Below are 113,991 nucleotides of genomic sequence, written 5' to 3'. Positions count from 1 at the left end.
CGCGCGTGGGACGACGAGGAGCGCGGTCGCCGTTCCGGCACCGCGGACGGCCGCGCCCGCCGGGGCGGACACCGGTCCGGCCGGGACCGAGGCGCCGCGCGCCCGCCGTCCCGTGCTGCGCGCCCTGCGCACGCACCTCGGCACGATCGCCGGGGCTGTCATCCTCGGGGTGCTGCTGTGGCGGCTCGGCACCGGGGTGTTCCTGGACGGGCTGCGGCGGATCGATGCCCCCACCCTGCTGGCCGGGCTCGCGATCGGTGTGCTGACCACCGTGTTCAGCGCCTGGCGCTGGTGCCGGGTGGCCCGTGCGCTGGGCATCCGGTTGCCGCTCGGTCCCGCCGTCGCCGACTACTACCGAGCGCTGTTCCTCAACGCGGCGCTCCCCGGCGGCGTGCTCGGTGATGTGCACCGTGCGGTGCGGCACGGGCAGAGTGCGGGCGACATCGGCCGTGGCGTCCGCGCCGTGGTCCTGGAACGCACGGCGGGGCAGGTGGCCCTCATCGCCGTCGGCGTGCCGGTCCTGCTCACGCTGCCCTCACCGGTGCTGGTCGAGGCTCGCCATCTCGCCGCCCTGCTGGCGCTCGCCGCACTCGGCGCGGTCGCCATCGTGGCGGCCGTGCGGATGGGCCGGGCACCCCGCCCGTCGCGCCGGCGCCGCTCGTTCGCCGCCCTGCTGGCCGAGGCGCGAAGTGCCCTGCTCGCCAGGGGCAGTTGGCCGGCCGTGCTGGTGTCGTCCGTCGTCGTGCTGGCCGGGCACCTGCTGATGTTCCTGGTGGCCGCTCGGGTCGCCGGATCGCAGGCATCTCCCCTCATGCTGCTGCCGCTGGCGCTGCTCGCGCTCATCGCCATGGGCCTGCCGTTGAACGTCGGCGGCTGGGGTCCCCGGGAGGGCGTCACCGCCTGGGCCTTCGGCGCCGCCGGCCTCGGCGCGGACAGCGGCCTGAGCGTCGCGGTGGTGTACGGCGTCCTCAGCTTCGTCGCGAGTCTGCCCGGGCTCCTGGTCCTCCTCGCCCGGTGGTCGACAGCACTGAGGACCCGGCGGACGGACGCGGAGACGGCCGGGAGCGCTCAGGACGCTGCGATCGCCGGCACGGAAACCCCTGAGTACGGCGGCGAAGCCCGCACCGCGGACGCGGAGACGGCCGGGAGTGCGCAGGACGCCGCGATCGCCGGCACGGAAACTCCTGAGGACGGCGGCGAAGCCCGCACTGCCGGTGCGGAGAGGGCGCCGGGGGAGGCGGAATCGGCTCCGGCGAACGCGGGCGAAGTCACCGCCGCGGCGCCGGCGCGGCCCCATGGACCGGGCGGCCCGGAGCGTACCCCCCACGCGCTCCGTGCCGCCTCGCCGCACTGTCCCTACCCGCGCTCACCTCCCGCAGCGCGGCCTGCAGACCTGACGCTGCGTCACAAGCGGTGCGGAGCCTCGGGATCGGATGTCTTCGGTGCGCCGCCAGCGGATGCGTCCGAGGCGACCAGGGAGAAATACGTCTCGAAAGAGTCGGCGAGCGTCGCGAGCAACTGCTTCCCCTTCTCCGCGGAAGCGAGTGAAGGACGCCCGATGACACCGGACTCCGTATAGGCCGACATACCGAGGGTGAGGAGATGCCTGCGGTCGTCGGCGATGAAATCCGTGGACTCGTAACCGGGCCTGACCAATTCGGGATGGCAGTGCAGCAGAATGGAGGTCTCGATTTCCCCGGCATGCATGTCGCTGAGCAGCGAGGTGCGCACACCGGCCCGCTCCCGGGCCGCCTCCCAGTCCTCCGGGGCCGGGAAAAGCGCCATACGGACACCGCTGTCCGCGGATTCCTGGACGACATTGCCGAGGACGTAATTCCCGCCGTGACCGTTGACCACCACCAGGGCCTCGACGCCCGAGCGACGGAGCGACTGCGCGATGTCCCGTACCACCGCATGAAGGGTGACGGAGGAGATGCTCACGGTTCCCGGCCAGGCCGCGTGCTCGTGCGAGCAGGAGATCGTCACCGGAGGAAGGAGGTGAACGGGATACGCTGCGGCGATCTCGCGGGCGATCGCGCAGGCGACCAGTGTGTCGGTCGCCAGCGGAAGGCAGGGGCCGTGCTGTTCGTAACTCCCCACGGGCAGAACGGCGACCTGACGGTACGGACCCGCCGCCCTGGTCCGTACGTCCTGGGACGTGTCCGACGGCAGCACACCCGAGGTGTGCGCGGACGACATCGCGGAGGCAACCGCGTCACCTGTCGGCGGCGTCCCAGCAGTATCCGCAGTTCCCGAACCGCTCATCTTTTCACGGCCTTTCGTCTCGTACCGCCTGCGCTTACCAGATAGGAACAGATCATGACAGACGTTGACGGCGTGCTCGGCGGGAATGCCCACCTCTCGGGAGTTCCCCGAGTCGTGAATGCCCCCTCTTTCGGGGTCACCCGAGTCGTGAACGCGCCCCTGCCTACCAAGTACGGTGATTTCCAGGCCTACGGTTACCTGGACCGCGACCGTGGTGAGGAGCAAGTGGCGCTGGTCTACGGCGACATCGAGGAAGAGGGAATGCTCACCCGGCTCCACTCGGAGTGCCTGACTGGGGACGCCTTCGGGTCCACGCACTGCGAGTGCGGGCCTCAACTCTCCACCGCGCTGCGGGAGATCGTGGCCGAGGGCCGCGGCATACTCGTCTACCTCCGCGGCCACGAGGGACGCGGCATCGGCCTGCTGGCCAAGCTGCGCGCGATGAAGCTCCAGTCCGAGGGTCTGGACACCGTCGAGGCCAACCTCGCCCTCGGTCTGCCGGTGGACGCGCGGGACTACCGGGTCGCGGCGGAGATACTGCACGACCTCGGCGTACGGTCCGTACGGCTGCTCTCCAACAACCCGCGCAAGCGGGAGGCGCTGCTGCGGCACGGCATCAAGGTCGACGAGCAGGTGTCGCTGCTGATACCGCCCTGCGAGAACAACATCACGTATCTGCGCACCAAGCGGGAACGGCTCGACCACTACCTGCCGCACCTGGACGCGGTGGTCCACTCCTCGTGATCGGGGCGCCGCCCTGTTCCTGCGCGTGAGGGCGCAGTCCGTGAGCGGGTGCGCGGCAGCCGAGACGGCGTCGGCCCGACGCCGGCCGCCGCGCCCGCGGCACCCCGGGGGACGTCACCGCTGGCCGGTCAGCCGGCCACGGCCTCGTGGATGAGGCGCTTCAGCTCCGGATAGACGGAGTGCGAGCCCGTGGGACGCAGCTGGGTCAGGAACTGGACCGTCAGATCGTGGTGCGGGTCCACCCAGAACGTCGTGGTGGCCACTCCGCTCCAGCCGAACGCGCCGAGCACCGCGGGCGATCGGGTGAGTTCGGGGTCGGTGACGACGGAGACGCCGAGGCCGAAGCCGAGGCCCGCCTTGCCGCTGTCATGGTGGACCCGGCTGCCGTAGGAGCACATGTCGGCGTCGCCCGGCAGATGGTTCGAGGTCATCGAGGCGACCGTGTCGGCCTTCAGCAGCCGAGTGCCGTCGAGTTCGCCGCCGTGGCGGAGCAACTCCATGAAGCGGTGGTAGTCGTGCGCAGTCGCCACCATGCCTCCGCTGCCCGAGAGGAAACGGGGCCGGCCGTGCAGGGGCAGTCCGGGGATCGGAGTGATACCGCCGTCCTCGGTGTCGCCGTACAGCTCCGCGAGCCGGGGCGCCTGCGCCTCGGTGACGCACAGGCCCGCGTCCTCCATCCCGAGGGCGGTGAAGATCCGCTCGGCGAGGAAGGCGTCCAGGTCCTGGCCCGACACCACCTCCACGAGGCGGCCCAGCACGTTGGTCGCCACCGAGTAGTTCCACTGCGCGCCCGGTTCGAACTGCAGCGGCAGCCGTGCGTACGCCTCGCACGTCTGCGCCAGGTTCGTGCCGGGAACCACCGACGACTCGATGCCCGCCTCCCGGTACAGGGCGTCCACGGGGTGCGAGTGGTAGAAGCCGAACGTCAGTCCCGCCGTGTGCGTGAGCAGATGGCGGACCAGGATCGGCCGCTCGGCGGGCCGGGTGCGCACGGTGGGGCCCGATCTGTCCACGTACACCCGCGGTTCGGCGAATGCCGGCAGGAAGTCGGCGATGGGCGTGTCCAGCCCGAAGTGGCCCTCCTCCAGGAGGATCAGCGCTGCGACCGACGTGACCGGCTTGGTCATGGAGTACATCCGCCACACCGTGTCGGTCTCGACCGGCAACCCTTCCCGGACGTCACGGTGTCCATACGTGGTGAGGTGGGCCGTGCGGCCGCGCCGGGAGACGGCCACCAGAAAGCCGGGCAGCCGGCCGTCGTCGACCTCGTGGGCAAAGTGCTGGTCCAGGCGGTCCAGCGCCTTCGGGTCGAGGCCGACCTCGTCCGGTTCCACCTCTTGCCGCAGGTGTCCCATCGTTCTCCTCCGGTCTTTCCCGGTGCCTTCCGGGGTTTCCGCTTCCAACATTTCATGTTCCCGTTCGGAACCGGCGCCGATCCTTCCGTGACGACCTGACTGCGTGGACATCCGATGGGCCGGCGGCCCGGATCCCGAGCCGGCCGTACCGGTCGCCGAGTCGGCCGACGAAGACCAGCAGGCTCGCCACCGCGACGAGACAGCCGGTGCTCGTCCACTGCACCTGGGTCAGGGATGCGTGCAGATCCCGTTGCAGGGTGGGTTGCGCGACGGTGAGCACGGTGCCGTCCAGGGCGATGATCACCGCTCCCACCCCGAGTGCCGGTCCGCGATGCCAGCTCACCGGCTCTCCGGGCCGAGGTGCGCGTCCAGGGCGGTCCTGAGGAGAGGCTCGAAGTCATCGATCCCAGTGGCGAGTTGCAGACTGCCCCAGCTCCACAGCTGGGCGATACCGTGCAGACTCGCCAGCAGGGAGCCCGCGACGAGCGGGGCGTCGGCGTCCGGCCTGGTGCCGCCGACCAGGTCCACCAGCATGGAGAACAGCGGAAGGCTCGTCTCGCGCAGGCCCAGGTGGCCGCTCTCCAGCAGATCGTGACGGAACATCAGCTCGTGCATGCCGCGATGGGTGAGCGCGAAGTCCAGATAGGCGCGGCCCAGGGCGGTGAGTTGCTGCCGTGGGCTTGCCGTGCCGTCGCCGACCGCCTCGGCCGCCCGCATCGCGAGGTCGGTGAAGCCACGCCGCGCGATGGCCGACAGCAGCTCCAGATGGGTGGGGAAGTAGCGGCGCGGGGCGCCGTGGGAGACCCCCGCCCGGCGGGCGATCTCCCGCAGCGTCAGCGCCTGCACGCCCTCGGTGGCCACCAGGTCGACACCGACGTCGACCAGCCGGGTCCGCAGTCCCATCTCTTCATCGGTCATAGACACTGTCTACCAGCCGCCGTAGACAGTGTCCACCCGGGAATGCCGGGCCCGACTGGGTGGGTTGAGCCAGGTATGACTCAGGACGCCACCCAGAACACACTGCTCGCGCTGCTCTCCGAGAGCAACGGCGGGGTGCTTGTCACCCTCAAACGGGACGGCCGGCCCCAGCTGTCGAACGTCAACCACGCCTACGACCCTGAAGGGCGCGTCATCCGTGTGTCGCTCACGGACGACCGCGCCAAGACGCGCAACCTGCGCCGGGATCCGCGGGCCTCGTACCACGTGACCAGCGGCGACCGGTGGGCGTACGCCGTCGCCGAGGGAACCGCCGACCTCTCGCCCGTCGCGCAGGACCCGTACGACGAGACCGTCGAGGAACTCGTCCGGCTCTACCGCGACGTCCAGGGCGAGCACCCCGACTGGGACGACTACCGCGCCGCCATGGTCCGCGACCGTCGCCTGGTGCTCCGGCTGCGGGTGGAGCGGGCCTACGGCATTCCCAAGGGTGCCATCAACGGCTAGCCGGAGAGGCCGTCGGCGGTACGGGCCTCGAGCGCCCGCAGAACGGCCACCATGTCCTCGTCGCCGCACCCCAGCGACACGGTCTCCTCGAAGAGGGCGTGGCAGACGTCGAGGAGCGGCGAGGCCACGCCCGTCTTGCGGGCGGCCTCGGCGATCAGCCGGTTGTTCTTCAGGACGTCCTGGGCCGCCGCCTGCACCGCGAAGTCGCGCTCCCGCAGTTTGGGTGCCTTCATGCGGGACACGCCGCTCGCCATGGGTCCCGCGTCCAGGACGTCGAGGAACAGACGCCGGTCGAGGCCGTGCCGATCGGCGAAGTGGTACGCCTCCGAGAGCCCCGTGACCAGGGTGATCAGGAACAGGTTGACCGAGAGCTTCATCAGCAGGGCGTTCGGCGCGGGGCCGCACAGGAACGTCTCGTGGCACATGGGGGTGAGCAGCGGCCGTACGAGGTCCACCGCCGCCTCCTGGCCGGCGAGCATCGCGACCAGTTGCCCGTTCTCGGCAGGCACCCGGGAGCCGGAGACGGGAGCCTCGACATAGCTGCCGCCCGCCGCCCGGACATCGGCCTCGAGATCACGTGAGTAGCCCGGCGAGGTCGTGCCCATGTGGACGACGACGCGTCCGGCGACCCGGCGGGCGAAGTCGGGGGTGCCGCGGCCCAGCGTGGAGTCGATCGCGAGGTCGTCCGCCAGCATGAGGATCACCACGTCCGTCCGTGCGAACACCTCGCCCGGGTCGGCCGCCACCTCGGCGCCGGCGGCACGCAGCGGCGCGGTGCGGGCCGACGTGCGGTTCCAGACGACCAGCGGCATGCCGGACCGGGCCAGCCGGAGTGCCATCGGCTGCCCCATCACTCCCAGACCGATGAAGCCGACGTCCACGATGCACCGCCTTCGCTTGGAGGCGGCCCTCCGTGCCTGGAGGGCCTTCTATGACAGCGGTCATAGTAGCGGCGGTTATGACGTCGGTCATAGGGTGGGACGCGTGGCGGTTCGGCGAGTCGGAGGTCTGGGATGGCGGTGTCCGAGCGGGGGCCGCGCGAGCGGATGGTCTTCAGCGCGGCCCAGCTGATCCGGCGCGACGGGGTGAGCGCGACCGGTATGCGGGAGGTCGCCGCGCACGCGCAGGCGCCGCGCGGCTCGCTGCAGCACTACTTTCCGGGCGGCAAGGAGCAGCTCGTCAACGAGGCGGTGGACTGGGCCGGCCGGTATGCGGCCCGGCGGATCGACCGGTTCCTCGCGAGCCTGGCCGAGCCGACGCCGAGCGGGCTGTTCGCCGCGATGGTGCGGCAGTGGACGGACGAGTACGAGGCAACCGGTTTCGTCGGCGGCTGCCCGGTCGCGGCGGCGACCGTGGACTGCGCTCAGTCCACCGACTCCACACGCACGGCCGCCGCGGCGGCCTTCGCGCGCTGGACGCGGCCCGTCGCCGAGGCGCTGACGGAGATGGGGGTCCCCGAGGAGCGGGCCGAGGCGCTCGCCACACTGATGATCAGCGCGCTGGAGGGGGCTCTGCTGATGGCCCGCGCCGAACGGGACGTACGTGCCCTGACGACCGTGGCGCGGGAACTCGGGCCACTGCTCGACGCGAGCGTGGAACGGTAGGCGCCGGGCGGCAGTTGAGGTCGTGCCGCACGGTCCGGTGCGGACGGCCGAGTGCCCGGCGATCACCGGGTCCCTGGGTGGTCGGCCGGTCTCGTCCGCTGATTCCGTGAGGTTGGCCCGGGAAGATCCGTTCCGTGCATGAGGGCACCTGGGAGCGATCCGCTCCCTCCGTGAAGACAGCCAGCCCGGGAGCGCCTGAAATGTCACGAGCGCCCCCCGACTGCTGCCCGCCGCTGTCGCTCCGACACGGCCAGACGAACGCACGGCCCGGCGCGTCGTGCGAGGCGTTCCGGCCGGCTGCCGCTACCCTCCGTCCGTGATCAATGGGGCGCATGTCGTGATCTACTCCAGCGACGCCGAGGCGGACCGGCTCTTCTTCCGCGACGTCCTCGGCTGGCCGCACGTCGACGCGGGACACGGTTGGCTCATCTTCAAGTCGCCGCCGGCGGAGGTCGCCTTCCACCCGGCCGAGGGCGAGCCCTCGCACGAACTGATGCTGATGTGCGACGACCTCGAAGCCACGACGGCCGAACTGGTGGCGAAGGGAGTCGAGTTCACCCGCCCGGTCACCGAGGCACGCTGGGGCCGGATCGCCGGCTTCCGGCTCCCCGGTGGAGGCGACATCGGCCTGTACGAGCCGCGTCACCCGGTGGCGCACGGCCTTTGACCCTGCGGTGCCCTTCGACCCGGCTCGCGACGGCCGGGGGAGCGGGACGGCTCAGAGGCATCCGAGGGCGTGGTAGGTGCCCCGGGTGGTGGCGGCGACCCGCGCCCAGGTGCGCTCACGGGCGACGCCCGCCCGCGCAGCGGATCCCCACGCGACCCGGCGCTCGGGGCTGTGGAACAGCATTTCCAGGGCGTCCGCCCAGGCCGGAGACGAACCCGGCGGGATCAGCCGGCCGTTCACTCCCGATTCGACCAGCTCCCTCATGGCACTCAGATCGCTTACTGCCACGGGCAGACCGTTCGCCATCGCCTCCACCAGCTCGTGAGAGGGCACGAGCCGGCAGAGGCGCTCGTCGGTGCGCGGTAGCGCGAAAACGTCCAGAGCGGTGTGGTAGGCCCGCACTTCCTCGTGCGGCACCCGGCCGGTGAACAGGGCCGTCCCGTCGGTCAGCCCCAGCCGGTCGGCCAGGGCCTGAAGCGGCCGGAGTTCGGGCCCGTCACCCCCCAGCAGGAGCCGCAGGGGCACTCCCCGTCGGCGCAGTTCGACCCCGGCCTCCAGCAGGGTGCCGGGGCCCTCGCTGCGGGTGAGGTCGCTGACCGTGCCGACGACGTACTCCTCGGGGCCGATGCCGAGACGGGTGCGCAGGGCGCTGCTATCGGGGCGCGGCTCGAGGAGTACCGGGTCGACGGCCACGGGCACGATGCGTACCTTCTCCTCCGGTACCCCGCGCGCCACGATCTCCGCCTTCATCGCCTCGCCGAGCGTGAGCACCGCGTCGGCCTCGCGCATGCAATAGCTCTCCAACTCCAGCCGGGCGGCGTAGCCTTCGTCGCTCCCGGTGCGTCCGGGCGCCTGGGCCAGCCAGCTCTCCTCCGGGAACCCGTGCACCTCGTAGACGACGGGAACTCCGTACGTCGCCCGCAGGGCCAGTGCCACCCGGCCGTTGCCGTGGTCGCCTGACGCGTGCAGCACCGAGGGGCGAAGCCGTTCGACGAGCCGCCCGGCCAGTTCCGCGTTGCGTGCGAGCAGCGGCCCGGAGCCGTACGGCAGCCGGCGCGGCAGGAGCCGGTGCTGGGGCACCCCGTCCAGCAGATGCAGTGGGCGGGCGTCGAACACCCCTTGGGTGACCGGGAATCCGATCCGCGTCACCACATGCGGATCGAGCCCCGCCGCCGACTGCGCCCGGGCGAGCGCCTGGGTGCGCAGGGTGTGGCCCGCCCGCCGGTAGGGCAGCCCGTCGGTCACCAGGTGCAGCACACGTCCGGGCACGGGCAGGATCCGGCGCCCGCGCGGGGCCGGTACGCGAGCGGGAGACGGCTCGGCCGACGGCCCCGTCGGGTGGGCCCGGGCGGCGAGTGCGCGCTCCAGCGGACGCAGTGAGCGCCGGACCCGGGCCGGCAGCAGACGTACGGCGATGAGGGCCGCGCGCAGCGGGTCGTACCGCAGCTCAGCGCAAGCCACCGACAGCGCCAGGGCGAGGGTGCGCAAAGGACGAGGTGACATGACGTCAGGTTAGGTTCCGCACATGACGATCAGCCGACGACCGTCCCCGCGCCCACCCGGACGGTGGGGCGCACGTCGTAGGTCGCGGGCGGAGCGAGCGACGGGCGCATGATGCCCGCGCCGGGCTCGCGGGGGCGGACGGGGTGCACCGTGCGGGTGCGCCCGGATCGCTCGCGCTGGGTGCCACTCAGGCCCGGGTACGGTCAGCCGTCAGATAGGCGATGACCATGTCGCCGAGCATCCTGCGGTAGTGCTCGCGCCGGCCGGCTGCGGCCAGATCGCGGCCGAAGACGGCGCCGAACGTGTGCCGGTTGGCGACCCGGAAGTAGCAGAACGAGTTGATCAGCGCGTGCAGGTCGACCGCGTCGACGTCGGCCGTGAACAGCCCCGACGTCCGGCCCGCCGCGAGGACGCGGCCGGTCACCGCCAGCATGGGCGACCCGATGGCGTCCAGGTGCTCCGAGGCGGCGATGTGCTCGGCGCCGTGCAGGTTCTCGATGTTGAGCAGCCGGATGAAGTCGGGGTGCGCCTCGTGGTGGTCGAAGAGGGCCTCCGCGAGCCGGCGGACCGCCGCCACCGGGTCCAGTTCCTCGACGTCCAGTTCCTGCACGGCCTGGCGGATCGCCCCGTACGCCCGCTCCAGGACGGCCGTGAACAGGTGCTCCTTGCCGCCGAAGTAGTAGTAGATCATCCGCTTCGTGGTGCTGGTGCGGGCGGCGATCTCGTCGACCCGGGCCCCGTCGAATCCGGCGCGTGCGAACTCCTGCGTGGCGACGTCGAGGATCTCGGCCTTCGTGCGGGCTGCGTCGCGGTTGCGGCCGCCTGGTCGTGCCGGTTCGTCCACGCTGGTCATCGGATTCCTTCGGGGATGGGGCGTTCCACTGAGCGTGGCGGCGATTTTAGAAGCCCGCTCGCGTCGCGTCCCCGGAGAGGTTCCCTTCGTCGTCCCACCGGCCCGCTGCCCCCGGTGCGGAGGGCAGCGCGGCACCGCGGCCCGGCCTGCGGCCGGCCGGTTGCCCGGTGTCCCGCCCGGGACGGCGTGTCGCGCCGGCGACGCTCAGGAGCGGTCCTCGGTGTCCACGGCGCTCTCGTGGACCGGCCGCGCCTGCGACCGTGCGGTCACGGCCGTGCCGGGGGAGAGGCGGAGGCGGCGGATCGGGGGTACGGCGATGAGGGCGGCGGCGCAGCCGACGGCGGTGACCGCGCCGGCCAGCAGCATCGGGTGCACGCCGACGACCGCGCCCGCGGGACCCGCGATCGTCTGTCCGAGAGGGACGGCGAGGATCGAGCCGGCGACCTCGTAGGCGGCCACCCGGCCCAGCCGGTCCTGCGGGATCTGGGTCTGTACGGCGGTGGCCCACTGGACGCCCCAGAAGGCCCAGCCGATCCCGCTCACCCCGTATCCGAGCATGAGCAGCGGCAGGGCGGGGACCAGGGCCGCCGCCAGCGGCATCAGCGGGAACAGGAACATCGCGAGCCCGCCGCCGAACAGGGGGCGGGAGGGCCGGATCCGGAGGGCGACCAGGCCGCCGAGGACGCAGCCGGCCCCGAACGCGCCCTCGGCGTAGCCGAACGCCGCCTTGCCGTGCGCGGCGATGACGGATGCCGCGCCGAGCGGGGTGAGCGGGCCCCAGACCAGCACGCCGAGCACCCACCAGATGAGGATGACCCCCCACAGCCAGGACCGGGAGCGGAACTCGACCCAGCCGGCGCGCAGGTTCTCGAGTGTGGAGGCCCCGCGGTCCACCGTGAACGGCGGCAGCCGCAGTGCCACCAGACAGATCGCGCTGACCGCGAAGGTGGCCGCGTCGAGAGCGAACACCGAGGACGGCGACGTGGTGGCGACGAGCAGTCCGGCGAGCGCGGGCCCGGCCATCGTGGCGATCCCCTGGCTCACCCTCAGAACACCGTTGGCCTCGCGTGGATCGGCCGCTACCTGCGGTACCAGGATGGTGAGGCCCGGCTGGAACATCGCGGTCGCCGTTCCGCCGAGCAGCGACCCGGTGATGAGGAACCACAGCGGGGGGTGTCCGAGCCCGAGGCCGACCGCGAGCGACCCCTGGACCAGGCAGCGCACCACATCGGCGCCGATCATCAGCGGCCTCGGGTGGAAGCGGTCCGCGAACACTCCGCCGAAGACGACGAAGAGGGCGAACGCCCCCATCCAGGCCGCGAGCGTGAATCCGACTCCGCTCACTCCGTATCCGAGCGAGAGCATGGCGACGGCCGTCGCGACCGGAATCATCGCGTCGCCGAGCATCGACACGATGCGGGCGGTGAAGTACAGCGCGAAGTTACGGCTCCACAGCCGGGAGGGCGCGGCGACGGACGTGTCCATGATCGGCCATGGTGGCGGCAGGGCCGGTCCGCGGCAAGGTCTAGACCATGATGGGGTGGAAGTGACGTACGGGGCGCCTCACCCGGCCCCGGCGCCGTCCCACAGCTCCGCGTGCCGCCGGTGCGCCTCGGTCAGACCGGGTAGGAAGAACGTGGTAGTCGGCCTCACCGTGGTGCGCCTGCTGCCAGGTGCCCGGTGCGTGGATCGCGTCCGTGTGCGCCGGGAAGCGGGCGGTGTGTCGAGACGATGTACTCGCAGATGTCCCGGGCGCAGCCGACGACCTGATGTGCGGCCGTCTGGTCCGCGGCGCGGCGTTCTGATCTGGCCGCAGACGCAGCCGCGGTGGCCGGAGAGTCGTCGATGAACTGGAAGGGTCCGGCCCAGAGTTGCCCTGAAGACGGTGATGTCGTGCGGTTCCCTGGCCATGTGTCACCGACGCCGACGCGCCTGTCTCGTCTCGCGCCCGGCGGACGACCTGGACGATGACGAAGAGATGACGCTCCTGCGGCCCGGTGAGCTCGGTCCAGGCGGGAGTTCAACACTCGTGCAATGGGCCAGACGAAGAACGCAGGGGAGGGAGAGTAAAGGCCGAGCACAGGTGACCTGGGCGGTCGTTGTCAGTGGGCGTTTGTAGCTTTGGCCTTGCTTGACGAAGCTTCCAAGTTCCAGACAACTTGTCGTCGTTGCCGTAGACCAAGGAGGTGGACTGCCGTGAGTACTTCGCTGCTCAACGCTGCACCTGCCTCTGACACGTCAGCTCGCAGGTTCCGCGGGAAGAACAAGGGCAAGCGGCGGACGCGCGGCGGCGACACCGAACTCGCGGTGATCCGGCTGCCGCTCGATGTGAGCCGGCTCGACAGTCGGCGTCGGGTGGAGCAGCTGTATTCGGCGATGTGGTCGGTGAAGCGTGCGCTTCGGCGCGATGCTCGGGCTGCGGTCGATGCCTACTGGGCTGGCGACATGCGTCGGGAGATGGACACGAAAGCGTGGCGTCTCGAGCTGGGCTTGTCCCGCGAGGGCATGGAACGCCGCGGGTACCGGCACATGGAACGCTCGAGGCACCTCGGCCAGCACGTCACCAAAGCCCTTGTGATGCATCAGGCAGACGAGGTGTGGGAATCCGTCCGTCGGCATCTGTTTCCGGATGAGGGTGGGCGTCGGTTCGGACGGCCGAAGACCGGTACCTGGTGGGACTACACCCGCATCCCAGGCCGTGCCCGCTCGCACACTACGGCCAGGAAATGGGAAACTTTCCGACTGCACGGCACTCTTGCCGGGCACCTGGCCGCCTACCGGCACTGGGACCTCGCCCCGGCCATCACCACGCCGGAACAGGCAGCCTGTCTGTCGCCGCAGACGAGTGTTCTCGCCCAGCCGCGACGCATGCCCGCGCCAGGGCGGCCCCGGTGCGTGGAAACCGGGGAAGTTACCGCGAAGGGAAAGCCGAAGACACGGGCCGCGACCTGGTGGGATCACACCGCGCCCCTGATCGTCGTATTTAACGGCGGCGCAGACTCCCAACGCGGCGACCTCCTGCTGCCCGTGCGGCTGCCCGCCGGTGCTGGTCGCTGGCCATGGCTGGTCCATTTCCTGAACAATTCGCAGACGTGGCACAAGATCGACCTGGTCCGCCGCCGGGACGCGAGCGCTCTCGGCGGTTGGGCCTACGAGGCGCACCTGATGGTCCTCGCCGAGGGATACGCCTCGCCGGCTACCCGGGCCCGGCGGGCTGCCGCGGTCGAGCTGTGCCGGGTGGGTGGGATCGACGGAAATGTCTCCAGTTTGTCCGTCGTCTCTTTCCCGGACACATTCGACCCAGCCGACGGAGAGGTCAGCTCCACCCGCATCGAGCTGACCGACCCCGAACTGGTCGCACTGGAAAAGGCCCGCCGCAAGGAACGCGGCCGTAACGTGCCCTCGACCGCTCTCGCCGCTCCACCAACCCAGACCAGTACGCGCCCTCGAGGCGCCAGCAGGTCCGTGCCGAACGACGCAAAGGTGCCGGACTCCGAGACAAGCAAGTCCACTTACCAGGCGGCGCGCGGGCGGCGAACAAGAACCGAGTACCCAAACAGGCATACCGCCACGACACCCTCTCGGCTGGCTACCGCCTCAATCGGGCGAAGCTCGCCGAGGCCGCGGCCACCGCCGCCGCGGCGAAAGATCACCGCGCACGGCGCATAGCCGAACGGATCGTCGCCGAACACGGCGCCAACCTGACCGTCGAGGATTGCGACATCCGCACCTGGTTCCGGCTGTGGGGCCGCGCCCTGCAAGCCACCACCCCTGGCCGGCTCATCGCCGCCATCGGCAAGGAGTGCGAGAAGACCGGCGCCCGCCTACAAAGGGCCTCCACCTTCCATACGAAGCTGTCGCAGACCTGTCTGTGCGGTGCACAGGTCCGGAAAACCCTCTCCGACCGGGTACACACCTGCACCGCCTGCGGCCTGATCGCCGATCGCGACATGGTCTCCGCCGCACTCGGCGCGCACGTGCGGATTCAAAATCCGGACGATCCCAGCACGGCGGGCCTGGACACCGTCCAAGCCCGCAACACACAGACCTTGTTCTCATCAGGGCTGCAAGAAGCCCTGTCGAGTCAACCGCAGCGAGGTGTCCGCCCCAGCAGGGACCGCACCCACGCGGCAGCCCACGATCCGGGAATCCCCGGCCAGCGGGCCTCTGCTCGACGAAGCGCCCCCGACCGGTTCCGGCCTACCCCGAATGAGACCCGACCCGCCCATCAGCGGCACAAGGACCACGTCGGAGCAGCCGCCCGCGCAGGAAACGCCGCAACCAGCGGCGGTATCCCTACGCGGGGACCGACCGGGGCCATCCCAACACGGGATGACTCTTAGAGGTCGAACTCGTGCGGCGGCAGGTCGAGCGCGTAGCACGCCTCCCGGACGATCGCCTGCTCGTCCTTGTCGAAGTTGCCGTCGGCGCCGCCGATGACGATGCCGATCTGGATCACCGCACGCGCCTCGGCGGGCTTCTTCTTCGCCTTGCCGATTTCCTGCAGCACGCTGACCTTGCCGAAGGCGAAGTCGGTGGTGAGCTTGTTCAGGTTGTCCTCGAAGCGGCGGCGCAGGTCGTCGGCCGGGAAGTTCTGCAACACCTCGTTGGTGGCGATGAGCTGGGCCACACGCTGGCGCTCCGACGGGTCCACCGTGCCGTCCGCGGCGGCCACGAGCGCACACATCGCCATGCTCGCGTCGCGGAACGCTCCACTCTTGAGATCGTTCTTCTTCGCCACGAGCTGGGTCTGCATCGTCGAGGCGGATTCCTTGATGCGGTCCCACAGGGCCATGCGAACTCCCAACGTTGTCGGGACCCGTCCGGAGGACCGGCGGGCCCCACTGCTTTCTACAGCGACGTAGAGGGAAACTGGTGGGGGGTCACGGAAGTTCCGGTGGCGTTCCATTCCGCGATCACCGGCCGGCCGTGTTCGGTGGAGAGCCGGCTGACCGTCCCCGTACCGAGCTGGAACAACCGCCCCTCGGCGGCCGAGAGGCCGAGGTGGCGAGCGGTGAGGACGCGCAGGAAGTGGCCGTGGGCCACGAGCAGCACATCGCCTTCCGCAAGCGCGGGCCCGATCCGGGTCAGCACCCGGTCGGCGCGAGCCGCCACCGCGCCGGGCGACTCACCGGGGTGCCCAGGCGGGCCCGGGGGAACCCCGTCGGTCCACAGCCACCAGTCGGGTCTGGTGCGCTGGATCTCGGCGGTCGTGATCCCCTCGTAGCCGCCGTAGTCCCACTCGTGCAGCCGGGGCTCGACCTCCGGGGCCGACAGGCCGGCGAGCACCGCGGTGCGTATCGCCCGGTTCAGCGGGCTGGTAAGGGTCAGTGCGAAGGTGCGTCCGGCGAGCAGCGGGGCGAGGGACTTGGCCTGTTCCTCGCCCCGCGAGGTGAGCGGGAGATCGGTCCAGCTGGTGTGCTGTCCCGATTCGCTCCACTCGGTTTCGCCGTGGCGGACCAGCAGGAGGTCGCCCACGGCCGACCTACTTGGCGGACTCGACGGCGTGACCGCCGAACTGGTTGCGCAGGGCCGCGATCATCTTCATCTGCGGCGAGTCGTCCTGCCGCGAGCTGAAGCGGGCGAACAGCGACGCCGTGATGGCCGGGAGCGGTACGCCGTTGTCGATGGCGGCCTGGACGGTCCAGCGGCCCTCGCCGGAGTCCTCGGCGTAACCGCGGAGCTTGTCGAGGTGTTCGTCCTCGTCCAGGGCGTTGACCGCGAGGTCCAGCAGCCAGGAGCGGATGACGGTGCCCTCCTGCCAGGAGCGGAACACCTCGCGGACGTTCTCCACCGACTTGACCTTCTCCAGCAGCTCCCAGCCCTCGGCGTAGGCCTGCATCATCGCGTACTCGATGCCGTTGTGGACCATCTTGGAGAAGTGCCCGGCGCCGACCCGGCCGGCGTGGACATATCCGTACGGGCCTTCGGGCTTGAGCGCGTCGAAGATCGGCTGGAGGCGTTCGACGTGCTCCTTGTCGCCGCCGACCATCAGCGCATAGCCGTTCTCCAGGCCCCACACACCGCCGGAGACACCCGCGTCGACGAAGCCGACGCCCTTGATGCCGAGTTCGGCGGCGTGCTTCTCGTCGTCGGTCCAGCGGGAGTTGCCGCCGTCGACCACGGTGTCACCCGGGGACAGCAGGTCCCTGAGCTCGTCGACGACGGACTGCGTGGGACCGCCAGCCGGCACCATCACCCAGACCACGCGCGGTGCCTCGAGCTGCTCGACGAGTTGGTTCAGGTTCTTGACGTCGGAGATGTCCTGGTTGTGGTCGTAGCCGACGACGGTGTGGCCCGCGCGGCGGATCCGCTCGCGCATGTTGCCGCCCATCTTGCCGAGACCGATGAGTCCGATCTGCATATCAGTTCACTTCTTCCTGAGTGTGCGGAACGCGGCCGCGAGGGCGGCGGTGGGCGGTGGAGTGGGCGGGACCGAGGACGCCGGCGCCCTCGGTCGGCGGCGGTTGGACGCGTCGGGCGAGGACCCTGCCCGGCTCCGCGCGGGCCGGCAGCTCGCACGGGTCCGGACGGAGCACCGGCCCCGCACGGTGCTCCGGGGCCGTCCGCCCGGGGCGACGGGTGGGCCCGGGGCTGTCAGGCATGCGGGGCCTTCCCCTTGGCGTCCACGCCGCGCAGGGCGATGGCGTACATCTCGTCCGCGTCGAGGCGGCGCAGCTCCTCGGCGATCAGTTCGGAGGTCGGGCGGACCTTGAGCGCCATGGTGCGCGGGGGCTGGCCCGGCAGGCTGAGGGTGGCCAGCGGGCCCTCGGGGCGGTCGATGACGATCTCGCCCTTCTCCGTGCCCAGCCGGACGGCCGTGACGACCGGTCCGGCGGTGACGACCCGGTCGACCGGCACCTTCAGGCGTGCCTGGAGCCAGCGGGCGAGCAGCTCGGCGCTCGGGTTCTCGGCCTCGCTCTCCACGGCCGCCGAGGTCACCGTCGCACGGGCCTGGTCGAGCGCCGCGGCCAGCATCGAGCGCCACGGTGTGAGCCGTGTCCAGGCCAGGTCGGTGTCGCCCGGCGCGTACGAGGAGACCCGGGTCTCCAGCGCGTCGAGCGGCGCGTCGATGGCGTACATGTCGGTGATCCGGCGCTGCGCGAGGGCGCCCAGCGGGTCCTTCGCCGGGTTGTCCGGCGCGTCCACCGGCCACCACACCACGACGGGCGCGTCCGGCAGCAGCAGCGGCAGGACCACCGAGTCGGCGTGGTCGGAGACCTCACCGTACGTCCGCAGTACGACCGTCTCCCCGGTGCCGGCGTCGGTGCCCAGCCGGACCTCGGCGTCGAGGTGCGAGGACGTGCGGTCCCGCGAGGTGCGCGAGTGCCGCTTGATGACGACCAGGGTGCGCGAGGGGTGCTCGTGCGAGGCCTCTTCGGCCGCCTTGAGCGAGTCGTACGCGTTCTCCTCGTCGGTCACGATCACCATGGTCAGGACCATGCCCACAGCGGGGGTGCCGAGGGAGCGACGCCCCTGGACCAGCGCCTTGTTGATCTTGCTTGCCGTGGTGTCGGTCAGATCGATCTTCATGGCCTGCGCCAGCTCCGTCCGTCTCGTGCGAGCATCTCGTCGGCTTCCTCGGGACCCCAGGTACCCGCGGGATACTGCGCGGGCTTGCCGTGTGTCGCCCAGTACTCCTCGATCGGATCGAGGATCTTCCAGGACGCCTCCACCTCCTCGGTGCGGGGGAAGAGGTTCGCGTCGCCGAGCAGTACGTCCAGGATCAGCCGTTCGTACGCCTCGGGGCTGGACTCGGTGAACGACTCGCCGTAGGCGAAGTCCATCGTGACGTCCCTGATCTCCATCGAGGTACCCGGCACCTTCGAACCGAAGCGCACGGTCATGCCCTCGTCGGGTTGCACCCGGATGACGATCGCGTTCTCGCCGAGTTCCTCGGTGGCCGTCGAGTCGAACGGGGAGTGCGGCGCCCGCTGGAAGACCACCGCGATCTCGGTGACCCGGCGGGCGAGGCGCTTGCCGGTCCGCAGGTAGAAGGGGACGCCCGCCCAGCGGCGGCTGTCGATCTCCAGCTTGATGGCCGCGTAGGTGTCCGTGGTGGACCCCGAGTCGGTGCCGTCCTCCTCGAGGTAGCCGACCACCTTCTCGCCGCCCTGCCATCCGTTCGTGTACTGCCCCGGTACGGTGTGGCTGCCGAGGTCCTCCGGGAGCTTCGCCGACCGCAGGACCTTGAGCTTCTCGGTGGCCAGGGACTCGGCGTCGAAGGCGATGGGCTCCTCCATGGCCGTCAGGGCCAGCAGCTGGAGCAGGTGGTTCTGGATGACGTCACGGGCGGCGCCGATGCCGTCGTAGTAGCCGGCGCGGCCGCCGATGCCGATGTCCTCGGCCATGGTGATCTGCACATGGTCGACGTACGACCGGTTCCAGATCGGCTCGTAGAGCTGGTTGGCGAAGCGCAGCGCCAGGATGTTCTGGACGGTCTCCTTGCCCAGGTAGTGGTCGATGCGGAAGACCTGGTCCGGAGCGAACACGTCGTGCACGATGGCGTTCAGCTCACGCGCGCTCGCCAGATCGTGGCCGAACGGCTTTTCGATGACCCCGCGCCGCCAGGAGCCCGCCGGCGCGTCCGCCAGCCCGTGCTTCTTGAGCTGCTGGACGACCTGCGGGAAGAACTTCGGCGGCACGGAGAGATAGAACGCGTAGTTGCCGCCGGTGCCCCGGGAGGCACTCAACTCCTCGATGGCGGAACGCAGCTGCTCGAAGGCGTCGTCGTCGTCGAAGGTGCCGGGCACGAACCTCATGCCCTCGGCCAGCTGCTGCCAGACCTCCTCGCGGAACGGCGTACGGCTGTGCTCCTTGACGGCGTCGTGCACCACCTCGGCGAAGTCCTGGTCGGCCCAGTCGCGTCGGGCGAACCCGACGAGCGAGAAGCCCGGCGGCAGCAGACCCCGGTTGGCGAGGTCGTAGACGGCCGGCATCAGCTTCTTGCGGGACAGGTCGCCCGTCACACCGAAGATGACCAGGCCCGAGGGGCCCGCGATCCGCGGGAGACGCCGGTCGCGCGGGTCACGGAGTACGTTCTCCCAGTCGGTGACCGGGTCCGGCTGCTGCGCGGCGGCCGTGCCCGGCGCGTCGGCGGCCCCCGGCGCCCCGCCCTGGGGTTCCGCGTTCCCGGCAGACGTCCGGGGGGACATCTCCTCGCTCATTCTCCGTCAACTCCCTTGTTCTTCAGAGAGACTGCGACTGCCTCGAGCAGGTCGCCCCAGGCCACCTCGAACTTCGCGACGCCCTCGTCCTCGAGCTGTCCCACGACCTCGTCGTAGGAGATGCCGAGCGGCTCGAGGGCCGCGAGGTCGGCGCGGGCCTGCGCATAGCCGCCGGTGACCGTGTCGCCCCGCACGGCGCCGTGGTCGGCGGTGGCGTTGAGCGTGGCCTCCGGCATCGTGTTGACCGTGCCGGGCGCGACCAGCTCGTCGACGTACAGCGTGTCCTTGTACTCAGGGTCCTTCACACCGGTCGAGGCCCACAGCGGACGCTGCTTGTTGGCCCCGGCACCCGCCAGGGAGAGCCAGCGCTCACCGGCGAAGGTCGCCTCGTACGCCTCGTATGCGAGCCGTGCGTTCGCGAGGGCGGACCTGCCCTTCAGCGCGAGCGCCTCGTCCGTGCCCAGCTTCGTCAGACGCTTGTCGATCTCCGTGTCGACGCGGGAGACGAAGAACGAGGCGACGGAGTGGATGGCGGACAGGTCGAGCCCGGCGGCCCTGGCCTTCTCTAGACCGGCGAGGTACGCGTCCATCACCTGGCGGTAGCGCTCCAAGGAGAAGATCAGCGTCACATTCACGCTGATGCCCCGTCCGATCACCTCGGTGATGGCCGGGAGCCCGGCCTCGGTCGCCGGGATCTTGATCATCACGTTCGGGCGGTCCACCAGCCAGGCGAGCTGCTTGGCCTCGGCGACGGTCGCCCTGGTGCGGTGGGCCAGCCTCGGGTCGACCTCGATGGAGACCCGGCCGTCCCGGCCGTCCGTCGCCTCGTACACGGGCCTCAGTATGTCGGCGGCGGCGCGGACATCGGCGGTGGTCATCATGCGGACGGCCTCCTCGACCGTCACGCCGCGCTCCGCGAGGTCGGACAGCTGCTCCTCGTAGCCTTCGCCGGAGCCGATGGCGGCCTGGAAGATGGACGGGTTCGTGGTCACGCCCACCACGTGCTTCTGCGCCACGAGTTCCGCCAGGTTGCCGGACTCGATCCGCTTGCGGGACAGGTCGTCCAGCCAGATCGACACGCCCGCCTCGGACAGGCGCTTCAACGGCTCTGCTGCTTCAATCGCTTCGGTCACTGTGATCATCTTCTTTCTGGCGATCGGATCAACCGCGGACGGCGGCGAGGGATTCCCGGGCCGCGGCGGCCACGTGCTCGGCGGTGAAGCCGTACTCGGCGAACAGGGTCTTGGCGTCGGCGGAGGCGCCGAAGTGCTCCAGGGAGACGATGCGTCCACTCTCACCGACGTACCGGTACCAGGTCAGGGCAATGCCCGCCTCGACCGCCACGCGGGCCTTCACGGACGGCGGAAGGACCCGCTCGCGGTATGCGGCGGGCTGCTCCTCGAACCACTCGACGGACGGCATGGACACCACCCGGGTACCCACGCCCTCGGCCTCCAGCCGCTCCCGCGCGGCGACCGCGAGCTGTACCTCGGACCCGGTGGCGATGAGGATGACGTCGGGGGTGCCGGTGGAGGACTCCCGGAGGATGTAACCGCCCTTCGCCGCCTCGGCGTTCGGCGCGTAGGTCGGTACGCCCTGGCGGGTGAGGGCGAGACCGTGCGGGGCGGGGGAGGTGGAGTGCCGCCTGAAGATCTCCGCCCAGGCGACGGCGGTCTCGTTGGCGTCGGCCGGGCGCACGAGGTTCAGGCCCGGGATGGCGCGCAGCGAGGCCAGGTGCTCGACGGGCTGGTGGGTCGGGCCGTCCTCGCCCAGACCGATGGAGTCGTGGGTCCACACGTACGTCACCGGAAGCTGCATCAGGGCCGACAGACGCACCGCGTTGCGCATGTAGTCGGAGAACACCAGGAACGTGCCGCCGTAGACGCGGGTGTTGCCGTGCAGCGCGATGCCGTTCATCTCGGCGGCCATCGAGTGCTCGCGGATACCGAAGTGGATCGTGCGGCCGTACGGGTTCGCCTCCGGCAGCGGGTTGCCCTTGGGCAGGAACGAGCTGTTCTTGTCGATGGTGGTGTTGTTCGAGCCGGCCAGGTCGGCGGAGCCGCCCCACAGTTCCGGGACGATCGCACCGAGAGCCTGCAGCACCTTGCCGGACGCGGCGCGCGTGGCGACCGCCTTGCCCTCCTCGAACACGGGCAGCGCGTCCTCCCAGCCCTCCGGCAGCTGGCCGGCCAGGACGCGGTCGAACAGCTTCGCGCGCTCCGGCTGCGCGGTGCGCCACTGTGCGATGCGCTTGTCCCAGGCGGTGTGCGCCTCGGCGCCGCGGTCGAGGGCCCGGCGGGTGTGGGCGAGCACCTCGTCGGCCACCTCGAAGCTCTTGTCCGGGTCGAAGCCGAGGACGCGCTTGGTCGCGGCGACCTCGTCCTCGCCGAGCGCCGAGCCGTGGGCCGCCTCGGTGTTCTGTGCGCCGGGCGCCGGCCACGCGATGATCGTGCGCATGGCGATGATGGAGGGGCGCTCGGTCTCGGCCCGGGCGGCCTCGAGCGCCGCGTACAGCGCGTGGACGTCGACGTCGCCGTTCCCGGCGGGCTCGATGCGCTGCACGTGCCAGCCGTAGGCCTCGTAGCGCTTGAGTACGTCCTCGGAGAACGCCGTCGCGGTGTCGCCCTCGATGGAGATGTGGTTGTCGTCGTAGAGGAAGACGAGGTTGCCGAGCTTCTGGTGGCCGGCGAGCGAGGACGCCTCGGCGGAGATGCCCTCCTCCAGGTCGCCGTCGGAGACGATCGCCCAGATCGTGTGGTCGAAGGGCGAGGCGCCCTCGGGGGCGTCCGGGTCGAACAGGCCGCGCTCGTAACGCGAGGCCATGGCCATGCCGACCGCGTTGGCGACGCCCTGGCCGAGGGGCCCCGTGGTGGTCTCGACACCCGCGGTGTGGCCGTACTCGGGGTGGCCGGGCGTCTTGGAACCGTGCGTGCGGAAGGCCTTCAGGTCCTCCAGTTCCAGTTCGTAGCCGGCGAGGAAGAGCTGGGTGTAGAGGGTCAGGGAGGTGTGGCCCGGGGAGAGGACGAAGCGGTCACGGCCGGTCCACTCCGGGTCGGCCGGATCGTGCCGCATCACCTTTTGAAAGATCGTGTACGCCGCCGGGGCCAGGCTCATCGCCGTGCCCGGATGGCCGTTGCCGACCTTCTGTACCGCGTCGGCGGCGAGAACACGGGCGGTGTCGACGGCTCGCCCGTCGAGCTCGGTCCACTCGAATCCGTCGGGGCTCTGCGCACTCATCTTCAAGAAGTCCTCACTGAACGGGGATCGCTGACAGAACGCGTTCAAAATTAAAAGTCTGACTTTTGCAGGGGAAGGTGCCCCTGTGTCAGCCTTCGGTGAAAGTGGGACATCCACAGAGGCACCGAGGCGGCGCGAGAGGGATATGGCGGACATAACCACCCAGGACGACGACTGGATCCGGACGTACCCCTTTCCGGTCGACCGGAGTGTCTGCGGTGTCGGTATGCAGGTGGGCCCCATGGACGCCGGGGGCACCTGGCACGAGGACGCGCCGGTCGAGCGCGTCCACCGCATCGACTTCCATGCGGTGATGCTCCTCGACGGCGGCCCCGTGACGCACATGGTGGACTTCGCCGAGTACCGGCTGACGGCCGGTGACCTCCTGTGGATCCGCCCCGGTCAGGTCCACCGCTTCTCCCGTGCGAGCGAGTACCGCGGGACCGTGCTGACCATGCAGCCCGGCTTTCTGCCGCGCGCCACCGTGGAGGCCACGGGTCTGTACCGCTACGAGCAATCGCCGCTGCTGCACCCCGATCCGGCCCAGCTCGCCGGACTGCGGGCCTCCCTCGCCCAGCTCCAGCGTGAGTACGAGGACACGTCCACCCTGCCCCTGAGTCTGCACACGGAGGTCCTGCGCCATTCCCTGACCGCGCTCCTGCTGCGCCTCGCGCATCTGGCGGCCAGCTCGGCCGAGGCGGCTCGCGAGCAGGCGGACACCACCTTCACCCGGTTCCGGGACGCGGTCGAGCAGGACTTCGCGGTCAACCACAGCGTCAGCGCGTACGCCGACGCCCTCGGCTACTCCCGCCGCACTCTGGTCCGCGCCGTCCGCGCCGCCACCGGGCAGACGCCGAAGGGCTTCATAGACAAGCGCGTGATCCTGGAGGCGAAACGCCTCCTCGCCCACACGGACCTGCCGATCGGCCGCGTGGGTGCCGCCGTGGGCTTCCCCGACGCGGCGAACTTCTCCAAGTTCTTCCACCAGCACACGGACACGACCCCGGCCGCGTTCCGGGCGGAGTTGAGATGACGAAGGAGGGGGTGGGCGCTCGACCCACCCCCTCGGTACTCGCTGTCAGTGGCCGAAGCCGAACCAGTTCACGTTCACGAAGTCGTTCGGCTGGCCGCTGGTGAAGGTGAGATAGACGTCATGGGTGCCGGTGACCGAGGCGATGTTCGCCGGTATGGTCCGCCAGCTCTGCCACCCACCCGTGTCGGCCACCGCGAAGCTGCCGATCGGTGCGTTCGAACGGCTGTCGAGGCGCACCTCGACCAGTCCGCTCACACCGCTCGCCGCACCGCTCGCGACCCGGGCGTGGAACTGCGTGGCCGCGCTGGACCCGAAGTTCACCCCCTTGTACAGGGCCCAGTCGCCGTTGGCGATCCAGCCCATGTCCTGGCCGCCGCCGGTGTCCGTGGTGGACTCGGTCGCCACGCCGGACTGGGTGTCGTACGACTCGGCCTGGATGGTGCCGTACGCGTCGCGGTTGCCGGACGGCGGAGGTGTGGTACCGCTCCCACCGCCCGTGGACTGAAGCACCTGCACATAGTCCACCGCCATCGGGTGGCCGGGCTGTGTGTCACCGTCCAGGCCGCCGCCGAACGCGTCGGGGAAGCCGCCGCCCATCGCCACGTTCAGGATGACGAAGAAGCCGTGGCTGGTGGCGTTGGCCCAGGTGGTCGCGTCCACCTGGTTCGCCGTGACCGTGTGGTAGTTGACGCCGTCGACGTAGAAGCGGATCGCCTCCGGGCTCACCGAGCGGTCCCATTCCATCGCGTAGGTGTGGAAGCCGGACTGGCAGGTCGTGCCCGGGCACGCGGTGGAGTTGCCGATACCGGTGGTCTCGTTGCACGGGCCGCCGGGGCTGGTGCCACAGTGCATGGTGGCCCACACCTTGTTGAGGCCCTGGACGTTCTCCATGATGTCCAGTTCGCCGACGCCCGGCCAGTTCTGGTAGTTGCCGCGGTAGGGCGCGCCCAGCATCCAGAAGGCGGGCCAGTAGCCCTCGGCCGCGGTGCCGGTGACGTTCGGCATCTGCAGGCGGGCCTCGACGCGCAGCTTGCCGCCTGCCGGGGGCTGGAAATCGGTACGGGTGGTCTCGATGCGGCCCGAGGTCCAGTGGCCGGCCGCGTCACGGCGTGGCGTGATGAGGAGGTTGCCGTTGCCGTCGAGCGAGACGTTGCCGGTGCTCGAGGTCATCGTCTCGACCTCGCCCGTGCCCCAGTTGGCGGGGCCGCCCGGGTAGGAAGTGCCGGTGTCGTACTGCCAGTCGGCGGTGTTGACGCCGGAGCCTGCCGCGCCGTTGAAGTCGTCGAGGAAGACCTGGCTCCAGCCCGCCGGTGGCGTGGGGGCGTTGGCGTTCGCGGGCAGGGTGGCGACGGTGGCGGCCGCCACCGCCAGACCCATCGTGCTGAGCACACCGACGAGCGCGCGGCGCAACGGCCGATGTCTGGCGGGTATGCCGGAAGTGTCCTTCATGGGCTGCCTCTTCGGGTACGGAGTGGGGGAGTGCGGGCAGGAGAGCCGGGGAGCCGCGTGGAGATTCGTGAGAGCGCTCTCAAGCCGCGCGGACAATGTGCTCTCCGCCACTGCGGCCGTCAAGAGGTGAAGCGGAGAAAATCCTTCTGTGGTACGGGAGTTGAGGGCATCGACGTCATGCTCGACCCGTATGAGCAGCCCATGAGCGAGGGGCGGGAGCACACGGAGCGCCGTCGACCGCGTGGCACGGACGGACGGCGGCGGGAAAACCCCACCGCCGTCCTGCAGAGCCTGTCGCCGTGCTGCGCCCGAGGGGCGCTACTGCCGGCGGTACGAGTAGACGGTGGTCACGACCGTGCACACGCCGGGCTGGACCACCTCGGCGCGCAGGGTGCCGCGGGCCGCGTCGTAGTCCACGCCCTCCGCCTCGAACGCGCCGCTGCACACACTGCGCTGCGGCAGGCCGAACAGGCTGGTCACGTGTCCGGTGACCGGGCCGCCGTCCAGCTTGTGCGGCAGGTCCACCTGGAGCAGCGCCCGGTCCTCGGGGAACAGCGTCTTCGAGCCGTCGTCCGACGCGCACAGCAGCTGCGTCTCGTTCACGAAGTCGCAACCCTGGATGTCGCGCACGGGCTTGTCGAGCGTGATCTGCGGAGCCTGCGGCAGTGCCCCGCCGGTGCGCGGGGTGGACGCGTTGAGCAGGGGAGCGGGGAAGACCTGCAGGCGGCTCTGGTCGCCCCACTCGCCCGACACCAGCCACTGCCCGTCGGGCGACACCGCCGCGAAGGAGTTGTTGAGCTTCTCGCCGGGGTCGAGCTGGTGGACGTACTCATAGCGTTGCCCGGCCGGGGTGGTCACCGCGAACATCTTCGAGGTCGCCGTGTCCGGGCCCTGGTAGGCGTCGAAGACATCGCCGCCGGCAATGTCCGGGTCGCCCACGTGGTTCCAGCCGTTGATGCGCAGGTCGAGCGGGATGTCGGCGAGTCCCCGGTACAGCAGCGAGCCGTCGGCACGGCTCGCCAGTCCCTGACCGCCGCCCAGGGAGTCGGTGTTAGCTCATCCTCAGCCCGGAGCCGCGTAGCGGCGGACCACGCTCCACTGCTGCCGCACGGTTGATTGTCAGTCGTATGCCCTAGTCTTCAACTGGCTTGTCAGAAGGGGCAGTCTGCTGGCCGTGGTGTCGGTTGCACCGTGTACGGATGCCGGGACTGTGGGGGGCGGGAATTGATGAGGGGGTGTGGCAATGTCTGGGAACGTAGAGGTTGAGAATAAGGTTGTGTCGCCGGCGGTTGCCGCACGCCTCGCGTCGTTGAAGGCCCGAAAAGATGCGGGTCTCGTCGGCCGTACAGCCATTGTTCCCGTCTGGTTGAACCGCGCGGACCATGTGCGTGCTCACGATGCATGCCACGCAGCGGCGGACCTATGGAATCAGGCCGTTGCATGGCTGCGTGGTCGGTGGGATGCGGGTGAGACTCCAAACAAGGAGGATGTTCGCCGGTACGTCACCTCGCTTCCTGTCGAGGCCCGTCCCTTCCACGCGCACACCGCGCAAGCCATCGCTTACGACTTGTGGGACGCGGTGGCGACCTCAAGAGCCAATCGCGCGTTGGGTTTGAAGGCGCGGGCTCCCTGGCGGGAGAAGAAGTACCGGCCGCTGTCGTTCTCCGCGAAGTTCGGCTGGCGGATCACCCCCGAAGGCCGGCTTGCCCTGTCTCTTGGGCGCGGCCGCGGACGGGTCGTGCTTCCGCTGCCGGAGGTAATCTCACGCGACGGCCAACCGGTTTCACCGAAGGACTGGGGCGAGATACGCCTGTGTTGGGACCGGAACGACAGGTCGTGGTCCCTGCACATCTCCTACACCGCACCGAGCAAGGCCCTTCCAGGGCGGGCTGAGGGCCGGCCGATGGTGACGGTGGCGATCGACGAGGGTGTCATCAACCCGATGACGCTCGCCGCGCCCATGCCGGACGGCGGCATGAAGGTCCTGGTCGTCAACGGCCGCCAGGGCCGTTCCGCGAAGAGGTACCGGAACAAGGTTGTCGCCCGGCTGACCTCTCGCATGTCCAGGTGTAAGAACGGTTCCAGGAAGCATCGGCGTCTCGTGGCGGCGAAGAAGCAGGTCGAAGCAAAGACCGAACGACGTCTGCACGACTTCGACCATCAGGTCTGCGCGAAGGCCGAACAGTTCACGCGTGAGGTCCACGAGACGTGGACCGAGCACCACCAGGAGATATCCGGGCCGGCCACCGTCGTAGGCGTCCGCCTGGTCGCGGGTGACGTGCGTGGGATCGAGCAGAACACGAACAAGAAGCGCCGTGCCTCACGCTCGACGCGGCAGCAGCTGTCGCAGTGGTCTCGCGGCCGGCAGGAAGACTTCCTCCAGTACAAGACCGGCCTGAGGCTCGAGCACATCAGCGAGGCACACTCCTCCCAGACGTGCCCGAGGTGCAACACGCGGACCAAGGTCCGCGGGCGTGAGTACGTCTGCAAGAACGAGAGTTGCGGGTTCCGGTGCCACCGGGACGCCGTGGGCGGCGTCAATATCCACACGCTTGCCGTCAACGACGGGACCTTCGTCCCGGACCCAGACCTAGACATTGAGGTCACGTATCGCCGGTCCCAGACCGGCTGGAGCTCGCTCCAGCGGTCACTGCACGCCTACCATCAGAACGTCGTCGGACGTGCGGGTGCGGCGTGCAGGGAAGAACGGCGTAGCGCCCAGAACCGGGCCACCCGCACAGGCACCACTGCGGCGGGTGTAGCTGTCGACAGTGCTGTCATCTCAGACGACACCACCGCCCATCCGGGTGCTGGTAGGGCACTCGCCCGCGTCGCCTGAAGCGCAAAGGCAGAAGCCCCGGCATTCAGGCCGGGGAGGTTCACGTCTCATCGGGCTCCTGCCACGTCGATGAAGATGGGGTTGGAATCGAACCACGTGTCGGCCCACGGGTCACCGTCGCCGAAGCCCCGCCCGGAGGCGGCGGCCGCAGGGGCCGCCGCCGCGGAACCGAGGGTGAAGGCGGCGCCGAACAGGCCCGCTCGGCGCAGAAGCTGACGCCGGGAGGCGCCCTGGGCGTCGAGGTGTTCGGGGGAGACGACGGATCGGCCCAGACGGTCAGTTGCCGCTCGGTCGTGGTCGCGTCGAATCCTCGGGACGTCAGTGGTTCATGAACTGGGAGACTGGCAGCGCCCGGTCCACGATCCGTACGTCACCGAGCCACCCGTGGTGGATCTGGTCGATCCTGCCCCCGTACTCGTAGCCGCCGAGCAGCCACGGCAGGCCGACCGAGGCGAGGCCGACGGTACGGGCGTTGGGATTGCGGGCGACGGGGCAGCCCTGGACGTACATCGTGGTGTGGCTGCCGTCGTTGACGACCGCCAGGTGCCACCAGGTCTCGCGTGCGGTCTCGTCGCCCCAGTTGGTGGCGATGCCCTCCTGGTTGAGGGGCCGCACGGCCCACTGGGGTCCGGGGCCGTCGGAGAGCGAGAGGGTGGCGAGCGGCTCGTCCGGATCGTCCTGCGTCTTGCCCGCCGCGCCGCCCGTGCCGGTCCGGCTGACCAGGCCCGCCCAGGCGTTGTGGGACGCGTCCCAGTCCTCGGGCACCTTGTAGAACGCCTCGATGGTGTAACCGCGGGAGAAGGTCGCTGTGTTGAGCGGGACGCCGTCGACGGTGCGCAGATAGGCGCCGCGCAGCGGTGACTTGTACCCCTGGAAGCGCAGGCTGCCGTGCCCCGGTTGGTCCGGGTGGTGGTCCGACGACCAGGTGAGGGAGCCGTCCAGGACGCTGACGACGGTCAGGTCGTTGCCGCGGCCCGACAGGTCGCGGACCGTGCCGTTCACGGCGGCGCCGTCGTCGTGGCCGTCGAAGCGCCAGTACGCGACGGTGCCGCGGACCAGCATCTGGGAGGTGGGTCGCGCGGGGCGGGGAGGCACGGGGGCGAAGCCGGAGAAGCGCTGCTCGAAGTCGATCGCCACGGAGAACCGGTCCTCGGGGCCGGTCAGTTCGATCTCCTGGCGCTCCAGTTCGTTGAGCGCTTCGGCCGCCCGTCCCAGGATCCACGGGGAGATCGTCTCGACGTCGATGGTGTCCCGGTCGAGGTCGAAGCGGTAGAGGCGGATCATCGCCGCGCCACCGTAGTACCGGTTCTGGTAGTTCGTCAGATGCAGGTGTACGTCGTTGCCCGCGGCGTTCTTCCGGGTGGCGCGGGCGGCGGGCCAGAAGTGGCCGTTCAGGGTCAGGAAGATCTGGTCGTGGTCCGCGATCAGCTGGTCCCAGAGCTGCTCCCCGTACGACGAGAGCGCGTCGTCCCCGTAGACCAGTTCGTGGGTGGTGAGGATGACCGGCGTCTTCGGGTGCTGGGCGATCACGTCCTTCGCCCAGGCGAAGCCCTGCGCCGACAGCCGCCAGTCGAGAGCGAGCACGAGCCACTCGCGGCCGCCCGCGCGGAAGACGTGGTAGGTGTTGTAGCCGTCGGGGGAGGAGCCGCCGAAGGTGCGCTTGCCCTTGAAGCGCTGCGGGCCGAAGGCGTCCAGGTACGGGGTGGGGCCGCGCTGGTCGTCGGTGGACGACCGGATGTCGTGGTTGCCGGCGAGGACGCTGTACCCGACCCCGTTCCGGTCGAGGAGCCCGAACGCCTCGCTCGCCGCGTCGAATTCGACGGCGGCGCCGTTCTGCGTCAGGTCTCCCAGGTGGGACAGGAAGACGATGTTCTCGTCCTCGCCGTGCTCCAGGATGTAGCGCAGTGAGGCCTTGATGGGGGCCGGGTTGATGCTCGGCCCGTCGAACAGGTACTGGGTGTCCGGCATCACGACGAGAGTGAAGCGCCGGCTTTCGGAGTCGGGGCGCCGGCGGCTCGCCGTCGCCGCCTCGGCGGTGGCCGGCAGTGCGACCCCGGTGGTGGCGGCGGCGCCGAGCAGCGCGGTGGCCCGCAGGAAGCTGCGTCGGCCGGCTCCGGCCTGCGCGGCCTCGCCCTGGGCGTGGTCATGTGAAGTACACACGTGTGCTCCGTGAGAGGTGTCGGAGGAGGGGAAGCGCGGGGTTCAGAGAGTGCGCAGCGTCCAGCTCCAGCGATGGACGCCCGGTGCGACGAGATGCGAGGGCGGGATGTCGGGGCCGCAGCAGGCCGTGCCCGGCTCGCGGTGTGCCCCGTCGATGTGCACCACGCAGCTGGAGCGCGGCTCCGGCTCGTCGTGGTGTGCGGCCGGGTCCTCGGCGTGGACGGGGGTGCCCACGGTCGAGGGCCGGTGGAGGGTCACGGAGACCTGGCGCGGCTCGTCCAGTACGACGGTGAGACGGGTGGTGTCCGGTGCGGACAGCGTGAAGCGCCGTACGCCGTGCCGGACATCGCTCTCCTGCGGTCGCGGGCAGGAGGTGAACAGCTCGTCCACGGGGACGGAGGGGTGGCCCATGGGCGCGCCCGGGTTCTGCTCGGGGCACGACTCGCACGGCGCGTGTCCGAACCACTCCGGTACGTCGTGGCCGGCCATCGTCTCGAAGACGGAGCCGACCCGCGCCACGTCGTCGAACTGTTCGGGCAGCTCCGCCTGTTCCTCGACGCGGATGCCGCCCTCAAAGGGTGTGAAGACCTGCCGGTGCCGGATGACGCCGACGGCGCCGGCGTACTCGGCGAGCACCGTCACGCGGGCCTCGTCGCGCTGGACGGAGACGACCTTGCGGACGAGCGCATCCAGGCCCCACGACCGCAGGTATGGTGCGGCACCGCCCGGCTCGTCGCCGGTGGGCGCCCGCCACAGCCACAGCGCCGGGGCGGCGGTCAGTAGCGGATGGACGAGCAGCCCCTCCGCGTCGACCCGCACGGGACCCTCCGCCGCGGGCTCCGGAGCCATCCGCAGCCGTACCTGCGGCGCGCACAGCTCCGTACCGCGCGGCGCCCACGGCATGTCCTCAGCCGTGGTCACCCGCAGCGTCAGCCAGGCATCGCCGCCGTCGCGCGGCAGCAGGAACGGCAGCGGTGCCGTCGCCGTCTCACCCGGCCGCAGATCGGGCAGGTCCATCGGTGCCGTCAGGGTGCGGCCGTCGTCGAGCACCAGCTCCCACCGGCCCGACAGCCAGGCCAGGTTCCGGGAGCGCTGCTGGTTGGTGAGGACGATGCCCTCGTGCTTGTAGCGCTCGATGCCCACCGGGGCCGCGATCTCCGGGTGCTCGTGCACCGCCGGCTCGGGCGCGCGGTCGGGGAAGACCGCACCGCCCGCGACGAACGCGCCGTCGTGCACCGCGTCGCCGAAATCGCTGCCGTACGCCCAGCGGTGACCGGGCGTGGCGATACCGTTGTCGTACAGATCGGCGCCCGCGCGCCCGGCCGGTCTTCCGTCGCTCACGCGCTGGAGAATGCCGTGGTCCCAGAACTCCCAGATGAAGCCGCCCTGAAGACCCGGGGTGGCCTCGATGGCGGCCCAGTGGTCGGCCCGTGTGCCCGCGGCCCCCTGCCGGATCGGTTGATTACTGCGCAGAAACGCGCGTGGAATTGATTGAAGATGACGAGTAGTGTTCACAGCGTGCTGGCGGAACAGCGTCACCGACTCATCCTGCAGGCCCTGCGCTCAGGCGGCCCCGCGGCCGTGACCGAACTGTCGGAGCAGCTGGGCGTCAGCCCCGCCACCGTCCGGCGGGACCTGGTGAGACTGGAGGAGTCGGGCCTGCTCACCCGTGTCCACGGAGGCGCGGTCGTGGAGGAGGGCGAACAGCCCTTCGCCGAGGTCGCCGCGGTGCGCGTGCCTGAGAAGGACTCCATAGCCGCCCGGGCCGCCTCGATGGTCCAGGACGGCGATTCCGTGCTGCTCGACATCGGCACCACCGCCTGTCGGCTGGCCCGGCTGCTGCGCGGCCGCCGACTCACGGTGATCACCAGCAATCTGGTGGTCTACGAGGAGCTGGCCGACGACGAGGGCATCGAGCTGGTGCTGCTCGGCGGCACGGTCCGCCGCGAGTACCGCTCCCTGATCGGCTTCCTGACCGAGGACAACCTCCGCCAGCTGCACGCCGACTGGCTGTTCCTCGGCGCCAGCGGGGTGCGGCCCGGCGGTCAGGTGATGGACACCACGGTCGTCGAGGTGCCGGTCAAGCGGGCGATGATCAAGGCGAGCGACCGGGTCGTCCTGCTCGCCGACTCGGCGAAGTTCCCGGGTACCGGGATGGCGAAGGTCTGCGACCCCCAGGCACTGGACGTGCTGGTGACGGACGCGCCCGTGGACGCGGCGACCCGCTCGTCGCTTCAGGAGGCGGACGTCGAGGTGGTCGTGGCAGGAGAGGTGCAACCGTGCAGCTGACGATTCTGGGCGGCGGCGGGTTCCGGGTGCCGCTCGTGTACGGGGCACTCCTCGGGGACCGCGCCGAGGGCCGGGTCACCCGGGTCGTGCTGCACGACCTGGACGCCGGGCGGCTGTCGGCCGTGACCCGGGTGCTGGCCGAGCAGGCCGCGGGCGTGCCGGACGCGCCTGAGGTGACCGCCACCACCGACCTCGACGAGGCGCTGCGCGGCGCCGACTTCGTCTTCTCCGCCATCCGGGTCGGCGGTCTCGAGGGGCGCGCCGACGACGAGCGCGTGGCGCTCGCCGAGGGTGTCCTCGGCCAGGAGACCGTCGGCGCGGGCGGTATCGCGTACGGGCTGCGGACCGTGCCCGTCGCCGTCGACATCGCACGGCGCGTGGCCCGGCTGGCCCCGGACGCCTGGGTCATCAACTTCACCAACCCGGCGGGGCTCGTCACCGAGGCCATGTCACGCCACCTCGGCGACCGTGTCATCGGCATCTGCGACTCTCCGGTCGGCCTCGGCCGCCGTATCGCCCGGGTGCTCGGTGTCGCGAGGCCGGGCGAGGCCTTCATCGACTACGTGGGCCTCAACCACCTCGGCTGGGTGCGCGGCCTGCGTGTGGCCGGCCGCGACCGGCTCCCGCGGCTGCTCGCCGACCCGGAGCTGCTCGGTTCCTTCGAGGAAGGCAAGCTCTTCGGCGCCGACTGGCTGCAGTCCCTCGGCGCGATCCCCAACGAGTATCTGCACTACTACTACTTCAACCGCGAGGCCGTCCGCGCCTACCGCGCGACGGAGAAGACCCGAGGCGCCTTCCTGCGCGATCAGCAGGCCCGGTTCTACGACGAGGTGAAGCGGCCGGACGTGTCCGCCCTGGCGGTCTGGGAAGGCACGCGGGCCGAACGGGAGGCCACCTACATGGCCGAGAACCGGGAGGCGGCGGGCGCCGGCGAGCGGGACGCCGACGACCTCTCCGGCGGCTACGAGAAGGTGGCCCTCGCCCTGATGCGGGCCATCGCCCGCGACGAGCGCACGACCCTGATCCTGAACGTGCGCAACCGCAGCACGCTCTCCGCCCTCGACGCCGAGGCGGTCATCGAGGTGCCGTGCCTGGTCGGCGCCGACGGCGCGCACCCGCTCGCGGCCGACCCGCTCCCCGGCCACGCGACCGGCCTGGTGTGCGCGGTCAAGGCGGTCGAGCGCGAGGTGCTGTCCGCCGCCGAGTCCGGCTCCCGCGCCACGGCGGTCAAGGCCTTCGCCCTGCACCCGCTCGTCGACTCGGTGAACGTGGCGCGCAAGCTGGTGGACGGCTACACCTCGGTCCACCCCGGCCTGGCGTACCTCAGATAAGCGCTTCCGCCCTCTCCCTGGAGACCCCCATGCACGACGAACGCCGCCGGATCGAGGAGCGCGTCGCACGCCTCCACAACCAGCGCATCAAGCCCGCGATCTACGCGGCCTCCGTACCCTTCGAGGTCGCGGCATGGCAGGCACCGGGGGAGCCGGTGCCCTTCGAGGAGGCGGCCGCCGCCTCGTACACGCCCTTCGCGATGGGCACCCCCTGGGGCCCGCCCTGGGGCACCACCTGGTTCCGGATGCGGGGACAGGTCCCCGCCGAGTGGTCGGGCAAACGGGTCGAGGCGGTCATCGACCTCGGCTTCGTGGGCGACTGGCCCGGCAACCAGGCCGAGGCGCTGGTCCATCTGACCGACGGGACGCCGCTCAAGGCCGTCAACCCGCTCAACCAGTACGTCCCGATCGCCCACCCGGCCGCGGGCGGCGAGGAGATCGACTACCTCGTCGAGGCCGCCTCGAACCCCGACATCCTGGCGAACGGCTTCGCGGCCCCGACCCCGCTCGGGGATGTGCTCACGGCGGGCGACCAGCCGCTCTACACCTTCAAGCGCGCCGACATCGCCGTCCTGGACGAACAGGTCTGGCATCTCGACCTCGACCTCCAGGTGCTGCGGGAGCTGATGGTCGAGCTCGGCGAGCACGAGCCGCGCCGGCACGAGATCCTGCACGCCCTCGACCGCGCGATGGACGCCCTCGACCTCGACGACATCTCCGGCTCGGCGGCCGCCGTCCGCGAGGTGCTCAGGCCCGTCCTGGCCAGGCCCGCGCACGCCAGCGCCCACATCGTCTCCGGAGTCGGTCACGCGCACATCGACTCCGCCTGGCTGTGGCCGATCCGGGAGACCAAGCGGAAGACGTCCCGCACCTTCTCCAACGTCACCTCGCTCGCCGACGAGTACGAGGAGTTCGTCTTCGCCTGCTCGCAGGCCCAGCAGTACGAGTGGGTGCGCGACAACTACCCGCGGGTGTGGGCGCGGATCCAGGAGGCGGTGAAGAAGGGCCAGTGGGCGCCGGTCGGCGGCATGTGGGTCGAGGCCGACGGCAACCTGCCCGGCGGCGAGGCCCTCGCCCGGCAGCTCGTCCACGGCAAGCGGTTCTTCATGGAGCACTTCGGCATCGAGACCAAGGGCGTCTGGCTGCCGGACTCCTTCGGCTACACCGCGGCCTACCCGCAGCTCGCCAGGCTCGCAGGCAACGAGTGGTTCCTGACCCAGAAGATCTCCTGGAACCAGACGAACAAGTTCCCGCACCACTCCTTCTGGTGGGAGGGCATCGACGGCACTCGCATCTTCACCCACTTCCCGCCGGTCGACACCTACAACGCCCGCTTCAGCGGCGCGGAGATGGCCCACGCCGTGCGCAACTACCAGGAGAAGGGTGGCGCCACCCGCTCGCTGGCGCCCTTCGGCTGGGGCGACGGCGGTGGCGGCCCCACCCGCGAGATCATGGAGCGGGCGCGGCGCCTGAAGGACCTGGAGGGTTCCCCGAAGGTCGTCGTCGAGCACCCCGACGCCTTCTTCAAGGCCGCCCGCGAGGAGTACCCGGACGCCCCCGTCTGGGCCGGCGAGCTCTACCTGGAACTGCACCGTGCCACGTACACCTCCCAGGCCCGCACCAAGCAGGGCAACCGGCGGTCCGAGCACCGGCTGCGCGAGGCCGAGCTCTGGGCGACGACGGCGGCCCTCCACACGCCTGGCTACGTCTACCCGTACGCGAAGCTGGACCGGCTGTGGAAGACGGTGCTGCTCCACCAGTTCCACGACATCCTGCCGGGTTCGTCGATCGCCTGGGTGCACCGGGAGGCGGAGGCGGAGTACGCGCGGGTCGCCGGTGAGCTGGAGGAGCTGACGGCCGAGGCGGTCGCGGCGCTGGGCCCCGGCGCCACCCGTGTCTTCAACACGAGCCCCTACGACCGCGCCGAGGTGGTCCGTACGGCCGGGGGCGCACCCGCGTACGTGGTGGTCCCGGCGGGCGGCAGCGCGCCCCTCACCGCCGCCGAGCCCCCCAAGCCCGTGGCGGCCGGCGGCCGCGTCCTCGACAACGGCCTGGTCCGCGTCGAGGTGGCCGAGGACGGGACGCTGTCCTCCGTCCGCGACCTGCGTGCGGACCGCGAAGTCCTCGCCGGCCGGGGCAATCTGCTCCGGCTGCACACCGACCTGCCCAACCACTGGGACGCCTGGGACATCGACAAGCACTACAAGAAGCGGTACACGGACCTGCTGGAAGCGGACTCCGTGACGGTGGTCGAGGAGGATCCGCTCGTCGGCGCGATCCGGGTCGAGCGGAGCTTCGGCCGGGGATCGAGGATCACTCAGACGATCACCGTCCGCGCGGGCAGCCCCCGTGTCGACTTCGAGACCGAGATCGACTGGCACGAGGCCGAGAAGATCCTCAAGGCGGGCTTCCCGGTGGACATCCGGGCACCGCACTCCTCGGCGGAGATCCAGTTCGGCCACGTCCAGCGGCCCACCCACACCAACACCAGCTGGGAGGCGGCCCGCTTCGAGGTCTCCGGGCACCGCTGGGTGCACATCGGTGAACCCGGGTACGGCGTCGCGGTCATCAACGACTCGACGTACGGGCACGACGTGTCCCGCACGGTTCGTGATGACGGCGGCACGACGACCACGGTCCGCCTCAGCCTGGTGCGCGCCCCGCGCGTCCCTGACCCCGGGGCCGACCAGGGCAGGCACCGCTTCACCTACTCGCTGCTTCCCGGGGCGGGTATCGAGGACGCCGTGGCCGAGGGCTACGCGCTCAACCTGCCGCTGCGCGTGGCGGATGCGGCGGGCGCGCCGGAACCGGTCGTCTCGGTGGACGGCGAGGGCGTGACCGTCGAGGCGGTCAAGCTCGCCGACGACGAGTCCGGTGACGTCGTGGTGCGGCTGTACGAGTCCCGGGGCGGCAGGGCCGCCGGCACCCTGCGCACGGGTTTCCCGCTCGGGGAAGCGCAGGTCACCGATCTTCTGGAGCGTCCGCTAGGGCAGGTGGACACCGACGGGAACGGCTCCGTCCCGGTCCGGCTGCGGCCCTTCGAGATCCTGACGCTCCGTCTGAAGAGGGCCGGCGCCCGCCGGTAGAGGACGGTCACGGGGCGGGCTCCGGGCTCAACCCCGGAGCCCGCCCCGTACCGAAGCCTGGGTCGGGCCACTTACCGGGAGGGCGGGGGCGCCCGGTTCGCCGGGCGCTCCCGCCCCCGCACTCAGCCGGTGAACCCGGCGGTGATGGACGTGAACTGCCAGTTGTTCTGGCTGATGCCGGAGCAGTTGCTCACCACGCCGCCGCCCGCGCACGGCCGGTCGCGGTTGACCGCCCAGAAGGCCAGCCGGGCGATGTGGTGGGAGTTCGCCCAGTCACGGATCTGGGTCCAGATCGCCGGAGTGGTGTTCTCCTGCTGGTCGGACAGTCCGTTCATGCCGGAGATGCCTATGTGGGAGTAGGCCGTGGCGTCGTCCCAGCCGAAGGTCGACTTCAGCTTGGCCTTGAGGCCTTCGGCCGCGTTCACCGTGTTGCCGTACATGTCCGAGCCGCCGCCGAAATCGAACGGCATGATGGTGAACACGTCGATGTTGGCGCCGAGCGACTGGGCCTGCTCGATGAGCCGGTTGCCGTAGTAGGTCGGGCCGGTCGTCGAGGTGCCGAAGGTGACGATCGTCTTCAGGCCGGGGTTGTTGGCCTTGACCGTCTTCAGGGCGGTCAGGATCTTCGCCTGCACGGCCTCGTTCTCGAACTCGTCCGTGTTCTCGATGTCCATGTCGATCGCCTTCAGGGAGTAGGCGTCGATGACCTTCTGCAGGGCTCCGGCGAGCGCGCTCGCGGAGGAGCAGTTGGCACCGAGCTTGCTGCCCTGCCAGCCGCCGAACGACGGGACGATGTCGCCGCCCGCGGAGCGGATCTGGTTGATGGCGCTCTGGTCGACGCCGCCGGTCAGCGCACGGCTGCCGTCCCAGGCGGGGGTGCAGCCGCCCGAGTCGAGCACGAAGGCCATCGTGAACCACTTGACGCCGGTCGCGCTCATCACCGTGCTCGGGCTCGGCGGGTCGCCCCAGCCCTCGTACAGGTACGGCGCCGCCTGCTTGAAGCCGGTGCCGCCGCCGCTGCCCGCGTCCGTCGTGACCGACACGGAGTTGGAGGCCGCGGAGGTGTTCCCGGCCGCGTCCCTGGCCTTCACGGTGAAGGTGTAGCCCGTGCTGGGCGACAGCCCGCTGACCGTCGCGGACGTACCGGAGACGCTCAGCACCTGACTGGAACCGCTGTAGATGTCGTACGCGGTCACACCGACGTTGTCCGTCGAGGCGTTCCACTTCAGCGACACGCTCGAGGAGGTCTTGCCGGTGGAGGTCAGGCCGCTCGGCGCGGTCGGCGCCTGGGTGTCGGAGCCGCCACCGCCGCCGGGTCCGTCCAGGCTGATGTCGTCGGCGTAGTACGTGCCCTGCGCGTACCAGCCGTGGACGTAGATCGTGGCGCTGGTCTGCGAGGCGCCGGTCGTGAAGGAGACGGTGAGCTGGCTGTACGCCGACGGGGACGTCGTCCAGGTCGAGGCGCCGCCGTTCACGCCGAGGTAGACGTAGCTGCCGCGGACCCAGCCGCTCAGGCTGTACGTCGTGTTCGGCTGGACCGAGACGGTCTGGGTGCACTGTGCGTTGTCGCTCGAACTCGGGGCGCCCGAAAGGGCCTTGGAGCCGCCGTGCACGGGGCTGGAGACCACCGAGCCCAGATTGCCCGTGCAGGACCAGGGCGAGAGGCTGCCGGATTCGAAGCCGGGGTTGGAGAGGATGTTGGCCGCCTGGGCGGTCCCGGGGAGGGCGACCGCCCCGGCCAGCGCCAGGGCAGCGGAGCCGACGAGGGCGAAGAAGGCGCGTCTGGAGCGTCTGAGAAGTGTGCGCACGCGATCTCCCTGAGGGGGAAGGGGGGTTCGGGAGTGCAGAGAAGTGCTGAAGGGTGCGCAACCAAGTTGGTATGGACCAATCCAAGTGTCAAGGCTTGAGCACGGATTGGTCCATACCTCAGGCGGTCCGCGCCCGACGGGCGCGCGAGAGGCGACATCGTGCGGCGCTCCGGACGCAGGGGCGCGACGAGCCGCGATCCGGCCGCAGCCGGTGAACGTCCTACAGAGGCAGGGCCTCCGCCGCGGTGACGCCGACCGTGTCGACCGGCGCCGCCGCCGGCAGCACGGGAGCCTGCTCCGGCTCCTCCGTCCGCTGCTGGGGCAGTGTGACGGGGCGGACCGGCCGCGGCCCCGACACCACGGCGTAGTCCGTGCCCAGGAACGGCGGCACCACCTCGCCCGGGTCCTCGCCGAGCGCCAACTGCACTGCGGCCCAAGGGGCGTTGATGCCGCACAGCGAGAGCTGGTGCAGTCCGCCCGCCGGGCGCGTGTTGACATCGAGAAGCACGGGCTCGTCGCCGTACATCCGGAACTGGATGTTGGAGAGATGGTGCAGCCCGAAGCCCTCCGCCAGGCGCCGCGCCGGTGCCAGCCACTGCTCGTGCAGGGTGAAGCCCCGCCGGCGGCCGTTCTTGGTCCGGCCCACCGCCATGCGGATGCGGTTGTCGGGGCCGGTCAGGCAGTCGACCGACACCTCCGGCTCCTCCAGACGCGGCATCACCAGCCAGTCGACGGGCTCCTCGGCCTCGCGTACCGCCTGGACGACGAGGTCCAGCGGCACATAGGCGCTCGGGAAGCCGCTGAGATGCGCCAGCGAGAAGGGGGTGCGCGTGATGACGCGGAAGCCCACGCCCCCCGCACCCGCCGCCGGCTTGAAGCACGCCCGGTGCCCGCCGGCCTCGAGTTCCTCGACCGCGGCGAGGAGCTCGTCCTCGTTCGTGACCCGCCACCACGGCGGCACCGGGACCCCTATCGACTGCGCGGCCTGGTACGCCGTCGCCTTGTCGTGGAAGACCGCCATCGCCTCGGTGGGCGGCGCCAGCAGAGCCGTACCGGCGGCCCGGAACTCGGCACGGTGCCCGACGATCGCCTCCTGGTGCAGGCGGGGCACGAACACATCGATGGCGCGGCGGGTGCACTGGTCGAGGGCGTACTCGACATAGGCCGCCGGGGACAGCCCCTCCGGCTCCAGGTCGGCGGTGTCCGCCGCGGCCAGGACGGGCGAGTCGGGGTCGCCGTGCGTGGCATGGATCTCGACGGCTCGATCGCTGGGGTTTCTCCGCAGCTGATCCATGAAGAACACGTTCTCCGCGTACGTGCGGTTGAGCCAGACGCGTACGCGAGAGACCATGCAGGCCACCTTTCACGGTTCGCGGGCACGGCGGAGCAGGCCGTGCCCGGCCAGGGGAGGGGGAAGGCACACCAAACCGCCGTACGCGGAGTGGCGTTCGTGGCGGATGTGTTGGGGCCGATCATAGGCCCATTCGGGCCCGTCACGGCTACGCGAGTGTTACCGATTTTCCCCGGCCCTTGATCCACGGGCGGGAGTGGTCCTCCGCGGCTCGTGCGCGGGCGGTGCCGGCTCATTCGTGAGCGGTCGCGCACCTGCCGCGGGTCGCCCTTGTCCGCAGCTGGCCCCATGTGCTCTTGTGTTTCCATTCGGTTCTGGAAAGGGGCGACGGTGGAGTCGACGGACGGCCGTGGACAGCTGCTCGCCATCAGCGACCTGCACATCGCGTACCCCGAGAACCGCGCCCTGGTCGAGCAGATGCGTTCCACTTCGGACGACGACTGGCTGCTGGTCGCGGGCGACGTGGCCGAGACCGTCGCCGACATCCGGTGGGCCCTGGAGCTGCTGGCGGGCCGCTTCCGCCGGGTGATCTGGGCGCCCGGCAACCACGAACTGTGGACGCACCAGAAGGATCCCGTCACCCTGCGCGGCGTCGAGCGGTACGAGCACCTGGTCGCCGTGTGCCGGGAACTGGGCGTGACGACACCCGAGGACCCCTACCCGGTCTGGGATGGACCAGGCGGGCCCGTGGCCGTCGCACCGCTCTTCCTGCTCTACGACTACTCCTTCCTGCCCCAGGGCTGCACGACCAAGGAACAGGGGCTCGAGTACGCGCACGGCACCGGGATCGTGTGCACCGACGAGTACCTGCTGCACCCCGATCCCCACCCGAGCCGTGAGGCGTGGTGCCGCGCGCGGGTCGCCTGGACCGAGCGCAGACTGGAGGAGATCCCCGGCGACCTTCCGACGGTGCTGGTGAACCACTATCCGCTGGACCGCCACCCCACGGACGTGCTGCGCTATCCCGAGTTCGCCATGTGGTGCGGCACCGAGCTGACCGCCGACTGGCACCGCCGCTTCCGGGTGGCGTGCATGGTCTACGGGCATCTGCACATTCCGCGGACCACCTACTACGAGGGGGTCCGCTTCGAAGAGGTGTCGGTCGGCTACCCGCGCGAGTGGGGCCCGCGCCCGGGGCCGCCGGGAAGGCTACGCCGCATTCTGCCGATGGAGGTCCAAGCCGGTGTTCGAGGAACTGCTCCCGGGGTCGGCCGCGGTGGTGGAGGCGGACGGTGACGCCTTCGCCGGCGGCGCGTTCCTCTACCCCGAGGAGGAGGCGGTCGTCGCGCGCGCGGTCGACAAGCGGCGCCGTGAGTTCGCGGCCGTAAGGGTCTGCGCCCGGCAGGCCATGGAGAAGCTCGGCGTACCACCCGGGCCCGTCCTGCCCGGCGAGCGCGGCGCACCGCTCTGGCCCGACGGGCTGATCGGCAGCATGACGCACTGCGACGGCTACTGCGCCGCCGCGCTGGCTCGGACGGCGGACCTGGTCTCGCTCGGCATCGACGCCGAACCGCACGACCGGCTGCCGGACGGTGTCCTGGACGTGACAGCCGTGCCCGCGGAGCGTGAGCGGCTGCAGGACCTCGCCCGCAGCCACCCGTCCGTCCACTGGGACCGGTTGCTGTTCAGCGCCAAGGAATCCGTCTACAAGGCGTGGTTCCCCCTGACCGGGAAGTGGCTCGACTTCCTCGAGGCCGACATCACGATCGACCCCGGCCGCGCGTCCGGCGCCTCGGGCGGCTTCCGGGCGCGGCTGCTCGTCCCGGGACCGCTGGTCGAGGGCCGCCGTATCGAGGCCTTCGACGGCCGCTGGACCACCCGGCGGGGGCTGGTCGCCACGGCCGTCGTCGTGCCCCACACCTGAGTCACCGGGGACCCCGGTCCCCGAGCAGCCGGAAGAACACCTCCTCCGTGCCGGTGAGTCCGGCCTCCGCGAGGGCCCGGTCCGCCTCGGCCAGGGCGGCGGTCGGGACCACGGGTGGTCGGCGCGGATCGGGCGGTCCGTCGAAGGCGGCTCGTACGGTGTGGAGGAGGCGCAGATAGGCCTGCACGGCGGCGCGTTCACGGTCGGTCAGTACGGCGGTCGGCATCGGTCGGCTCTCCCCGGGTCGGCCGTGCGACACAGGTCGCGCGGCGGTACGTGCACGGCACTCGCCCCCCGGTGTGCGGACGGCTCCGCCGCGCGCACCGGATGGCGCATCTCCAGCTTGCCGTCCGCCACTGACAATCCCGTTTTCGTGACCGCGGGTTCGCCCGGTCAGCGGAGGTGAAATCCGGCTCTCCTGCCGCATGTGTGGGTGCCCTGACCTGCCCTGATAGGGGAAACATGCCGTCTCCTGCAAGGCTTGAGGTCTCGAGGCTCAAGTTGGATCAAGCAGGAAAACGGCGTGTCCCTCTTCAGGATATGGAAGCGGACGCTGACGGCCGAACACACGGTGGTCGAGGGCGTCCGGATCGACGAGAACGAACAGTGTGTGATCGTGTCGGTACGGCCCGATGCGCGCCGTCGGCAGCGGTGCGGCCGGTGCCGGCGTCCGGCGCCCTGGTACGACGCGGGGCGGGGACGGCGGCGGTGGCGGGACCTCGACCATGGGGTGCTGCGTGTCTTCCTGGAGGCCCAGGCGCCGCGGGTGACCTGCCGGGAGCACGGGACGACCGTCGCCGCGGTGCCCTGGGCTCGTCACGGCGCCGGGCATACCCATGCCTTCGACCAGCAGGCGGCTTGGATGGCTGCCGAGTGTTCCAAAAGCGCGGCCGCGCAGTTGATGCGTACGTCCTGGCGGACCATCGGTGCGATCGTCGAGCGGTACGTCGCCGACCGCGACCGGTTTGTCGACCGCCTGTCGGGGCTGCGGCGGATCGGCATCGACGAGATCAGCCACCGCCGCGGGCAGAAGTACATGACGATCGTCGTGGACCACGACACCGCGAGGGTGGTGTGGATGGCCGACGGGCACGGCAAGGACGTCCTGCACCGGTTCTTCGACCAACTCGGCGTCGACCGCACCGCCCGCTTGACGCACATCAGCGCCGACGGCGCCGCCTGGATCGCCGATGTCCTGGAACACCGGGCCACGCAGGCCGTGCGCGTCATGGACCCCTTCCACGTTATTACCTGGGCCACCGACGCCCTGGATACCGAACGCCGCTCGAGCTGGAACCGCGCCCGCCGCCAGGCCCAGGACCCCGAGCGGGCCCGGGCGCTGAAGGACTCCCGCTTCGCCCTGTGGAAGAACGAAGCCGACCTCACCGACCGGCAGGCCGCGAAACTCGCCTGGATCGCTGCCACCGATCCACGCCTGCACCGCGCCTGGCGCCTGAAGGAGGCCCTGCGGGCAGTGTTCTCCCTGGCCAAGTCCCGCCCCACCGCGGCCCTGCGGGCACTGGACCGGTGGATCGGCTGGGCCCGCCGCTGCCGCATCGACGTCTTCGTCGACCTCCAGCGCCGTATCCGCCGCCATTACCAGGCGATCCGCGCCGCGCTGACCACCGGTATGAGCAACGGCCTGATCGAGTCCACCAACACCAAGACCCGCCTGATCATCCGCAGAGGCTTCGGCTTCCACTCCGCCGACGCCATCATCGCCCTGGTCATGCTCACCCTCGCCGGCCCCCGCCCCCAACTCCCCGGACGCCAACCCGCCTCAGCATGACCCACACATCAAGCAGGAGAGCCTGAAATCCCCTCGAAAGCCGTCGCAGGACGGGAGACCCGCACCGGTTGAGAGCCACAACGGCGCACACAAGCACCGGACATGCCGCAGCGTCTCCTGAGACCCACGGTGCCCCTCGGCGCGCGGCGGAGGGGCACCGGTCGGGCGGCGGCGCGTCGGGGACTGCCGCCTGAGGGCCGGTGCGGCACGGTAGGCCCGTGGTCGCGGCGGGCCCGCCCGGCGGCCGACGTTCGGGCGTGCGCGCGAGCGGCGCTCGGATTCCCGAGCGCCGCTCGCGGGTGTCCCCCGTGTCTCAGGATGCCCCGGCGTCAGCCCCGCGTCCCCGACCCCTCGGGCGTCCCCAGGACGGCCTCCCACTCCGCCGACGTCAGCGGAGGCTCCGTCAGAAGTGCCTGGCGCGGGCCCCGGAGGACGGCGAGGACCACGGCCGGTCGCAGCAGCTCGCTCACCGGCTTCGACAGGGTGACCACATCGAAGAACGCCCGGGCCACCAAGGGGCGTCCGGTCGCCGCGTGCATCAGCCGGTTGACGTAGCCCCCGAGGAGGCGGTTGGCGAGCCCCGGGGGCTTACCGGTCGCGTCCGGGTAGTGGATGTCCGTGCTGGTCGCGAACTCCCAGGCCGTCGCCACCGGTCGGGCCACCGCCCGCTGCGCCCGCCGCGCGAGCCCCGGCGCGCTCAGCCCGTGCTCGGCGACCAGCGCGCCCAGGGCCTGCGCGCCCAGCGCCGCCACGGACAGTCCGTGCCCGTACACCGGGTTGTACGTGGCCACGGAGTCGCCGAGCGCCACGAACCCCTCGGGCCAGCCCTTGACCTTCTCGTAGAACCGGCGGCGGTTGACCGTGCTGCGGGTGACGACCGGGTCCGAGAGCGGCTCCGCGTGCGCGATGAGCTCGCCCACCACGGGATGCCGGACGCTCTCGCGTGCGAACGTCTCGAACTCGGCGGCACTCGACGGCGGTTCACCGCCCCGCGTGCCCGAGAGCGTCACCAGCCACCGTCCGCCCTCGATGGGCTCGATGGTCGTGGTCCGCCCCGGCACCGGCACGGTGGCGTCGGACTGCACGTTGACCAGAGGGAAGTCCTCGGTGCCCGGCGGCGCGCGGAAGATGCGGCTGGAGTAGGCGAGCCCGGAGTCCACCTCCTCCAGCGGCGCCTCGGGCACGCCCAGCGCCTCCAGCAGGACCGACGCACGGGAGCCGCGCCCGGCGGCGTCCACGACCAGGTCGGCCGTCAGTACCCGCTCCTCGCCGCCGTCCGTCCGTACGCGCACGCCCGTCACCCGCGACGCGCCGCCTTCGAGGGACAGCAGTTCGGTGCGTTGGAGCACCGTCACCCGCTCGTTCTTGGCGACCCGCTCGCGCACCACCCAGTCGAGCAGATCCCGGCTGCACGCGATCATGAACTGCATCTCGGGCCAGCGCCGGAACCACCCTCGCGGCTGCATCGAGACGAGCCCTGTCGGCAGGGGGATCCGCCGGGCGCCCGCCGCCAGCCACGCCTCGGTCACCCCTGGCAGCAACTCCTCCATGGCACGGGCTCCCCCGGACCAGATCACATGCACATGCCGGGCCTGCGGGAGCCCCCGTCGCGGCTCGGGGCCGTCGGGCAGCACATCACGCTCGACGACGGTGACGTCGGCGTATGCGCTCAGCGCTGCCGCGGTCAGCATGCCGGCCATGCCGCCGCCGACGACGACGGCTCTCAGGGGTGCCGCACCCGAGGAGGTGCTAGCGGGTTCGCTCATTGAAGTCGCTTCCTGACCTGGTCCCGGCCGGCTCCCGGGCGGCCGCGACGACGGATGACTGACGCAGGGCGATCGATGTCCGTACGAGGTCCCGGGGAGCCTCGGGGGACGCGGCCGGGGCATCGTTGGACCCTGCCGAGCTGATCACTCTGCCCTCCGGATCCGCGGTCCTCGCCCGTACCGCCACCGCCACCATCGCCGCGTCGGCCTCGGCCCGCGCCTGGACGGGGTCGGAGCCCGCCGCCACGGCGGCGTCGTAGGCCCTGGAACGCACCTCGGAGTCGAAGTAGGGGTAGAGGCTGAGCATGCCGTCGTGGATGTCGGACTCCCGCTGCGTCACCTGCAGGTCGACAGGTGACCACCAGGAGATCCGCACCCCGCGGCCCCCGTGCGCGGACACCGGTCGCAGCTCGCGCCACAGCGGACCGAGCCGGCGGTACGTCGACCACGCGTTCCAGCTGTCCCCGACGCGCCGGCACGCCAGCGGGAGGCAGAAGCCGACCGCGCTGATCTGTGCCCCGGCGGAGGCCAGCACAGGCGCCGCGTCACTGCTCAGGTAGTCCAGGTCATGACCGTTCCAGCGGGCGATGACGGCGGCGAACTTGGTCGTCAGATAGGCCAGGTTGAACAGATAGCCGGTGACGATGATCAGCAGTCCGGCGCGCAGCCAGCCGCGCACCTGGAGTGCCCACCGCCCGCACATGAAGTTCATCGCGACACCGGCCACGGTCAGCGCCGCCAGATAGAGCACGATCATCTCGCGCATGAACGGCGTGCGGGCGTAGTACGTGTCGAAGTCGACGAGCCGCTCCACCGGCGCGTGGCCGAGCGCGAACAGTGTGATCAGCGCAAGGACCACCACGCCGTAGCCGGCGACGATCCGCCGCGTGGTCCGGCGGGTCTCCTCGGGCGGGCCGCCGCGCCAGTTGACGACGAGTACCAGACAGGACGCGCTGAACGCGCTCAGCAGGCAGTACACGAGCGGCGCGGAGACGTTCGTGATTCCGGTGACGTCGTTGACCCGTGCGATCGTCGGCGGCGCGGCGAAGAAGAACACCAGTCCGGCCAGCGCGATCAGTGCGCACACCGATCGCAGCAGGGGATCGCGCCAGGACCGGCTCAGCGCGGGCGCCTTGACGGTGAGTGCCACCCCCATCGCGACGGCAGGTATGTAGTAGCTGGAACCGTCCATGGCCCGGCGCCTTCGCCCTTCAGCCCTGCGGTCCGCGATAACCCAGCGAGGCCTCGAGGCGTCCCGCCAGATCGTCCCGTTTGACCGGCCCGCGCAGCGACGAACCGGCCAGCCAGGTACGGCACTTGCTGGCCAGCAGCAGCCCGAAGCTCTCGGCGTCCTTCTCGTCGACGAGGTCGAAGTGCGTACGGGCCGCGACCTTGCGGACGGCCGCCTCCAGATCGGCGGTGTCACTGAGCAGGCGCGCCGCCACCGCGGCGCCCTCGACATGGTGGCCGTGGTGCCCGGCGTTCATGTGCCACAGCTCGTGGCCGAGGATCACCAACTGGTGGTCCGGGACGGTGCGTTCCTCGACGACGACGAGGTCCTGGTCGGCCATGTCGAGCCAGAGCCCGCTCGCCGTACCGGGCGGGAAGGCGGCCGTGCGGAACTGGACGGGACGGCCGCGGCGTCTGCTCATCCCGTCGCACAGCGCGGCGTAGAGGTCGGCGGGATCCGCCGGTGCCGGGAGCGACAGCTCCGCGACCAGGTCGCCGCACAGGCGGCGCATTTCCTTTCCGATGCCCACGGTTCTCCCCCGGATCAGGACTCGGGTCGCTTGACGCTCTCCAGGAGCATGTCCAGCCACTCCGCGACCTTGTCGCGGTGCTGGTCGGTGGGCAGCTGGGCCGCCCGCCAGGCGATGCCCCGGACACCGTGGTCCTGCAACAGTCGCTGCAGCGGGTCCTCGGCGGCGTGCGCCGCCTCGCGCTCGCGGTCGGCGACCCGCTGGAGGAGCTCCTGCTCCGAGCGCTGGAGGGCGTTCGCGAGCGCCTCGGGGTCCTCGGCCGTGAGGAACCCGGCATGCACCTTGAAGAAGCGCTGAATGGCGTCGCAGTGCTCCATGGTAGGGCGTCGGTCGCCGTTGATGAGGGCACCCGCCTGCTGGCGCGACATACCCGCCCCGTCGGCGATCTCCTGCTGGGTGTGTCTGCGTCCGTTGGGTTTGAGCCGGGTGCGGCGCAGCAGGTCGAGCCGCTGCAGGAAGCGCGTCTGAAGATCCGGCTCCCCGGCGGGTACCCCGTTCATCAGGGCCTTGACCACCGGCTCCGGCACGCCCGACTCGACCGACAGGCGCGGGATGTCGAAGATCTCCTCGTGCGGCACGCTCAGCCGGTCGGCGAGGGCGGCGACACGGGCCACGACGGCCGGCAGCAGACCCGTCGCCGTGGCGCCCGGAACCTCGAAGCCATCCGTCACGGACAGGTCTCCTACGTCTCTCTCACAAAGTTCACATGGTCATCCGGAACCATCCGGAGATTAGCCGTTTCCTCGAACTCACATCCAGGTCTCGCCACGATTGTGGCGAGATTCGGCCGTCAACGGCTACGGAATGCCACGATAGTTGACACCGTGCGAGCGGAGCAGCAGGATCAGGGCGCCGCGTGAAGGCCGCAAGGGCAAGAGGGGTGACCTCCCGATGGCGTTTCAGGCAGGAGGGCAGCGGTCGCATCCGCGGCCCGTCCCCGAGAGTCCGGAAGCACGGGCGTATCTGCAGGACTACGCCACGCTGCTGGAAGCCGTGCCCTTCCCGTCCGTCGTCTTCGACCACCGCTGGGACGTCGTTCTCGCCAACTCCGCCTTCGAGATGCTCTTCCGCTCGGTGGCGCCGCATCCGACGGCGATGCCCGGCGACAACTTCCTGCGCTTCGTGCTGTTCCACCCCGATGCGGCGATGATCCTCGGTGAGCACGAGTCGAGTTGGTGCCTGCCGATGCTCGCGCACTTCGCCGCGGCGGTGGAGCGGCACGGCCACGACCACGGGCTGCAGGCCATCCGCCGAGAGATCGCCCAGGACCCGATCATGGACGCCGCCTACCGGCACGGACTGCCGCACTGGATCCGCTCGGTCGGGCCCGGCGCCGTCGAGCACGACGGGGCGGTGCGTCCGCTGCTGCACCCGGACCCGCGCTGGGGCACCGACTGCCGGGTGGTGGGGGAGACCCCCAAGACACTTCAGGACATGGGTTACTCGCGGCTCACCCTGGTGCTGCGCGAGGCACCCCGCCCGGCCGCCGTCGTCCCGCGCACGGTGCGCCGCGCACGCGGCGCGACGGGACACCTCAGCGTGGTGCCCTCGCCGCCGGACTGAGTACCCCGCGCGGTTCGTTCCGCGGCGCCTGAGCCCTCCCGGCTCACTCGCCGCGTTCCGGAGCCCCGGCCCCGTCGGCGTTCAGGTCGCCGACGGCGTCGGGGCTCGTCCTTGCCCCGGGCAGGCCGTCTCCGGTTCAGGGCCCCACGACGAGGACGAGCGGAACGCCGTCGCACGGGATCAGCCGCAGGCCCTGCCACGCGTCCTGCCCTCCGCGCTCCAGCACGGCGGCGAAGTCCGGCCCCTTGGTGAGCGAACCGGCCAGATGCGCCGGGTCCGCCGACGCCGCCACCCGGCCGCGCGCGTTGACCAGATGGGCCGGCCGCGGCAGAGCGCGCAGCAGCGGCAGCACGGCCGCCTCGAAGTGCCGCAGATACACGTCGGCCGCCGCCACGCCCGCGAACCTTCCCGCCATCAGCACGGGCGCCGACAGCGTGAGGCTGTACTCGTCGGAGCAGAGGTAGTCCACGTAGGGGCCGGCCACCGCTCGTCGCCCGGTGTCCCGGGGCAGCGCGAACCAGTCCCAGTGGGTGTAGTCCGAGTACGCGGAGTGCGCGGGGTCCAGGTCGAGCAGCAGGGGCTGTACGTCGCCGTTCCCGGCGGTCTGCCACCACTCCAGCCACGCCGGTACATCGCTCAGCAGCCCCGGGGCCGCCACGAAACCCACACCGGACACCAACTCCTCGCACAGCAGCCGACGGTGGAGTCCGGGACGCAGTCCCGCCAGGTCCACAGTGGCCGGCCGCCGCCCCTGGCCGGCCACTCGCGAGAGCAACACGGCGGTGTCGGCGCGGGTCTCCGCGACGGCGTCGAAGACCGCTTCCAGGGCGGAACGGACGCGTGCCGTCACGTCCGCCTCGGGCACTGCGGCCAGACCGGGGCTCCTGCTCATCGGCACCCTTCCGCGCACGTCGACCGGAAGCCGGCGCGTCACAGGGCGAGACGCAGCGCGATCAGCCGGGCCGTCGATTCCTGGACGCACCGCTCGGCCAGCTCCCTGGCCGAATCGTGGGCCCCATCCTGCACGGCGGAGATTACGGAGCGATGACGGTCCGCCACCTCTTCGCAATAGGTGCCGTCCCCGAGCACGAGGCACAGCAGTGCCCCGATCTCGGTCTGCAGGGCCACCTGCTCACGGGTGAGCCGGGCGGACTGCGCGGCGGCGGCCAGCTCCACATGGAACCGGCCGTAGACTCGGCTGCGTGCCGCCGCGTCCTCGGCCGCGGTGAACTCCTCCAGCGTGCGTCGCAGCGGCTGGAGTTCGTCCGGTTCGGTGCGCTGGGCCGCGAGCCGGGCGGCGAACCCGGACACGGCCGCCCAGTGGTCGCCCAGGTCCCGCAGCTCCTCCGTGCTCCAGCCGGCCAGGCGCTGTCTGATGCGCCCTTCGGCCGGGTCGGCGGGCAGCGAGACGAAGCTGCCGCCGCCGCGCCCCCGCCGGGTGGTGACCAGGCCCTGCTGCCGCAGCGCCATGAGCGCCTCCCGCAGGGTCACGGTGGACACGCCGAGCTGGGCCGCCAGCTCGCTCTCGCCGGGCAGTTGCTCCCCGTCGGCGAGCAGCCCGAGTTCGATGGCGTCGCCGAGCCGCCGGACGACCGTCTCCACGCGCGCCCGGGTGTCCACCGGAGAGAAGACCGCTCTCCGGGCCCCGCCGCCTCTGTTGTGCTTCACGGCCACCACCTTGTGCGTTGACTCAAGCTTTACCTTAATGGGGTCTTGAGCTTTGAACTATGACTTCATATCTTTTCGAGCAACGAAAGAGTGCACCAGAAAGGTTCCCGCCCATGGAGGGAAACGCGATCCGGCTGCAGGGGCTGCGGAAGGAGTTCGGTGACACCACCGCAGTGGCCGGGGTCGACCTGGAGATAGCCGACGGGGAGTTCTTCTCGATGCTCGGCCCGTCGGGTTCCGGCAAGACCACCGTCCTGCGCATGATCGCCGGCTTCGAGAGTCCCACCTCCGGAACCGTCGAACTGGCCGGACAGGAGGTCACCGGCCTCGCGCCCTTCGAGCGGGACGTGCACACGGTCTTCCAGGACTACGCGCTCTTCCCGCACATGACCGTCGAGCAGAACGTCGCCTACGGCCTCAAGGTCCGCAAGGTGCCCAAGGCCGAGCGGAGCGAGCGGGCCCGCGAGGCGCTCGCCGGGGTGCGCCTCGAAGGGTTCGGCAAACGGCGGCCGGGACAGCTCTCCGGCGGCCAGCGGCAGCGGGTCGCGCTCGCCCGCGCCCTCGTCGGCCGCCCCCGCCTGCTGCTGCTCGACGAACCGCTCGGTGCCCTGGACCTCAAGCTGCGCGAGCAGATGCAGGTCGAACTCAAGGCGCTCCAGCGGGAGGTCGGGATCACCTTCGTGTTCGTCACCCACGACCAGGAGGAGGCCCTGACGATGAGCGACCGCATCGCCGTCTTCAACCAGGGCCGCATCGAGCAGGTCGGCACCCCCGCGGAGATCTACGAGCGCCCCGCGACCGCGTTCGTCGCCTCCTTCGTCGGCACCTCGAACCTGCTCGACGGCGAAGCGGCGGAGCGGGTCGTCGGCACGGTGGGCACCTACAGCATCAGGCCCGAGAAGATCCGCGTCCTCAAGGAGTCCGCCACCGCGGACGATCCGGAGCACTCCACCGCCATCGGCACCGTCGCCGAAGTGGTCTACCTGGGAGACACCACCCGGTTCCTGGTCGACCTCGACGCGGGTGGCCGCCTCACCGCGCTCCAGCAGAACCTGGAGACCTCCTCCGAGGACGTCGCCGCCTTCCGCGGCGGACGGGTGCGCCTCACGTGGCACCGCCGGCACACCGTCCAGGTCCCCGACGCCCGCTGACCCCTCACGCCAGGCCCACCCTCACGTATGGAGAACGTCGTGCGTCTCACCCGTACCTTCCAGGTCGCCGCAGCCGTGTCGCTGCTGATCGCGGCCACCGCCTGCGGATCGTCCGGCTCGGGCGGCTCGTCCACCGGTCTCAACCCGCCGGACATGAAGGCGCCGTCCAAGCTCGGCAAGACCGAGGGACAGGTCAACCTGATCGCCTGGGCCGGCTATGTCGAGGACGGCTCCAACGACCCCAAGGTCGACTGGGTCAGCGACTTCGAGAAGCAGACCGGCTGCCAGGTCCACTCGAAGGTCGCCGCCAGCTCCGACGAGATGGTCAAGCTGATGAAGACCGGCGAGTACGACGCCGTCTCCGCCTCCGGTGACGCCTCTCTGCGCCTGATCGCCTCCGGTGACGCCGCCCCGGTCAACACCGACCTAGTGCCGAACTACAAGGACGTCTTCGGCGACCTGAAGCTGCAGGCCTGGAACTCCGTCAAGGGCAAGGCGTACGGCATCCCGCACGGCCGCGGCGCCAACCTGCTCATGTACAACACCGACAAGGTCAAGCCCGCGCCGACCTCGTGGTCCGCCGTCTTCGACGACGCGGCGAAGTACAAGGGCCATGTCACCGCGTACGACTCCCCGATCTACATCGCCGACGCGGCGCTGTACCTGAAGGCCACCAAGCCCGAACTGAAGATCAAGGACCCGTACGCGCTCGACCAGAAGCAGTTCGACGCGGCGGTCGACCTGCTGAAGAAGCAGAACGCGAACGTCGGCGAGTACTGGGGCGACTACCTCAAGGAGATCTCCGCCTTCAAGAGCGGTGACTCCGTGGTCGGCACCACCTGGCAGGTCATCGCCAACCTCGCGCAGGGCGAGGGCGCCAAGGTCAAGGCCTTCGTGCCCAAGGAGGGCTCGACCGGCTGGTCCGACACCTGGATGGTCTCCGCCAAGGCCAAGCACCCCAACTGCGCCTACAAGTGGCTGGACTGGATCATCTCGCCGAAGGTGAACGCCCAGGTCGCCGAGTACTTCGGTGAGGCCCCGTCCAACGCCAAGGCGTGCGACGAGACCAGCGACAAGAGCTTCTGCACCACCTTCCACGCCGCCGACACGGCCTACTGGAAGAACGTCGCCTTCTGGAACACGCCGATCGAGCAGTGCCTCGACGGCCGTACGGACGTCAAGTGCGTGCCGTACGCGAAGTGGGTCCAGGCCTGGACCGAGATCAAGGGCTGAGGACACGACGATGACCGCCACCCTGCCTGCCGCCGGACGGACCCCCGTCCGGCGGCTCGCCGGGCTGCTGCACCGCCGCCCGCGGCTGCGGCTGTCCCTGCTGCTGACCGCCCCCCTGCTGTGGCTGGCCGTGCTCTACCTCGGCTCGCTGTGCGTCCTGTTCGTCTCCGCGTTCTGGACGACGGACTCCTTCACCTCCGAGGTCGTGAAGGTCTGGTCGACGGACAACTTCCAGGAGCTGGTGACGACACCGGTCTTCCGCCAGGTGATCCTGCGCAGCATCGGCGTGGCTCTCGCGGTCACCGTCCTGTGCGCGGTGATCGCCTTCCCGCTGGCCTTCTACACCGCGCGGGTGGCGAAGCCCAGGTGGCGCCCCCTGCTGGTGGTCGCGATCCTCACCCCGCTGTGGGCGAGCTACCTGGTCAAGGTGTACGCCTGGCGGCTGATCCTGTCCGAGGGCGGGCTCGCCGACTGGATGCTGCGCCCGTTCGGCCTCAGCGGGCCCGGGTTCGGCCTCCCGGCGGCGATCGTCACGCTCACCTATCTGTGGCTGCCGTACATGATCCTGCCGATCCACACCGCGCTCGAGCAGCTTCCGGTCAACCTGATGGACGCCTCCGCCGACCTGGGGGCGCGGCCCGGCCGCACCTTCCGCTCGGTCGTGCTGCCGATGGTGCTGCCGTCCGTCGCGGCTGGCTCAGTCTTCACCTTCTCGCTCAGCCTCGGCGACTACATCACCGTGCAGATCGTCGGCGGCAAGACCCAGCTGATCGGCAATCTCGTCTACTCCAACATCGAGCTCAACCTGCCCATGGCCGCCGCGCTGGGCACGGTTCCGGTGGTGGTCATCGTGCTGTACCTGCTGGCGATGCGCCGCACGGGCGCGCTCAGCAGCCTCTAGAAGAGGTCCCTCGTCATGCAACTGTCCCGCTCCGCGCGCATCGCGCTGCGCATCGCCGCCGGGCTCGGCTTCGCGGTGATCTACGTCCCGCTGGCCCTTGTCCTCGTCAACTCCTTCAACCCCGACCGCAGTGCGAGCTGGCCGCCGCCCGGGTGGACCTTCCACTGGTGGTCGGTGGCCTGGGAGAACGCCGGCGCCCGCAGCGCGCTGTGGGTCTCGGTGAAGGCGGGCCTCGGCGCCACGGTGATCGCGCTGGTGCTCGGCACGCTGATCGCGTTCGCTGTGGCCCGGCACCGCTTCTTCGGCCGCGACGTCATCTCGTTCGTGGTCGTGCTGCCGATCGCGCTGCCCGGCATCGTCACCGGCATCGCGCTCAACTCGGCGTTCAGCACGGTCCTCGAGCCGCTCGGGGTCGGTCTCGGCCTGTTCACCGTGGTGATCGGGCACGCCACCTTCTGCATCGTCGTGGTGTTCAACAACGTGGTGGCACGGCTGCGCCGCACCTCGGGCACCTATGAGGAGGCGGCGATGGACCTGGGCGCCGACTCGTTCCGGGCGTTCGTCGACGTCACGTTCCCGCTGGTGCGTTCGGCGCTGTTCGCGGGTGCGCTGCTCGCCTTCGCCCTCTCCTTCGACGAGATCGTGGTGACCACGTTCACGGCCGGACCCGGCATCGAGACCCTGCCGATCTGGATCTTCAACAACATGACCCGGCCGCAGCAGGCACCGGTGGTCAACGTGGTCGCGGCGGTACTCGTCCTGCTGTCGGTGATCCCGATCTATGTCGCCCAGCGGCTGTCGGCGGACACGGCGACGGAGAGCCGGATCTAAGAGTCATCCCGTGTTGGGATGCCCCCGGTCGGTCCCCGCGTAGGGGTACCGCCGCTGGTTGCGGTGTTTCCTGCGCGGGCGGCTGTTCCGACGTGGTCCTTGTGCCGCTGATTCGCGGGTCGGGTCTCATTCGGGGTGGGCCGGTGCCGGTCGGGGGTGTTTCGTCGAGCAGAGGCCTGCCGGCCGGGGATTCCCGGACCGTGGGCTGCCGCGTGGGTGCGGCCCCTGCTGGGGCGGCCACCGCGCTGCGGTTGACTCGACAGGGCTTCTTGCAGCCCTGGTGAGAACAAGATCTGTGTGGTGCGGGCCTGGACGGTGTCCAGGCCCGCCGTGCTGGGATCGTCCGGGTTTTGAACCCGGACGTGCGCGGCGAGTGCGGCGGAGACCATGTCGCGGTCGGCGACCAGGCCGCAGGAGGTGCAGGTGTGCGCCCGGTCGGCGAGGGTTTTCCGCACCTGGTCGCCGCACAGGCAGGTCTGGGACAGCTTCGTGGTGAAGGTCGACGCGCGCAGCAGGCGGCCGCTGGTCTTCTCGCATTCTTTGCCGATCGCGGCGATGAGCCGGCCAGGTGTGGTGGCTTGCAGGGCGCGGCCCCACAGCCGGTACCAGGTGCGGATGTCGCAGTCCTCGACGGTCAGGTTGGCGCCATGATCGGCAACGATCCGCTCAGCGATTCGCCGTGCGCGGTGGTCTTTCGCGGCGGCCGCAGTGGCCGCGGCCTCGGCGAGCTTCGCCCGGTTGAGACACCCCATGTCGTTGAGTGTCAAGCGGCGTGGGGTTGTGCGTAGTGCGACCAGGCGGTCGCTTCGTCGTAGAGAGAGCGGGTCTTGAGGCATCCGTGGAGGATGCCGACGAGGCGGTTGCCGAGCTGGCGCAGGGCGGGGTTGTAGTCGGCTTCGCGGGCGCGTTGCTTGTCGTAGTAGCGGCGGGCGCCTGGTGAGGTCCGCAGCGCGGAGAACGCCTGGGCTTGCAGGGCGTCGGCGAGCCGGTTGTTGCGGACGTAGCGGGCCTGGACGGTGTGGCTCTTGCCGGAGGCCCGGGTGATGGGGCTGGTGCCGGCGTAGTTCTTGCGGGCTTTCGCGGAGGCGTAGCGGGTGGGGTCGTCCCCGAACTCGGCGAGCACCCGGGCGCCGGTGATCTGTCCGATGCCGGGCATCGAGAGGTAGATCTCAGCGTCCGGGTGCGCTCGAAAATGGGCCTTCACCTGCTCCTCCATCGCGGCTATCTGCTCGTTCAGCGCGATGATCACACGGGCGTGGGCGGTGGCGGTGGCCGCGTAGGCGGCGGTGACCGGCTCGGGCAGGCCGAGCTGCCGTTCGCGCAGCGCGGCCTGGATCGTGGCCGCTTTCGCGTTCCGGTTCCGCCGACGGGCGCGGGCCAGGACGGCGGTGATCTGGGTGCGGGTCAGCTTCGCCCCGGCCGCCGGGGTAGGCGCCTTGATCAGCAGTTCCAGCGCATCCGTGCTGGTCAGCGTCAGGTCCGCGTAGGCGTCAAGAGCGGCGGGGAAGTACTCGCGCAGCGTGCTGCGCAGCCGTTGGAAGGTGCGGGTGCGTTCCCAGATCAGAGTCTGGTGAGCGCGGGCGACGACCTTGACGGCCTGGGCCTGCTCGCTGTCCCCGGCCACCGGGCGGAGCTGGGCCCGGTCGATGCGGACCATGTCGGCCAGCGCATGTGCGTCGCCCTTGTCGCTCTTGGCTCCGGAGGAGGCGTACCGCTCCTTGAACCGGGCGACCTGCCGGGGATTGATCGCATAGACCCGGTAGCCGGAGACGATCAGGGACTGCACCCACGAACCGCGGTCGGTCTCGATCCCGACCACGACTTCGGCGGCATCCAGGTCCCCGCCGCCGTGCTTCGCGAGGAGCTCGTGCAGCTTCGCGATGCCCTCCACCCCCTCGGGCAGCCTCGTGGCGGCCAGCTTCCGGCCGGCCCCGTCCTGGACCTCGACGTCGCGGTGGTCTTCGGCCCAGTCATCGCCGATCAGCAGCAACTCGTCCTCCAGGTCAGGTACTTCGCTTCCCTTGCAGCCTGCGGAAGGCGCGGCGCGCGGCCTAATGGATTCAATGCTCACGCCCCATCGGGCGGGCACGCCACCCCATGAGCGGTCTGGCCTCCCGGCCGACCAGCAGGGGCACGGTCTCAACCCAGAACTCCAAGGGTTCCGGCGGCAGTAGTGCTCACCTGCTGGCGGCTACGGCACCAAGTCTCTCCGACCCGGCAAGTCCCATTAGGCGGTAGCCAGCCGACAGCGTCTCGCGCCGGTACGTCTGTTGAGGCACGCCGGCCTTGTCCACCGCCCGGGCACCGCCCGGAACCTCGACGTGACGCGCGGGCAGGCCGGAGGCTTCGCGCCGTTCGGCGCGGGCCTGCTGCCTCGCCGACATCCCGTACTGGTTGAGGTTGGTCGCCCGGCGGGAGCGGTCCAGGGCCCGTTTCCGACCCCGTTCCTTACGCTGGGCCTTCGCCAGCGCGGCGAGCTCTGCATCGGTGAGCTCGACTCGGCTGGTCTGTATCTCGCCGTCGGCTGGGTGGAAGGTGTCTGGGAAGGAGACGACGGACAGGTTGGAGACGTTGCCGTCGATCCCACCGACCCGGTTCAGGTCGGCTGCGGCAGCCCGCCGCGCCCGGGTAGCTGGGGACGCGTATCCGCTGGTGAGGACCATCAGGTGCGCCTCGTATGCCCACCCACCAGGAGACGAGGCGTCTCGGCGGCGGACCAGGTCCACCTTGTGCCACGTCGTCGGATTGTTCAAGAAGTGCACCAGCCGCGGCCAGCGGCCGGCACCGGAAGGCAGCCGCACGGGCAGGACGAGGTCGCCGCGCTGGGAGTCGGCGCCGCCGGTGAACACCAGGGCGAGCGGGCCGGTGTGGTCCCACCATGTCGCAGCCCGGGTTTTTGGTTTTCCCTTCGCGCTGACGTCGCCGGTCTCCACTCGGCGGGGCCTGGTGGGTTGGGGCATGCGCCGCGGCTGCGCGAGAACACTCGTGGTCGGCGCCAGCCCGGCTGCCTGCTCCGGGGTGGTGATGGCCTGGTCGAGGTCCCGGTGCCGGTAGGCGTCCAGATGCCCGGCAAGGGTGCCGTGCAGAGGGAACGTCTCCCACTTGCGGGCCGTGGTGTGCGAGCGGGCACGGCCGGGGATGCGGGTGTAGTCCCACCAGGTGCCGGTCCTCGGCCGCCCGAACCGGCGACCGGACTCATCGGGGAACAGGTGCCGACTGACGCCTTCCCACACCTCGTCGGCCTGATGCATCACCAGAGCTTTGGTGACGTGCCGGCCCAGATGCCGGGAGCGTTCCATGTGTCGGTACCCGCGGCGTTCCATGCCCGCACGGGACAGGCCCAGCTCGACACGCCACCCTTTCGCGTCGACATTGCGGCGCACGTCCCCGGCCCAGTACGCGTCGACCGCGGCCCGGGCATCGCGCCGTAGCGCGCGTTTGACCGACCACATCGCCGAATACAGTTGCTCTACTCGCAACTGGCTGTCGAGCCCTCTCACATCGAGTGGCAGCCGGATTACTGCGAGCTCGGTGCCGTCGCCGCGCGTCCACCGCTTGCCTTTGTTCTTTCCACGGAACCGGCGGGCAGACGCGTCAGAGGCAGGTGCAGCCTCGAGCAGCTCTGCACTCACTGCATCCCACCTCCTTTTGTCTACGGCAACGGCGACGACCTGTCCGGCACTTGGCAGCTGCGGCGAGCAAGGCCAAAGCTACAGGCGTCCACTGACAACGGACGGGCAATGGCCCCGGACCTGGACTTTACGATGCACTCATGCGTCTAATTGATCGTTTCAGAATGAGGTTCGGAGTCGTCTCAGGCAGATGATGCTGCAGGCGAGTTGAAGCAAGCCGAGGTGCAGGTCGGCGCGTACCTCGTAGCGGATACGCAGGCGCTTGAACTGGTGGAGCCAGGCGAAGGTCCGCTCGACCACCCAGCGGGTCTTACCCAGGCCGGAACCGTGGGCGACGCCTCGACGGGCAATGAGAGGCTTGATCCCACGCCTCCACAGCAGGCGGCGGTACTTGTCGAAGTCGTAGCCCCGGTCGGCGAACAGTCTGCGCGGTCGTGTCCGCGGGCGTCCTCGCAGACCCCGGATCGGTGGGATCGCGTCCAGGAGCGGCAGGAGCTGTGTGACATCGTGGCGGTGGCCGCCGGTCAGCGTTACGGCGAGCGGGCTGCCATGCCGGTCGACGATCAGGTGGTGCTTGCTGCCCGGCCGGCCCCGGTCGACCGGCGAAGGTCCGGTGTGATCCCCCCTTTGAGCGCCCGGACGTGCGAGCCGTCGATCGCCGAGTCGTCCATCTCCAGGAGACCCACCGCTCGCAGCTCGGCGAGAAGCACTTCGTGCAGGCGGGGCCAGACGCCAGCCTCGGTCCAGTCCCGGAGCCGACGCCAGGCGGTCACTCCTGAACAGCCAACGACCTGGATGGGAACATCGCGCCAGGCCACGCCTTTGCGCAGCACGTACATGATGCCGGCGAGCGCAACGCGGTCCGACACCGGCAGTCGTCCGGGGTGGCGATGGCGCCGGGCAGGCCGAGTGGGGAGAAGCGCAGCTATGCGCTCCCAAAGATCGTCGGGAACAAGGTCAGCAGACACGTCAGAGAGTCTGCCCGACGCTCTATCAGGCATTGACCGCGACGCCGGTGTTGATGCGACTGGCAGGGCTGGGCGGGTTCAGCGCCAGCCTCCGTGGCGAGGTTCCACATACTCGCCGAACAGGGGACCGAACTCCTGACCGTCGTCGTCGGTTACAACGTAGTCCGGTTCGGTCTTTGAGGCGGCTGCGTGCAACCGGATGACGAGGTCAGCGACAGGCACGGTCCGCAGCGACAGGGCTGCGGCCACCTGGGCAGCCTCGTTGTCGATGTCCGGGTTGTACTTGTCACGGGACCGTTCAAGGCGTCGAGCGGAGACCTGCATGACCTCGACATCGCCACCGCTCGAGAACGTGAGGCAGTCGTGCCATTCCAGCCCGATGATGATCTCCAGCGCTTCCCCAAGATCATCGGCGAGCAGACCGCCTTCCCCCTCCGAACTCGCGTACACCACCGGTCGGCGACCGTTCTGCTCTGCACAGAGGAAGTACGCCCCACCGGCGGACTCCCCGGCGATCACCTCCATCGGCGCACCCGAGGCAAGCCTCAAGCCCTCGCCATAGTGCTTCCGATGGATGTCGAAGCCGAACGACGACCTCAGCAGTAGATCGATCTCTGGGGTGTTCTGGATCAGGTCGAGCAGATGATCACTTGAGGTCATGGCACGGACGATAGCGACTGTCACTGACGTGCCGGCACCACGGTGAACAGCGTGGTGCCGTCCGTCCGTGGCCTGACCCCCGCAGATGGCGCGCTTCACGTCCGCTTCGAAGGTCCATCCATACAGCACCTAAGCCATCACTGCTCATTCTGAAACCACCAGTAAGTCTCGCCCACCCGGCCTTGGGACCGGGGCCGGACCACGGGGGCGGGCCCGCGACCGTGGAGCGGTTCGCGGCACAATCCCTGTCATGCAGCTCACCCCGCGCGAACTCAACCGGGCCACACTCGCCCGTCAACTGCTGCTGCGGCGGGAGTCCCTGACCGCCGCCGACGCGGTCCGCTGTGTCGTGGCGTTGCAGGCGCAGCACCCGGCCTCGCCGTACCTCGCGTTGTGGAACCGGCTCAGTGGTTTCGACCCGGCCGACCTGGACGCCGCCTTCACCGGCGGTGAGGTCGTCAAGGCGACCCTGATGCGGATCACGCCGCACGCGGTCCACGTGGACGACTATCCGGTCTTCCGCGCGGCGATGCAGCCCACGCTGTACGCGTCCCGGCTCGGCTACCGTTTCGCGGCGGCGGGGCTCACCCCCGCGGACGCGGGCGAACTGGTGCCGGAACTGGTGGATTTCGCCGACCGCCCGCGAACGGCCACCGAGCTGGAGGAGTGGCTTGAGCGGCGGCTGGGCGCCGAGAAGCGGGCCGGAGCCTGGTGGGGACTGCGGTCGTACGCGCCGCTGTGGCACCTCCCGGACGGTGGGCCGTGGGCATTCGGCGCCCGGCCGTCGTACGTCGCGTCGCGGGCGGCCTTCACGCCCACGGGGCGGCAGACGGATCCGAAGGCCGTGCAGGACCTCGTCCTGCGGTACCTAGCAGGGTTTGGGCCCGCGTCGGTGGCGGACGTGGCGCAGTTCGCGATGGTGCAGCGGGCCCACGTCCGCGAGGCGCTGCACGCCCTGGACGGCGCTGTCGAGCGGATCCAGGGACCGGGCGGTACGCCCCTGTTCGACATACCCGGCGCTCCGCGCCCGTCCGCGGACACACCCGCCCCACCGCGACTGATGGCCATGTGGGACAGCGTCCTGCTGGCCTACGCCGACCGGGGCCGGGTGATTCCCGAGGACTACCGCCCGCTGGTGACCCGGAGGAACGGCGACGTGCTGCCGACGCTGCTGGTGGACGGCCATGTCGCCGGCGTGTGGCGCCCGGTCGAGGGCGGTATCGAGGCGACGGCCTTCCATGAACTGTCGCCCGAGGCCTGGGACGGACTCGCCGCGGAGGCCCGGGCCCTGACGACGTTGCTGGCGGATCGCGAACCCCTCGTCTACGGCCGGTACGGCCACTGGTGGGACAAGCTCCCCGACGCCCGGGTGCGGATACTCCCGGGCCGCGCCGACTCCTGAGAAGCCCACGGGGGCCATCGGATTCTGCTCTCGCGATCGCGCAAGCTGTTTGCATTTCTTGCGCTATTCTTGCGCGCATGACGCGACGACTTGCGGAAGTGGCGAAGAAGGTCGGGGTCAGCGAGGCCACGGTCAGCCGGGTGCTCAACGGCAAGCCCGGAGTCTCCGAAGCCACCCGGCAGGCGGTGCTCTCCGCGCTCGACGTCCTCGGCTACGAGCGGCCCACGCAGCTGCGCGGGGAGCGCGCCCGGCTCGTCGGGCTCGTCCTCCCCGAGCTGCAGAACCCCATCTTCCCGGCGTTCGCCGAGGTCATCGGCGGTGCCCTGGCCCAGCTGGGCCTGACCCCCGTGTTGTGCACGCAGACCAAGGGCGGCGTCTCCGAGGCCGACTACGTCGCGCTGCTGCTGCAACAGCAGGTCTCCGGCGTCGTCTTCGCCGGCGGCCTGTACGCGCAGGCCGACGCCCCGCACGATCACTACCGGGTGCTCGCCGAGCGGAACATCCCGGTGGTCCTGGTCAACGCGGCCATCGAGCACCTCGGGTTCCCGGGCGTCTCCTGCGACGACGCCGTCGCCGTCGAACAGGCCTGGCGGCACCTCGCCTCGCTGGGGCACGAGCGCATCGGGCTGGTGCTCGGACCGGGCGACCATGTGCCCTCGGCCCGCAAGCTCGCGGCGGCCCGGGCGATCGCCGACCACTTGCCCGACGAGCACGTCGCGCGGGCCATGTTCTCGATCGAGGGCGGTCACGCGGCGGCGTCCAAGCTCATCGACCGAGGGGTCACCGGGTTCATCTGCGCCAGCGACCCGCTCGCGCTGGGGGTGGTACGGGCCGCCCGCCGCAGGGGACTTGACGTTCCGTCGCAGATATCCGTTGTGGGCTACGACGACTCGGCCCTCATGAACTGCACGGAACCGCCCCTCACCACCGTCCGCCAGCCCATCGAGTCGATGGGGAAGGCCGCGGTCGAGTTGCTGAACGCGCAGATCGGAGGCAGTTCCGTACCGGCCGACGAGCTGCTGTTCGAGCCCGAACTGGTGGTCAGGGGGTCGACCGCGCAAGCGCCTCGTCTCTGAGATCCGGTGCACTGTCAAATAATTTCAGATTCTGCGCGATATCTTGCGGCTCGCTGCTGTCGGTGCTTGAGTGTGCGGCGCCGACCGCTCCTGCCCAAAGGGGTCCACCGATGAGAAGCACCGGGTTCCGCCGTACCTTCGTCGCGCTCAGCGTCTGCTCCCTCGCCCTCGCCGCATCCGCCTGCGGCTCCGGGGACGACTCGGCGAGCGGCAAGACGCGCATCACCGTCAACTGCGAGCCACCCAAGAGCGCCAAGGTCGACCGCGGGTTCTTCGAGCAGGACATCGCCGCCTTCGAGAAGAAGAACGCGGACATCGACGTCGTAGCCCATGACGCGTTCCCCTGCCAGGACCCCAAGACCTTCGACGCCAAGCTCGCCGGCGGTCAGATGGAGGACGTGTTCTACACGTACTTCACGGACGTGAAGCACGTCGTCGACACCGGTCACGCGGCCGATCTGACCTCGTACGTCAAGGAGTTGAAGAGCTACGACACCATCCAGCAGCAGCTGCGCGACATCTACACCGTCGACGGCAAGATCTACGGCATCCCGCGCACCGGCTACTCGATGGGGCTCATCTACAACAAGCAGCTCTTCCAGAAGGCCGGTCTCGACCCCGAGAAGCCCCCGGCCACCTGGGAGGAGGTCCGCGCCGACGCCAAGAAGATCGCCGCGCTCGGCAACGGAACCGTGGGCTACGCCGACTACAGCGCGCAGAACCAGGGCGGCTGGCACTTCACGGCCGAGCTGTACTCGCAGGGCGGGGACGTCGTCAGCAGCGACGGCAAGAAGGCCACCATCGACACTCCCGAAGGCCACGCGGTGCTGCAGAACCTGCACGACATGCGCTGGACCGACAACTCCATGGGCAGCAAGCAACTCCTCGTCATCAACGACGTACAGCAGCTGATGGGCTCCGGGAAGCTCGGCATGTACCTCTCCGCCCCCGACAACATCCCGATCCTGGTGAAGGAGAAGGGCGGCAACTACAACGACCTAGCCATCGCCCCGATGCCCGGCGGCAAGGGCACGCTGATCGGCGGCGACGGCTACATGTTCAACAAGAAGGACACTCCGGCCCAGATCCGGGCCGGTCTGAAGTGGCTGGACCACATGTTCCTCACCCCGAGCAAGGGCTTCCTCGGTGACTACGCCCGGGCCAAGAAGAACAACGCCCCCGTCGGCCTGCCCGAGCCGCGGCTGTTCACCGGCGCCGCCGACGCCAAGGACCAGGAGGCCAAGAAGGCCAACGCCAACGTCCCGGTGGAGAACTACCAGTTCTTCCTCGACGGCAACCACTCCCTCCAGCTGAAGATCGAGCCGCCGAACGCCCAGCAGATCTACTCCGTTCTCGACGGTGCCGTCTCCGCGGTGCTCACCAAGAAGGACGCGGACATCGACCAGCTGCTGAAGGACGCCTCCGGCAAGATCGACAACATCCTCGCCCGGAGCTGACACCGATGACCGAGACGGCAGCACGGCGGCCCCCGCAAGCGGTCGCCGTCCGCCCGGTGCAGGCGCCGCCCACGGGAGGGGGGCGTGGGCGGCGCCGCGTCGCCGACCAGGCCCGCGCCTACGCCTTCCTCCTCGGCGGCCTGCTCTGCTTCGCCCTGTTCTCCTGGTACCCGGCGATCCGCGCGGTCGTGATCGCCTTCCAGAAATACACGCCGGGCTCCGCGCCCGAGTGGGTGGGCACGGCCAACTTCACCCGGGTCCTGCACGACCCGGAGTTCGCCGCGGCCTGGCGCAACACGCTCGCCTTCACACTGCTGGCCCTGCTGATCGGCTTCGCGGTCCCCTTCCTGCTGGCCCTCGTCCTCAACGAACTCAGGCACGCGAAGGCCTTCTTCCGGGTCGTGGTGTACCTGCCGGTGATGATCCCGCCGGTGGTCAGCGCCCTGCTGTGGAAGTGGTTCTACGACCCCGGTGCCGGCCTCGCCAACGAGGCGCTGCACTTCCTGCACCTGCCCACCTCGAACTGGACCAACGGCGCCGACACCGCGCTGGTCTCCCTGGTCCTCGTGGCGACCTGGGCCAACATGGGCGGCACCGTACTGATCTACCTCGCGGCGCTGCAGGGCATCCCGGGCGAGCTGTACGAGGCGGCCGAACTGGACGGTGCCAACCTGCTGCAGCGCATCCGGCACGTGACGATCCCGCAGACCAGATTCGTCATCCTCATGCTGATGCTGCTGCAGATCATCGCGACGATGCAGGTGTTCACCGAGCCGTTCGTGATCACCGGAGGCGGCCCGGAGAACGCGACCGTCACTGTGCTCTACCTCATCTACAAGTACGCCTTCCTCTACAACGACTTCGGCGGGGCCTGCGCGTTGAGCGTCATGCTCCTCGTGCTCCTCGGCGCGTTCTCCGCCGTCTACCTGTGGCTCACCCGCTCCAGGGAGGGGGACGCATGAGCACCCGCACACTCGTCTCGCCGGCCGTCCTGGCCCGCCCGCGCGGCAAGGCCGTGTACTGGACCGTCTTCACCGCCGTCGTCGTGCTGTTCGCGCTCGCCTTCCTGTTCCCCGTGTACTGGATGGTGACCGGCGCGATGAAGTCACCGGACGAGGTGGCCAGGACCCCGCCCACGCTCATCCCCGAGCGGTGGCACCTGACCGGTTACACCGACGCCTGGGACCTGATGCAGCTGCCCGAGCATCTGTGGAACACGGTGGTGCAGGCGGCCGGCGCCTGGCTCTTCCAGCTGGTGTTCTGCACGGCCGCCGCCTACGCCCTGTCCAAGCTGCGGCCCGCCTTCGGCAAGGTGATCCTCGGTGGCATCCTCGCCACCCTGATGGTCCCGGCCCAGGCGCTGGTGGTGCCCAAGTACCTGACGGTGGCCGACCTGCCGCTGGTCCACACCAGCCTGCTCAACGACCCCCTCGGGATCTGGCTGCCGGCGGTCGCCAACGCCTTCAACCTCTATCTCCTCAAGCGGTTCTTCGACCAGCTCCCGCGGGACGTCCTGGAGGCGGCCGAGATCGACGGTGCCGGCAAGCTGCGCATCCTGTGGTCGATCGTGCTGCCGATGTCGCGGCCCGTCCTCGGCGTGGTGTCGATCTTCGCGCTGGTCGCCGTCTGGCAGGACTTCCTGTGGCCGCTGATGGTCTTCTCCGACACCGACAAGCAGCCGATCAGCGTGGCCCTGGTCCAGCTGTCGCAGAACATCCAGCTGACCGTGCTCGTCGCCGCGATGGTGATCGCCAGCATCCCCATGGTCGCGCTGTTCCTCGTCTTCCAGCGGCACATCATCGCCGGAATCAGCGCGGGCAGCACGAAGGGCTGACACCGCCCTCCTCCCCGAGACAGAAAGGCAAGCACAGTGGGACAGCCCATCCCTGCCCGGAAAGACAAGGACTGGTGGCGCTCCGCCGTCATCTACCAGGTGTACGTCCGCAGCTTCGCGGACGGCGACGGGGACGGCACCGGAGACCTCGCGGGCGTCCGCGCGAGGCTGCCGTACCTCGCCGAACTCGGTGTGGACGCGCTGTGGTTCAACCCCTGGTACCTGTCACCGATGAAGGACGGCGGCTACGACGTCGCCGACTACCGTGCCATCGACCCCGCCTTCGGCACGCTCGCGGAGGCCGAGAAACTGATCGCCGAGGCGCGGGAACTGGGCCTGCGCACCATCGTCGACATCGTGCCCAACCATGTCTCCGACCAGCACGCGTGGTTCCAGGCAGCCCTCGCCGCGGGACCCGGCAGCCCGGAGCGCGAACTCTTCCACTTCCGGCGCGGACGCGGCGCGGACGGCGAACTCCCGCCCAACGACTGGCCGTCCCAGTTCGTCGGCTCCACCGAGCCCGTGTGGACCCGGCTGCCCGACGGCGACTGGTACCTGCACCTGTTCACACCCGAGCAGCCGGATCTCAACTGGGCCCACCCGGCCGTCCGCCAGGAGCACGAGGACATCCTGTGCTTCTGGTTCGAGCGCGGCGTCGCGGGCGTGCGCATCGACTCTGCGGCCCTGCTCGCCAAGGACCCCGCGCTGCCGGACTACGTCGAGGGCAGGGACCCCAACCCTCTCGTCGACCGCGACGAACTCCACGACATCTACCGCTCCTGGCGGGCCGTGGCCGACGACTACGACGGAGTCTTCGTGGGCGAGGTGTGGCTGCCGGACGCCGAGCGCTTCGCCCGCTACCTCCGCCCCGACGAGCTGCACACGGCGTTCAACTTCTCCTTCCTGTCCTGCCCCTGGGACGCGGCGCGGCTGCGTACGTCGATCGACACGACGCTCGCGGAGCACGCCCCGGTGGGCGCTCCGGCCACCTGGGTGCTGTGCAACCACGACGTGACCCGCACGGTCACCCGCTACGGACGCGCGGACACCGGCTTCGACTTCTCCACCAAGGCCTTCGGCACCGCCACCGACCTCGCCCTCGGTACCCGCCGGGCGCGGGCCGCGGCGCTGCTGTCCCTGGCCCTGCCCGGCGCGGTCTACGTCTACCAGGGCGAGGAACTCGGGCTGCCCGAGGCCGACGTTCCCGTGGACCGCATCCAGGACCCGATGTACTTCCGTTCGGGCGGCACCGCTCCGGGCCGTGACGGCTGCCGGGTCCCGCTGCCCTGGGCGGCCGAGGCGCCGTACGCCGGTTTCGGCTCCCGCGAGGAGCCGTGGCTGCCGCAGCCGGCCGACTGGGCGACGTACGCCGCCGACCTGCAGGACCGGGACCCCGGCTCGATGCTCGCCCTCTACCGCGAGGCGATCCGCCTGCGCCCCGTGTTCGGGGACGGTCCGCTGACCTGGCTGCCCGCCCCCGAGGGCGTCTTGGCCTTCCGGCGCGCGGACGGGGTGATCTGCATCGTGAACCTCGCCGCCACGCCCGCCGAACTGCCTCCCCACTCCCGACCCCTGCTAACCAGCGGCCCCCTGGACGACCGGGGCCGCCTGCCGCAGGACACGGCGGCCTGGCTGCGCGCCTGAGACCGCCTGACGCACCGCGCTATCCCACCACCCCCACAATGAAGGGATCAGCACATGCACGGGCACACACACAGTTCTGTCAGGCGCATGCCAGCGATCGGGGCGGTCGTCGCCCTGGCCGCCGGCATGCTCGCCACCCTCGGCACCCCCGCCGCCCATGCCGCGGGCGCCACCCTGCCCTTCACCTCGGTGGAGGCCGAGTCGGCCACCACCACCGGCACCAGGATCGGCCCGGACTACACCCAGGGCACCCTCGCCTCCGAGGCCTCCGGGCGTCAGGCCGTACGCCTCGGCGCCGGCCAGCGCGTCGAGTACACCGTGCCACGCGCGGCCAACGCGGTGAACGTCGCCTACAGCGTCCCCGACGGCCAGTCCGGCACGCTGAACGTGTACGTCAACGGAACCAGGCTGTCGAAGACCCTCGCGGTCACCTCCAAGTACTCGTACATCGACACGGGGTGGATCCCCGGCTCGAAGACCCACCACTTCTTCGACAACACCAGGCTGCTGCTCGGGCAGAGCGTGCAGGCGGGCGACAGAATCGCCTTCGAGTCCACCGGCACGCAGGTCTCGGTGGACGTCGCCGACTTCGAGCAGGTCCCGGCGGCCGCCGCCCAGCCGGCCGGATCGGTCTCCGTCACCTCCAAGGGCGCCGACCCCAGCGGACAGGGCGACTCCACCCAGGCGTTCCGGGACGCCATCGCCGCCGCCCAGGGCGGAGTGGTCTGGATCCCGCCGGGCGACTACCGGCTCACCTCCTCGCTCAGCGGCGTGCAGAACGTGACCCTCCAGGGCGCGGGCAACTGGTACTCCGTCGTGCACACCTCTCGCTTCATCGACCAGTCCGGATCCTCCGGGAACGTTCACATCAAGGACTTCGCGGTCCTCGGCGAGGTCACCGAGCGCGTGGACTCCAGCCCCGACAACTTCGTCAACGGCTCGCTCGGCCCGAACTCGAGCGTTTCGGGCATGTGGATCCAGCACCTGAAGGTCGGCCTCTGGCTGACCGGCAACAACGACAACCTTGTCGTGGAGAACAATCGCATCCTCGACACCACCGCGGACGGTCTCAACCTCAACGGCACCGCCAAGGGCGTGCGTGTCCGCAACAACTTCCTGCGTAACCAGGGCGACGACTCGCTCGCCATGTGGTCGCTGTACTCGCCCGACACCGACAGCAGCTTCGAGAACAACACCATCTCGCAGCCGAACCTCGCCAACGGCATCGCCATCTACGGCGGCACCGACATCGCTGTCAGGAACAATCTGATCTCCGACACCAACGCCCTGGGCAGCGGAATCGCCATCTCCAACCAGAAGTTCCTGGACCCCTTCAACCCGCTGGCCGGCACGATCACGGTCGACGGCAACACACTGGTCCGCACCGGGGCCATGAACCCCAACTGGAACCACCCCATGAGCGCGCTGCGCGTCGACTCCTACGACAGCGCCATCAACGCCGCCGTCAACATCACCAACACGACGATCAACGACAGCCCCTACAGCGCCTTCGAGTTCGTCTCCGGCGGCGGACAGGGCTACCCGGTCAGGAACGTCACCGTGGACGGTGCGACCGTGCGCAACACCGGCACGGTGGTCGTGCAGGCCGAGGCCCAGGGCGCCGCGACCTTCCGCAACGTGACCGCCACCGACGTGGGCTCGGCGGGCATCTACAACTGCCCCTATCCGTCCGGCTCCGGCGCCTTCGCGCTCACCGACGGCGGCGGGAACTCCGGCTGGAGCAGCACCTGGTCGGACTGCTCGACCTGGCCCCAGCCCGGTCAGGGCAACCCGCCCCCGGACCCGGACCGCAACCTCGCCAAGGGCCGTCCGGCCACCGCGACCGGCTCGCAGGACGTCTACACCCCGGGCAAGGCCGTCGACGGGGACGCGAACAGCTACTGGGAGTCCACCAACAACGCCTTCCCGCAGTCCTGGACGGTCGACCTCGGCTCCACCCAGGCCGTGCGCCGGCTGGTGCTGAAGCTGCCGCCGTCCCCGGCGTGGGGTGCGCGCACCCAGACCATCACGGTGCTGGGCGGCACCGACGGCTCGAACTTCTCGACAGTGGTCGGCTCACAGGGCTACCGCTTCGACCCGGCGACCGGCAACACCGCGACGGTCGCCCTGCCCGCTGGCACGCATCTGCGCTACCTGAGGCTGACCGTCAGTGCCAACACCGGCTGGCCCGCTGGCCAGTTCAGTGAGGTGGAGGCGTACTCGGCCTCGTGACCACCGTGACCCCGCGCCGCGCCACTCCGGCCCGCTCGTACCCATGGGTCCGGAGCCGGCATCGGCGCGGGGTCACCCGGTTGTACCGGGCGCTCCTCGGGGGCCGCTTCGGCCACCAACGGCGAGAGCCCAGAGCCGGAACAAGGTCGGAACCTCTCCGGACAAGTAGCCGCCACGGTACGCGTTGACGCTCCTTTGACCTGTGGTTATGCACATTCCGGCCGTTGATGCTGTGCACAAGAGAACCACATGTACCGGCGACCTTCACGTCGGCGCCATCGGACCCTTCCTTGACGTTTGTTGCCCTTGGAACACTCGCTGCGCGCACGTTTCCTCATGTTCCGGCCATCCGCACCCAGGATGAGAGGTCCCGCAGTCATGTCCGAAGTCAATCGGCGCCGATTCCTCCAACTCGCGGGCGGTACTGCCGCTTTCACCGCGCTCTCCAGCAGCATCGAGCGTGCTGCTGCCCTTCCCGCGCACCACCGCTCAGGCACCATCGAGGATGTCGAGCACATCGTCGTCCTAATGCAGGAGAACCGCTCTTTCGACCACTACTTCGGCACGCTCAGAGGTGTGCGCGGGTTCGGCGACCCGCACCCGATGACCCTCCAGAACGGCAAGTCGGTCTGGCACCAGTCGGACGGCACGAAGGACGTCCTCCCCTTCCGCCCCGACGCCGACGACCTGGGCCTGGCGTTCATCCAGGACCTCCCGCACGGCTGGAACGACGGCCACGCCGCCTTCAACGGGGGCAAGTACGACAAGTGGGTGCCCGCCAAGTCCTCGACGACGATGGCATACCTGACGCGCAAGGACATACCCTTCCACTACGCGCTCGCCGACGCCTTCACCATCTGCGACGCGTACCACTGCTCGTTCATCGGCTCCACCGACCCGAACCGCTACTACATGTGGACGGGTTACACGGGCAACGACGGCAAGGGCGGCGGCCCGGTCCTCGGCAACGACGAGGCCGGTTACAGCTGGACCACCTACCCCGAGCGCCTAGAGAAGGCCGGGGTCTCCTGGAAGATCTACCAGGACGTCGGCGACGGCCTGGACGCCAACGGCTCCTGGGGCTGGATCCCGGACGCCTACCGCGGCAACTACGGCGACAACTCGCTGCTCTACTTCAAGCAGTACCAGAACGCGCAGCCCGGCGACCCGCTGTACGACAAGGCCCGCACCGGCACCGACGCCCGCAAGGGCGAGGGCTTCTTCGACCAGCTCAAGGCGGACGCCAAGGGCGGCAAGCTGCCGCAGATCTCCTGGATCGTCGCCCCCGAGGCCTTCACCGAGCACCCCAACTGGCCCGCGAACTACGGCGCCTGGTACGTCTCCCAGGTCCTCGACGCGCTCACCTCCGACCCGAAGGTGTGGGCGAAGACGGCCCTGTTCATCACGTACGACGAGAACGACGGCTTCTTCGACCACCTGGTCCCGCCGTTCCCGCCGGCCTCGGCCGCGCAGGGCAAGACCACGGTCGACGCCGGCCCGGACCTCCTCAAGGGCGACGCTGGCCATGTCGCCGGTCCGTACGGCCTCGGCCAGCGCGTGCCCATGCTCGTGATCTCGCCTTGGAGCAAGGGCGGCTACGTCTGCTCCGAGACCTTCGACCACACGTCCATCGTCCGGTTCATGGAGAGCCGCTTCGGCGTGTACGAGCCGAACATCTCGCCCTGGCGGCGCTCGGTCTGCGGCGACCTGACCTCCGCGTTCGACTTCTCGCACCAAGACGCCAAGCCGGTGTCGCTCCCGGCCACCGACGGCTACGAGCCGCCGGACCACGACCGTCACCCCGACTTCGTGCCGACCCCGCCCGCCAACCCCGCCCTGCCCAAGCAGGAGCGCGGTCTGCGGCCCACCCGCCCGCTGAAGTACGTACCCGCCGTGAACGGTTCGGCGGACGCCGCGGCCGGTACGTTCACGCTCACCTTCGCCTCCGGGGCGCACGCCGGTGCCGCGTTCCTCGTCACCTCCGGCAACCGCACCGACGGCCCCTGGACCTACACCACCGAGGCCGGCAAGACCGTGTCGGACACCTGGAACTCGGTGTACTCGAACGGCTCGTACGACCTGACCGTGCACGGCCCGAACGGCTTCCTGCGCGTCTTCAAGGGCCCCGGCAAGCAGGCCGGACCCGAGGTCACCGCGCGGCCCACCGGCGACGACATCGAGCTGACCTTCACCAACAAGGGCTCCGGTACGGTCAAGCTCAAGGTCACCAGCGCCTACGGCGGTGCCGCCAAGACGGTCACGGTCCGCAGCGGTGCCACCGTTCGGTACACCGTCGACCTGGGCGCGAGCAAGCGGTGGTACGACCTCACCGTGACCTCCGACGCCGACCCGTCCTTCCTGCGGCGGCTCGCGGGACACGTCGAGAACGGCCGGCCGGGCGTGAGCGACCCGGCGATCGTCACGAAGTGACCTCTGCTCAGACGGTCCACGGTGCCGGGGCCGGCGACGGCCCCGGCACCGGCCGCTCGGCACGCCTGCCGAGCGAAGCCGTACGGGCGGTGAGTCCCGTATCACGGGGGCTGGCCAGACACCGGTGCGGTCGGGGTAGTGTGCCCCGGTGACCACGCAATCGAACACTCCTGCAGGCTGGTACCCGGACCCGCACGGCGCGCCCCGCACCCTGCGGTACTGGGACGGCGCCCAGTGGACCGAGCACACCCACGCGGACCAGCAGGGCCAGGCTTCGGCCCAGGTGCCGCAGCAGGGGATGCCCGGCGGCCAGCCGCAGCAGGCGTACGGTCAGCAGCCGTACGGACAGCAGGCGGCGGGGCTCGATCCGCGCGTCCAGCGTCAGGTGCAGCAGCAGGCGGGTGTCGCCCCGAGCGGTGCCGGCGGCGGCACGCTGTTCACCGAACCGGTGCTGGTCGTGAACCAGAAGGCCAAGCTGATCGAGCTGACGAACGAGTACAGCGTCTTCGACCAGCACGGCAATCAGATCGGTTCGGTCACCGAGGTCGGGCAAAGCGCGCTGAAGAAGGTGCTGCGCTTCGTCTCCAGCGTCGACCAGTTCCTGACGCACAAGCTGGAGATCCGCGACGCCCACGGGCAGCCGCAGCTGGTGCTGATCCGGCCTGCGAAGTTCTTCAAGTCGCGGGTCGTCGTGGAGCGTCCGGACGGACAGCCCGTGGGCGAGATCGTCCAGCAGAACATGATCGGCAAAATCAACTTCGCGATGAACGTGAACGGCCAGAAGGTCGGGGCGATCAAGGCGGAGAACTGGCGCGCCTGGAACTTCGCCATCGTCGACCACGCCGAGAACGAGGTCGCCCGGATCACGAAGACCTGGGAGGGCCTGGCGAAGACGATGTTCACGACCGCGGACAACTACGTCCTGCAGATCCACTACCAGCTGCCCGAGCCGCTGCTGAGCCTGGTCGTGGCCACGGCGCTGACCGTGGACACGGCGCTCAAGCAGGACTCCCGGGGCTTCGGCTGAGCCTCGTCGGGACTCCGCAGAACGAAGACGGCGGCCGGCGCGTGCATCCACGCGCCGACCGCCGTCCGTTCGTTCACCGGGTTCCTCCGAGGATGCCCCGGCCTTCAGGCCGGGGAGGAATCGGAGGAACCCGGCGGAGCAGGGCGGGGAAAGGGCAATCGCCGCCAGGGCGATTGGCCGTCCACCACGGGACGGGGTGAGCAGGCCCGCTTTGATCAAGAGCTCTCAACTGTCGGTCCTCCCGGATAGATTCGGGTTCATGACGACGGACGCGACGATGGATGGGGATGCCGGGCATGCCCGGTACACGTATCGTCTTCGTGTGTCCGCCGGCGCGCGGGCTGCGCTCGAAGCGGAGTGGGACCGGTGCCGCTGGATCTGGAACGAGTGCGTGGCCAAGTCCAAGGCCGTGTACCTGCACAACAAGGTGCGTTCCGGGGACAAGTTGACGTGTGGTCCAGCGCGGCTCGACAAGATGCTGACCGGGGCGCGTCGGGTGACGCCGTGGCTCGCGCAGGGCGCGAGCGTGCCGCAGCAGCAGGTCATACGCGACTTCGCGACATCGCGGGCGAAGGCGCTGGGGGACATCAAGGCCCGGGTGCCGATGCGGCAGCGTGCGGGGATGCCCCGTTGGAAGAAGAAGCGGGAGGCCGATCCGTCGTTGAACTACACCCGGCGTGGGTTTTGTCTCAAGGACGGGTGCCTGCACCTGGCGGGCGGGATCGTGCTGACGGTGGTGTGGTCGCGCCGGCTGCCCAAGGCGCCGTCCTCGGTGCGCGTGTACCGCGACAGTATCGGGCATTGGTACGCGTCCTTCGTGACCGCCGCCACCACTGAGCACCTGCCGAAGACCGGCCGCATGATCGGGATCGACTGGGGCGTCAAGGAGAGTGCGACCACCACGAGCGACGATTACGACCTTCCCCACGCCCAGCATGGGAAGAAGGCCCAGGCGAAGCTCTCGCGCTATGACCGGATGATGGCCCGACGCCGACCGGCCAAGGGGCAGGCCGCCTCGAAGGGCTACCGCGAGGCGAAGAAGCTGCGCGCGAAGGCGTACGCCAAGGTCGCCGGGCAGCGTCAGGATACCGGCCGCAAGTGGGCCAAGTCCGTGGTCTGCGGCCATGACCGGATCGCGGTGGAAGACTTCCGCCTGAAGTTCCTTGCGAAGACCACCATGGCCGAGAAGGCGGCCGACGCCGCTATCTCGGCAACCAAGCGCGCCCTGATCGAGATGGGCCGCAAGCATGGGCGGGATGTGCGCCTGGTGCATCCCGCGCACACCACGATGGAGTGCGCAGACTGCGGAGCGAGAACCAAGCACGCGCTGCCTCTCTGGGAACGAACGTATACCTGCACGCGATGCGGAGCCGTGCGCCCTCGGGACAAGAATTCCGCGTTCGTGATGCTGGTCCGGGCGGGTTGGTGCCCGGCAGGTGCTGAGGGCGTAAGACCTTCCGGGCTGCCGGCCCGGAAGGCTGCCTGAGCCTGGAATCCCCACACACGCCCCAAGGCGCCCCGCAAGGGGCGTCCGGCCGCAAGGCCGGACGGGAATCCCCCCGCCTTCGGGCGGGGGAGCCTTCAAAGTGCTGTGAGGTGCTCCGGCGGTGCGGACGCCGGCTGCTGGGGCAGCAACGTCGGCTCGTAGGGGACCGGCCGGGGCTTCAGTTCGAGGACCGGCACGACCGCCTGGCCGCCGTCCGCCGGAGGCGGGACGAGCGTGGGCGCCGACCGCGACAGCGTCACCACGCCCCAGGAGGCCAGCGCCGCCCCGGCGGTCGCGAGGAGCAGGCCTGCCGCGCCGCCCTGGAGGCGCTCGCCCAGCAGGGAGAGGCCGATCACCGCAGCGGCGACCGGGTTGGCGAGGGTCACCACCGCGAGCGGTGCGCCGAGGCCGTCGCGGTACGCCGCCTGCGACAGCAGCAGACCGGCCGTCGCGAAGGCCGCCACCAGCAGCGCCACCACCACGACCTGCGTGTCGAGCAGCGGTCCCGAACGGTCCGTCGCCGCGACCGTCACCGTCTGGGTGAGCGCCGAGGCCACCCCGGAGGCGAAGCCGGACGAGGTCGCGTGCCGCAGGCCCGGTCGGGCGCCCGCGGAGCGGGGAGCGGACAGCACTCCGATCGCCGCGGTGGTGGCGCCGGCCACGGCCAGCGCCTGCGGGAGGCTCAGTATGTGGTCGGGCTCCGGTCCGGAGGCGGTCACCAGCAGCGCGCTCAGACCCAGCAGCGTGAGGCCGGTGCCCCGCCACTCCACCGGGCTGACCCGGCGTCCGGCCGCCCGCGCCCCGAGCGGTACCGCCGCCACCAGCGTGAGCGCGCCGAGCGGCTGCACCAGGGTCAGCGTGCCGAACTTGAGGGCGGCGACGTGCAGCAGCGCGGCGGAGGCGTTCAGGACGACCGACCACCACCAGGCGCCGTGCGTCAGCAGTCGCAGCACACCGGTGCCCGAGGTCCGGGCCGCGAGCCGCTCCTGGGCCACCGCCGCGGCCGCGTACGCGACCGCGGAGACGAGTGACAGGAGGACGGCGAGGACTGTGGCGCTCATTGGCCTGCTCCCACCAGTGCGGAGCGGTTCGCCCTCGCGGGTTGGGCCCGCCTCGGCGACGGCACGTGCCCCGCCACCGGAGTGGCCTTGCCCCGGGAGGCCGGCGACGGCGCGTGCACCAGGGCCAGTGCCACGCAGAGCAGGAGGGCGGCGACGATCGCGTCCAGCCAGTAGTGGTTGGCCGTGCCGACGATCACGGTGAGGGTCAGCAGGGGATGCAGTAGCCACAGCCACCGCCACCGCGACCGGGTCGCCGCGATCAGGCCGATCGCGACCATCAGTGCCCAGCCGAAGTGCAGTGAGGGCATGGCGGCGAACTGGTTGGCCATCGAGTCGGTCGCGGGCCTGGCCCCGTACACCGTCGGCCCGTACGTCTGCCCGGTGTCCATCAGGTGGGCCACGTCGAGCATCCGTGGCGGCGCGAGCGGAAATGTGAGATGCAGCACCAGCGCGGCGCCGGTGAGCAGGGCGAGGACCCGGCGGGCCCACAGGTAGTGGTCGGGGCGTCGTATGTAGAGCCAGACCAGGAAGGCGATGGTGGCCGTGAAGTGGATGGCGACGTAGTAGATGTTCGCCGTGCGGACGAGGGCGGTGCTGTGCAGCAGTGCGGACTGCACGGCGCCCTCGCCCGGCAGATGGAGGGAGCGCTCCCAGTCCCAGACCCGGTATGCGTTGCGGAAGGCCTCGGCGGTGTGCCCGTTCGCGAGCTGCCGGCCGAATTTGTAGACGAGGAAGAGACCTGCGACCAGCAGGAGCTCGCGGGTGAGAGGCGGCCGGTGTATCGCGGCCGCCTCTCCTCTTTCAGGCTCGGTACGGGAATCCATCCCCCGGCCCCTTTGCTGACGTGCGTGGGGTGGTGCGTGGTGAGCCCAGGAAAGGGTCCACTCGACAGACGAGTGGGTCCTGTCCAAGGCTCATCGATACGCCAGTGTACCGATACGCTCGCGTACCGGTACACTGGCGTATCGATATACTGGTGTGAAGCGGCCCACGGGCCGGGGCCACGACCGAGGAGCGAAGTCATGACGTCGCAGGCAGCGGAGGCGCCGGAGACGGTTGCCGCCTCGCGCCGCTCCAAGCTCACGGCCGAGCGCGAGCAGGAGTTCTTCGACGCCGTGCTCGACCAGATCCGCGAGTGCGGCTATGAGGCGGTCACCATGGAGGGCGTCGCCGCCAGCGCCCGCTGCAGCAAGTCCACGTTGTACCGGCAGTGGAAGACCAAGCCCCAGTTCGTGGCGGCGGCGATCAGGGCGAACGGCTGCCCGCGGTTCATCGGCGTCGACACCGGTTCGCTCGCCGGGGACCTGCGGGCCGCCGCCCGGACCGCGGCCGACTGGTCCGCGCGCGACACCAGGCTGTTCCAGGCCCTCGGACACGCCGTCATGCAGGACAAGGAACTGGCGAAGGCGCTGCGCGAAGCCCTGATCGAGCCCGAGATCAAGGCGCTGCAGGAGATCGTCCGGCGTGGCGTGGAGCGCGGGGAGGTGCCCGGCGACCACCCGGCACTCCCGTACGTGCCCGCACAGCTGCTGGGCGTCCTGCGAGTCCGTCCGCTTCTCGAGGGTCGGTACGCGGACGAGGACTACCTCGTGCGTTTCGTCGAGTCGGTGCTGCTGCCGATGCTCGGACTGACATGAGACCCGGGCCGCCGTCCGAGGGATGACAGGACGGCGGCCCGCTCGCGCCGCACCGTGGGGACGGGGGCGGCGCACCTGGCCGGGTGGGGTTCCTCTGGAGCGGAGAGGAGCCCCACCCGGCCGCAACTTTTCCGGCCGGGCCCGGGTGACGGCGGTTAGGCGCTCTGTCCGTTGCCGCTCGACACGGCCTTGATCCCCGCGGTGATCCGGTCCAGCACTGAGGGCTTCGGCGCGTTCGCCCCGACGTCGATGCCCAAGCGGACGACCACGAGCTGGCCGGTGCCCGCGGGCGAGGGGAAGACCAGGGACTCGACATAGCCGTCGGCGCCCTTACTGGTGATCGCCTTCCAGCGGACCATGTAGCCCTGCTGCCCGGCCACGGTCACCGCCTTGGAGGCCAGCACCTCGTGCGAGGTGATCCCGCCGTAGGACGAACCGTACGATTCCTGGGCGTTCTTGGCTATGTCCTGCTTCGCAGCCGCCTCCGCCGTGCCGGCGGTCAGACCCTGGGCTCGGGCGGACGCCGAGTACGCCCCACCGGTGTTGCAGCTCTGCGACGTGTCACCCGGGCACTTGTACTCGACCTTCGACTGGATCGAGGCCCCGCCCTCGATGGTTCCGCCGCTCCAGCCGTCCGGGACCGGGATGCTGATGCCGTTGAACGGGTCGGTGGCGTACCCGTCCTCGGTCCGCGGCTGACCGGACTCACCGGGTGCGGGAGTCGCACCGTCCGAACCGCCGGATCCGCCCTGGCCCCCGAAGGGACCGCCGTTCTGGCCGCCGAAGGGACCACCGCCCTGGCCCCCTTGACCACCCGGGTCGCCCTGACTCTCCTGGCCGCCGGAGCCGCCCGGGCCCTGAGCACGCGCGGAGTTGCCGCCGTTGCCGTCGTTCGCGGTGAGCGTGTAGACGCCACCGCCGATTCCTGCGAGGACCAGTACCGCCACCGCGACGGCCAACCTGGTGCGCACGCCGCGCCGCGCCGGGGCCGGCGGGGCTCCCGGATAGGGGACGAGGGCGTACGGCTCGGTTCGCCCGTCTGCGCCGGCCTGCGGCTGCACCGGTGGACCCCACGCTGCGGCCGGCTCCGCGGGGCGGATCCGATCCGTCCATGCCCCGCCGTCCCACCAGCGCTCGGTGGCGGGCCCGTCACTTGTCTGCCCCGGGTCGGGGTACCACCCGGGAGGAGTCACCTGCGTCATGGCTCCACCGTAGAAGCCATGCGTGAAAGAGGGATGAGAGCCCCGGCCGCGACACCCCACTAGCCCCCGTGGCCCCGGAAAGTTTGCTTCATTTTCAGGGGACTTTACTGACATTTACTTTCACCACGGCTGGTCGGCGGGCCGTCGCGTCGCCCCGGGACACCCCGCGTCACCCATGACGGCAACAGGTGTTCCGACCTGCCTCCACCTGGGCCCGGGGGCGACTAGGCTCAATGCCTGTACGTCGTTTGGGCGACCTGGGGAGGTACCGGGATGACGGAGGCACGGCCCGGCGGGGCCGCCACGGCTTCCCTGTGGGAACGCGACGCGGAACTCGCCGTCGTCACCGAGGCGGTCGACGCGCTTCGTGACGACGCCGCGCCCACGCAGTCGGGGAGCCTGCTGGTGTTCGACGGGGAGGCGGGCATCGGCAAGACGGCGATCCTCGCGGAGACGCGCCGTATCGCGGAGAGGCGCGGCTGCACGGTCTGGTCGGCACGCGGCGGCGAGACCGTCACGTCCGTCCCCTTCAATGTCGTACGGCAGTTGCTCCAGCCCGCGCTTCTGTCACTGATGCCGGAGGAGGCGCGCGAGTACCTCGGTGACTGGTACGACGTCGCGGGCCCGGCCCTCGGGATAGCCGAACCCGGTGACCGCCGGGCCGACCCGCAGGGCGTGTGCGACGGCCTGGTCGCGGCCGTCTCCCGGCTCGCCAAACGGGAGTGGCCGCTGGTCCTGATCGTCGACGACGCGCACTGGGCCGACCAGGAGACCCTGCACTGGCTGGCCACCTTTTGCGAACGTCTCGACGAACTGCGCGTGCTCGTCGTGGTGGCGCTGCGCCCCGGCGAGGTCGCCGGTGACGGCTCACGCCATCTGGACCTGGTCGCCGCGACCGCGCGCCGCCCGGTCCGCACCCTGACCGCGCTCACCCCCGAAGCGGCCGCCGGACTCACCCGGGCCACCCTCGGTGCGCACGCCGACGCCCCGTTCTGCCGCGAGGTGTGGGCCGTGACCGGCGGCAACCCGTACGAGACCGTCGAACTCCTCGCCAAGGTGCAGGACAGCCAGCTCGAACCGGTCGAGGCCTCCGCCGCAGAACTGCGCGCCCTGAACCGCTCGGCCCGGGGCCACGGACTCGTGGCCCGACTCGAAGGCCTCGGTATCGAAGCCACCCGGTTCGCCTGGGCGGCGGCCATCTTGGGCACCGGCATCACCGTGGAACTGGTGGCCCGGCTCGCCACCATGAGCCCGACGGAGGCGGGGCGCTGCGCCGAACTCCTGAGCGCGGCCCGCATCCTCAGCGAGCCCTACCTGGCGGTCCGTCAGGCGGACGGCGGCGAGCTGGAGTTCGTCCATCCGCTGATCGCCAGCGCCGTCTACCGCTCGATCCCCGACGGACTGCGCACCGCGATGCACGGCATCGCCGCACAGGTCGTCACCGACTCCGGGCTCGGTGCGGCGGCCGCCTCCCGCCATCTCCTCGAGGTCCACCCGGACGACGACGAGGAACTCGTCGAGCAGATGCGCGAGGCCGCCCGTGAACACCTCGCGGTCGGCGCGCCCGAGGCCGCCCGCCGCTGCCTGGAGCGCGCCCTGGTGGAGCCGCCGCTACCGCAGGTGCACCCGCACGTCCTCTACGAACTGGGCTGCGCCACGCTGCTGACCTCGCCCGCCACGACCATCGACTACCTCCAGGCGGCGCTCGCGATGCCCGGCCTTGAGGGCGAGGACCGGGTGAGCGCCGTCTACCGGCTTTCCCAGGCCCTGCTGCACAACGACCAGCTGAACGAGGCGGTCCGCACCGTCGACGCCGAGGCCGCCCGGCTCGAACCCGGCCCCTCACGCATGCGTCTGCAGGCCGTCCACTACATGTGGGAAGGGATCCACGCGGCCGAGGAGGACTCCCCGGCCCGTTCCCGGGAGCTGGCCGAACTGGCCCGCACCTGCACAGGGCGGGACAACTCCGAGCGCGCGCTGCTCATCCTGCGCGGCTTCGACGCGATGACCCACGGCGAGAACGCCGAGGAGGTCGTGGACCTGTGCGACCGCGCCCTCGTCAACGGCCGCCTCGCCCCGGGACTCGGCTGGACCGACACCGAGTGGGGCATCGAACTGCTGCTGATGCTGGGCAGCGCCTACGCCTACACGGACCGACTCGACCGGGCCGAGAGCCTGTTCAGCGAGGCCCTGCGCGCCTATGAGTCCGCGGGCTGGAGCGGCGGCCACCTCTCCCTCGCGCATGCCTACGTCGGACTCGCCCACCGCAGACGGGGCCGCCTCAGGGACGCGGAGACCTCCCTGCGCGAATCCCTGCGCCTGGCCGAGCGCGTCGGCCGCGGGCTGCCCCTGTACTGGTCCGCGACCTGCGGACTCGTCGACACCCTGCTCGCCCGCGGGCATGTCGAGGAGGCCTGGTCGATCGCGGATCGGTACGGATTCGCGCCGCCCTATCCGTCCACGATCGTGCTGCCCGACACCCGGTCCGTGCGCGGCCGGCTCCTGATCGCCGTCGGCCGGACCAAGGAGGGCGCCAACGAACTGGAGGCCGCCGAGAAGGCGTGCGCCGGACGCGGCCACAACACCGTGTTGGCGCCCTGGGCCGGCGACCTCGCCCGCGCGCTCGCCACCGAGGACCCGCGCCGTGCCGCCGAGCTTGCCGCGACCGTCCGCCGTCAGGCCGAACTGCTGGGCACCGACACGGCGATCGGCGAGGCCCTGCGCGTCGCCGCCGCTCTGGAGACGGGCCAGCGCTCCGTCACGCTGCACGCCCAGGCGGTGACCTACCTGGAGTCCTCGCCCTGTGCCTATGAGCACGCGGCGGCGCGTGTGGAGTACGGCATCGCCGCGCGCTCCGTAGCGGAACTGAGCCGGGGTCTGACGCTGGCCCGGTCGTGCGGGGCCGACGGACTGGCGGCCCGGGCGCAGGCGGTGCTCGACAACGGCCGGGGGCTGCGCTGAAGTCCCGTTACAGCGCGAGCAGTTGGCCGGTGACCGCCGCCAGCCGCCGCTGCACCTCCCGGTCGTACGCCTGCTCGTGCGCCCGTGCCGGACGGGTGCCGTCGAAGTAGCCGCCGGTGCCCAGGTCCCGGGTCGCCAGGGCCAGCACGCCGGGCGCGCCGTCGGCCACCGTGTTCCACGGGGCGATGCCGCCCTCGCGGACCATGGCGGTGTCCATGTAGGTGGCGGGGTGCAGCACGTTCACGGAGACACCGCTGTCCCCGAGCTCCTCGGCCAGCGCGAAGGTGTGCGCCGCGAGAGCGAACTTGCTGCGGCAGTACGCGGACATGCCGCCGTAGCCGCGTGTCAGCTCCGGGTCGTCGAAGTCCAGGGGCTCCTGGCCCGCCGAGCCGACGTTGACGATCCGGGCGGGAGCGCCCGCCTTCAGCTGTGGCAGCAGGGCGCGGGTGAGGGCGACCGGCGCCAGATAGTTGACCGCGAGCCGGAGCTCGTGCCCGTCGGCGCTGACCTCACGGCCGGACCCGCGCGGACCACCGCCCACACCCGCGTTGTTGATCAGGACGTCGAGGCGGGGATGTGCGGCGGCGACCTCCTCGCCGAGCCGCCGCACCTGGGCGAGCGAGGCCAGATCGGCGACGAACCCCTCGGCCTCGCCCTCGGTGCCCAGCTCCGCGACGAGTTGGTCGGTGCGGCCCGCATCGCGCCCGTGGGCGAGGACCAGGTGTCCCGAGCGGCCCAGCTCGAAGGCGATGTAGCGGCCGAGACCGGAGGTGGCGCCGGTGATCAGAACAGTCGACATGCCCCCACCCTAGGCACGCGCCCGGGCGGTATGGGAGTGCTGCTGAAGCTACGACCAGCAGGGTCACCCTTGGGCGGTTTCCTCCTCGGCGAGCACCTGCTGCGCCACCGCGAAGGCGGAGTTCGCCGCCGGGACGCCGCAGTACACCGCCGTATGCAGCAGCACCGCGCCGATCTCCTCGGGAGTGAGCCCGTTGCGTCTGGCCGCCCGGACGTGCAGGGCCAGCTCGTCGTGATGGCCGTGCGCGACGAGCGCCGTCAGTGTGATCATGCTGCGCTCGCGGCGGGACAGCGTGGGGTCGGTCCAGATCTCGCCCCAGGCGTAGCGCGAGATGAAGTCCTGGAACCGGGCGGTGAAGGGGGTCTGGCGCGTCTGCGCCCGGTCCACATGCGCGTCGCCGAGGACCTCGCGGCGCACCGCCATGCCCCGCCGGGGAGCGCCGGAGAAGTGCGCCCGCAGGGCCGTGAGGACGGCTTCCGGGCACTGCGCCGGCGCCAGGTGCGAGGCGCCCGGGATCTCCACCAGGGCCGAGCCGGGCACCGCGTCCGCGATCTCCCGCAGATGCGCCGGGGGAGTCGCCGGGTCCTCGCGGCCCGCGATCAGCAGCGTCGGCACGGTGATCGACGGCAGCCGGTCACGGATGTCGAACGCGGCGAGCGCGTCGCAGCAGGCGGCGTACGCGGCGGGGTCCGCCTCCCGGTGGTCCTGGACGAGCCGGGGCACCGTGAACCCGGCCGTGAACCAGCGTGCGTCGGCGGTCGCCGCCACCGGCGCCATCCCCTCCCGGCGGACCAGCGCGGCCCGTTCCTGCCACGGACCCGCGCCGTTGAAGTGCGCGGAGGAGCAGACGACGGCGAGCGAGGAGATCCGCTCGGGGTGGTGCACGGCGAGATGCAGCCCCACCGCTCCGCCGAGCGACACCCCGGCGTACGCGAAGCGGTCCACGCCGAGCGCGTCGGCGAGTGCCAGCACCAGCCCGGCCAGATCGGCGACGGTGGCGCCCGGGCCGATGAGGTCCGGGGCGGAACCGCCGTGGCCCGGCAGGTCCCAGCGGACCACCCGGTGGTCGGCCGACAACTCGGGCGCGACCTTGTCCCACAGGGCACAGGAGGTGCCGAGGGACGGTCCGAGGAGCAGCGGGGCAGCGGTGGGCGCGCCCTCGGCGTGGTGGTACGGCAGCTTGGTGGTCACGAGCGCTCCAGGGCACGGTCGGTGAGGGCCGGGGCGGCCCCGGTGTAACGGGCCGGATCGGTCAGGACCTCCACGTCGAGGTCCTTCAACTCCGGTTCCTCGGCGAGGATTTCGGCGAGTTGGCGGCCCTCGGTGCGGGCGCGCCGGGCGGCCTCGGTGAGCAGTTCCTTGGCATGGGCGCGGCCCACCACCGGGGCCAGCTCGGCCGCCAGCCGCTCGGAGACGATCAGCCCGTGGGTGAGGCCGAGGTGTGCGCGCATGGCGTCCGTGTCCACGCGCAGCCCCTCGGCCAGTTCCACGGCGTCGCGCGCGGCGCCGCCGGCCAGCCGCAGCAGATCGCGCAGCGGCTCCCACTCGGCGTGCCAGGCCCCGGCGGGGCGTTCGTCCTCCGCGGCCAGGGATCCGTACAGCGTGGCGGCGAGTTGCGGGGCCCGCCGGGCGGCCGCCGCGATCAGCGTCGCCCGCACGGGGTTCGCCTTGTGCGGCATCGCGGAGGAGCCGCCGCCGGCGCCTTCGGCGACCTCGGCGACCTCGGCGACCTCGGTACGGGAGAGCGTCAGCACGTCCACGGCCATCTTGCCCAGCGCTCCGGCGGTGAAGGCGAGTCCGCCCGCGAGGTCGGCGATCGGGGTGCGCAGGGTGTGCCAGGGCAACTCCGGTTCAGCGAGACCCAGTTCCCGCGCGTAGGCGGCGGTGAGCGCCCGGGGGTCGCGGGCGCCGTACACGGTGAATGCCGCCAAGGTGCCTGCCGCGCCGCCCAGTTGCGCGGGCAGTTGCTCCCGTACGGTCCGTACGCGGTCCCGTGCGTCGAGCACCAGCGCCCGCCAGCCCACCGCCTTCAGCCCGAACGTGGTGGGCACCGCGTGCTGGGTGAGCGTCCGTCCGGGCATGACGGTGTCCCGGTGGTCCGCGGCGAGCCGGGCCAGCGCCCGCTGCGTACGTTCCAGGTCGGACAGCACCAGGTCGAGGGTGCGCACGGCGACCAGTATCGTCGCTGTGTCCATGATGTCCTGGCTGGTCGCGCCCCGGTGGACGTACGGTCCGTACTCCGCGCCGACCGCCTCGGTCAGATCGGCGACCAGGGGGATGACCGGATTCCCGCCTCCGCGGGCACGCCGGGCGAGGGAGCGAACGTCGAAACGGTCCGCACGGGCCGCCTCGGTCACCACCGTCGCGGCAGCCCGCGGGGCCAGGTCCAGCGCGGCCTGGGCCCGGGTCAGCGCGGCTTCGGCATCGAGCATCGCCCGCAGATAGGCGAGGTCGCTCGTCGCGGACGCGGCAGGGGAGTCGGTCCACCCGGGGGCGAGCAGACCGGCGTCGGGCTCTGCCGGGGGCACCTCCCGGCCGAAGGGCCCCGGCGTCACTGGAACTCCAGGAAGACCGTCTCGCCCTTACCCTGAAGGCGGATGTCGAACCGGTGGGTGCCGTTGTCCTCGGCCACGGCGATCAGCGTGTCGCGGCGGTCCTCCTCCAGCCGTCCCAGCAGCGGATCGGCGGCGAGCGCCGCCTCGTCGACCGGCAGGTAGATCCGGGTGAACAGGTGCATGAGCAGGCCCCGGGCGAAGACGCAGACGCTGATGTACGGCGCGCTCAGCCCGCGCGCTCCGGGCCGCAGCGTACGGGCGTACCAGTGGCCGTTGGCGTCCGTCTGGACGCGCCCCCAGCCGGTGAACTCCACGCCGTTGCGGCCCAGATAGCCGCCGGTGGCGGGATCGCGCCGGATCGAGCCGTCCACCTGCGGCACGTTGCCGTCCGGGTCGGGGCCCCACAGCTCGAGGAAGGCGTCGGGCAGAGGCTCGCCCTCGCCGTCGTACACGTGCCCGTGAAGGGTGATCTGGTCCCGGTGCCCGAGCGGGGCGATGTCGGCGCCACCCGGGAAGGGCAGGGCGTAGCCGTAGAAGGGGCCGACGGTGTGCGACGGTGTCGGCAGCACGCTCTCGGGGCTGCTTGTGTCGATCTTCGTCATGGTGGCTCAGCGTCCTTCTTCGATCCAGGTGGCGTTCGGGCCGTCGAGCACGATGTCCCAGTGGTAACCCAGCGAGAACTCCGGCACGGACAGACTGTGGTCGTAGGTGGCGACCAGGCGCTGCCGGGCGGCGTCGTCCGTCACGGACTGGAGGATCGGGTCGTACGGGAAGAGCGGGTCGTTCGGGAAGTACATCTGTGTCACCAGCCGCTGGGCGAACGCCGTTCCGAAGACCGAGAAGTGGATGTGGGCCGGGCGCCAGGCGCCCACGTGATTGCGCCACGGGTACGGGCCCGGCTGGACGGTGGTGAAGCGGTAGAAGCCGTCGGCGTCGGAGAGCGTGCGGCCCACACCGGTGAAGTTGGGGTCCAGCGGTGCGTCGTGCTGCTCTCGCTGGTGGGCGTAGCGGCCGGCCGAGTTGGCCTGCCAGATCTCGACGAGCTGGCCGCGCACCGGACGCCCGTCCCGGTCGAGCAGGCGCCCGGAGACGGTGATCCGCTCACCGATCGGCTCTCCCCGGTGGTGCCTGGTGAGGTCGTTGTCGATCTCGGTGATGTCGCGCTCGCCGAAGGCCGGTGAGGACAGCTCGACCAGTTCCGGGTCCTTGGTGACGTCGACGGCGATCGGCGGCTGCTTGGGGTGGCGCAGCATGGAGGAACGGTAGGGGGCGTAGTCCCGGCGCGGGTGGTGCTCGAGGGGCGCGCCGTCGGCGACCCGCTTCTCGTAGGCGGCGTGTTCGGCCGCGATCTCCAGGTCTATGTCGTGCTGGGTGAGAGCCATGGGGGTTCCTAGCGTTCGGGGGCGGGGCACGGGCCCACGCTGATGCACGGACGTGTTCACTCGAGGCCCTTGGCGACGGTCAGGGCGGCGTCGGTCCTGGCGATGATCTCCTCGACCGCCACCTGGGGTGCGGTCTCCACGAGGACCAGCCCGGCGTCGGTCACGTCGAGGACGCCGAGGTCGGTGATGATCCGGTCCACGCAGGCCCTGCCGGTCAGCGGCAGCGCGCACTCCTCGAGGATCTTCGGTGAACCGTCCTTGGCGGTGTGGTTCATGACGACGATGACGGTCCGGGCGCCGTGCACCAGGTCCATCGCCCCGCCGATCCCCGTGATCATCCTGCCGGGGACGGCCCAGTTGGCCAGGTCGCCCTTCGCGGAGACCTGCATGGCGCCCAGGACGGCGACGTCGATGTGACCGCCGCGGATCATCGAGAAGGACAGCGCCGAATCGAAGAAGGAGGCACCGGGCAGGACCGTCACGGTCTCCTTCCCGGCGTTGATCAGGTCGGGGTCGACCAGGTCGTCGGTGGGATAGGGGCCGGTGCCCAGGATGCCGTTCTCGGATTCGAGGACGACCTCGACGTCGTCGGGAAGGTGGTTGGGGATCAGCGTCGGCAGCCCGATGCCGAGATTGACGTACTGGCCGTCCTTCAGCTCGCGTGCGGCCCGGGCGGCCATCTGTTCGCGCGTCCAGGCCATCAGCCGCGCACCGTCCCGGGCGCCGAAGGCGCGGACACCGTGCGCTGCTCGATCCTCTTGTCGGCGGCCTGCTCCGGGGTGAGGGCCACCACCCGCTGTACGAAGATGCCCGGCAGATGCACCGCGTCCGGGTCGATCGCGCCGGGCTCCACGAGTTCCTCGACCTCGGCGACGGTGACCTTGCCGGCCATGGCCGCCAGGGGGTTGAAGTTGTGGGCGGACTTGTTGAACACGAGGTTGCCGTGCCGGTCGCCCCGCGCGGCACGGACCAGGGCGAAGTCGGTGCGGATGCCGCGCTCCAGCACGTGGTCCACTCCGTCGAACGCGCGGACCTCCTTGGCCGGAGACGCCAGTGCCACCCCGCCCGAACCGTCGTAGCGCCAGGGCAGCCCGCCGTCGGCGACCTGGGTGCCGACCCCGGCGGGGGTGTAGAAAGCGGGGATTCCGGCGCCGCCGGCCCGCAGCCTTTCGGCCAGCGTGCCCTGCGGGATCATCTCGACCTCCAGCTCCCCGGCCAGGTACTGACGGGCGAACTCCTTGTTGGCCCCGATGTAGGAACCGGTCACCCGGGCGATCCGGCCCGCCGCCAGCAGCACCGCGAGCCCCGACTCCATCGCCCCGCAGTTGTTCGACACCACGCTCAGCCCGGCGACCCCCCGCTCGAAGAGCGCCTCGATCAGCACGTTCGGCACACCGCTCAATCCGAACCCGCCGACCGCCAGCGATGCGCCGTCCGGCACATCGGTCACCGCCTCCAGGGCAGAGGCGACCACCTTGTCCATCCGTGAAGCCCCATCTCTTCGTGGCGTCCCGATCAGCAATTAATCAGGGTACTGAGTATTTCCGCGAGGTTGCTTTCACGCTGCCACTGTCGAGCTGAGGCGTCAAGGCCCCATGTTTCCCGACGTTCCGGCGGGAGCGTCGTTCATGGAGAGTCGTGTCCTTGACGGTATCGTTCAGTGCACCTACAAAAATGACCAGGGAGCGCACATGGCCGCCGTGGACCTCTCGACGCACCCGGGGCACCTGGCCCGGCGGTTGCAGCAGGCGCACTACCTGCTGTGGAACACGATGGTCTCGGAGGAGATCACCTCGCCGCAGTTCGCGGTCCTCAACGCGCTCGTCGCCGAGCCCGGGCTCGACCAGCGCACCGTGGGGGAGCGGGTGGGCCTCGACCGGTCCACCATCGCCGAGGTGATCAGCCGGCTCGGCCGCCGGGGCCTCCTCGACAAGGTCCGCGACGCGCAGGACGGCCGTCGCTTCCTGCTGCGCCTCACGGACGAGGGACTGCGCACGCACCGCAGGCTGACGGTGCGCACGGCCCGGATGAACCAGGTCTTCCTGGCTCCGCTGTCCGCCGAGGAGCAGACCCAGTTCTTCGACCTCATCCGGCGGGTCTCGGAGGCCGCCGAGAGCCTGCGCAACCCGGCGCCTCCCCTCCCGGCCACCCAGGCCTGAGGAGGTCCGCCCAGCGGACCCGCTCGCAGTACTGTGCAGATGCGAGGGCGTCAGCCGGGCCGTGCCGCGGTCCAGGGCGGAGAGGATCAGCGATGGCAGCCGAGGCCGAACCCGCGGGCATGCGCACCGTCCAGCGGGCGATCGACATCCTGGGTCTCCTCGACGAGAGCCGCCCCGCGCTGTCCATCCGCGAGATCGTCGCCGCGTCCGGTCTGCCCAAGACGACCGTGCTGCGCCTGCTGGGCACCCTCCGGCTCAACGGTCTGCTCTGGGTCGACGAACACGGCCGCCATATCGCGGGCCCCGCCCTGCTGCGCTGGGCCCGGCTCGCCGAACAGGCCTGGCGACTGCCACCTGCGGCGGCGGTGATACTGCGTGAACTGGCCGCGGAGCACCGGGAGACGGTGCATCTGTACGTCCGCCGCGACATCCGCCGGGTCTGCATCGCGCAGGAGGAGGGGCCCCAGTCCCTGCGGCAGGTCGTACGGGTCGGGGACGAGCTTCCGCTGTGGGCGGGCGGCGTCTCCAGGGCGCTGCTGCTGGACGCCCCGGAGGCCCTGCTGCGCCGCGTCGCGGAGTCCTCGCCGTACGGGGCAGCCCATCTGGACACGTTGCGCGCCTGGATCGAGGAGGCGCGGACGCTCGGCTACGCCACCAGTCACGGAGAACGCGAGGAGGGGCTGTCGGCGGTGGCCGTGCCGGTGAGGGGGCGCGCCGGAGCGGTGACCGCGGCTCTCTCCTTCGGCGGGCCGAGCACCCGGTTCACCGACGAGCGCATACGGCGCTTCGCGGACGGACTGACCGCGGCGGCGCGTGAGCTGGTGCGGGTCGGGCTGCCCTTCGAAGGGTGACCGGGACTTGAGCGACGGGCGCGGACCCTTCCGTTGGTCCGTTCAGCGGACCGGAAGCGTCACTGGGCGGATCGCCGACCTAGACTTGGGGGGCCTCGGCAGGCGCTGTATGCGTACCCCGGAAGGAAGGCGGCACCACCGTGGACCGCACCGTCGTCACCCGTTCCCCGCACACCGCAGCGGACTGGTGGGTCACGGCCGACCAGGCACGGCACGCGGCGCAGGGCGGGCTCGCGGACGCCGCGACGGCACCGGACCTGCTGCGTACGCTCGCCGAACTCGACCGGGCCCGCCGGGAGACGGTGGTCGCCGTCGGTGCGGCCGTGGAGGCGTTGCTCGAGGGCGGCGTCGCCTGGGAGGCGATCGCGGCCGCCCTGGGATTCGACTCTGCCGAGGAGGCCCGCGAGGGGCTCGCCGCCGCCCGCGCCGACGCGGGCACGGCGCTCGAACGCCGCGTGGGGCGCCGGGCGTAGGACCGCTCGGTTCGGCGGTGGTGGACGAGGGTCACTGGCGGGTCGCCGCGGTCCGGCCGTGCGGGGCCCGGTCGCCGTGACTCGACGGTGTGGTCCCGGCCGGCCCGGTCCGGTCGTCCGGACATCGGCTCACTCCGCCGCGAGCACCACCCAGACCTGGCCCTGCGCGAAGTTCACCGGCTTGCCGTCCGCCGTCGTGAACCGGGTGCCCTCCGGCGCGGACGGCCGCTTCCAGTCGGCGTCGAACACCCGCCCGTCGCGCAGCACTTGGGCCTTCCCCGAGCCCACGGTCTGCGAGTACGGCGAGTAGTTGCCGAGCACGTCGTGGAACTGGGATTCACGCACCCGCACGTACTGCACCACCACCGTCGCCGGAGCCACCCGCTTGCCGTCCGCCGTGACCGTCGGCGTCCCGTCCATCGCCACCAGCCAGCGGTGCAGCTGCTCGGACCAGGTGAACGTGAAGCGGGCGGAGGGGAAGCGGACCGTGCGGCTGGTCACCGGAGTTCCGCCGGACGGTGCGGCACCGAAGTGGAACCCGGTCGTCAGAGCGGCGGCGCCCGGTGCGGTCCCCATCAGCTTCTGCGGCCGCAGATAGAGGTTGTGCGGTGCCGCCTTGCCGTTGTCCCGGAAGTAGGCACTCGAGTTCTTGTCGGGCGGCTCGGGGTTCAGCGGTGCCTTGTCGATGAGGGGAAGGAGCTTGTGCTGCGCACCGGAGAACGCGAGCGTCGGGTCGTGGAACTGCCCCAGCAGTTCCAGGTCCGACTCGCGTGCGCTGCGCACCGGGCCGACCACCGTCGGCAGCTTGGTCGCGAACACCGCCATCAGCCGGCTGAGACCGCCCTCGACCTGCTCCGCGTAGACGAGATCCGCCTGGTCCAGGCCCGTCTGCGGCCGGGCCGCGGACACATTGTCGATCTTCACGGCCAGCACCGGGCCCTCAGGTCCCGCGGGGGTCCGGCCGCCGCCCTGCTGGTGCTGCCCCTGCGGGGGCTCGCTCTCGGCGCTTCCGCCCTTGCCGCCTCCCGAATCGCACGCCGTCAGGAGGGAGCCCGTTATGGCGACCGTCAGCAGTACCGCCGCCACGCCGTGCCGTGTCCGCGCTGTCCGCCGCATGCCCACCGCCCACGAAAGCCTGTGCATCGATTATGCGTTTATAAGTTCAATAGTGCTCATACCCGTTCTGCACCGATCGTGCGGAGGGGCGCGTGCAGCGTACGCCTCGGGGACGGAACGGCGAGAGGACACCGAAGAACTGCGGCGTGGATGACCGCTCGGGCGAGGAACGGCCGGGCGGAGAGCGTCAGCGAGGGGTGCCGAGGATTTCCGCGAGGTCGTAGCGCACCGGTTCCTCCAACTGCGTGTACGTACAGCTCTCGGGAGTGCGGTCGGGGCGCCAGCGGCGGAATCGCGCGGTGTGCCGGAAGCGCACGCCGTTCTCCATGTGGTCGTACGCCACCTCCGCCACCCGCTCGGGCCGCAGCGGCACCCAGGACAGGTCCTTCTTGCCCGACCAGCGGCTGGGGGCGCCCGGCAACCGGGCCGTCTCGTGCGCCACCTCGTCCGACCAGGCCGCCCACGGATGCCCCGAGACATCGTCCATCCGCAACGGCTCCAGCTCCTGCACCAGCTCCGCGCGCCGCTTCATGGGAAACGCGGCGGACACCCCCACATGCTGGAGGGTGCCCTGGTCGTCGTGGAGGCCGAGCAGCAGCGAACCGACGACAGGGCCGCTCTTGTGGAAGCGGTAGCCCGCGACCACCACGTCGGCCGTGCGCTCGTGCTTGACCTTGAACATCACACGTTCGTCCGGCCGGTAGGGCAGGGTGAGCGGCTTTGCGATCACTCCGTCCAGGCCCGCGCCCTCGTACTGCTGGAACCACTGCTCCGCCACCGCGCGGTCCGTCGTCGCCGGCGCGAGGTGCACGGGCGGCGTCACCCCGGACAGCGCCCTCTCCAGCAGGGGGCGCCGGTCGCTCAGCGGCACGCCGAGCAACGAGGAGTCGTTCAGCGCCAGCAGATCGAACGCCACGAAGGAGGCCGGGGTCTTCTCCGCGAGCATCCGCACCCGGGAGTCGGCCGGATGGATCCGCTCGGTCAGCGCGTCGAAGTCGAGGTGCCCCTCGCGTGCGATCACGATCTCGCCGTCCATCACACAGCGCTCGGGCAGCCGCTCCCGCAGCACCTCGACCAGTTCGGGGAAGTACCTGGTCAAGGGCTTTCCGGTACGGCTGCCGAGCTCGACCTCGGGGCCGTCGCGGAACACGATCGCCCGGAACCCGTCCCACTTCGCCTCGTACTGCATGTCCGGGGGGATCGTCGCCGCGGACTTGGCGAGCATCGGTTTGACAGGTGGCATCACCGGCAGATCCATGCCTCCGATTCTGCTGCCACATGGTGCGGTTCGCCCAGTGTGCAGGGCGGGGTCGCTGCGCCTACCGTGGCTCCCATGGGTGATGCGGTGGAGCTCGAGGTGGGGGGCAGGGCGGTTCGGCTGTCCAGCCCGGACAAGGTCTTCTTTCCGGAGCGCGGCTTCACCAAGCTAGACCTCGCGCAGTACTACATGGCCGTGGGCCCCGGCATCCTGCGCGCCCTGCGCCATCGGCCCACCACCCTGGAGCGCTACCCGGACGGCGTGACGGGCGAGTCCTTCTTCCAGAAGCGGGCGCCCAAACACATGCCCGCCTGGATCCCCACCGCCCACATCACCTTCCCGAGTGGCCGCAGCGCCGACGAGATGTGCCCCACCGAGGTCGCCGCCGTCGTCTGGGCCGCGCAGTTTGGGACACTGACGTTCCATCCGTGGCCGGTGCGCCAGGGCGACGTCGACCACCCGGACGAACTCCGTATCGACCTCGACCCGCAGCCCGGCACCGACTTCGCCGACGCGGTACGCGCCGCACACGAACTGCGCGCCGTGCTCGACGAGTTCGGCGGACTGCGGGGCTGGCCCAAGACCTCCGGCGGCCGGGGGCTGCACGTCTTCGTGCCCCTTCAGCCGCACTGGACCTTCACCCAGGTGCGCCGGGCCGCGATCGCCGTCGGACGCGAACTGGAGCGGCGGATGCCCGAGCAGGTGACCATCGCGTGGTGGAAGGAGGAGCGCGGCGAGAAGATCTTCGTCGACTACAACCAGACGGCGCGCGACCGCACCATCGCCTCCGCCTACTCCGTCCGCCCCAGGCCGAACGCCCCGGTGTCCGCGCCGCTGCGCTGGGACGAGGTCGACGACGTGGCGCCGAACGACTTCGACCTGGCCACCATGCCCGGCCGGTTCGCCGAACTGGGTGACGTCCACGCGGACATGGACGACCACGCCTTCTCCCTCGAGGCGCTCCTCGAACTGGCCCGCCGCGACGAGCACGACCACGGCCTCGGGGACCTGCCCTATCCGCCCGAGTACCCGAAGATGCCGGGCGAGCCCAAACGGGTGCAGCCCAGCCGGGCCCGCAAAGAAGGCACGCAGGGCAGCCCCGAGACACCCCCCGCCCTCTGACCACTGGACGCCACCCATCCCCGACCCGGCGGACGCCCCGGCCCCTGACGCGGCGTCGCCGGGATACCGCACGCCATGCCGCTCCTTGCTGACGGCGGATCACCCGACAGCGGAGCCCTTAACGCGCCGATATGACCGAGATACCGATGATTTATCCTTCACATGCATAAAATCACCGGGTGCCGCTACTGTCCTTCCTGTTCGTCCTGGCGGCTCGTCTCCGTGAATTCCGTGCAGGAGGGGAACCCCGGTATGGACAGACGCAGCTTCAATCGGCGGATGCTGCTGGGCAGTGCGACCGTGGCGACGACGTTCTCGCTGGGCCCCAAGGCCGTCGGTACCGTCAAGCGGGCGATGACCGCGCGCGACGGCGGTGGCGTCCGGTACATCAAGATGTTCGCCGAGAAGCTCAAGGGCGGCGGGATGGGCTACGGCCTGGCGAGGGGCCGTGCGACCGTCCCGGGGCCGTTGATCGAGATCAACGAGGGCGACACGCTGCACATCGAGTTCGAGAACACGATGGACGTCGAGGCGAGCCTGCATGTGCACGGTCTGGACTACGACATCTTCGAGGACGGCACGAAGACCACCAGGAGCAGTGTGAAGCCGGGTGGCAAGCGCACCTACACCTGGCGCACCCACCGCCCCGGCCGTCGCGAGGACGGCACCTGGCGGGAGGGCAGCGCCGGTTACTGGCACTACCACGACCACGTGGTCGGCACGGACCACGGCACGCTGGGCATTCGCAAGGGCCTGTACGGACCGGTGATCGTACGTCGCGAGGGTGATCTCCTCCCCGACAGGATCCACACCATCGTCTTCAACGAAATGATGATCAATCAGATGGAGCATGCCGGCCCCGACCTGTTGGCGACCGTCGGGGAGCGCGTGGAGTTCGTGATGATCACGCATGGCGACCTCTACCACACGTTCCATCTGCACGGTCACCGCTGGGCGCACAACCGTACGGGCCTCCTCACCGGACCCGACGACCCGAGTCAGATCATCGACAACCGGATCGTGGGACCCGGGGACTCCTTCGGCTTCCAGGTGATCGCGGGCGAGGGCAGCGGACCGGGCGCATGGATGTACCACTGCCATGTACAGCGGCACGCCGACCACGGCATGGCCGGGTTGTTCATCGTGCGGGAACCGGACGGGAGTGTCCCCAGGTACGAACCGCACCAGCACTAGTCGCCGGCGCCTCGAGCACCGCCGCGTGAGCGGCTCCCTCTCGGCCGGTGAGCGCTCTCAGCCCCCTGGACTGCCCGGGCTATCCTGATCGGCACCCGCCGAGGAGGAGTCCCGAAGTGACCGAGAGCGCTCCGCGTCCCACGCTGGAGGCCGTCGCTGCCCGGGCCGGGGTCTCGCGGGCCACCGCGTCCAGGGTCGTCAACGGTGGCGACGGAGTACGCGAGCCTCTCATCGAGCGGGTGCGCCGTGCCGTCGAGGAACTCGGGTATGTGCCCAACCAGGCCGCGCGCAGCCTGGTGACCAGGCGGCACGACGCCGTCGCCGTGGTGATCGCCGAGCCGGAGACCCGGGTCTTCGCCGACCCCTTCTTCGCCCTGCAACTGCGAGGCATCAGCAAGGAGTTGACGGCCCATGACTCCCAGCTCGTGCTGCTCCTGACGGAGGGCCGCGCCGACCACGCCCGGGTCGGCCGCTACCTCGCAGGCGGGCATGTCGACGGCGCCCTCGTCTTCTCCCTGCACCTCGACGATCCGCTGCCGGAACTGGTCCAGCGGGCCGGGGTGCCGACCGTGTTCGGCGGGCGGCCCGGATGGCGCGAGGGCACCCGGAGCACGGTCTATGTGGACAGCGACAACCGTGGCGGGGCCCGTGAGGCCGTACGCCACCTCGTGGGGCTCGGCCGCCGCCGCATCGCGCACATCACCGGCGCGCTGGACCAGACCTCCGCCGTTGACCGGCTCGACGGGTTCCGGGACGTCATGGTCGATGCCGATCCGGGGATCGTCGCCGAAGGAGACTTCACCCCGGCCGGCGGCGAACGCGCGATGCGGGAGCTGCTGGAGCGGTGCCCCGATCTGGACGCGCTCTTCGCCGCCAACGACCTTTCCGCCTCCGGCGCCCTGCGGGTGCTGCGTGCGCAGGGACGCCGGGTGCCGGAGGATGTCGCCGTCATCGGCTTCGACGACATGCTGCCGGTCGCCGAGCAGACCGACCCGCCGCTGACGACGATCCGTCAGGACATCGAGGAGATGGGCCGTCTGATGGCCCGGCTGCTGGTGCGCTCCCTCGACCGGCGGGGCGCCCCGCCCGACGCGGACGGCGGGTCCGGTATGAGCGGTGTGCCGTCCAGCGTGGTGCTGCCGACGACCTTGGTGCGGCGGGCCTCCGCGTAGCCGCAGGAGGGCTGACGTGCGAAAGCGCCGGTCCGTCAGCTGGCCGGTCCGGCGCCGTGGGCGGCACCAAGGGCGAGGACCGGATTCCCGGTTCCGCGCCCCTGCGCCGCCCCTACGGCGCCGGCCCCGCTAGGACTGCTGCGGTGCACTCTTGATGAGCGCGAACCGTGCCCCGTACGGATCGGCGAGCCGCGCGATGCGGCCCACACCCGCCACGTCCGTGGCGGGCATCCGGACGGTGCCGCCGAGCTCCTGAGCGCTGCTCACCGAGGCGTCCGTGTCCGTCACCTCGAAGTACGCCAACCAGTGCGGGCCCGACTCCGCTTCCGTGGGATCGTCGGCGGTCGAGACCAGCCCGCCGAACATGGCGTCCGGGCCGCCGCCCTCGGGGCTGATGCATGTGTACGTGCCGCCGGGGAAGGGCACGCCCTCGACCTCCCAGCCGAGCACCTGGTTGTAGAACGCGGCGGCGCGGGCGACGTCCGGGGTGTACAGCTCGGCCCAGCACAGCGAGCCCGGATCGCCGGCCACGTCGAGGCCCTTGGTCAGGCCCGGCTGCCAGATGCCGAAGGGCGCGCCGGCCGTGTCGGCGAGGATGGCCATGTGGCCCTGGCCCATGACGTCCATGGGCCGCACGAGCACACTGCCGCCCGCCTGCTCGGCCGCCTTCGCGGTGGCCTCCGCGTCAGGGCTCTGGAAGTAGACGGACCAGGACGGCGGGCCCTGCTCGGGCGTGGTCTGCATACCGCCGGCGGCGGTCCTGCCGGCGAGCTGGAAGAAGCCGTAGCCCCCGGCGTCCGGCCCCGCCGACTGGAACTGCCAGCCGAAGAGACCGCCGTAGAAGGAAATGGCCCCGTCGATGTCGGGGGTGCCGACATCCAGCCAGTTCGGGGCGCCGTTGACGAAACGGGTGGTGAGCATGACTCCCCCTTCAAGGGTTCCCGTTGTCTGCACTGCCGAGTCTTGCACCGCCCACCGACACTCGCTGCGAGAGTGACGGGACGCGCCCGGGCGCGGGTGGCGACCGCTATGGTGGTGCTTTTCCCGCATGTTTCTCCGCGCGCCGCCGTGCGCCGCCCCCGCCGCAGCGACATCATCGAGCGCTGTACGGCGGGGCCCCCGGAGGGGCCGTTGATCCCGCGTTGATCGAACGTTTGTCGCCGCGCGGCACGCTCAGGCCATGCACATCGAAGCAATCACTGCGTCCGACATCGCCTGGCAGGACCAGGCGCTGTGTGCGCAGACGGGGGCCGATTTCTTCTTTCCCGAGCCGGGCAGCTCGGTGCGCGAGGCGAAGCGGATCTGCGGGTTGTGCGAGATCCGCTCCACATGCCTCGAATACGCGCTCGCCCACGACGAGCGGTTCGGCGTCTGGGGCGGGCTGTCCGAGAAGGAGCGGATGCAGCTACGGCGCTCGGACGAGCACGGAAGAGACGGAACGGCCCGTCCGGATGCGCCATGGGGCGCACAGGACGATGCTGGAGACATGTCCGGACGGGCTCCTGTCACCGTTCACCCGCCGTCGGGCACCGGCGGTCGCCGGGTGACCACGCGCGGGGAGAGTCTGGGGATCGCGTTCTCCGACGAAGATCTGATCGAGTTCCTCGGGCGGGCGGGCCTGCCCGATGACGAGGACGTGCTCGACGACCCGGCGTGGGTGAAATGGCGAGGCGCGGACGCGCACCACTACGAGGCGGCCTAGGGCAGGTCTGGGCAGGATCCTACGAGGCCGCGTAGGAGCGCGACGCTGCGTGCGCGCGGCTGGATTGTTGCGGTGGCCGACCGGAGGCCGGGCCGGCGGCCCGGCGCCGCCTAGTCCTCGCTTACGGGTGCCAGTACGGCCAGCGTCTCCTGGGCTCGGCGCAGCGCGACCTCCAGTGCGAGCGGTGGGTGCAGCATCCCGCTTCCGTCGGGCGGGACGATCCACTCCACCGCGCCCGCCGGCCGGTACGGGGGAGGCACGGCGACCCAGGATCCTTTGCTCACATGGCGGATCCCGGTCCCCACCCAGTGGCCCGCCGGATCCGGCGGCACGAAGAAACCCAGCCGGTGCGCGGCCGAGTCCACCAGCGTCGGTCCGGGCGTCCGCACCGGGTCGTACCACAGGATGTCCAGGGTCAGCAGGCCGAGTTGCCGGGGGACGCTCACCACGTCCCAGCGGCGTCCGGCCTCCAGCAGCACGGTGCCGTCCCCGAGCTCCCACTCCCGCTTGCACGCCTCAGGGTCCGACGCGGCGGCAGCCAGCCACTCCACGCCCTGCATCCACATCGCATTCATCATGACCCGCTCCAAGGGCGCCACCCGGCGACCAGGCGTACGACAGGGACTGTGCCGAGCGGGCGCCCGCGGGGAACGCCAACCCGGCATATTCATGGTGGTAGATATTTCTACCCCGCCGAAAGGGTGGCGCGACGTGGCGATTACTGCGGAAACGTTCTGCCCTGTTTCGGCGTCAGCCATCCGGCCGTCAGCCGCCGGATGGCCGACCGCACTCCGGCGGAACGGACCATGCGTACCTGCGCCCCGTCCCGGCCCCACCGAGACGTCGCTCAAGCGGCGTTCCCCGCCGTGCCGTTCGCGGCCGGCCCGCGGGCTACGCCTCCTTGCGTGCCGCCTGCCGGGCCTTGCGGGCGGCGAGCCTCTCGTCGAACTTCGTGGCCTCGGCGTTCAGCCCGCCCATGAACAGGCCCAGCTCCTCCTGGGCCCTGCGGCCCTCGGGGCCGAGGCCGTCGATCTCCATGACCTTCAGGAAGCGCAGCACCGGCTGGAGCACGTCGTCGTGGTGGATGCGCAGGTTGTAGACCTCGCCGATCGCCATCTGCGCGGCGGCGCGCTCGAAACCCGGAATCCCGTGGCCGGGCATACGGAAGTTCACCACGACGTCCCGGACCGCCTGCATGGTCGGGTCGGGTGCCATCTCGAACGCGGCCTTCAGCAGATTCCGGTAGAAGACCATGTGCAGGTTCTCGTCGGTCGCGATCCGGGCCAGCATCCGGTCGCAGGCCGGGTCTCCCGACTGGTGGCCGGTGTTGCGGTGCGAGATGCGGGTGGCCAGCTCCTGGAAGGCGACATACGCGACGGAGTGCAGCATCGAGTGCCCGTTGTCCGACTCGAAGCCCTCGCTCATGTGGGCCATACGGAACTGTTCCAGTTTGTCCGGGTCGACCGCGCGCGAGGCGAGCAGGTAGTCGCGCATCACGATGCCGTGCCGGCCCTCCTCGGCGGTCCAGCGGTGCACCCAGGTGCCCCAGGCGCCGTCGCGGCCGAAGAGCGTGGCGATCTCGTGGTGGTAGCTCGGGAGGTTGTCCTCCGTCAGGAGGTTCACCACCAGCGCGATACGGCCGATCTCGGTGACCTTCGACTGCTCCTTGTCCCAGGCCACCCCGTCCTCGAAGAGGCCGGGGAAGTTGCGTCCCTCGGCCCAGGGCACGTACTCGTGCGGCATCCAGTCCTTGGCGGCCTTCAGATGCCGGTTCAGTTCGTTTTCGACCACTTCCTCCAGCGCGTACAGCAGCCGGGCGTCGGTCCAGACGGAGGGGCTGCCGAGGTGGGGAGAGGTGATCGTCACAGGAACTCCAGGGGGACGCTGAGCAAACCGGCGAGGACTGCCGGAACTTACGGGATCGTAGGCTACGTAGCCGTAGGTTACGAACCCGTAGGTTAAGTGCGCTGTAAAGGCACTGCTCAGCCGCTGCCCGGCGCGGAACGACGGGCAGGCGCCGTGGCTGGTCCCGGGCACGCCCAAGTCCCTGTGGACCGGAGGGGTCCACAGGGCGGGGGTGAGGTTTCATCCCGTCAGACGTACAACTCCCGCATACGCACGGAGAGGCATGTCACACAGCCCTCGAGCTTCTCGAACTCGCCGATGTCCACGAGCACCGGTTCATGGCCGAGGTCGGTGAGCAGTTCGGCCGTCTTGGGGGCGCTTGCCGCCATGAGCAGCTTGCCGCCGCCGAGCAGCACGACGTGCGCGCCGGACTGCTCCGGGACCGGCAGGAAACCGGGGAACAGCGCCGGCTTGTCCACCAGCGGCACATGGCCGATGACGGTGTCGTCGGGCAGCGCGGTGACCGCCGACTTCAGATGCAGCACCCGTGTGACGGGCACCGCGACCACGCGGGCGCCCAACGGTTCGAAGACGGCGCGCAGCTGCTGGATCGCGGCCGCGTTGGTGCGCCCGCTGCGGCCCACATAGATCGTGTCGCCGACCTTGAGGACGTCGCCGCCGTCGAGGGTGCCCGGCTCCCAGATCCAGTTCACCGAGCAGCCCAGCCGGGCCACGGCCTCCTCGACGCCCGCGGTCTCCTCGCGCCGGGATTCCGCGCCCGGCCGGGCGATCAGCGCGACGTTCTTGTACATCACCACCGCGTCCTCGACGAACACCGAGTCCGGGCAGTCGTCGGCCGGGTCCACCTCGATCGTCTCCCAGCCGTGTGTACGCAATGCCTCCGCGTACGCCTCCCATTGCTCGAGCGCGAGGTCGACGTCCACCTTCTCCCGCTCGATATGCGTCACCAGCCCCTCGGAGAGGCGCGGGCTCGGTCGGCGGATGAGGGCCTTCTTGCTGGGCACGTGCAAACTCCGTCTCGGCTGATGGTTTCGCCCGCCATCATGCAGGCCCGGCCCCCGGGGACAAAGCCCCGGGGGCCGACTGCGGTGCGACCGCCCTTCGCGTCCGCGGGCGTCAGGCGGGATCTGTGAGGGCCTCCGGCTCGGTCTCCGTGAGAACCCCGTCCAGCAGCAGCCAGCGTGTGATCCCGATCGACTCCAGGAACGGCAGGTCGTGGCTCGCCACGATCAGCGCCCCCTCGTACGACTCCAGGGCCGTGGTCAGCTGCCGGACGCTCGCCATGTCGAGGTTGTTCGTGGGCTCGTCGAGCATCAGCAGCTGTGGCGCCGGTTCGGCGAGCATCAGCGCGGCCAGCGCGGCGCGGAACCGCTCGCCGCCCGACAGGGTCCCGGCCGGCTGGTCGGCCCGTGCCCCCCGGAACAGGAAGCGGGCCAGCCGCGCCCGGATCCGGTTGCCGGTGGCGTCCGGCGCGAACCGGGCCACGTTCTCCACGACCGTCAGACCGTCGTCGAGGACGTCCAGTCGTTGCGGCAGGAAACGCAGCGGCACATGCGCCGTCGCCTCGCCGCTGACCGGTTCCAGTTCGCCCGCGATGGTGCGCAGCAGGGTCGACTTGCCCGCGCCGTTGCGCCCGATCAGCGCGATCCGCTCGGGGCCGTGCAGCTCGAAGGCACCCTCCACACGCGCCCCGTACGTCAGCTCGAGCTCCCGGAGCGTCAGCACGGATCGTCCGTAGGGCACCGCCGTGTGCGGCAGGTCGATGCGGATCTCGTCGTCGTCCCGTACCGCCAGGGCCGCCTCGTCCAGCCGCTCCCGGGCCTCGGCGAGCCGCTCCTCGTGCAGGATGCGGTGCTTGCCCGCGGACTCCTGAGCGGCCCGCTTGCGCGCCCCCATCACGATCTTCGGTTCGCGTTTCTGGTCCCACATCTTCTGGCCGTACTTCCTGCGCCGGGCCAGCTTGGTCCGGGCGTCGGCCAGTTCGCGCTTCTGCTTGCGGAAGTCCGCCTCGGCGACGCGCACCATGCGCTCCGCCGCCTCCTGCTCGACGGCCAGCGCCTCCTCGTACGCGGAGAGGTTGCCGCCGAACCAGGTCACCTCCCCGGAACGCAGATCGGCGATCTGGTCGACCAGTTCGAGCAGTTCCCGGTCGTGGCTGACCACGACCATGACCCCCGACCAGGCCTCCACGGCGGCGTACAGCCTGCGGCGCGCGTAGAGGTCCAGGTTGTTGGTGGGCTCGTCCAGCAGCAGCACGTCCGGGCGGCGCAGCAGCAGGGCTGCCAGCCGCAGCAGAACGGACTCGCCGCCGGAGACCTCGCCGATGGTGCGGTCGAGACCGATGTGGCCGAGTCCGAGTTCGCCGAGCATCGCCTCGGCGCGCTCCTCCACGTCCCAGTCGTCGCCGACGGCGGCGAAGTGCTCCTCGGCGGCGTCTCCTGCCTCGATGGCGTGCAGCGCGGCGCGGGTCGAGGCGATGCCGAGCGCCTCGTCCACACGCAGGGAGGTGTCCAGCGTGACGTTCTGCGGGAGGTGGCCGACCTCGCCGGTGACGTGCACGGTCCCTGAGGAGGGCGCCAGCTCACCGGCGATCAGCTTGAGCAGGGTGGACTTCCCCGACCCGTTGACCCCGACGAGCCCGGTCCGGCCGGCCCCGAACGCGGTGTGGAGCTCCTCGAAGACGGCGGTTCCGTCGGGCCAGGAGAAGGACAGGGACGTACAGGAGAGGAAAGGGATGTGTGACATAAGGGCCTCGCGGTCGCTCGGAAGGGATGGGGGCAACGCGTGAGAGACACCGCGAGGGCGAGGGGCCACGATCAGGCAGGGCCCTGCTCCGCAGGACGGACGGCTCGAATGCCGAGGTCGCACGCGACACACGGACGCGGAAAAGCGTCCAGTGAGCGGTGTCTCAGGACCTCAGACGAGCAACGTCCTTCTCCAATCGGCGGCAACAGGACCGCTGAACACCGTAGGAACGGGTACCTGAGGTGTCAACGGAATAACGGACCACCCCCGGGTCCGCGACCGCCGTGCGGCCCGTGACCGGACGGCCGCGTCCGCCGCACCGTGCGCAAGGAGGCCCCGTGCCCGACGGCTCCACCTCGCTGCCCGCCCGGCTGTACCTGCTGGCCTGGGACACCACCAAGCTCAGGCTCACCGGCGCGGCCCGGCTCGCGCACCTGGTGCGGGCGGGTGCCCTCACCGAGTTGGCCCAGCGGGAACTGCTGGTCGACGTGGAGGGCATCGCGACGCCCGCCGACCTCGACGCCCGCACCGGCGACCTCGCCCTCGACGGCCTCCTCGAACTCGTCGAGGAGTCCATGCCCCGCCCGTGGAAGACCTGGGTGACCCAGTACGCCAGGGTCACCCTCGACGCGGTGCGCGCACAGCTCGCCGCCGATGGCCTGCTGCGCGCCGGCAAGAAGAGGGTGCTCGGCCTCTTCCCGTCCGTGGAGTACGCCCTGGAAGGGGTGCAGGTGGCGGAGGCGTTGCAGCAGGAGGTGCGGCAGGTGATCGCGGGCCCGGTGCCCGTCGCGGAGGTGTCCGACCGGGACGCGGCCCTCGCGGCCCTGGCCGCCGCGGCCGGACTGCGCACGGTGGTGACCCCCGAGGATCAGAAGCGCCGCAGGGAGCGCATCGAGGCGCTGACCGAGCGCAGCGGGGCCGCGGCGCCCGCGCTGCGGCAGATCGTCCGGGAGGTGCGCTCGGCGATGATCGTGGCGGTGACGGCAGCCACTGCCACGGGCGTGGGCACCTGAGGCGCTGCGCCGCGCGTACACGTCGGATCTCTGCCAGCCACGGCGCCGCGCCCAGTGGTTGGCTGGGCTCCATGAACCGTCATGGTCTTCTGCGAGAGCAGGCTCTCGCCTTCCGCGCCCGCCACGTGCCCGGCCGTCCGATCGTCCTGCCGAACGCCTGGGACACGGCCAGTGCGCGGCTCGTCGAGCAGGCGGGTGCGACCGCCGTCGCCACCACGAGCGCCGGGCTCGCCTGGGCACTCGGCGCCGCCGACGGCGACCGGCTGTCCCGTGACGACGCCCTCGCGGCGATCGCGCGGATCGCAAGCACGGTGGCCGTGCCCGTCAGCGCCGACATCGAGACCGGCTACGCGGATGACGCCGCGGGCGTCGGCGACACCATCAGGGCGGTGCTCGCCGCGGGCGCCGTCGGTGTGAACATCGAGGACGGTCTGTACGGCGGCGACGCCCCGGTGCGGCCGGCCGCCGAGCAGGCGGAACGTATCGCGGCAGCGAGGCAGGCCGCCGACGCGGCCGGCGTGCCGCTGTTCGTCAACGCCCGCGTGGACACGTATCTGCGGGGCGCCGGGGAACTGTCGGAGACACTGGAGCGGGCCGCCGCCTACCTTGCCGCCGGGGCGGACGGCGTCTTCGTGCCCGGGGCCGTCGACCCGGGGATCGTGAAAGCGCTCGCCGAGGGCATCGACGGTCCGCTGAACGTGATGGTCGGACCCGGCGCACCCGCCGTCGGTGAACTGGCCGCCCTCGGCGTCGCCCGGGTCAGCGCCGGGTCGGCACTCGCGCAGGCCGTGCACGGACTGGTCCACCGCGCCGCGCGGGAGCTGCTGGACGCGGGGACGTACGGGGAACTGGCCGGTGGGAGCGGCTACGAGGAGCTCAACGCACTGCTGGGCAGGGGCCGTTGAATTCGCCGGGTGTGCCTGCGGCCGTTCGCGGCGACACCTGAGGGGCGAGCGCGGGGGACACGACGGACGTCGCGGCGCGGCCACGTCGGCCGGGTGCACGCGGTCGCCGAACCGCCGGCGCCGGCCGGATGCGTGCCTGGCCGGACGGCGCCGGGTTCAGCAGGCGTCCCGCATCAGCTCCGCGAGGTCGTGGTCCAGGTCCACCTGGAGGTGTTCCAGGCCGACAGGCACCAGCTCGGTGCTCCGCTGCAGAAAGTCCCGTACGTCGCTCGAGTGGATGTGCACCACGGCGGTGCCCTCCGGGGCGTGGAACTCCAGGACGGTGCGGTCGTAGCCGTACGGCCGCACCCGGACGTCGCCGTGGCCCTCCGGGGCCTCCAGGCCGGCGCTGAGGAGCTGGCGGGCGAAGGTCCAGCAGACCTCGACGCCCTCCAGGGTGGCCGGGGCGGGGAACGTCATCCGGACGGCGAACGGGTCGCGCCGGTCGTACTGGAGCGTGGCCGGAATGCTCGGCATCCGCGGTGCGGCGGCGACGAGACGGGCCTCCACGGGCTGCTCGATGACGGTGGACAACACCTTGCTCCCTTGTGACGGCTGGACGGACTTCGGGCGGATGGTGCACGGCATTTGAAGAGACGATGGAATCAGCCAATCCGTGCACATGAAATGCGAGTGACCTCTGTCACCGGGTCCATGCCCGTGAGGTGATCCACAGGGGTTCGATGCGGTGGTCCCGCGGTCCGCGGGGTATTCGGGAGGACACCCGGTGCGTCGGCACGGTTCCCGTCGCGGGCCATCTGGACGGCGCCGGGGGAGTGGACTAACTTCGCGCGCCATGACGGGCATGGGGAACACGAGGCGTTGGGGTTGGACGGTGGCCGTGGGACTCGCCGCGGCGGCGCTCGCCGCACTGGGGGTGGCACCCGCGCAGGCGCACGGAGGGCAGCGGCCGGCGCCGCACTGGCAACTCAAGGACTCCGGCACGGACGTGCGCCTGCGCGGCCTGTCCGCGGTCGGCCGGGACACCGCCTGGCTGGCCGGATCCAAGGGCACCGTGCTGCGCACCACCGACGGCGGCACTCACTGGCGGAACGTCTCCCCGCCGGGCGCCGCGGACCTGGAGTTCCGGGACGTCGAGGCGTTCGACGCGCGGCGCGCGGTGGTCCTGGCCATCGGCGAGGGCGAGGCCTCCCGGATCCTGCGCACCGAAGACGGCGGCGCGACCTGGACCGAGGCCTTCCGCAACACCGACACGAGGGCCTTCTACGACTGCCTCACCTTCTTCGACCGCCGTCATGGCCTCGCCATGAGCGACCCGGTCGACGGGAAGTTCCGCATTCTGTCCACCGGTGACGGTGGCCGTTCCTGGACGGTCCTGCCCGCCGCCGGGATGCCCGAAGCCCAGGACGGGGAGGCCGGATTCGCGGCCAGTGGCCAGTGTCTGGTGGCCTCCGGCCCGCACGACGTGTGGCTCGCCACGGGCGGCGGCGCACGCGCACGTGTGCTGCACTCCGCCGACCGCGGACTGACCTGGACGGCCGCCGACACACCGGTCCCGGCGGGCGATCCGGCGCGCGGCGTCTTCGCCCTCGCCTTCCGCGACCGCGCCCACGGCATCGCGGTCGGCGGCGACTACCGCGCCGACCAGCCGTCACCTCAGGCGGCATCCGTGAGCGGCGACGGCGGCCGCACATGGAAGCCCGCCACCGAGCCGCCGCCCGCCTACCGCTCCGGCGTCACCTGGCTCCCGCACAGCCGTACGGCCGCGCTCGCCGTGGGCCCGACCGGCACGGACGTCACGACGGACGGCGGCCGCACCTGGAAAACCGTGGACACGGGGTCGTACGACACCGTGGACTGCGCCCCGGACCGGGGGTGCTGGGCCTCCGGCGAGAAGGGACGCGTGGCCCGGCTCGAGCCCTGACCGTGATTCCGGTGAGAACGGGTACTCGTCGGGACCCGGATCCGGAAGGGAAGTGAGGTCATGCCACGCGGCTCCAGCGCCAAGCGGGAACGCCAGTACGAGCACATCAAGGAAAGCGCGCGCGACCGCGGGGAGAGCGAGCAGCGCGCCAAGGAGATCGCGTCCCGGACCGTGAACAAGGAGCGCGCCCGCTCCGGTGAGTCCAGGACCGCGAGCCGCACGTCGACCCAGGACATGTCGTCCGGCAGACGCGGCGGTCTGCGCTCGGGCCAGGGCTCGCAGGGGCCCACGTACGACCAGCTGTACGAGGAGGCGAAGCAGCGAGGCATCCGCGGCCGTTCCGACATGAACAAGAGCGAGCTGCAACGGGCTCTGGGCCGCAAGTGACGGCGGACCGCGGGGTCGTACGATCGACAGCACCATGACGACCGTGCGCATCCCCGCGGGCTGGCCCGCGACCGAAGCCGAAGCCCGTGCCGTGCAGGACGAGTTGCGGGGCCGGGTGGTGCTCGACGAACCGGGGCCGGCGCCTGGTACCGGCCGTGTGACGGGGGTCGACGTCGCCTACGACGACGAACGCGGAGTGGTCGCGGCGGCGGCCGTGGCCCTGGACGCGGCGACGCTCGCCGTGGTGGCCGAGGTCACAGCCGTCGGCGAGGTGTCGTTCCCCTATGTCCCGGGTCTGCTGGCCTTCCGCGAGATCCCGACGGTCCTGGCGGCACTGCGGGCCCTGGGCGGCGATCCCGGGCTCGTCGTCTGCGACGGCTACGGTCTCGCCCATCCACGCCGCTTCGGCCTGGCGAGCCACCTCGGGGTCCTCACGGGACTGCCCACGATCGGCGTCGCCAAGAACCCCTTCACCTTCACCTACGCGGAGCCGGCCGCCGCGCGCGGCAGCACGAGCCCGCTGCTCGCGGACGGCGAGGAGGTCGGCCGGGCCCTGCGCACGCAGCGGGGCGTCAAGCCGGTGTTCGTCTCCGTAGGCCACCGGGTCAGCCTCCAGAACGCCTGCGCCCACACCCTCGCACTCGCCCCGAGGTTCCGCGTCCCGGAGTCGACCCGCCGGGCCGACGCCCTGTGCCGCGCGGCCCTGAAGGAGGCGGTCGCCCGATCCGGCGCGCACGCCGACTGAGTACGGCGACTGAGTACGCGCACGGATGTGGCCGGATCGCACCGCTCGGCAGGCTGGGGCCATGACAACGCACCGTGCCCCCCAAGTCCGCGAGTCATCCCGTCGAGGCCGTCGAGCGCGCCGTGACGGTCTCACTGCTGCTCGCCGCTCTCGCCGGACTCGCCTGGATCGGGGGGATGATCTACACCCTGCTGGAGTGGCCCTTCTAAGGCCTGCGCCGAAGGGTGAGCGGCCCGGCCGACCGCGGCACGGACCAGGGGGCAGCTGATCGACGGCAGGCGCCCCGGGTCCGCAACGGCATCTCGTAGCGGGAAATCCCTAGCCGCTGACGCTGCGCGCGAGCCAAGGGCTGAGCGTGCTGCGCAAGATCAGCTCTTTGTAGGTCTCATCACCGAGCAAGGGGACGATCAGCCAACTGCCGGGCGGGAAGAGTCTCCCCTTCACGTAGGCAAGACCGCCGTGGACGGACCGCAGGAACGCCGGGACGGAGTCCCGGGGCACGTCCTCGAAGTCCACGCCGTCGACGGTGATCTTCGCGTCGCCCTCCGGGAAGATCCGGACGGTCATGGCAGGGGAGCCCCCCAGCTCGACGAAGGCCTCGTGCGGCAGCGAGCCGTCCGGGTCGAGGACCGTGAACACCCCCGCCGAGGTACGGCGGGACGTCTGGTCCGCGCCGATGTCGTCGGTCACGGTGATCGCCAGGTTGTACTCCCGCGCGATCTCACGGATCGCCATGACAGCGGCCTCGGTGCTCGCCAGATGTGGATGCTCCATGGCCCCGATCATGCCCCACGGGTGGTGGGCGCACCCCGGTATCGGAGGAACTGCGTGACCGTGGTGACAGCGCAGACCAGGACGTGCGAACAGCCCCTGGGAGCGAGCCCTACCGCAGGGCCGCCGTGCGGAAGGTGATGCCGCTCGCGCGGAGCCGGTCGATGAGCGCGTCACCCATGGCCTCGACGGTCGTTACCTGCCCCGACGTGCACGGCAGGTCGTCGAGGGCGAGGCTCAGGGCCGACTCGGCGAACATCTTCGCCGTCTCGTCGTACCCCGGATCGCCGCCCGCGACCTCGGTGTACACGCGCCGTCCGCCACCCTCGCCCACGAACCGCACCGAGAACCAGCTCTTCGCCCGCCGCTGCGGGCTCGGCCCGTCCCCGGGGCGGATCCGCCCCGACAGCCATCGGCGGGCGGGCGGCACTTGGGCGGCGGCGAACAGGCTGCTCACGGCCGCGACACCGCCCAGGGCGTACGGCAGGGTCTCGACGGCGGCGTAGTGCCGGTAGCGGAAGTCGGGCCCGTACCGCTGCAGCGCCCGGGCCGACCTGCGCACCACCTGTGCGTCGATCGTGGGCAGCGGCAGCGCCCACGCCCCGACCTCCTTGGCGAACCGCGGGGCGCCCAGCGGCGCCTCCGCCCGGCGCCCCAGCAGGCGGGGCTCGTGGCGCCCGCGCTCCCTGGCCGCGGCCAGCATCTGGGGGCCGCGCGTCATCTGGCCCAGCGCGGAGGCGAACGTGCCGCCCGAGAACATCGCCTGCGAGCGGACGAATCCGTCGACGGCCAGCGGTACGCCCTCGGGGAGCTGCCGCACGGTGAAGAAGGCCCCGAGGTCGTGTGGAACGGAGTCGAACCCGCAGGAGTGCACGAGCCGGGCCCCGGTCTCCCGCGCGCGTGCGTCGTGCCGCACATACATGAGGTCGACGAACTCGGCCTCGCCGGACAGGTCCAGGTAGTCGGTGCCCGCGTCGGCGCAGGCCGCCACCAGCTCCTCGCCGTACTCCAGATAGGGCCCCACCGTGGTGGCGAGCACGCGCGTGTGACCGGCCAGTTCGCGCAGTGACTCCGGATCCGATACATCCGCCTGGAGTACTCCGGGAGCGGTGCCGCCGGGGAGCCGTTCGCACAGCCGCTCCAGCTTCTCGGTGTTGCGCCCGGCCACCGCCCAGCGCAGCCCCTCGGGCGCGTGCTCGGCAAGGTACTCCGCGGTGAGCACACCCACGAAACCGGTGGCTCCGAACAGCACGATGTCGTACGTGCGATCCGTTTTCAGCCTGCCCATGACACCTCTCAGCCCGCGCCGTTGTCGGTGGCCGAGGCTAGCGTGAGACGCGACCGGCCGGTCGACGAGGTCGGGGTGCGCGGGCCGCCGGTGGGTGGTGTGGCGAATTTGACTAAGCGCTTGCTCGTGTGAGTATTGCCGAGACTGCAACACGTTCTTAACATCGTCGGTGTCACATCGGTTGTGTCACGGAGCTGGGGGCTTGATGGCAGTGGCAAGGACGCCGGGGCACGGCCCCCTGGCCGGCGTGCGCGTCGTCGAACTCGCGGGCATCGGCCCGGGCCCGTTCGCCGGCATGCTCCTCGCCGACCTCGGCGCCGACGTGGTCCGTGTGGACCGCCCGCACGGATCGGGGCTCGCCATCAACCCCGAGTACGACGTCACCAACCGCAACAAGCGCTCGGTGATCGTCGACCTGAAGGCCGAGGACGGCCCGGCCCGCGTCCTGGACCTCGTCGGCCGCGCGGACGTCCTCATCGAGGGCTACCGCCCCGGCGTCGCCGAACGCCTCGGCGTCGGCCCCGAGACCTGCCACGCGCGCAACCCCGCGCTCGTCTACGGCCGTATGACCGGCTGGGGCCAGGAGGGCCCGCTGGCCCCGCGCGCCGGACATGACATCGCGTACATCGCGCTCACCGGCACCCTCGGCATGATCGGTGACCCGGACGCGCCGCCCGCGATCCCGGCCAACCTCGTCGGTGACTACGCGGGCGGCTCCCTCTACCTGGTCGTCGGCATCCTCGCCGCCCTCCACCACGCGCGCGCGACGGGCGTCGGACAGGTGGTGGACGCGGCCATCGTCGACGGCGCCGCGCATCTGGCCTCGATGATCCACGGCATGCTCGCCGCCGGATCCTGGCAGGACCGCCGCCGCGCCAACCTCCTGGACGGCGGCTGCCCCTTCTACGGCACCTACGAGACCGCCGACGGGCAGTACATGGCCGTCGGCGCACTCGAGCAGCAGTTCTACGAGGAGTTCGTGCAGCTGCTCGGCGTCGAGGACCAGGCCTCCGCCCGCAAGGACGTCGCCCACTGGGGCGAGCTGCGGGAGGTGGTCGCGGCCCGCTTCAAGACCCGTACACGCGACGAGTGGACCGCGGTCTTCGAGGGCTCCGACGCCTGCGTGGCCCCGGTCCTCTCGCTGCGCGAGGCCCCCGCGCACCCCCATCTCGCCGCCCGAGGCACCTTCACGAACCACGGCGGGCTCACCCAGCCGGCGCCCGCGCCCCGCTTCTCGGTGACCCATACCTCCGTGCGCAGCGGACCCGCGCAACCCGGCGCCGACACCGCGGACGTGGCACGCGACTGGGACGTACCCCGGCTACTCCAGGACGGCGACTGATGGAGCTCTCGATCCCGCTCGACTACGCGTCCGACCCCCGGCGGGCGGCCGACGACGCCGCGGTGCTGGAGTCGGCCGGCCTGGACGCCGTCTGGGTCGCCGCGTGTCGGGGCTTTCCGCGCAGCGGGGGTCGACATGCTGAACGTCACGCCGGTCGGCCCGGATCCGGCCCGGCTGATGGAGACCGTCAAGGGCTGGCTGTGAGGAGGGCGTACGCCGGATGAAGCGGCAGATCTACGGGGCCGAGCACGAGGCGTTCCGCGAGACCGTGCGTACCTTCCTGGCCAGGGAGGTGCTGCCCCACTACGACCAGTGGGAAAAGGACGGCATCGTCTCCCGTGCGGCCTGGCGGGCCGCAGGCAACCAGGGACTGCTGGGACTCGCCGTGCCCGAGGAGTACGGGGGCGGCGGGACGGACGACTTCCGCTACAGCGCCGTGCTCGTGGAGGAGTTCACCCGGGCCGGGGCGTCCGGGCTCGCGGTCGGACTGCACAACGACATCATCGGCCCGTATCTGACGGGACTGGCCACCGAGGAGCAGAAGCGGCGCTGGCTGCCCGGCTTCTGCGACGGCTCGCTCATCACCGCCATCGCCATGACCGAACCCGGCGCCGGCTCCGACCTGCAGGGCATCAGGACACGTGCCGAGGACAAGGGCGACCACTGGCTCCTCAACGGCTCCAAGACCTTCATCTCCAACGGCATCCTCGCCGACTTGGTGATCGTCGTGGCCCGCACGACCCCCGAGGGCGGGGCGCACGGCCTCTCGCTGCTCGTGGTCGAGCGCGGCATGGAGGGCTTCGAGCGCGGTCGCAACCTCGACAAGATCGGGCAGAAGGCGCAGGACACGGCCGAGCTGTTCTTCCACGATGTGCGGGTGCCCAAGGACAACCTGCTCGGCGACCTCAACGGCGCCTTCGGGCACCTGATGACGAACCTGGTCCAGGAGCGGCTGAACATCGCCGTCGCCGGGATCGCCGCGGCCGAGCACGTGCTGGAGATCACCACCGAGTACGTCAAGGAACGCGAGGCCTTCGGACGTCCGCTCGGCAGGCTGCAGCACGTCCGCTTCGAGATAGCGGAGATGGCGACCGAGTGCGCCGTCACCCGTACCTTCCTGGACCGCTGCATCGCCGACCACGCGAGGGGGGAACTCGATGCCGTGCACGCCTCCATGGCCAAGTGGTGGGCGACCGAACTGCAGAAGCGGGTCGCGGACCGCTGTCTGCAACTGCACGGCGGCTACGGATACATGACGGAGCACCGCGTGGCCAGGGCCTTCACCGACGGCCGCATCCAGACCATCTACGGCGGGACCACCGAGATCATGAAGGAGATCATCGGTCGTTCCCTGCTCGGCTGACCCTCCCCGAAAGGCTTGACCAGTGAGCACCGAAGCGTATGTGTACGACGCGATCCGCACCCCGCGCGGACGCGGCAAGGCCAATGGCGCCCTGCACGGCACCAAGCCCATCGACCTGGTGACCGGACTCATCCACGAGGTCCGGCGGCGTTTCCCGGACCTCGACCCGGCCGCGATCGACGACGTCGTGCTCGGTGTCGTGGGCCCGGTCGGCGACCAGGGCTCCGACATCGCCCGGATCGCGGCGATCGCCGCCGGACTGCCGGACACCGTCGCCGGCGTCCAGGAGAACCGCTTCTGTGCCTCCGGCCTCGAAGCCGTGAACCTGGCGGCGGCGAAGATCCGCTCCGGCTGGGAGGACCTGGTGCTCGCCGGCGGCGTCGAGTCGATGTCGCGGGTGCCGATGGCCTCGGACGGCGGCGCATGGTTCGCCGACCCGATGACCAACATGGCCACCAACTTCGTGCCGCAGGGCATCGGCGCCGACCTCATCGCCACGATCGAGGGTTTCTCCCGCCGGGACGTCGACGAGTACGCGGCGCTGTCCCAGGAGCGGGCCGCGGCCGCCTGGAAGGACAGCCGCTTCGAGAAGTCCGTGGTGCCCGTGAAGGACCGCAGCGGGCTCGTCGTCCTCGACCACGACGAGCACATGCGGCCCGGCACCACCGCCGACTCCCTCGCGAAGCTCAAGCCGTCGTTCGCGGACATCGGCGAGCTGGGCGGCTTCGACGCGGTGGCGCTGCAGAAGTACCACTGGGTCGAGCAGATCGACCACGTCCACCACGCGGGCAACTCCTCCGGCATCGTCGACGGCGCGGCGCTCGTCGCCATCGGCTCCAAGGAGGTCGGCGAGCGGTACGGGCTGCGGCCGCGCGCCCGGATCGTCTCCGCGGCGGTCTCCGGCTCCGAGCCGACCATCATGCTGACCGGTCCCGCGCCCGCCACCCGCAAGGCGCTCGCCAAGGCCGGACTGACGATCGACGACATCGACCTGATCGAGATCAACGAGGCGTTCGCCGCGGTCGTGCTGCGCTTCGTCAAGGACATGGGGATCTCGCTGGACAAGGTCAACGTCAACGGCGGCGCCATCGCCCTCGGCCACCCGCTGGGCGCGACCGGCGCGATGATCCTCGGCACGCTGGTGGACGAGCTGGAGCGGCAGGACAAGCGGTACGGGCTGGCCACGCTGTGCGTGGGCGGCGGCATGGGCATCGCCACCGTCGTCGAGCGCGTCTGACCACCCCCAACGGATCGAACGGATCTTACGGAGCACCCCTGATGAGCACTGAGTCCACCACCATCCGCTGGGAACAGGACGACACCGGCATCGTCACCCTCGTCCTCGACGACCCCAACCAGTCCGCGAACACCATGAACCAGGCGTTCAAGGAGTCCATCGCCGCGGTCGCCGAGCGCGCCGAGGCCGAGAAGGACTCCATCCGCGGCATCATCTACGCCTCCGCCAAGAAGACCTTCTTCGCGGGCGGCGACCTGAAGGACATGATGAAGGCCGGCCCGGAGGACGCCCAGCAGGCGTTCGACATGGGTGTCGCGATCAAGAAGTCCCTGCGCCGCATCGAGACCCTCGGCAAGCCGGTCGTCGCGGCGATCAACGGCGCGGCCCTGGGCGGCGGCTACGAGATCGCCCTCGCCTCCCACCACCGCATCGCCCTGGACGCCCCCGGCTCCAAGATCGGCCTGCCCGAGGTCACCCTCGGCCTGCTCCCCGCGGGCGGCGGAGTCACCCGCACCGTCCGCCTGATGGGCATCACCGACGCCCTGCTGAAGGTGCTGCTGCAGGGCACCCAGTACTCGCCGGCGCGTGCCCTGGAGAACGGCCTGGTCCACGAGGTGGCCGCCACCCGCGAGGAGATGCTGGACAAGGCCCGCGCCTTCATCGACGCCAACCCCGAGTCCCAGCAGCCCTGGGACAAGCCGGGGTACAAGATCCCGGGCGGTACGCCGTCCAACCCGAAGTTCGCCGCCAACCTGCCCGCCTTCCCGGCCAACCTGAAGAAGCAGCTGAACGGCGCCCCCTACCCGGCCCCGCGCAACATCCTCGCGGCCGCCGTCGAGGGCTCCCAGGTCGACTTCGAGACCGCCCTGACCATCGAGGCGCGGTACTTCACGGAGCTGGTCACGGGGCAGACCGCGAAGAACATGATCCAGGCGTTCTTCTTCGATCTTCAGGCCGTCAACTCCGGCGCCAACCGCCCGCAGGGCATCGAGCCCCGCCAGGTCCGCAAGGTCGCCGTCCTCGGCGCCGGGATGATGGGCGCGGGCATCGCCTACTCCTGCGCCCGCGCGGGCATCGAGGTCGTCCTCAAGGACGTCGCCCTGGAGGCGGCCGCCAAGGGAAAGGGCTACTCCGAGAAGCTGTGCGCGAAGGCGGTCGCCAAGGGCCGTACGACCCAGGAGAAGGTGGACGCGCTGCTCGCCC

At 70.7% G+C, this 113,991-nt stretch carries 97 protein-coding genes and 6 pseudogenes (2 of these 103 cut by a window edge); 49 read left to right on the top strand and 54 right to left on the bottom strand.

The genetic code is table 11. From position 1 onward, the window contains the following. Positions 1-1,042 (top strand): annotated as a pseudogene (locus ACQEXA_RS10295) (lysylphosphatidylglycerol synthase transmembrane domain-containing protein) (its annotated part extends 56 nt beyond the left edge of the window); the annotation flags it as partial. A gap of 362 nt (positions 1,043-1,404) precedes the next feature. Here the strand turns inward: ACQEXA_RS10295 and ACQEXA_RS10290 are convergent. Further along, on the bottom strand, positions 1,405-2,199 hold the full coding sequence (locus ACQEXA_RS10290; protein ID WP_433129497.1) for a creatininase family protein: 795 nt from the start codon (positions 2,197-2,199) through the stop codon (positions 1,405-1,407). A gap of 120 nt (positions 2,200-2,319) precedes the next feature. Between ACQEXA_RS10290 and ribA the strand changes: the two genes are divergently transcribed. Beyond that, positions 2,320-3,009, top strand: a complete 690-nt coding sequence (gene ribA, locus ACQEXA_RS10285; protein ID WP_432935162.1) for a GTP cyclohydrolase II — start codon at positions 2,320-2,322, stop codon at positions 3,007-3,009. A gap of 128 nt (positions 3,010-3,137) precedes the next feature. Here the strand turns inward: ribA and ACQEXA_RS10280 are convergent, their stop codons facing one another. From ACQEXA_RS10280 to ACQEXA_RS10270, 3 genes and pseudogenes are all read right to left on the bottom strand, one after another. Then, positions 3,138-4,364 carry a serine hydrolase domain-containing protein gene (locus ACQEXA_RS10280; protein ID WP_432935163.1) on the bottom strand — a complete coding sequence of 409 codons (1,227 nt, stop codon included), beginning with the start codon at positions 4,362-4,364 and terminating at the stop codon, positions 3,138-3,140. Positions 4,365-4,482: 118 nt separating this feature from the next. Continuing rightward, positions 4,483-4,707: pseudogene (locus ACQEXA_RS10275) on the bottom strand (MFS transporter); the annotation flags it as partial. Then, on the bottom strand, positions 4,704-5,282 hold the full coding sequence (locus ACQEXA_RS10270; protein ID WP_432935164.1) for a TetR/AcrR family transcriptional regulator: 579 nt from the start codon (positions 5,280-5,282) through the stop codon (positions 4,704-4,706). The gene ACQEXA_RS10270 and the pseudogene ACQEXA_RS10275, both read right to left, overlap by 4 nt. A 75-nt stretch (positions 5,283-5,357) precedes the next feature. Here ACQEXA_RS10270 and ACQEXA_RS10265 point away from each other — a divergent pair, with 75 nt between their 5' ends. Then, entirely contained in the window at positions 5,358-5,807 is a 450-nt protein-coding gene (locus tag ACQEXA_RS10265) for a PPOX class F420-dependent oxidoreductase (RefSeq protein WP_433129495.1), read from the top strand. Here the strand turns inward: ACQEXA_RS10265 and ACQEXA_RS10260 are convergent. After that, complete coding sequence (locus tag ACQEXA_RS10260; RefSeq protein ID WP_433129493.1) at positions 5,804-6,688, bottom strand: NAD(P)-dependent oxidoreductase; 885 nt, start codon at positions 6,686-6,688, stop codon at positions 5,804-5,806. The genes ACQEXA_RS10265 and ACQEXA_RS10260 overlap by 4 nt on opposite strands. Positions 6,689-6,820: 132 nt before the next feature. On the opposite strand from ACQEXA_RS10260, the gene ACQEXA_RS10255 reads away from it, so the two are divergent. Both ACQEXA_RS10255 and ACQEXA_RS10250 read left to right on the top strand, forming a co-directional pair. Further along, positions 6,821-7,411, top strand: coding sequence for a TetR/AcrR family transcriptional regulator (locus ACQEXA_RS10255; protein ID WP_432935166.1), 591 nt, complete (start codon positions 6,821-6,823; stop codon positions 7,409-7,411). Positions 7,412-7,727: 316 nt separating this feature from the next. Then, positions 7,728-8,078: a VOC family protein gene (locus tag ACQEXA_RS10250; RefSeq protein ID WP_432935167.1), complete on the top strand. Its 351-nt coding sequence runs from the start codon at positions 7,728-7,730 to the stop codon at positions 8,076-8,078. Positions 8,079-8,129: 51 nt separating this feature from the next. On the opposite strand, the gene ACQEXA_RS10245 is transcribed toward ACQEXA_RS10250, so the two are convergent. From ACQEXA_RS10245 to ACQEXA_RS10235, 3 genes are all read right to left on the bottom strand, one after another. Then, complete coding sequence (locus tag ACQEXA_RS10245) at positions 8,130-9,581, bottom strand: glycosyltransferase family 4 protein (RefSeq protein ID WP_433129491.1); 1,452 nt, start codon at positions 9,579-9,581, stop codon at positions 8,130-8,132. A gap of 187 nt (positions 9,582-9,768) precedes the next feature. After that, positions 9,769-10,434 carry a TetR family transcriptional regulator gene (locus ACQEXA_RS10240; RefSeq protein WP_433129489.1) on the bottom strand — a complete coding sequence of 222 codons (666 nt, stop codon included), beginning with the start codon at positions 10,432-10,434 and terminating at the stop codon, positions 9,769-9,771. Between the two features lie 204 nt (positions 10,435-10,638). Next, positions 10,639-11,919, bottom strand: a complete 1,281-nt coding sequence (locus ACQEXA_RS10235; RefSeq protein ID WP_432935170.1) for an MFS transporter — start codon at positions 11,917-11,919, stop codon at positions 10,639-10,641. A gap of 711 nt (positions 11,920-12,630) precedes the next feature. Here ACQEXA_RS10235 and ACQEXA_RS10230 point away from each other — a divergent pair. Further along, the gene (locus ACQEXA_RS10230) at positions 12,631-14,103 is read left to right on the top strand and encodes a transposase (RefSeq protein WP_433129487.1); all 1,473 of its coding nucleotides are present in this window, start codon (positions 12,631-12,633) and stop codon (positions 14,101-14,103) included. Continuing rightward, a complete protein-coding gene (locus tag ACQEXA_RS10225) occupies positions 14,100-14,777 on the top strand; it encodes a zinc ribbon domain-containing protein (RefSeq protein WP_433134505.1) in 678 nt (225 codons plus the stop codon). The genes ACQEXA_RS10230 and ACQEXA_RS10225 overlap by 4 nt, the downstream gene beginning before the upstream one ends. On the opposite strand, the gene ACQEXA_RS10220 is transcribed toward ACQEXA_RS10225, so the two are convergent. From ACQEXA_RS10220 to tkt, 7 genes are all read right to left on the bottom strand, one after another. Continuing rightward, positions 14,774-15,229 (bottom strand): tellurite resistance TerB family protein, encoded by a 456-nt coding sequence (locus ACQEXA_RS10220; RefSeq protein ID WP_360999519.1) that lies wholly within the window; start codon positions 15,227-15,229, stop codon positions 14,774-14,776. The genes ACQEXA_RS10225 and ACQEXA_RS10220 overlap by 4 nt on opposite strands. 56 nt (positions 15,230-15,285) lie before the next feature. Then, on the bottom strand, positions 15,286-15,912 hold the full coding sequence (locus ACQEXA_RS10215) for a histidine phosphatase family protein (protein WP_432935172.1): 627 nt from the start codon (positions 15,910-15,912) through the stop codon (positions 15,286-15,288). Positions 15,913-15,919: 7 nt separating this feature from the next. Beyond that, positions 15,920-16,798 carry a phosphogluconate dehydrogenase (NAD(+)-dependent, decarboxylating) gene (gene gnd, locus ACQEXA_RS10210; RefSeq protein WP_432935173.1) on the bottom strand — a complete coding sequence of 293 codons (879 nt, stop codon included), beginning with the start codon at positions 16,796-16,798 and terminating at the stop codon, positions 15,920-15,922. 233 nt (positions 16,799-17,031) lie between these two features. Beyond that, positions 17,032-17,967, bottom strand: coding sequence for a glucose-6-phosphate dehydrogenase assembly protein OpcA (opcA, locus tag ACQEXA_RS10205; RefSeq protein WP_432935174.1), 936 nt, complete (start codon positions 17,965-17,967; stop codon positions 17,032-17,034). Continuing rightward, positions 17,964-19,601 carry a glucose-6-phosphate dehydrogenase gene (zwf, locus tag ACQEXA_RS10200; RefSeq protein ID WP_432935175.1) on the bottom strand — a complete coding sequence of 546 codons (1,638 nt, stop codon included), beginning with the start codon at positions 19,599-19,601 and terminating at the stop codon, positions 17,964-17,966. Before zwf ends, opcA begins: the two co-directional genes overlap by 4 nt. Further along, entirely contained in the window at positions 19,598-20,743 is a 1,146-nt protein-coding gene (tal, locus tag ACQEXA_RS10195; protein WP_432935176.1) for a transaldolase, read from the bottom strand. Before tal ends, zwf begins: the two co-directional genes overlap by 4 nt. Before the next feature lie 19 nt (positions 20,744-20,762). After that, positions 20,763-22,838: a transketolase gene (gene tkt, locus ACQEXA_RS10190; protein ID WP_433129485.1), complete on the bottom strand. Its 2,076-nt coding sequence runs from the start codon at positions 22,836-22,838 to the stop codon at positions 20,763-20,765. 145 nt (positions 22,839-22,983) lie between these two features. On the opposite strand from tkt, the gene ACQEXA_RS10185 reads away from it, so the two are divergent. Next, a complete protein-coding gene (locus tag ACQEXA_RS10185) occupies positions 22,984-23,871 on the top strand; it encodes a helix-turn-helix domain-containing protein (RefSeq protein WP_432935178.1) in 888 nt (295 codons plus the stop codon). A gap of 45 nt (positions 23,872-23,916) precedes the next feature. Here ACQEXA_RS10185 and ACQEXA_RS10180 read toward each other — a convergent pair whose 3' ends face one another. After that, a complete protein-coding gene (locus tag ACQEXA_RS10180; RefSeq protein ID WP_432935179.1) occupies positions 23,917-25,320 on the bottom strand; it encodes a glycoside hydrolase family 16 protein in 1,404 nt (467 codons plus the stop codon). A gap of 318 nt (positions 25,321-25,638) precedes the next feature. Further along, positions 25,639-26,376 (bottom strand): annotated as a pseudogene (locus ACQEXA_RS10175) (hypothetical protein); the annotation flags it as partial. A 550-nt stretch (positions 26,377-26,926) separates the two neighbouring features. On the opposite strand from ACQEXA_RS10175, the gene ACQEXA_RS10170 reads away from it, so the two are divergent. After that, positions 26,927-28,159, top strand: coding sequence for a zinc ribbon domain-containing protein (locus ACQEXA_RS10170; RefSeq protein ID WP_433129483.1), 1,233 nt, complete (start codon positions 26,927-26,929; stop codon positions 28,157-28,159). Between the two features lie 107 nt (positions 28,160-28,266). Here the strand turns inward: ACQEXA_RS10170 and ACQEXA_RS10165 are convergent. From ACQEXA_RS10165 to ACQEXA_RS10155, 3 genes and pseudogenes are all read right to left on the bottom strand, one after another. Then, positions 28,267-28,481, bottom strand: a pseudogene (locus ACQEXA_RS10165) (hypothetical protein); the annotation flags it as partial. Beyond that, positions 28,478-30,319 (bottom strand): LamG-like jellyroll fold domain-containing protein, encoded by a 1,842-nt coding sequence (locus ACQEXA_RS10160; RefSeq protein WP_433129481.1) that lies wholly within the window; start codon positions 30,317-30,319, stop codon positions 28,478-28,480. The gene ACQEXA_RS10160 and the pseudogene ACQEXA_RS10165, both read right to left, overlap by 4 nt. A 42-nt stretch (positions 30,320-30,361) precedes the next feature. Next, positions 30,362-31,756 (bottom strand): annotated as a pseudogene (locus ACQEXA_RS10155) (beta-galactosidase domain 4-containing protein); the annotation flags it as partial. A gap of 81 nt (positions 31,757-31,837) precedes the next feature. On the opposite strand from ACQEXA_RS10155, the gene ACQEXA_RS10150 reads away from it, so the two are divergent. The 3 genes from ACQEXA_RS10150 to ACQEXA_RS10140 are packed head-to-tail and all read left to right on the top strand — an operon-like array spanning position 31,838 to position 37,025. Continuing rightward, positions 31,838-32,608, top strand: a complete 771-nt coding sequence (locus ACQEXA_RS10150) for a DeoR/GlpR family DNA-binding transcription regulator (RefSeq protein WP_433134503.1) — start codon at positions 31,838-31,840, stop codon at positions 32,606-32,608. Then, positions 32,599-33,939, top strand: coding sequence for a 6-phospho-beta-glucosidase (locus ACQEXA_RS10145; protein ID WP_432935182.1), 1,341 nt, complete (start codon positions 32,599-32,601; stop codon positions 33,937-33,939). Before ACQEXA_RS10150 ends, ACQEXA_RS10145 begins: the two co-directional genes overlap by 10 nt. Before the next feature lie 29 nt (positions 33,940-33,968). Continuing rightward, entirely contained in the window at positions 33,969-37,025 is a 3,057-nt protein-coding gene (locus tag ACQEXA_RS10140) for an alpha-mannosidase (RefSeq protein ID WP_432935183.1), read from the top strand. Between the two features lie 122 nt (positions 37,026-37,147). On the opposite strand, the gene ACQEXA_RS10135 is transcribed toward ACQEXA_RS10140, so the two are convergent. Further along, a complete protein-coding gene (locus ACQEXA_RS10135; protein WP_433129479.1) occupies positions 37,148-38,833 on the bottom strand; it encodes a carbohydrate binding domain-containing protein in 1,686 nt (561 codons plus the stop codon). 220 nt (positions 38,834-39,053) lie between these two features. Then, positions 39,054-40,184: an ATP-grasp domain-containing protein gene (locus ACQEXA_RS10130; RefSeq protein ID WP_433129478.1), complete on the bottom strand. Its 1,131-nt coding sequence runs from the start codon at positions 40,182-40,184 to the stop codon at positions 39,054-39,056. 330 nt (positions 40,185-40,514) lie between these two features. Between ACQEXA_RS10130 and ACQEXA_RS10125 the strand changes: the two genes are divergently transcribed. Then, positions 40,515-41,420 (top strand): metallophosphoesterase family protein, encoded by a 906-nt coding sequence (locus ACQEXA_RS10125; protein WP_433129476.1) that lies wholly within the window; start codon positions 40,515-40,517, stop codon positions 41,418-41,420. Then, the gene (locus tag ACQEXA_RS10120) at positions 41,368-42,048 is read left to right on the top strand and encodes a 4'-phosphopantetheinyl transferase family protein (protein ID WP_432935187.1); all 681 of its coding nucleotides are present in this window, start codon (positions 41,368-41,370) and stop codon (positions 42,046-42,048) included. Before ACQEXA_RS10125 ends, ACQEXA_RS10120 begins: the two co-directional genes overlap by 53 nt. Before the next feature lies 1 nt (position 42,049). On the opposite strand, the gene ACQEXA_RS10115 is transcribed toward ACQEXA_RS10120, so the two are convergent. Continuing rightward, positions 42,050-42,274: a hypothetical protein gene (locus ACQEXA_RS10115; protein ID WP_432935188.1), complete on the bottom strand. Its 225-nt coding sequence runs from the start codon at positions 42,272-42,274 to the stop codon at positions 42,050-42,052. 297 nt (positions 42,275-42,571) lie between these two features. On the opposite strand from ACQEXA_RS10115, the gene ACQEXA_RS10110 reads away from it, so the two are divergent. After that, a complete protein-coding gene (locus ACQEXA_RS10110; protein ID WP_432920435.1) occupies positions 42,572-43,837 on the top strand; it encodes an ISL3 family transposase in 1,266 nt (421 codons plus the stop codon). A gap of 329 nt (positions 43,838-44,166) precedes the next feature. Here the strand turns inward: ACQEXA_RS10110 and ACQEXA_RS10105 are convergent, their stop codons facing one another. Genes ACQEXA_RS10105 through ACQEXA_RS10090 form a run of 4 tightly spaced genes read right to left on the bottom strand, consistent with a single transcriptional unit; the run spans position 44,167 to position 48,034 of the window. Further along, positions 44,167-45,603, bottom strand: a complete 1,437-nt coding sequence (locus tag ACQEXA_RS10105; RefSeq protein ID WP_432935189.1) for an FAD-dependent oxidoreductase — start codon at positions 45,601-45,603, stop codon at positions 44,167-44,169. Next, the gene (locus ACQEXA_RS10100; protein WP_432935190.1) at positions 45,587-46,795 is read right to left on the bottom strand and encodes an MAB_1171c family putative transporter; all 1,209 of its coding nucleotides are present in this window, start codon (positions 46,793-46,795) and stop codon (positions 45,587-45,589) included. The genes ACQEXA_RS10105 and ACQEXA_RS10100 overlap by 17 nt, the downstream gene beginning before the upstream one ends. A 19-nt stretch (positions 46,796-46,814) precedes the next feature. Further along, the gene (locus tag ACQEXA_RS10095) at positions 46,815-47,345 is read right to left on the bottom strand and encodes a toxin-antitoxin system, toxin component (RefSeq protein ID WP_433134501.1); all 531 of its coding nucleotides are present in this window, start codon (positions 47,343-47,345) and stop codon (positions 46,815-46,817) included. A 32-nt stretch (positions 47,346-47,377) separates the two neighbouring features. Beyond that, positions 47,378-48,034, bottom strand: coding sequence for a helix-turn-helix domain-containing protein (locus tag ACQEXA_RS10090; RefSeq protein ID WP_432935191.1), 657 nt, complete (start codon positions 48,032-48,034; stop codon positions 47,378-47,380). A 220-nt stretch (positions 48,035-48,254) separates the two neighbouring features. On the opposite strand from ACQEXA_RS10090, the gene ACQEXA_RS10085 reads away from it, so the two are divergent. Further along, positions 48,255-48,926 (top strand): hypothetical protein, encoded by a 672-nt coding sequence (locus ACQEXA_RS10085; protein WP_433129474.1) that lies wholly within the window; start codon positions 48,255-48,257, stop codon positions 48,924-48,926. Between the two features lie 136 nt (positions 48,927-49,062). Here the strand turns inward: ACQEXA_RS10085 and ACQEXA_RS10080 are convergent, their stop codons facing one another. Both ACQEXA_RS10080 and ACQEXA_RS10075 read right to left on the bottom strand, forming a co-directional pair. After that, positions 49,063-49,818 (bottom strand): cache domain-containing protein, encoded by a 756-nt coding sequence (locus tag ACQEXA_RS10080; RefSeq protein WP_432935193.1) that lies wholly within the window; start codon positions 49,816-49,818, stop codon positions 49,063-49,065. Between the two features lie 38 nt (positions 49,819-49,856). After that, positions 49,857-50,603, bottom strand: a complete 747-nt coding sequence (locus tag ACQEXA_RS10075; RefSeq protein WP_432935194.1) for a FadR/GntR family transcriptional regulator — start codon at positions 50,601-50,603, stop codon at positions 49,857-49,859. Between the two features lie 104 nt (positions 50,604-50,707). On the opposite strand from ACQEXA_RS10075, the gene ACQEXA_RS10070 reads away from it, so the two are divergent. Genes ACQEXA_RS10070 through ACQEXA_RS10055 form a run of 4 tightly spaced genes read left to right on the top strand, consistent with a single transcriptional unit; the run spans position 50,708 to position 54,710 of the window. Next, positions 50,708-51,745, top strand: a complete 1,038-nt coding sequence (locus ACQEXA_RS10070; RefSeq protein ID WP_433129472.1) for an ABC transporter ATP-binding protein — start codon at positions 50,708-50,710, stop codon at positions 51,743-51,745. 27 nt (positions 51,746-51,772) lie between these two features. Then, positions 51,773-52,978: an ABC transporter substrate-binding protein gene (locus tag ACQEXA_RS10065; RefSeq protein WP_432935196.1), complete on the top strand. Its 1,206-nt coding sequence runs from the start codon at positions 51,773-51,775 to the stop codon at positions 52,976-52,978. Between the two features lie 10 nt (positions 52,979-52,988). Further along, on the top strand, positions 52,989-53,879 hold the full coding sequence (locus ACQEXA_RS10060; RefSeq protein WP_432935197.1) for an ABC transporter permease: 891 nt from the start codon (positions 52,989-52,991) through the stop codon (positions 53,877-53,879). 15 nt (positions 53,880-53,894) lie between these two features. Next, positions 53,895-54,710, top strand: a complete 816-nt coding sequence (locus ACQEXA_RS10055; RefSeq protein WP_360999600.1) for an ABC transporter permease — start codon at positions 53,895-53,897, stop codon at positions 54,708-54,710. Here ACQEXA_RS10055 and ACQEXA_RS10050 read toward each other — a convergent pair. The 5 genes from ACQEXA_RS10050 to ACQEXA_RS10030 form a co-directional block, all read right to left on the bottom strand. Next, on the bottom strand, positions 54,707-55,462 hold the full coding sequence (locus ACQEXA_RS10050; RefSeq protein ID WP_433129470.1) for a zinc ribbon domain-containing protein: 756 nt from the start codon (positions 55,460-55,462) through the stop codon (positions 54,707-54,709). The genes ACQEXA_RS10055 and ACQEXA_RS10050 overlap by 4 nt on opposite strands. An 11-nt stretch (positions 55,463-55,473) precedes the next feature. Continuing rightward, positions 55,474-56,700 carry an IS110 family transposase gene (locus ACQEXA_RS10045; RefSeq protein ID WP_433129468.1) on the bottom strand — a complete coding sequence of 409 codons (1,227 nt, stop codon included), beginning with the start codon at positions 56,698-56,700 and terminating at the stop codon, positions 55,474-55,476. Between the two features lie 187 nt (positions 56,701-56,887). Continuing rightward, positions 56,888-58,342, bottom strand: a complete 1,455-nt coding sequence (locus ACQEXA_RS10040) for a transposase (protein ID WP_433129466.1) — start codon at positions 58,340-58,342, stop codon at positions 56,888-56,890. 159 nt (positions 58,343-58,501) lie between these two features. Beyond that, a protein-coding gene (locus tag ACQEXA_RS10035; protein ID WP_432935200.1) for an IS5 family transposase occupies positions 58,502-59,310 on the bottom strand; the annotation gives its coding sequence in 2 pieces (ribosomal slippage) (positions 58,502-58,971 and positions 58,971-59,310; 810 coding nt in all). A 78-nt stretch (positions 59,311-59,388) separates the two neighbouring features. Continuing rightward, on the bottom strand, positions 59,389-59,970 hold the full coding sequence (locus ACQEXA_RS10030; RefSeq protein WP_365171696.1) for a hypothetical protein: 582 nt from the start codon (positions 59,968-59,970) through the stop codon (positions 59,389-59,391). A 250-nt stretch (positions 59,971-60,220) separates the two neighbouring features. On the opposite strand from ACQEXA_RS10030, the gene ACQEXA_RS10025 reads away from it, so the two are divergent. The 10 genes from ACQEXA_RS10025 (at position 60,221) to ACQEXA_RS09980 (ending at position 74,558) form a co-directional block, all read left to right on the top strand. After that, positions 60,221-61,372 carry a winged helix DNA-binding domain-containing protein gene (locus tag ACQEXA_RS10025; RefSeq protein WP_433129464.1) on the top strand — a complete coding sequence of 384 codons (1,152 nt, stop codon included), beginning with the start codon at positions 60,221-60,223 and terminating at the stop codon, positions 61,370-61,372. 77 nt (positions 61,373-61,449) lie between these two features. Beyond that, positions 61,450-62,448 (top strand): LacI family DNA-binding transcriptional regulator, encoded by a 999-nt coding sequence (locus ACQEXA_RS10020; RefSeq protein ID WP_432935202.1) that lies wholly within the window; start codon positions 61,450-61,452, stop codon positions 62,446-62,448. Between the two features lie 110 nt (positions 62,449-62,558). Continuing rightward, positions 62,559-63,905 (top strand): ABC transporter substrate-binding protein, encoded by a 1,347-nt coding sequence (locus ACQEXA_RS10015; RefSeq protein ID WP_433129462.1) that lies wholly within the window; start codon positions 62,559-62,561, stop codon positions 63,903-63,905. A gap of 5 nt (positions 63,906-63,910) precedes the next feature. Beyond that, positions 63,911-64,867 carry a carbohydrate ABC transporter permease gene (locus ACQEXA_RS10010; RefSeq protein ID WP_432935204.1) on the top strand — a complete coding sequence of 319 codons (957 nt, stop codon included), beginning with the start codon at positions 63,911-63,913 and terminating at the stop codon, positions 64,865-64,867. Beyond that, complete coding sequence (locus ACQEXA_RS10005) at positions 64,864-65,739, top strand: carbohydrate ABC transporter permease (RefSeq protein ID WP_433129460.1); 876 nt, start codon at positions 64,864-64,866, stop codon at positions 65,737-65,739. Before ACQEXA_RS10010 ends, ACQEXA_RS10005 begins: the two co-directional genes overlap by 4 nt. A gap of 36 nt (positions 65,740-65,775) precedes the next feature. Further along, the gene (locus ACQEXA_RS10000; RefSeq protein ID WP_432935206.1) at positions 65,776-67,383 is read left to right on the top strand and encodes a glycoside hydrolase family 13 protein; all 1,608 of its coding nucleotides are present in this window, start codon (positions 65,776-65,778) and stop codon (positions 67,381-67,383) included. A gap of 87 nt (positions 67,384-67,470) precedes the next feature. Further along, entirely contained in the window at positions 67,471-69,615 is a 2,145-nt protein-coding gene (locus tag ACQEXA_RS09995) for a discoidin domain-containing protein (RefSeq protein WP_433129458.1), read from the top strand. Positions 69,616-69,993: 378 nt separating this feature from the next. Further along, positions 69,994-72,045 (top strand): phosphocholine-specific phospholipase C, encoded by a 2,052-nt coding sequence (locus tag ACQEXA_RS09990; protein WP_433129456.1) that lies wholly within the window; start codon positions 69,994-69,996, stop codon positions 72,043-72,045. Between the two features lie 148 nt (positions 72,046-72,193). After that, positions 72,194-73,072, top strand: coding sequence for a phospholipid scramblase-related protein (locus ACQEXA_RS09985; protein ID WP_432935209.1), 879 nt, complete (start codon positions 72,194-72,196; stop codon positions 73,070-73,072). Positions 73,073-73,331: 259 nt separating this feature from the next. Then, positions 73,332-74,558, top strand: a complete 1,227-nt coding sequence (locus tag ACQEXA_RS09980; protein WP_433129454.1) for an RNA-guided endonuclease InsQ/TnpB family protein — start codon at positions 73,332-73,334, stop codon at positions 74,556-74,558. Between the two features lie 95 nt (positions 74,559-74,653). On the opposite strand, the gene ACQEXA_RS09975 is transcribed toward ACQEXA_RS09980, so the two are convergent. Continuing rightward, a complete protein-coding gene (locus tag ACQEXA_RS09975; RefSeq protein WP_432935211.1) occupies positions 74,654-75,619 on the bottom strand; it encodes a DMT family transporter in 966 nt (321 codons plus the stop codon). Beyond that, positions 75,616-76,443, bottom strand: a complete 828-nt coding sequence (locus ACQEXA_RS09970) for a phosphatase PAP2 family protein (protein ID WP_432935212.1) — start codon at positions 76,441-76,443, stop codon at positions 75,616-75,618. Before ACQEXA_RS09970 ends, ACQEXA_RS09975 begins: the two co-directional genes overlap by 4 nt. A 198-nt stretch (positions 76,444-76,641) precedes the next feature. Between ACQEXA_RS09970 and ACQEXA_RS09965 the strand changes: the two genes are divergently transcribed. Next, positions 76,642-77,256, top strand: a complete 615-nt coding sequence (locus ACQEXA_RS09965) for a TetR/AcrR family transcriptional regulator (protein ID WP_432935213.1) — start codon at positions 76,642-76,644, stop codon at positions 77,254-77,256. Between the two features lie 155 nt (positions 77,257-77,411). Here ACQEXA_RS09965 and ACQEXA_RS09960 read toward each other — a convergent pair whose 3' ends face one another. After that, positions 77,412-78,458 carry a DUF2510 domain-containing protein gene (locus ACQEXA_RS09960; protein ID WP_433129452.1) on the bottom strand — a complete coding sequence of 349 codons (1,047 nt, stop codon included), beginning with the start codon at positions 78,456-78,458 and terminating at the stop codon, positions 77,412-77,414. A 273-nt stretch (positions 78,459-78,731) separates the two neighbouring features. Here ACQEXA_RS09960 and ACQEXA_RS09955 point away from each other — a divergent pair, with 273 nt between their 5' ends. Further along, positions 78,732-81,419, top strand: coding sequence for an ATP-binding protein (locus ACQEXA_RS09955; RefSeq protein ID WP_433129450.1), 2,688 nt, complete (start codon positions 78,732-78,734; stop codon positions 81,417-81,419). A 7-nt stretch (positions 81,420-81,426) separates the two neighbouring features. Here the strand turns inward: ACQEXA_RS09955 and ACQEXA_RS09950 are convergent, their stop codons facing one another. The 7 genes from ACQEXA_RS09950 to ACQEXA_RS09920 form a co-directional block, all read right to left on the bottom strand. Further along, positions 81,427-82,218 carry an SDR family NAD(P)-dependent oxidoreductase gene (locus ACQEXA_RS09950; RefSeq protein WP_432935216.1) on the bottom strand — a complete coding sequence of 264 codons (792 nt, stop codon included), beginning with the start codon at positions 82,216-82,218 and terminating at the stop codon, positions 81,427-81,429. Positions 82,219-82,281: 63 nt separating this feature from the next. Continuing rightward, positions 82,282-83,409: a 3-oxoadipate enol-lactonase gene (gene pcaD / locus ACQEXA_RS09945; protein ID WP_433129448.1), complete on the bottom strand. Its 1,128-nt coding sequence runs from the start codon at positions 83,407-83,409 to the stop codon at positions 82,282-82,284. Further along, the gene (pcaB, locus tag ACQEXA_RS09940) at positions 83,406-84,773 is read right to left on the bottom strand and encodes a 3-carboxy-cis,cis-muconate cycloisomerase (RefSeq protein WP_432935218.1); all 1,368 of its coding nucleotides are present in this window, start codon (positions 84,771-84,773) and stop codon (positions 83,406-83,408) included. The genes pcaD and pcaB overlap by 4 nt, the downstream gene beginning before the upstream one ends. After that, positions 84,770-85,375: a protocatechuate 3,4-dioxygenase subunit alpha gene (pcaG, locus tag ACQEXA_RS09935; protein WP_432935219.1), complete on the bottom strand. Its 606-nt coding sequence runs from the start codon at positions 85,373-85,375 to the stop codon at positions 84,770-84,772. Before pcaG ends, pcaB begins: the two co-directional genes overlap by 4 nt. 6 nt (positions 85,376-85,381) lie before the next feature. Continuing rightward, complete coding sequence (gene pcaH, locus ACQEXA_RS09930) at positions 85,382-86,155, bottom strand: protocatechuate 3,4-dioxygenase subunit beta (RefSeq protein WP_433129446.1); 774 nt, start codon at positions 86,153-86,155, stop codon at positions 85,382-85,384. Positions 86,156-86,211: 56 nt separating this feature from the next. Further along, complete coding sequence (locus tag ACQEXA_RS09925) at positions 86,212-86,856, bottom strand: CoA transferase subunit B (protein WP_432935221.1); 645 nt, start codon at positions 86,854-86,856, stop codon at positions 86,212-86,214. Then, positions 86,856-87,638: a CoA transferase subunit A gene (locus ACQEXA_RS09920; RefSeq protein ID WP_432935222.1), complete on the bottom strand. Its 783-nt coding sequence runs from the start codon at positions 87,636-87,638 to the stop codon at positions 86,856-86,858. The genes ACQEXA_RS09925 and ACQEXA_RS09920 overlap by 1 nt, the downstream gene beginning before the upstream one ends. A gap of 208 nt (positions 87,639-87,846) precedes the next feature. Between ACQEXA_RS09920 and ACQEXA_RS09915 the strand changes: the two genes are divergently transcribed. The 3 genes from ACQEXA_RS09915 (at position 87,847) to ACQEXA_RS09905 (ending at position 89,638) form a co-directional block, all read left to right on the top strand. Further along, on the top strand, positions 87,847-88,314 hold the full coding sequence (locus ACQEXA_RS09915; RefSeq protein WP_432935223.1) for a MarR family winged helix-turn-helix transcriptional regulator: 468 nt from the start codon (positions 87,847-87,849) through the stop codon (positions 88,312-88,314). Between the two features lie 92 nt (positions 88,315-88,406). Next, a complete protein-coding gene (locus ACQEXA_RS09910) occupies positions 88,407-89,165 on the top strand; it encodes an IclR family transcriptional regulator (RefSeq protein WP_433129444.1) in 759 nt (252 codons plus the stop codon). A 140-nt stretch (positions 89,166-89,305) separates the two neighbouring features. Further along, positions 89,306-89,638: a hypothetical protein gene (locus tag ACQEXA_RS09905; protein WP_359399491.1), complete on the top strand. Its 333-nt coding sequence runs from the start codon at positions 89,306-89,308 to the stop codon at positions 89,636-89,638. A gap of 129 nt (positions 89,639-89,767) precedes the next feature. Here ACQEXA_RS09905 and ACQEXA_RS09900 read toward each other — a convergent pair whose 3' ends face one another. After that, positions 89,768-90,781, bottom strand: a complete 1,014-nt coding sequence (locus ACQEXA_RS09900) for a DUF3048 domain-containing protein (protein WP_432935225.1) — start codon at positions 90,779-90,781, stop codon at positions 89,768-89,770. A 160-nt stretch (positions 90,782-90,941) separates the two neighbouring features. Further along, entirely contained in the window at positions 90,942-92,012 is a 1,071-nt protein-coding gene (locus ACQEXA_RS09895; protein WP_433129443.1) for an ATP-dependent DNA ligase, read from the bottom strand. A gap of 75 nt (positions 92,013-92,087) precedes the next feature. On the opposite strand from ACQEXA_RS09895, the gene ligD reads away from it, so the two are divergent. The 3 genes from ligD to ACQEXA_RS09880 all read left to right on the top strand — a co-directional run bounded on the left by ligD (position 92,088) and on the right by ACQEXA_RS09880 (position 95,500). After that, on the top strand, positions 92,088-93,134 hold the full coding sequence (ligD, locus tag ACQEXA_RS09890) for a non-homologous end-joining DNA ligase (RefSeq protein WP_432935227.1): 1,047 nt from the start codon (positions 92,088-92,090) through the stop codon (positions 93,132-93,134). A gap of 252 nt (positions 93,135-93,386) precedes the next feature. Further along, positions 93,387-94,328 carry a multicopper oxidase domain-containing protein gene (locus ACQEXA_RS09885; protein WP_433129441.1) on the top strand — a complete coding sequence of 314 codons (942 nt, stop codon included), beginning with the start codon at positions 93,387-93,389 and terminating at the stop codon, positions 94,326-94,328. 116 nt (positions 94,329-94,444) lie between these two features. Beyond that, positions 94,445-95,500, top strand: a complete 1,056-nt coding sequence (locus ACQEXA_RS09880; RefSeq protein WP_433129439.1) for a LacI family DNA-binding transcriptional regulator — start codon at positions 94,445-94,447, stop codon at positions 95,498-95,500. Between the two features lie 129 nt (positions 95,501-95,629). Here ACQEXA_RS09880 and ACQEXA_RS09875 read toward each other — a convergent pair whose 3' ends face one another. Beyond that, entirely contained in the window at positions 95,630-96,421 is a 792-nt protein-coding gene (locus ACQEXA_RS09875) for a VOC family protein (protein ID WP_432935230.1), read from the bottom strand. Positions 96,422-96,680: 259 nt separating this feature from the next. Here ACQEXA_RS09875 and ACQEXA_RS09870 point away from each other — a divergent pair. Then, positions 96,681-96,920 (top strand): annotated as a pseudogene (locus ACQEXA_RS09870) (WhiB family transcriptional regulator); the annotation flags it as partial. A 392-nt stretch (positions 96,921-97,312) separates the two neighbouring features. Here ACQEXA_RS09870 and ACQEXA_RS09865 read toward each other — a convergent pair. From ACQEXA_RS09865 to ACQEXA_RS09850, 4 genes are all read right to left on the bottom strand, one after another. Then, positions 97,313-97,780, bottom strand: a complete 468-nt coding sequence (locus tag ACQEXA_RS09865) for a hypothetical protein (protein ID WP_433129437.1) — start codon at positions 97,778-97,780, stop codon at positions 97,313-97,315. Between the two features lie 313 nt (positions 97,781-98,093). After that, positions 98,094-99,068 (bottom strand): acyl-ACP desaturase, encoded by a 975-nt coding sequence (locus ACQEXA_RS09860; protein WP_433129435.1) that lies wholly within the window; start codon positions 99,066-99,068, stop codon positions 98,094-98,096. Between the two features lie 227 nt (positions 99,069-99,295). Then, entirely contained in the window at positions 99,296-100,072 is a 777-nt protein-coding gene (gene ddaH / locus ACQEXA_RS09855; protein ID WP_433129433.1) for a dimethylargininase, read from the bottom strand. Positions 100,073-100,184: 112 nt separating this feature from the next. After that, positions 100,185-101,813 (bottom strand): ABC-F family ATP-binding cassette domain-containing protein, encoded by a 1,629-nt coding sequence (locus ACQEXA_RS09850; RefSeq protein ID WP_433129431.1) that lies wholly within the window; start codon positions 101,811-101,813, stop codon positions 100,185-100,187. 338 nt (positions 101,814-102,151) lie between these two features. Between ACQEXA_RS09850 and ACQEXA_RS09845 the strand changes: the two genes are divergently transcribed. Further along, complete coding sequence (locus ACQEXA_RS09845; protein WP_432935235.1) at positions 102,152-102,826, top strand: GOLPH3/VPS74 family protein; 675 nt, start codon at positions 102,152-102,154, stop codon at positions 102,824-102,826. A gap of 71 nt (positions 102,827-102,897) precedes the next feature. After that, on the top strand, positions 102,898-103,731 hold the full coding sequence (locus ACQEXA_RS09840; RefSeq protein ID WP_433129429.1) for an isocitrate lyase/PEP mutase family protein: 834 nt from the start codon (positions 102,898-102,900) through the stop codon (positions 103,729-103,731). A 156-nt stretch (positions 103,732-103,887) separates the two neighbouring features. Here the strand turns inward: ACQEXA_RS09840 and ACQEXA_RS09835 are convergent, their stop codons facing one another. Further along, positions 103,888-104,304, bottom strand: coding sequence for an SsgA family sporulation/cell division regulator (locus ACQEXA_RS09835; RefSeq protein WP_432939779.1), 417 nt, complete (start codon positions 104,302-104,304; stop codon positions 103,888-103,890). A 262-nt stretch (positions 104,305-104,566) separates the two neighbouring features. Here ACQEXA_RS09835 and ACQEXA_RS09830 point away from each other — a divergent pair, with 262 nt between their 5' ends. The 4 genes from ACQEXA_RS09830 to mmpA all read left to right on the top strand — a co-directional run bounded on the left by ACQEXA_RS09830 (position 104,567) and on the right by mmpA (position 106,996). Then, positions 104,567-105,655, top strand: a complete 1,089-nt coding sequence (locus tag ACQEXA_RS09830) for a WD40/YVTN/BNR-like repeat-containing protein (RefSeq protein WP_432935237.1) — start codon at positions 104,567-104,569, stop codon at positions 105,653-105,655. Positions 105,656-105,715: 60 nt separating this feature from the next. After that, the gene (locus ACQEXA_RS09825; protein WP_359399458.1) at positions 105,716-106,042 is read left to right on the top strand and encodes a plasmid stabilization protein; all 327 of its coding nucleotides are present in this window, start codon (positions 105,716-105,718) and stop codon (positions 106,040-106,042) included. A gap of 34 nt (positions 106,043-106,076) precedes the next feature. After that, a complete protein-coding gene (locus ACQEXA_RS09820) occupies positions 106,077-106,787 on the top strand; it encodes an endonuclease V (protein ID WP_432935238.1) in 711 nt (236 codons plus the stop codon). 74 nt (positions 106,788-106,861) lie between these two features. Further along, entirely contained in the window at positions 106,862-106,996 is a 135-nt protein-coding gene (gene mmpA / locus ACQEXA_RS09815; RefSeq protein ID WP_433129427.1) for a morphogenic membrane protein MmpA, read from the top strand. A 109-nt stretch (positions 106,997-107,105) separates the two neighbouring features. Here mmpA and ACQEXA_RS09810 read toward each other — a convergent pair whose 3' ends face one another. Together ACQEXA_RS09810 and ACQEXA_RS09805 are read right to left on the bottom strand one after the other, a co-directional pair. After that, positions 107,106-107,561, bottom strand: a complete 456-nt coding sequence (locus ACQEXA_RS09810; RefSeq protein WP_432935240.1) for a hypothetical protein — start codon at positions 107,559-107,561, stop codon at positions 107,106-107,108. A gap of 109 nt (positions 107,562-107,670) precedes the next feature. Continuing rightward, positions 107,671-108,846 carry a saccharopine dehydrogenase family protein gene (locus ACQEXA_RS09805; RefSeq protein ID WP_433129425.1) on the bottom strand — a complete coding sequence of 392 codons (1,176 nt, stop codon included), beginning with the start codon at positions 108,844-108,846 and terminating at the stop codon, positions 107,671-107,673. Between the two features lie 205 nt (positions 108,847-109,051). Here ACQEXA_RS09805 and ACQEXA_RS09800 point away from each other — a divergent pair, with 205 nt between their 5' ends. From ACQEXA_RS09800 to ACQEXA_RS09785, 4 genes are all read left to right on the top strand, one after another. Beyond that, complete coding sequence (locus ACQEXA_RS09800; protein WP_432935241.1) at positions 109,052-110,188, top strand: CaiB/BaiF CoA transferase family protein; 1,137 nt, start codon at positions 109,052-109,054, stop codon at positions 110,186-110,188. Between the two features lie 220 nt (positions 110,189-110,408). Beyond that, entirely contained in the window at positions 110,409-111,551 is a 1,143-nt protein-coding gene (locus tag ACQEXA_RS09795) for an acyl-CoA dehydrogenase family protein (protein ID WP_359399448.1), read from the top strand. 22 nt (positions 111,552-111,573) lie between these two features. Then, positions 111,574-112,788, top strand: a complete 1,215-nt coding sequence (locus ACQEXA_RS09790) for an acetyl-CoA C-acetyltransferase (RefSeq protein ID WP_359399446.1) — start codon at positions 111,574-111,576, stop codon at positions 112,786-112,788. A gap of 41 nt (positions 112,789-112,829) precedes the next feature. Beyond that, positions 112,830-113,991: the 5' portion of a 3-hydroxyacyl-CoA dehydrogenase NAD-binding domain-containing protein gene (locus tag ACQEXA_RS09785; protein ID WP_433129423.1), read on the top strand. Its footprint extends 1,019 nt past the window's final position; only the first 1,162 of its 2,181 coding nucleotides appear in the window; the start codon lies at positions 112,830-112,832; the stop codon falls past the right edge of the window.

Source organism: Streptomyces sp. CA-106110 (genome assembly GCF_050936285.1).
Lineage (GTDB): Bacteria > Actinomycetota > Actinomycetes > Streptomycetales > Streptomycetaceae > Streptomyces.
This window is presented reverse-complemented; position numbering and strand designations above follow the sequence as displayed.

Bases quoted from the DNA above. Each gene is read 5' to 3' on its own strand.
- ACQEXA_RS10290 (WP_433129497.1), bottom strand. From the start codon at position 2,199: ATGTCGTCCGCGCACACCTCGGGTGTGCTGCCGTCGGACACGTCCCAG.
- ribA (WP_432935162.1), top strand. From the start codon at position 2,320: ATGACAGACGTTGACGGCGTGCTCGGCGGGAATGCCCACCTCTCGGGA.
- ACQEXA_RS10280 (WP_432935163.1), bottom strand. From the start codon at position 4,364: ATGGGACACCTGCGGCAAGAGGTGGAACCGGACGAGGTCGGCCTCGAC.
- ACQEXA_RS10270 (WP_432935164.1), bottom strand. From the start codon at position 5,282: ATGACCGATGAAGAGATGGGACTGCGGACCCGGCTGGTCGACGTCGGT.
- ACQEXA_RS10265 (WP_433129495.1), top strand. From the start codon at position 5,358: ATGACTCAGGACGCCACCCAGAACACACTGCTCGCGCTGCTCTCCGAG.
- ACQEXA_RS10255 (WP_432935166.1), top strand. From the start codon at position 6,821: ATGGCGGTGTCCGAGCGGGGGCCGCGCGAGCGGATGGTCTTCAGCGCG.
- ACQEXA_RS10245 (WP_433129491.1), bottom strand. From the start codon at position 9,581: ATGTCACCTCGTCCTTTGCGCACCCTCGCCCTGGCGCTGTCGGTGGCT.
- ACQEXA_RS10240 (WP_433129489.1), bottom strand. From the start codon at position 10,434: ATGACCAGCGTGGACGAACCGGCACGACCAGGCGGCCGCAACCGCGAC.
- ACQEXA_RS10235 (WP_432935170.1), bottom strand. From the start codon at position 11,919: ATGGACACGTCCGTCGCCGCGCCCTCCCGGCTGTGGAGCCGTAACTTC.
- ACQEXA_RS10220 (WP_360999519.1), bottom strand. From the start codon at position 15,229: ATGGCCCTGTGGGACCGCATCAAGGAATCCGCCTCGACGATGCAGACC.
- gnd (WP_432935173.1), bottom strand. From the start codon at position 16,798: ATGCAGATCGGACTCATCGGTCTCGGCAAGATGGGCGGCAACATGCGC.
- opcA (WP_432935174.1), bottom strand. From the start codon at position 17,967: ATGAAGATCGATCTGACCGACACCACGGCAAGCAAGATCAACAAGGCG.
- zwf (WP_432935175.1), bottom strand. From the start codon at position 19,601: ATGAGCGAGGAGATGTCCCCCCGGACGTCTGCCGGGAACGCGGAACCC.
- tal (WP_432935176.1), bottom strand. From the start codon at position 20,743: ATGATCACAGTGACCGAAGCGATTGAAGCAGCAGAGCCGTTGAAGCGC.
- tkt (WP_433129485.1), bottom strand. From the start codon at position 22,838: ATGAGTGCGCAGAGCCCCGACGGATTCGAGTGGACCGAGCTCGACGGG.
- ACQEXA_RS10185 (WP_432935178.1), top strand. From the start codon at position 22,984: ATGGCGGACATAACCACCCAGGACGACGACTGGATCCGGACGTACCCC.
- ACQEXA_RS10180 (WP_432935179.1), bottom strand. From the start codon at position 25,320: ATGAAGGACACTTCCGGCATACCCGCCAGACATCGGCCGTTGCGCCGC.
- ACQEXA_RS10140 (WP_432935183.1), top strand. From the start codon at position 33,969: ATGCACGACGAACGCCGCCGGATCGAGGAGCGCGTCGCACGCCTCCAC.
- ACQEXA_RS10130 (WP_433129478.1), bottom strand. From the start codon at position 40,184: ATGGTCTCTCGCGTACGCGTCTGGCTCAACCGCACGTACGCGGAGAAC.
- ACQEXA_RS10115 (WP_432935188.1), bottom strand. From the start codon at position 42,274: ATGCCGACCGCCGTACTGACCGACCGTGAACGCGCCGCCGTGCAGGCC.
- ACQEXA_RS10105 (WP_432935189.1), bottom strand. From the start codon at position 45,603: ATGAGCGAACCCGCTAGCACCTCCTCGGGTGCGGCACCCCTGAGAGCC.
- ACQEXA_RS10100 (WP_432935190.1), bottom strand. From the start codon at position 46,795: ATGGACGGTTCCAGCTACTACATACCTGCCGTCGCGATGGGGGTGGCA.
- ACQEXA_RS10095 (WP_433134501.1), bottom strand. From the start codon at position 47,345: ATGCGCCGCCTGTGCGGCGACCTGGTCGCGGAGCTGTCGCTCCCGGCA.
- ACQEXA_RS10085 (WP_433129474.1), top strand. From the start codon at position 48,255: ATGGCGTTTCAGGCAGGAGGGCAGCGGTCGCATCCGCGGCCCGTCCCC.
- ACQEXA_RS10080 (WP_432935193.1), bottom strand. From the start codon at position 49,818: ATGAGCAGGAGCCCCGGTCTGGCCGCAGTGCCCGAGGCGGACGTGACG.
- ACQEXA_RS10070 (WP_433129472.1), top strand. From the start codon at position 50,708: ATGGAGGGAAACGCGATCCGGCTGCAGGGGCTGCGGAAGGAGTTCGGT.
- ACQEXA_RS10065 (WP_432935196.1), top strand. From the start codon at position 51,773: ATGGAGAACGTCGTGCGTCTCACCCGTACCTTCCAGGTCGCCGCAGCC.
- ACQEXA_RS10060 (WP_432935197.1), top strand. From the start codon at position 52,989: ATGACCGCCACCCTGCCTGCCGCCGGACGGACCCCCGTCCGGCGGCTC.
- ACQEXA_RS10055 (WP_360999600.1), top strand. From the start codon at position 53,895: ATGCAACTGTCCCGCTCCGCGCGCATCGCGCTGCGCATCGCCGCCGGG.
- ACQEXA_RS10050 (WP_433129470.1), bottom strand. From the start codon at position 55,462: ATGGGGTGTCTCAACCGGGCGAAGCTCGCCGAGGCCGCGGCCACTGCG.
- ACQEXA_RS10030 (WP_365171696.1), bottom strand. From the start codon at position 59,970: ATGACCTCAAGTGATCATCTGCTCGACCTGATCCAGAACACCCCAGAG.
- ACQEXA_RS10025 (WP_433129464.1), top strand. From the start codon at position 60,221: ATGCAGCTCACCCCGCGCGAACTCAACCGGGCCACACTCGCCCGTCAA.
- ACQEXA_RS10020 (WP_432935202.1), top strand. From the start codon at position 61,450: ATGACGCGACGACTTGCGGAAGTGGCGAAGAAGGTCGGGGTCAGCGAG.
- ACQEXA_RS10015 (WP_433129462.1), top strand. From the start codon at position 62,559: ATGAGAAGCACCGGGTTCCGCCGTACCTTCGTCGCGCTCAGCGTCTGC.
- ACQEXA_RS10010 (WP_432935204.1), top strand. From the start codon at position 63,911: ATGACCGAGACGGCAGCACGGCGGCCCCCGCAAGCGGTCGCCGTCCGC.
- ACQEXA_RS10005 (WP_433129460.1), top strand. From the start codon at position 64,864: ATGAGCACCCGCACACTCGTCTCGCCGGCCGTCCTGGCCCGCCCGCGC.
- ACQEXA_RS09995 (WP_433129458.1), top strand. From the start codon at position 67,471: ATGCCAGCGATCGGGGCGGTCGTCGCCCTGGCCGCCGGCATGCTCGCC.
- ACQEXA_RS09990 (WP_433129456.1), top strand. From the start codon at position 69,994: ATGTCCGAAGTCAATCGGCGCCGATTCCTCCAACTCGCGGGCGGTACT.
- ACQEXA_RS09980 (WP_433129454.1), top strand. From the start codon at position 73,332: ATGACGACGGACGCGACGATGGATGGGGATGCCGGGCATGCCCGGTAC.
- ACQEXA_RS09975 (WP_432935211.1), bottom strand. From the start codon at position 75,619: ATGAGCGCCACAGTCCTCGCCGTCCTCCTGTCACTCGTCTCCGCGGTC.
- ACQEXA_RS09970 (WP_432935212.1), bottom strand. From the start codon at position 76,443: ATGGATTCCCGTACCGAGCCTGAAAGAGGAGAGGCGGCCGCGATACAC.
- ACQEXA_RS09965 (WP_432935213.1), top strand. From the start codon at position 76,642: ATGACGTCGCAGGCAGCGGAGGCGCCGGAGACGGTTGCCGCCTCGCGC.
- ACQEXA_RS09960 (WP_433129452.1), bottom strand. From the start codon at position 78,458: ATGACGCAGGTGACTCCTCCCGGGTGGTACCCCGACCCGGGGCAGACA.
- ACQEXA_RS09955 (WP_433129450.1), top strand. From the start codon at position 78,732: ATGACGGAGGCACGGCCCGGCGGGGCCGCCACGGCTTCCCTGTGGGAA.
- ACQEXA_RS09950 (WP_432935216.1), bottom strand. From the start codon at position 82,218: ATGTCGACTGTTCTGATCACCGGCGCCACCTCCGGTCTCGGCCGCTAC.
- pcaG (WP_432935219.1), bottom strand. From the start codon at position 85,375: ATGACGAAGATCGACACAAGCAGCCCCGAGAGCGTGCTGCCGACACCG.
- pcaH (WP_433129446.1), bottom strand. From the start codon at position 86,155: ATGGCTCTCACCCAGCACGACATAGACCTGGAGATCGCGGCCGAACAC.
- ACQEXA_RS09925 (WP_432935221.1), bottom strand. From the start codon at position 86,856: ATGGCCTGGACGCGCGAACAGATGGCCGCCCGGGCCGCACGCGAGCTG.
- ACQEXA_RS09920 (WP_432935222.1), bottom strand. From the start codon at position 87,638: ATGGACAAGGTGGTCGCCTCTGCCCTGGAGGCGGTGACCGATGTGCCG.
- ACQEXA_RS09915 (WP_432935223.1), top strand. From the start codon at position 87,847: ATGGCCGCCGTGGACCTCTCGACGCACCCGGGGCACCTGGCCCGGCGG.
- ACQEXA_RS09910 (WP_433129444.1), top strand. From the start codon at position 88,407: ATGGCAGCCGAGGCCGAACCCGCGGGCATGCGCACCGTCCAGCGGGCG.
- ACQEXA_RS09900 (WP_432935225.1), bottom strand. From the start codon at position 90,781: ATGCACAGGCTTTCGTGGGCGGTGGGCATGCGGCGGACAGCGCGGACA.
- ACQEXA_RS09895 (WP_433129443.1), bottom strand. From the start codon at position 92,012: ATGGATCTGCCGGTGATGCCACCTGTCAAACCGATGCTCGCCAAGTCC.
- ligD (WP_432935227.1), top strand. From the start codon at position 92,088: ATGGGTGATGCGGTGGAGCTCGAGGTGGGGGGCAGGGCGGTTCGGCTG.
- ACQEXA_RS09885 (WP_433129441.1), top strand. From the start codon at position 93,387: ATGGACAGACGCAGCTTCAATCGGCGGATGCTGCTGGGCAGTGCGACC.
- ACQEXA_RS09875 (WP_432935230.1), bottom strand. From the start codon at position 96,421: ATGCTCACCACCCGTTTCGTCAACGGCGCCCCGAACTGGCTGGATGTC.
- ACQEXA_RS09865 (WP_433129437.1), bottom strand. From the start codon at position 97,780: ATGATGAATGCGATGTGGATGCAGGGCGTGGAGTGGCTGGCTGCCGCC.
- ACQEXA_RS09850 (WP_433129431.1), bottom strand. From the start codon at position 101,813: ATGTCACACATCCCTTTCCTCTCCTGTACGTCCCTGTCCTTCTCCTGG.
- ACQEXA_RS09840 (WP_433129429.1), top strand. From the start codon at position 102,898: ATGAACCGTCATGGTCTTCTGCGAGAGCAGGCTCTCGCCTTCCGCGCC.
- ACQEXA_RS09830 (WP_432935237.1), top strand. From the start codon at position 104,567: ATGACGGGCATGGGGAACACGAGGCGTTGGGGTTGGACGGTGGCCGTG.
- ACQEXA_RS09825 (WP_359399458.1), top strand. From the start codon at position 105,716: ATGCCACGCGGCTCCAGCGCCAAGCGGGAACGCCAGTACGAGCACATC.
- ACQEXA_RS09820 (WP_432935238.1), top strand. From the start codon at position 106,077: ATGACGACCGTGCGCATCCCCGCGGGCTGGCCCGCGACCGAAGCCGAA.
- ACQEXA_RS09810 (WP_432935240.1), bottom strand. From the start codon at position 107,561: ATGGAGCATCCACATCTGGCGAGCACCGAGGCCGCTGTCATGGCGATC.
- ACQEXA_RS09805 (WP_433129425.1), bottom strand. From the start codon at position 108,846: ATGGGCAGGCTGAAAACGGATCGCACGTACGACATCGTGCTGTTCGGA.
- ACQEXA_RS09800 (WP_432935241.1), top strand. From the start codon at position 109,052: ATGGCAGTGGCAAGGACGCCGGGGCACGGCCCCCTGGCCGGCGTGCGC.
- ACQEXA_RS09795 (WP_359399448.1), top strand. From the start codon at position 110,409: ATGAAGCGGCAGATCTACGGGGCCGAGCACGAGGCGTTCCGCGAGACC.